Annotated in this window: 93 protein-coding genes and 1 other RNA gene (2 of these 94 cut by a window edge); 74 read left to right on the top strand and 20 right to left on the bottom strand. The window is 48.2% G+C overall.

Features of this window, described 5'->3' with window-relative positions:
- From G8770_RS04310 to G8770_RS04270, 9 genes are all read left to right on the top strand, one after another.
- Positions 1-2,407 carry the 3' portion of a TonB-dependent receptor gene (locus G8770_RS04310; RefSeq protein ID WP_167182145.1) on the top strand. The gene continues 89 nt to the left of window position 1, outside the view, so 2,407 of the gene's 2,496 nt are visible here — the last part of the coding sequence; its start codon lies beyond the left edge, outside the window; the stop codon is at positions 2,405-2,407.
- Positions 2,408-2,566: 159 nt separating this feature from the next.
- Positions 2,567-3,211 (top strand): TetR family transcriptional regulator, encoded by a 645-nt coding sequence (locus tag G8770_RS04305; protein WP_167182142.1) that lies wholly within the window; start codon positions 2,567-2,569, stop codon positions 3,209-3,211.
- A gap of 541 nt (positions 3,212-3,752) precedes the next feature.
- A complete protein-coding gene (locus tag G8770_RS04300; protein ID WP_167182139.1) occupies positions 3,753-4,919 on the top strand; it encodes an acyl-CoA dehydrogenase family protein in 1,167 nt (388 codons plus the stop codon).
- A 6-nt stretch (positions 4,920-4,925) separates the two neighbouring features.
- Positions 4,926-5,777 (top strand): SDR family oxidoreductase, encoded by an 852-nt coding sequence (locus tag G8770_RS04295; RefSeq protein WP_167182136.1) that lies wholly within the window; start codon positions 4,926-4,928, stop codon positions 5,775-5,777.
- Between the two features lie 54 nt (positions 5,778-5,831).
- Complete coding sequence (locus tag G8770_RS04290) at positions 5,832-6,506, top strand: TetR/AcrR family transcriptional regulator (RefSeq protein ID WP_167182133.1); 675 nt, start codon at positions 5,832-5,834, stop codon at positions 6,504-6,506.
- Between the two features lie 98 nt (positions 6,507-6,604).
- On the top strand, positions 6,605-7,531 hold the full coding sequence (gene kce / locus G8770_RS04285) for a 3,5-dioxohexanoate:acetyl-CoA acetone transferase (RefSeq protein ID WP_167182130.1): 927 nt from the start codon (positions 6,605-6,607) through the stop codon (positions 7,529-7,531).
- Positions 7,532-7,689: 158 nt separating this feature from the next.
- The gene (locus G8770_RS04280; protein WP_167182127.1) at positions 7,690-9,282 is read left to right on the top strand and encodes a long-chain-fatty-acid--CoA ligase; all 1,593 of its coding nucleotides are present in this window, start codon (positions 7,690-7,692) and stop codon (positions 9,280-9,282) included.
- A 33-nt stretch (positions 9,283-9,315) separates the two neighbouring features.
- Entirely contained in the window at positions 9,316-9,732 is a 417-nt protein-coding gene (locus G8770_RS04275) for a GFA family protein (RefSeq protein WP_167182124.1), read from the top strand.
- 68 nt (positions 9,733-9,800) lie between these two features.
- Positions 9,801-11,255, top strand: coding sequence for an aldehyde dehydrogenase family protein (locus tag G8770_RS04270; protein WP_167182121.1), 1,455 nt, complete (start codon positions 9,801-9,803; stop codon positions 11,253-11,255).
- Positions 11,256-11,267: 12 nt separating this feature from the next.
- On the opposite strand, the gene G8770_RS04265 is transcribed toward G8770_RS04270, so the two are convergent.
- Entirely contained in the window at positions 11,268-12,218 is a 951-nt protein-coding gene (locus G8770_RS04265; RefSeq protein WP_167182118.1) for a type 2 periplasmic-binding domain-containing protein, read from the bottom strand.
- A gap of 124 nt (positions 12,219-12,342) precedes the next feature.
- Positions 12,343-13,086 carry a nuclear transport factor 2 family protein gene (locus G8770_RS04260; RefSeq protein WP_167182115.1) on the bottom strand — a complete coding sequence of 248 codons (744 nt, stop codon included), beginning with the start codon at positions 13,084-13,086 and terminating at the stop codon, positions 12,343-12,345.
- A gap of 300 nt (positions 13,087-13,386) precedes the next feature.
- Here G8770_RS04260 and G8770_RS04255 point away from each other — a divergent pair, with 300 nt between their 5' ends.
- The 6 genes from G8770_RS04255 to G8770_RS04230 all read left to right on the top strand — a co-directional run bounded on the left by G8770_RS04255 (position 13,387) and on the right by G8770_RS04230 (position 20,693).
- Positions 13,387-15,888: a TonB-dependent receptor gene (locus G8770_RS04255; protein ID WP_167182112.1), complete on the top strand. Its 2,502-nt coding sequence runs from the start codon at positions 13,387-13,389 to the stop codon at positions 15,886-15,888.
- A gap of 145 nt (positions 15,889-16,033) precedes the next feature.
- Positions 16,034-17,053 carry a ferritin family protein gene (locus G8770_RS04250; protein ID WP_167182109.1) on the top strand — a complete coding sequence of 340 codons (1,020 nt, stop codon included), beginning with the start codon at positions 16,034-16,036 and terminating at the stop codon, positions 17,051-17,053.
- An 18-nt stretch (positions 17,054-17,071) separates the two neighbouring features.
- Complete coding sequence (locus G8770_RS04245) at positions 17,072-17,380, top strand: MmoB/DmpM family protein (RefSeq protein WP_167182106.1); 309 nt, start codon at positions 17,072-17,074, stop codon at positions 17,378-17,380.
- A 12-nt stretch (positions 17,381-17,392) separates the two neighbouring features.
- Positions 17,393-18,919 (top strand): ferritin family protein, encoded by a 1,527-nt coding sequence (locus G8770_RS04240; RefSeq protein ID WP_167182103.1) that lies wholly within the window; start codon positions 17,393-17,395, stop codon positions 18,917-18,919.
- Complete coding sequence (locus G8770_RS04235) at positions 18,916-19,938, top strand: NADH:ubiquinone reductase (Na(+)-transporting) subunit F (RefSeq protein ID WP_167182100.1); 1,023 nt, start codon at positions 18,916-18,918, stop codon at positions 19,936-19,938. Before G8770_RS04240 ends, G8770_RS04235 begins: the two co-directional genes overlap by 4 nt.
- Positions 19,939-20,030: 92 nt before the next feature.
- Complete coding sequence (locus G8770_RS04230) at positions 20,031-20,693, top strand: TetR/AcrR family transcriptional regulator (protein WP_167182098.1); 663 nt, start codon at positions 20,031-20,033, stop codon at positions 20,691-20,693.
- Positions 20,694-20,775: 82 nt separating this feature from the next.
- Here G8770_RS04230 and G8770_RS04225 read toward each other — a convergent pair whose 3' ends face one another.
- Entirely contained in the window at positions 20,776-21,642 is an 867-nt protein-coding gene (locus G8770_RS04225) for an HpcH/HpaI aldolase/citrate lyase family protein (RefSeq protein ID WP_167182095.1), read from the bottom strand.
- 15 nt (positions 21,643-21,657) lie between these two features.
- Complete coding sequence (locus G8770_RS04220) at positions 21,658-22,113, bottom strand: MaoC family dehydratase (RefSeq protein ID WP_167182092.1); 456 nt, start codon at positions 22,111-22,113, stop codon at positions 21,658-21,660.
- A 191-nt stretch (positions 22,114-22,304) separates the two neighbouring features.
- Here G8770_RS04220 and G8770_RS04215 point away from each other — a divergent pair, with 191 nt between their 5' ends.
- The 26 genes from G8770_RS04215 to G8770_RS04090 all read left to right on the top strand — a co-directional run bounded on the left by G8770_RS04215 (position 22,305) and on the right by G8770_RS04090 (position 50,590).
- Positions 22,305-23,765 carry an acetyl-CoA carboxylase biotin carboxylase subunit gene (locus G8770_RS04215; protein ID WP_208022034.1) on the top strand — a complete coding sequence of 487 codons (1,461 nt, stop codon included), beginning with the start codon at positions 22,305-22,307 and terminating at the stop codon, positions 23,763-23,765.
- Between the two features lie 2 nt (positions 23,766-23,767).
- Positions 23,768-24,277: an acyl-CoA carboxylase biotin carboxyl carrier protein subunit gene (locus G8770_RS24335; protein ID WP_167182086.1), complete on the top strand. Its 510-nt coding sequence runs from the start codon at positions 23,768-23,770 to the stop codon at positions 24,275-24,277.
- Positions 24,274-25,881, top strand: a complete 1,608-nt coding sequence (locus G8770_RS04205) for an acyl-CoA carboxylase subunit beta (RefSeq protein WP_167182083.1) — start codon at positions 24,274-24,276, stop codon at positions 25,879-25,881. Before G8770_RS24335 ends, G8770_RS04205 begins: the two co-directional genes overlap by 4 nt.
- Positions 25,882-25,908: 27 nt before the next feature.
- Positions 25,909-26,727 carry an enoyl-CoA hydratase/isomerase family protein gene (locus G8770_RS04200; protein WP_167182080.1) on the top strand — a complete coding sequence of 273 codons (819 nt, stop codon included), beginning with the start codon at positions 25,909-25,911 and terminating at the stop codon, positions 26,725-26,727.
- A gap of 129 nt (positions 26,728-26,856) precedes the next feature.
- Positions 26,857-28,065: an acetyl-CoA C-acetyltransferase gene (locus G8770_RS04195; RefSeq protein WP_167182077.1), complete on the top strand. Its 1,209-nt coding sequence runs from the start codon at positions 26,857-26,859 to the stop codon at positions 28,063-28,065.
- Between the two features lie 22 nt (positions 28,066-28,087).
- Positions 28,088-30,235: a 3-hydroxyacyl-CoA dehydrogenase NAD-binding domain-containing protein gene (locus G8770_RS04190; RefSeq protein ID WP_243760253.1), complete on the top strand. Its 2,148-nt coding sequence runs from the start codon at positions 28,088-28,090 to the stop codon at positions 30,233-30,235.
- A 1,136-nt stretch (positions 30,236-31,371) separates the two neighbouring features.
- Positions 31,372-31,468: signal recognition particle sRNA small type (gene ffs / locus G8770_RS04185), an RNA gene on the top strand.
- A gap of 177 nt (positions 31,469-31,645) precedes the next feature.
- Positions 31,646-33,745 carry a DNA polymerase III subunit gamma/tau gene (gene dnaX / locus G8770_RS04180; protein ID WP_167182074.1) on the top strand — a complete coding sequence of 700 codons (2,100 nt, stop codon included), beginning with the start codon at positions 31,646-31,648 and terminating at the stop codon, positions 33,743-33,745.
- A 58-nt stretch (positions 33,746-33,803) separates the two neighbouring features.
- Positions 33,804-34,124 carry a YbaB/EbfC family nucleoid-associated protein gene (locus G8770_RS04175; protein ID WP_167182071.1) on the top strand — a complete coding sequence of 107 codons (321 nt, stop codon included), beginning with the start codon at positions 33,804-33,806 and terminating at the stop codon, positions 34,122-34,124.
- Positions 34,125-34,168: 44 nt separating this feature from the next.
- Positions 34,169-34,762 (top strand): recombination mediator RecR, encoded by a 594-nt coding sequence (gene recR / locus G8770_RS04170; RefSeq protein ID WP_167182068.1) that lies wholly within the window; start codon positions 34,169-34,171, stop codon positions 34,760-34,762.
- A gap of 96 nt (positions 34,763-34,858) precedes the next feature.
- Positions 34,859-36,007: a ribonuclease D gene (rnd, locus tag G8770_RS04165; protein ID WP_167182065.1), complete on the top strand. Its 1,149-nt coding sequence runs from the start codon at positions 34,859-34,861 to the stop codon at positions 36,005-36,007.
- 167 nt (positions 36,008-36,174) lie between these two features.
- A complete protein-coding gene (locus G8770_RS04160; RefSeq protein WP_167182062.1) occupies positions 36,175-36,462 on the top strand; it encodes a YcgL domain-containing protein in 288 nt (95 codons plus the stop codon).
- A 71-nt stretch (positions 36,463-36,533) separates the two neighbouring features.
- Positions 36,534-36,983: a YcgN family cysteine cluster protein gene (locus G8770_RS04155; RefSeq protein ID WP_167182059.1), complete on the top strand. Its 450-nt coding sequence runs from the start codon at positions 36,534-36,536 to the stop codon at positions 36,981-36,983.
- An 85-nt stretch (positions 36,984-37,068) separates the two neighbouring features.
- Positions 37,069-37,524: a hypothetical protein gene (locus G8770_RS04150; RefSeq protein ID WP_167182056.1), complete on the top strand. Its 456-nt coding sequence runs from the start codon at positions 37,069-37,071 to the stop codon at positions 37,522-37,524.
- Positions 37,525-37,826: 302 nt separating this feature from the next.
- Positions 37,827-38,489: a YEATS-associated helix-containing protein gene (locus tag G8770_RS04145; RefSeq protein ID WP_167182054.1), complete on the top strand. Its 663-nt coding sequence runs from the start codon at positions 37,827-37,829 to the stop codon at positions 38,487-38,489.
- Positions 38,490-38,543: 54 nt separating this feature from the next.
- Positions 38,544-39,161: a DTW domain-containing protein gene (locus G8770_RS04140; protein WP_167182051.1), complete on the top strand. Its 618-nt coding sequence runs from the start codon at positions 38,544-38,546 to the stop codon at positions 39,159-39,161.
- Positions 39,162-39,209: 48 nt separating this feature from the next.
- Positions 39,210-39,635, top strand: a complete 426-nt coding sequence (locus G8770_RS04135; RefSeq protein ID WP_167182048.1) for a GNAT family N-acetyltransferase — start codon at positions 39,210-39,212, stop codon at positions 39,633-39,635.
- 181 nt (positions 39,636-39,816) lie between these two features.
- The gene (locus tag G8770_RS04130) at positions 39,817-40,596 is read left to right on the top strand and encodes a class II glutamine amidotransferase (RefSeq protein WP_167182045.1); all 780 of its coding nucleotides are present in this window, start codon (positions 39,817-39,819) and stop codon (positions 40,594-40,596) included.
- A 97-nt stretch (positions 40,597-40,693) separates the two neighbouring features.
- Positions 40,694-40,969 carry a hypothetical protein gene (locus G8770_RS04125; RefSeq protein ID WP_167182042.1) on the top strand — a complete coding sequence of 92 codons (276 nt, stop codon included), beginning with the start codon at positions 40,694-40,696 and terminating at the stop codon, positions 40,967-40,969.
- A gap of 131 nt (positions 40,970-41,100) precedes the next feature.
- The gene (gene hrpA / locus G8770_RS04120; protein WP_208022033.1) at positions 41,101-45,006 is read left to right on the top strand and encodes an ATP-dependent RNA helicase HrpA; all 3,906 of its coding nucleotides are present in this window, start codon (positions 41,101-41,103) and stop codon (positions 45,004-45,006) included.
- Positions 45,007-45,405: 399 nt separating this feature from the next.
- Positions 45,406-45,822 carry an HvfA family oxazolone/thioamide-modified RiPP metallophore gene (locus G8770_RS04115; RefSeq protein ID WP_243760252.1) on the top strand — a complete coding sequence of 139 codons (417 nt, stop codon included), beginning with the start codon at positions 45,406-45,408 and terminating at the stop codon, positions 45,820-45,822.
- 265 nt (positions 45,823-46,087) lie between these two features.
- Entirely contained in the window at positions 46,088-46,966 is an 879-nt protein-coding gene (locus tag G8770_RS04110; RefSeq protein ID WP_167182039.1) for an HvfB family MNIO-type RiPP peptide maturase, read from the top strand.
- Between the two features lie 2 nt (positions 46,967-46,968).
- The gene (locus G8770_RS04105; protein ID WP_167182037.1) at positions 46,969-47,727 is read left to right on the top strand and encodes an HvfC family RiPP maturation protein; all 759 of its coding nucleotides are present in this window, start codon (positions 46,969-46,971) and stop codon (positions 47,725-47,727) included.
- Positions 47,728-47,987: 260 nt separating this feature from the next.
- Positions 47,988-49,058: a porin gene (locus G8770_RS04100; RefSeq protein WP_167182035.1), complete on the top strand. Its 1,071-nt coding sequence runs from the start codon at positions 47,988-47,990 to the stop codon at positions 49,056-49,058.
- A 149-nt stretch (positions 49,059-49,207) separates the two neighbouring features.
- Complete coding sequence (locus G8770_RS04095) at positions 49,208-49,786, top strand: hypothetical protein (protein WP_167182033.1); 579 nt, start codon at positions 49,208-49,210, stop codon at positions 49,784-49,786.
- Positions 49,787-49,873: 87 nt separating this feature from the next.
- Complete coding sequence (locus G8770_RS04090) at positions 49,874-50,590, top strand: MlaA family lipoprotein (RefSeq protein WP_167182031.1); 717 nt, start codon at positions 49,874-49,876, stop codon at positions 50,588-50,590.
- Between the two features lie 139 nt (positions 50,591-50,729).
- Here the strand turns inward: G8770_RS04090 and G8770_RS04085 are convergent, their stop codons facing one another.
- Positions 50,730-51,068 (bottom strand): PilZ domain-containing protein, encoded by a 339-nt coding sequence (locus G8770_RS04085; protein ID WP_167182029.1) that lies wholly within the window; start codon positions 51,066-51,068, stop codon positions 50,730-50,732.
- Between the two features lie 385 nt (positions 51,069-51,453).
- Between G8770_RS04085 and G8770_RS04080 the strand changes: the two genes are divergently transcribed.
- A complete protein-coding gene (locus tag G8770_RS04080; RefSeq protein ID WP_167182027.1) occupies positions 51,454-52,644 on the top strand; it encodes a response regulator in 1,191 nt (396 codons plus the stop codon).
- 93 nt (positions 52,645-52,737) lie between these two features.
- A complete protein-coding gene (locus G8770_RS04075; RefSeq protein ID WP_167182025.1) occupies positions 52,738-53,223 on the top strand; it encodes an STAS domain-containing protein in 486 nt (161 codons plus the stop codon).
- Between the two features lie 45 nt (positions 53,224-53,268).
- Here the strand turns inward: G8770_RS04075 and G8770_RS04070 are convergent, their stop codons facing one another.
- Positions 53,269-53,718, bottom strand: a complete 450-nt coding sequence (locus tag G8770_RS04070; protein ID WP_167182023.1) for a tellurite resistance TerB family protein — start codon at positions 53,716-53,718, stop codon at positions 53,269-53,271.
- A 129-nt stretch (positions 53,719-53,847) separates the two neighbouring features.
- Entirely contained in the window at positions 53,848-54,855 is a 1,008-nt protein-coding gene (gene dusA, locus G8770_RS04065; protein ID WP_279537085.1) for a tRNA dihydrouridine(20/20a) synthase DusA, read from the bottom strand.
- Positions 54,856-55,146: 291 nt separating this feature from the next.
- Here dusA and G8770_RS04060 point away from each other — a divergent pair, with 291 nt between their 5' ends.
- The 7 genes from G8770_RS04060 (at position 55,147) to G8770_RS04030 (ending at position 68,617) form a co-directional block, all read left to right on the top strand.
- Positions 55,147-55,929: a trypsin-like peptidase domain-containing protein gene (locus G8770_RS04060; protein WP_208022032.1), complete on the top strand. Its 783-nt coding sequence runs from the start codon at positions 55,147-55,149 to the stop codon at positions 55,927-55,929.
- Between the two features lie 449 nt (positions 55,930-56,378).
- Positions 56,379-58,376 carry a ThiF family adenylyltransferase gene (locus tag G8770_RS24330; RefSeq protein ID WP_167182020.1) on the top strand — a complete coding sequence of 666 codons (1,998 nt, stop codon included), beginning with the start codon at positions 56,379-56,381 and terminating at the stop codon, positions 58,374-58,376.
- Positions 58,377-58,600: 224 nt separating this feature from the next.
- On the top strand, positions 58,601-59,479 hold the full coding sequence (locus tag G8770_RS04050) for a PEP-CTERM sorting domain-containing protein (protein WP_167182017.1): 879 nt from the start codon (positions 58,601-58,603) through the stop codon (positions 59,477-59,479).
- A 188-nt stretch (positions 59,480-59,667) separates the two neighbouring features.
- The gene (gene prsT / locus G8770_RS04045) at positions 59,668-62,436 is read left to right on the top strand and encodes an XrtA/PEP-CTERM system TPR-repeat protein PrsT (RefSeq protein WP_167182014.1); all 2,769 of its coding nucleotides are present in this window, start codon (positions 59,668-59,670) and stop codon (positions 62,434-62,436) included.
- 249 nt (positions 62,437-62,685) lie between these two features.
- A complete protein-coding gene (gene prsT, locus G8770_RS04040) occupies positions 62,686-65,457 on the top strand; it encodes an XrtA/PEP-CTERM system TPR-repeat protein PrsT (RefSeq protein WP_167182011.1) in 2,772 nt (923 codons plus the stop codon).
- 84 nt (positions 65,458-65,541) lie between these two features.
- On the top strand, positions 65,542-66,801 hold the full coding sequence (locus G8770_RS04035; RefSeq protein WP_167182008.1) for a cyclic nucleotide-binding domain-containing protein: 1,260 nt from the start codon (positions 65,542-65,544) through the stop codon (positions 66,799-66,801).
- A gap of 289 nt (positions 66,802-67,090) precedes the next feature.
- On the top strand, positions 67,091-68,617 hold the full coding sequence (locus tag G8770_RS04030; RefSeq protein ID WP_167182005.1) for a TIGR03013 family XrtA/PEP-CTERM system glycosyltransferase: 1,527 nt from the start codon (positions 67,091-67,093) through the stop codon (positions 68,615-68,617).
- A gap of 141 nt (positions 68,618-68,758) precedes the next feature.
- On the opposite strand, the gene prsR is transcribed toward G8770_RS04030, so the two are convergent.
- Both prsR and prsK read right to left on the bottom strand, forming a co-directional pair.
- Positions 68,759-70,114, bottom strand: coding sequence for a PEP-CTERM-box response regulator transcription factor (gene prsR, locus G8770_RS04025; protein WP_167182002.1), 1,356 nt, complete (start codon positions 70,112-70,114; stop codon positions 68,759-68,761).
- Positions 70,111-72,282 carry an XrtA/PEP-CTERM system histidine kinase PrsK gene (prsK, locus tag G8770_RS04020; RefSeq protein WP_167181999.1) on the bottom strand — a complete coding sequence of 724 codons (2,172 nt, stop codon included), beginning with the start codon at positions 72,280-72,282 and terminating at the stop codon, positions 70,111-70,113. Before prsK ends, prsR begins: the two co-directional genes overlap by 4 nt.
- 401 nt (positions 72,283-72,683) lie before the next feature.
- Between prsK and G8770_RS04015 the strand changes: the two genes are divergently transcribed.
- From G8770_RS04015 to G8770_RS03990, 6 genes are all read left to right on the top strand, one after another.
- Positions 72,684-73,748: an NAD-dependent epimerase/dehydratase family protein gene (locus G8770_RS04015; RefSeq protein ID WP_167181996.1), complete on the top strand. Its 1,065-nt coding sequence runs from the start codon at positions 72,684-72,686 to the stop codon at positions 73,746-73,748.
- 77 nt (positions 73,749-73,825) lie between these two features.
- Positions 73,826-75,136, top strand: coding sequence for a nucleotide sugar dehydrogenase (locus G8770_RS04010; RefSeq protein WP_167181993.1), 1,311 nt, complete (start codon positions 73,826-73,828; stop codon positions 75,134-75,136).
- 244 nt (positions 75,137-75,380) lie between these two features.
- Positions 75,381-76,193: a hypothetical protein gene (locus tag G8770_RS04005; protein WP_167181982.1), complete on the top strand. Its 813-nt coding sequence runs from the start codon at positions 75,381-75,383 to the stop codon at positions 76,191-76,193.
- A 6-nt stretch (positions 76,194-76,199) separates the two neighbouring features.
- Positions 76,200-76,478 (top strand): hypothetical protein, encoded by a 279-nt coding sequence (locus G8770_RS04000; protein WP_167181980.1) that lies wholly within the window; start codon positions 76,200-76,202, stop codon positions 76,476-76,478.
- A 53-nt stretch (positions 76,479-76,531) separates the two neighbouring features.
- The gene (locus G8770_RS03995) at positions 76,532-77,428 is read left to right on the top strand and encodes an HprK-related kinase A (RefSeq protein ID WP_208022031.1); all 897 of its coding nucleotides are present in this window, start codon (positions 76,532-76,534) and stop codon (positions 77,426-77,428) included.
- Between the two features lie 51 nt (positions 77,429-77,479).
- On the top strand, positions 77,480-78,628 hold the full coding sequence (locus tag G8770_RS03990; RefSeq protein ID WP_341771074.1) for a nucleotidyltransferase domain-containing protein: 1,149 nt from the start codon (positions 77,480-77,482) through the stop codon (positions 78,626-78,628).
- 39 nt (positions 78,629-78,667) lie between these two features.
- Here the strand turns inward: G8770_RS03990 and G8770_RS03985 are convergent, their stop codons facing one another.
- Complete coding sequence (locus tag G8770_RS03985) at positions 78,668-79,537, bottom strand: ExeA family protein (protein WP_167181974.1); 870 nt, start codon at positions 79,535-79,537, stop codon at positions 78,668-78,670.
- Positions 79,538-80,263: 726 nt separating this feature from the next.
- Between G8770_RS03985 and G8770_RS03980 the strand changes: the two genes are divergently transcribed.
- From G8770_RS03980 to G8770_RS03895, 18 genes are all read left to right on the top strand, one after another.
- Complete coding sequence (locus G8770_RS03980; RefSeq protein ID WP_341771067.1) at positions 80,264-80,914, top strand: XrtA/PEP-CTERM system exopolysaccharide export protein; 651 nt, start codon at positions 80,264-80,266, stop codon at positions 80,912-80,914.
- A 24-nt stretch (positions 80,915-80,938) separates the two neighbouring features.
- The gene (locus G8770_RS03975) at positions 80,939-82,480 is read left to right on the top strand and encodes an XrtA system polysaccharide chain length determinant (RefSeq protein ID WP_167181972.1); all 1,542 of its coding nucleotides are present in this window, start codon (positions 80,939-80,941) and stop codon (positions 82,478-82,480) included.
- A 47-nt stretch (positions 82,481-82,527) separates the two neighbouring features.
- Positions 82,528-83,652 (top strand): XrtA-associated tyrosine autokinase, encoded by a 1,125-nt coding sequence (locus G8770_RS03970; protein ID WP_208022030.1) that lies wholly within the window; start codon positions 82,528-82,530, stop codon positions 83,650-83,652.
- Positions 83,561-85,159, top strand: a complete 1,599-nt coding sequence (locus G8770_RS03965) for a TIGR03016 family PEP-CTERM system-associated outer membrane protein (RefSeq protein WP_167181970.1) — start codon at positions 83,561-83,563, stop codon at positions 85,157-85,159. The genes G8770_RS03970 and G8770_RS03965 overlap by 92 nt, the downstream gene beginning before the upstream one ends.
- Positions 85,160-85,216: 57 nt before the next feature.
- On the top strand, positions 85,217-86,344 hold the full coding sequence (gene wecB / locus G8770_RS03960) for a non-hydrolyzing UDP-N-acetylglucosamine 2-epimerase (RefSeq protein WP_167181968.1): 1,128 nt from the start codon (positions 85,217-85,219) through the stop codon (positions 86,342-86,344).
- Complete coding sequence (locus G8770_RS03955) at positions 86,341-87,234, top strand: XrtA system polysaccharide deacetylase (protein WP_167181966.1); 894 nt, start codon at positions 86,341-86,343, stop codon at positions 87,232-87,234. Before wecB ends, G8770_RS03955 begins: the two co-directional genes overlap by 4 nt.
- Entirely contained in the window at positions 87,225-88,253 is a 1,029-nt protein-coding gene (locus tag G8770_RS03950; protein ID WP_167181965.1) for a FemAB family XrtA/PEP-CTERM system-associated protein, read from the top strand. The genes G8770_RS03955 and G8770_RS03950 overlap by 10 nt, the downstream gene beginning before the upstream one ends.
- On the top strand, positions 88,254-89,489 hold the full coding sequence (locus G8770_RS03945; RefSeq protein ID WP_167181963.1) for a TIGR03087 family PEP-CTERM/XrtA system glycosyltransferase: 1,236 nt from the start codon (positions 88,254-88,256) through the stop codon (positions 89,487-89,489). It abuts the gene before it with no gap.
- A complete protein-coding gene (gene xrtA / locus G8770_RS03940) occupies positions 89,482-91,050 on the top strand; it encodes an exosortase A (protein WP_167181961.1) in 1,569 nt (522 codons plus the stop codon). Before G8770_RS03945 ends, xrtA begins: the two co-directional genes overlap by 8 nt.
- Positions 91,047-92,255: a TIGR03088 family PEP-CTERM/XrtA system glycosyltransferase gene (locus tag G8770_RS03935; protein WP_167181959.1), complete on the top strand. Its 1,209-nt coding sequence runs from the start codon at positions 91,047-91,049 to the stop codon at positions 92,253-92,255. Before xrtA ends, G8770_RS03935 begins: the two co-directional genes overlap by 4 nt.
- 77 nt (positions 92,256-92,332) lie before the next feature.
- Positions 92,333-94,303, top strand: coding sequence for an XrtA/PEP-CTERM system amidotransferase (locus G8770_RS03930; protein ID WP_167181957.1), 1,971 nt, complete (start codon positions 92,333-92,335; stop codon positions 94,301-94,303).
- Complete coding sequence (locus G8770_RS03925) at positions 94,300-95,514, top strand: TIGR04063 family PEP-CTERM/XrtA system glycosyltransferase (RefSeq protein ID WP_167181955.1); 1,215 nt, start codon at positions 94,300-94,302, stop codon at positions 95,512-95,514. The genes G8770_RS03930 and G8770_RS03925 overlap by 4 nt, the downstream gene beginning before the upstream one ends.
- Positions 95,504-96,694, top strand: a complete 1,191-nt coding sequence (locus G8770_RS03920; protein WP_208022029.1) for a glycosyltransferase — start codon at positions 95,504-95,506, stop codon at positions 96,692-96,694. Before G8770_RS03925 ends, G8770_RS03920 begins: the two co-directional genes overlap by 11 nt.
- A complete protein-coding gene (locus G8770_RS03915) occupies positions 96,691-98,037 on the top strand; it encodes a phenylacetate--CoA ligase family protein (protein ID WP_167181953.1) in 1,347 nt (448 codons plus the stop codon). The genes G8770_RS03920 and G8770_RS03915 overlap by 4 nt, the downstream gene beginning before the upstream one ends.
- Positions 98,027-99,358 carry a putative O-glycosylation ligase, exosortase A system-associated gene (locus G8770_RS03910; protein WP_167181951.1) on the top strand — a complete coding sequence of 444 codons (1,332 nt, stop codon included), beginning with the start codon at positions 98,027-98,029 and terminating at the stop codon, positions 99,356-99,358. The genes G8770_RS03915 and G8770_RS03910 overlap by 11 nt, the downstream gene beginning before the upstream one ends.
- 104 nt (positions 99,359-99,462) lie before the next feature.
- Positions 99,463-99,726: an acyl carrier protein gene (locus G8770_RS03905; protein WP_167181949.1), complete on the top strand. Its 264-nt coding sequence runs from the start codon at positions 99,463-99,465 to the stop codon at positions 99,724-99,726.
- An 8-nt stretch (positions 99,727-99,734) separates the two neighbouring features.
- Positions 99,735-101,837 carry a hydrolase 1, exosortase A system-associated gene (locus G8770_RS03900; RefSeq protein WP_167181947.1) on the top strand — a complete coding sequence of 701 codons (2,103 nt, stop codon included), beginning with the start codon at positions 99,735-99,737 and terminating at the stop codon, positions 101,835-101,837.
- 146 nt (positions 101,838-101,983) lie between these two features.
- Entirely contained in the window at positions 101,984-102,556 is a 573-nt protein-coding gene (locus tag G8770_RS03895) for an arsenate-mycothiol transferase ArsC (protein ID WP_167181945.1), read from the top strand.
- Here the strand turns inward: G8770_RS03895 and G8770_RS03890 are convergent.
- From G8770_RS03890 to G8770_RS03845, 10 genes are all read right to left on the bottom strand, one after another.
- Positions 102,537-103,760 (bottom strand): carboxylate--amine ligase, encoded by a 1,224-nt coding sequence (locus G8770_RS03890; RefSeq protein WP_167181943.1) that lies wholly within the window; start codon positions 103,758-103,760, stop codon positions 102,537-102,539. The two genes, G8770_RS03895 and G8770_RS03890, sit on opposite strands and share 20 nt — an antisense overlap.
- Before the next feature lie 44 nt (positions 103,761-103,804).
- The gene (locus G8770_RS03885) at positions 103,805-104,812 is read right to left on the bottom strand and encodes a polysaccharide deacetylase family protein (protein WP_167181941.1); all 1,008 of its coding nucleotides are present in this window, start codon (positions 104,810-104,812) and stop codon (positions 103,805-103,807) included.
- Between the two features lie 40 nt (positions 104,813-104,852).
- A complete protein-coding gene (locus G8770_RS03880; protein ID WP_167181939.1) occupies positions 104,853-107,159 on the bottom strand; it encodes a GNAT family N-acetyltransferase in 2,307 nt (768 codons plus the stop codon).
- A 12-nt stretch (positions 107,160-107,171) separates the two neighbouring features.
- Entirely contained in the window at positions 107,172-108,116 is a 945-nt protein-coding gene (locus G8770_RS03875) for a polysaccharide deacetylase family protein (RefSeq protein WP_167181937.1), read from the bottom strand.
- A gap of 4 nt (positions 108,117-108,120) precedes the next feature.
- The gene (locus G8770_RS03870; protein WP_243760249.1) at positions 108,121-109,905 is read right to left on the bottom strand and encodes an asparagine synthetase B family protein; all 1,785 of its coding nucleotides are present in this window, start codon (positions 109,903-109,905) and stop codon (positions 108,121-108,123) included.
- A gap of 35 nt (positions 109,906-109,940) precedes the next feature.
- Positions 109,941-111,356: a DUF2264 domain-containing protein gene (locus tag G8770_RS03865; protein ID WP_167181935.1), complete on the bottom strand. Its 1,416-nt coding sequence runs from the start codon at positions 111,354-111,356 to the stop codon at positions 109,941-109,943.
- Positions 111,353-112,291, bottom strand: coding sequence for a glycosyltransferase (locus G8770_RS03860; protein WP_167181933.1), 939 nt, complete (start codon positions 112,289-112,291; stop codon positions 111,353-111,355). The genes G8770_RS03865 and G8770_RS03860 overlap by 4 nt, the downstream gene beginning before the upstream one ends.
- Positions 112,292-112,344: 53 nt before the next feature.
- Positions 112,345-113,013, bottom strand: a complete 669-nt coding sequence (locus tag G8770_RS24495; RefSeq protein WP_167181931.1) for a tetratricopeptide repeat protein — start codon at positions 113,011-113,013, stop codon at positions 112,345-112,347.
- Between the two features lie 400 nt (positions 113,014-113,413).
- Entirely contained in the window at positions 113,414-114,850 is a 1,437-nt protein-coding gene (locus tag G8770_RS03850) for a sulfotransferase (RefSeq protein ID WP_167181930.1), read from the bottom strand.
- A 140-nt stretch (positions 114,851-114,990) separates the two neighbouring features.
- A protein-coding gene (locus tag G8770_RS03845) for an oligosaccharide flippase family protein (RefSeq protein ID WP_167181928.1) crosses the window boundary here: on the bottom strand, positions 114,991-115,343 show its 3' portion. It continues 1,102 nt past the right edge of the window; only the last 353 of its 1,455 coding nucleotides appear in the window; its start codon lies off the right edge, out of view; it ends in the stop codon at positions 114,991-114,993.

Below are 115,343 nucleotides of genomic sequence, written 5' to 3'. Positions count from 1 at the left end.
AGAGGTCATAGTAACGGCTACAAAGCGTGCAGAATCCCAGCAAGATGTTCCGCTGGCGGTAACAGCTTTTGATTCCAGCGCTATGGAACGCCGGGGGATTACAGAAACCTCAGAAATGACGGGTATGGTTCCTTCTCTCGTTGTCTCTTCACCATTCGGACGCACACAGCCTAACTTTGCATTGCGTGGAGTTAGCGTTGCCAACGAGTTCAATCCCAATGCAGCCTCCCCTATTGGTTTCTATGTTAATGAGGACTACAAACAGTTTCGGCCTACCCACGGAATGCAGCTGTTCGACCTTGAAAGAGTCGAGGTCATCCGTGGTCCTCAGGGAACCTTGTTTGGTCGCAATACCACTGGGGGAGCTATTTCAGTTCACACAGTGAAGCCTCAATTGGGTGAGGTCGGCGAATTCAGTGGCTATGTGAAAGGAAAATATGGTAATTACAATCGCTGGTCAGTAGAGGCGGCAACTGAAACCACATTGATTCAGGATAAACTCGCTGTACGCCTTGCTGTCACCGAAAATCAGGGGGACGGTTATATCGAAAACAAAACCCCTAAAACCATTCAGAGCATCCCGGAATTGCTCTTAGGTGCACCGGGGACAAAACAAGTTGACGCCCTCACTTCTGAAGATTTTGCCTCAGTTGATGATCGCGCTTTCCGCGCCACGGCAGTATGGACCCCAACGGATACCGTCGAAGTCACTTTTGTTGTCACCCACGGCGAAGCCAACCCGATTGGTGCAGCATCTATCACCAACGAATTCGGGCCGGTCAATGCAACGGGTGAATACGCCAATATTTTTGGCTACAACCGGGAAATGTTTGGGGCCACTGACGAAGACGAAGCCGTTGCCGATCAAACTGGTCACTACTCTTCCAGTGCAGACGATTACGGCCTGACAGTAAATTGGGATTTGTCTGACAACCTGACCCTGACTTCGATTACCGGTTATCAGGAAGGTGACATGGGTGTACCGAGAGATTGTGACGGGCTCCCCATCAAAGCCTGTTTTGTAGATTTCAACTCTGAATTCGATCAATTTAATCAAGATATACGCCTGTCCTGGGATTTTGACAGAACCCGAATCATTGTCGGTGCCTACTACGGCGAAGATGAGGTTAAGACGCTTAACGATGAAACTTTTTTCGGACCTCAAGCTGATCTTGCAGGCATTTCAACAGCCACGTTTGCCGCTCTGGGCGCCAGCAACCCTCTGGCTCAACAGCTCGCAGATGCTCTGACCGATGCAGGCCTGTCAGCTTATCCATCCTTCAACCCACCCGTAGATTCCTACATTGCGCCAGCACCACTTGGACTCGGAGCTTTTGTTGGTAACCCGGCATTACTCGCCTCAGGCTTTAGAGCTGTTTCTCAGTTCACCCAGTCACGCGAATCTAAAGCGATCTATTTTGAAGGTTCTCATGATGTCACTGAATCACTCACCCTGACTCTGGGGCTGCGATACACCGAAGATGACTTTGAATTAAGCGGTTTACGCTCTACATTCTACGATCTAACTACTGGATTGGCTCAATACAACGCCATTCCACTCAACGCCTCCCCGGACCAGAATCAGACGCTGGCCCCATTAACAGGCGCATCGGATGAGTATACTGGTCGCTTCATTGTCGATTACAAAGCGACAGACTCGATTATGGCTTTTGCCAGCTACAGTCGCGGCTATCGTGCTGGTACCTTTAACGGCAAGGCTTCTCAATCCGTGTCCCAAGTTACGTTCGTTGAGCCAGAATTTGTGGACAATTACGAAATCGGTGTCAAATCCAGGTTGTTTGATGATCGTATCCAGCTCAACGCCACTCTATTCCTGGCCGAGTACGAAGATCAACAAGTTCAAGAAGTTGTAGGGGCAACCAGCTTTTTACGCAATGCATCCGGCGTTATGCAAGGCCTGGAAGTAGAAATGGAAGCCATAGTAACAGACACCTTTCTCCTGGGTGTAAATCTGGGTCTGCTGGATACGGAATATGATGACGGCGTGATCGTTAACGGCTTGGATTTGGGCGGTAATGAATTCCCGTTTGCACCGTCTACGACAGTGAGCGTTTTTTCGAACTGGGAAATCATGGAGCTGGGTGATGGAACTCTGGAGCTGTCTTCGGTTGTCCGTTACCAGGATGACATTTGGTTTGATCCGTTCAACGACCAGAAAACCAGTCAAAACGGGCCTGGTAAATCATCACAAATGCAAGAAGCTTATACCCTGGTGGATTTGCGTTTGTCGTACATGGCTACCGACTTTGAAGTGTCTTTTTGGAGCAAAAACGTTACCGACAAGACCTACTACGTATCCGGTTTTGATACTTCATCATTTTTATCGGACGACCTGATCAGGGGGGAGCCGAGAACTTTTGGTGTTGAGGCCAAGTATCACTTCTGATACCCAACTGAGAAAATCAGTAATCATTTTATAGATATCTCCACTTTTACGGCTGGCTATTATAGCCAGCCGGTTTTTTCTTTGCCTAATGGAAGACGGTCAGTAACCTTCTCTGATATTGTCTTAGGATAGGATAGTATCATTAGGAGTCACTAAGGCGTGCCAGAAAAACACAAAGGTAATGAAAAACACACAAAGCGCTCAAGAGCTGTACGCATGTCTCCGGAACAGCGTCAGCAGCAGTTGTTGGTTTGTGCGTTGTCCGCTTTTGCAGAAAAAGGGTTTGGTGAGGCCAGTCATAGTGATCTGGCTGAGAGGGCCAATGTGTCTGTGCCGACGACCTTTCATTATTTCCCATCACGTGAGTGCCTAATAAACGCTGTCATTGGGGAAGTGACCCGGTTTTTAATTGAGGATTTCGTAGAGGTACGTATTCTGAATCCGGCTGAGGCTACATCAATATCAGTGGGCGAAATGTTAATGGCGTTCGCCGATGCGATTGATGAAAAGCCGGATTATATTCGTATCTGGATGCAGTGGAGTTCTAATGTGCAAGGGCCGGCGTGGAAAGAGTATACGGAATTCCAGCGACGTGTTTTAAAAACCTTAAAGATATTACTTTTGCGTGGCAGGCGCGACGGATCTTTACACCCGAAACTCGATTGTGAAATAGCCAGCAAAGTGATTTTAGCCTGTGCAACTATGGTAGCGCATATGAAATTTGATCATAGTTCACGGCAGGATATTCAGCGAGCTGTTGACTCCATCGTCGCTGGGTATTTAGAGGGCTACCGAGAGAGCTAGGTTGAGGGCTTCGCTGCGGTGAAGCTATAGGGGTTAGTGGCCCCTCGGGTCACCACGAGCAGAGCCTCAGTTTTGATGGGTCTTATTGTTCGTTGTGCGCCAATTTCATGCTTCATTAGCACACTTCTTCTGCTGCAGGCGTTGTATCTGGTAGCCGATCATGGCTGGATTTAACGTTGACCTCTCAACGATCAAATGAATACCCCATTGACAATAAATAGTGGTTAACAGTTTAAACCTTTCAGCTGTTGAACCACCTTACTCGGGTTTCGGACTACTCACCAGGTTCAACACTAAGCTCTTGTGGAAAGGCCGTGGCATAAATTTCAATTCTAGCAGTCAAGGGACCAGATTGTGCATCATTGCTGAGATCGTTGACGCCCGTGGACTTCCCTTGATCATGGATGGATTAGTTGGGCTAACATTTCTCTTCTTCCCTTTATGAGATAATTGAGTTAGACTCAAAACAAATGTAAGATAATGTTTATATTACAATATTATTCTTTTATTAAAGTCTATTCATAAATATGTGAGGCTCAATATGGGTTCTTTTTTGTTGGCGGATGAGCAGGTGGCTTTACAGGAATATGCCGATCATTATGCTCGCAGGGAATTGTATCCTTTAGCCTCAAAAATGGACGCAGATGAGTATTGGCCCAAGGAGGCAATGCCTGAGTTGGCTCGTTTGGGGTTCATGGGGATGACTATTCCCGAGCAGTATGGCGGTGCCGGTTTGTCGATTTTGGATGCCGGTCTGGTGCTGCAGGCGTTTTCCCGATGGAATCATGCGTTTGCTCTAAGCTGGATTGCGCATGACAATCTCTGTGCCAATAACATTTTTATCAATGGCAGTGAATATCTTCGAGAACGTTATTTACCCGCCATGTGTCGGGGAGAATCCATTGGCTGTTTGGCGTTGACGGAGCCGGGTGCTGGCTCGGATGCTCTGGGATCGATGAAAACTTCAGCGGTGTCCGAAGGGGACGCTTTTGTGATCAATGGGACCAAGCTTTATATCACTAATGGACCCGTCTCTGATGTGTGTCTTTTATATGCAAAAACACAAAAAGATAAAGGCAGTAAAGGTATTACCGCGTTTGTTGTCGAGACGTCGACGCCTGGATTTTCCGTTGCTCAAAAGCTGACAAAAATGGGCTTTCGAGGCAGCCAAACGGCAGAACTTGTGTTCGATAATGTGCGGGTTCCAAAAGAGAATATCGTCGGTGAGCTGCATCAGGGGCATCGTGTGGTTATGAGCGGCCTGGATCTGGAGCGCGCGTTGATTGCACCAATTAGTCTCGGTATTGCAGAGAGAGCCCTGGAGTTGAGTGTTGATTATGTCAAGACTCGGCAGCAATTTGGCAAAACAATTTCCAGCTTTCAGATGGTTCAGTCTCATATAGCGGATATGTATGTCTGGGTAGAAACCATGCGCTCGTTTTGTCATCAAGTGTTGAAAGAAGCATCAGAAATAGACAAATCTGACGCCGGACAGGGTGAGATACATGCACGCACCGCAGCCTCGGTAATGTATTGCGCTAATACCTCAGCAAAGGTGTTGGATTTAGCGGTACAGGTACATGGGGGTAGTGGTTACATCTGGGAATCTGAGGTTAACCGCCTGTTCCGGGCCATTAAGTTATTGGAAATTGGTGCTGGTACGACTGAGGTGAGAAAAATGATTATTGCGGAAGAATTATTAGGGTAGGTCTTTATGAAGGCTTCAGAATTTGGTTTAACCGATGAAGAGCTGGCTCACCTTGAGACTATCTACAAAGAAAATTTGTTTGAGTCAAAGCGTGTGGTCATTAGTGGTGGTGGCAGCGGGATTGGTTTATCTATCGCGTGGCTGTGTGGAAGGCTTGGTGCAGAAGTCGTGCTTTTGGGGCGAGATCAGGAAAAACTCTGTTCCGCTTGTGATAAGTTGGCAAAACACGGGGTTAAAGCGGCGGCGTATTCCTTAACAATACGCAGTGCTGAGCAAGTTGATGCAACATTGAGAGCTATTGTCACGGATCACGGCGAATTTGATATTTTAATTAATAGTGCCGGAGGTCAATTTCCCCAGCCGGCAATGGACATATCCCCCAAAGGTTGGAATGCGGTTGTAGATACAAATCTAAATGGTACCTGGTACATGATGCAGTCCAGTGGCCGTTTATGGATGGAGCAGCAGCGCCCAGGCGTGGTGGTTAATATCGTAACCGTAGTCGATAGGGGGATGGTGGATATGGTGCACAGTGCTGCCGCCAGAGCGGGTGTTATTGCGGCTACCAAGACTCTGGCTGTGGAGTGGGCCCCCTATGGTATTCGCCTCAATTGTGTAGCTCCTGGCGTGATTGCCTCGGAGGGAATGCGGGTGTATAGCGATGCTGCGCGGCAGCAGTTTCCTAATTCTAATCCGATGAAACGCTTTGGTTCACCCTGGGAAATCGCTCAATCGGCTATATATTTGGCCAGTGATGCTTCCTCCTTTACAACCGGTGATATAATGACGGTCGATGGTGGTGGTCGACTTTGGGGTGAACTCTGGCCCTTCAGAAAACCGGATTATTTTCAGACCTAGAGGCTGTAAATGGTGATCCACCAGGTATGAGTGTGTTAATAGGTGGAACTAAGTATGGCAGAAGCGGTGATTAAAAAAGGAAAGCGGCCCTCTAAAGAGCAACGTATTCAGTCGATATTACAGGCTGCACGAGAGGTGTTCGAGCTGCGTGGGTATGAAAAAGCCACGGTAGCAGAAATAGCTGAGAAAATTGGCGTCGTAGAGGGTACGGTCTTCTCCTATTTCTCCAGTAAGCGATTGCTGGTCTCCAAAGTAATGGAAGAGTTTTACGCCGACATAACCCGAAAAATTGAAGGGGGTATTAGCGGCATTGATGGGGCTCGAAACAAGCTGTTTTATGTCGTTTGGACCCATTTTACCGTCGTTAAGGAAAACTCTGCTATTTGTGCTGTAATTTTGGGCGAATCCCGAGGTGTTGAGCATACCTTTAGTGATGAGTTGCAGGATTTGAATCGACGGTACAGCCATGTGGTCGGAGAGATTATCGAGTATGGCATCAATGAAGGGGCAATAGCGGAGTCAACATCCGTAGGCCTGGTGCGCAATGTGGTGTTTGGCACCATTGAGCATTATTTATGGAGGATGTTGGACCAGGGAGTTGAAATGAATGTCGATGAACTGGCAGAAGAGTTAACTTCCTTAATCTTCAATGGCATCGCGACAAAAAATAAGAGCTCCAACAAAAGTGAAGTTGAACAACTTATCGGTAAATTAAATAAGTTGTTATAGAGTTTATGTAAACTGCATAAAACTTCACTGTTGAGCTGGGTTTTTGGATGGCGGCTTCGTTATCCAGTCGATAAAAAGCAAGTTCAGAGGTGAAGTTTATGAGTTCAAAAATCATTATTTCCTGCGCTATAACGGGGTCTATTCATACCCCGTCTATGTCTCCTTATTTGCCGGTGACTGCAGAAGAGATTGCAACTTCTGCCATTGAGGCGGCAGAGGCGGGTGCAGCGATTGTGCATTTGCATGCGAGAAATCCGGAGGATGGTCGCCCTGATCAAAGCCCGGAAGCCTTTGAACCGTTCCTGAAAACCATCAAAAATAATTCCAGCGCAATTGTTAATATTACCACTGGTGGCTCACCCTATATGCCTGTTGAAGAGCGGGTTAGACCTGCTGAGTTCTGGAAGCCTGAAGTTGCCAGTTTAAATATGGGCTCTATGAACTTTGCGCTGTTTCCCATGCTGAAGCGCTACAAGGAGTTCAAGCATCAGTGGGAGCCGGAGATGCTCGAAAACTCCAGGGATCTGGTTTTTCGTAACAGCTTTAAAGACATTGGTTATGCCTTTGAAACTCTGAATAAAACCGGCACTCGCTATGAGTTTGAGTGTTACGACACCAGTCATCTGTACAACCTGCATCACTTCTATAAAGAGGGAATTGTTAAAGGTCCTCTTTTTATTCAGACCTGCTTTGGTTTGTTAGGCGGCATCGGCTCGCACCCGGAAGATGTCATGCATATGAAGCGCACCGCTGATCGTTTGTTTGGTGATGATTATCGATGGTCAGTGCTGGCGGCAGGGCGCCCACAAATGAAAATTGCTGCTATGGCGGCGTCAATGGGTGGTCACGTCCGTGTGGGTTTGGAAGACTCCTTATGGTTGGATAAAGGCCGCTTGGCGAAAACCAATGCCGAACAGGTCCAGCGTGTTAAAAAAATCATCGAAGGCTTGGGGTTGGAGCTTGCGACACCAGAAGAGGCCAGAGAGATCCTATCGCTGAAAGGCGCTGACAATGTAGGGTTTTAGGTCGTCTACCTTTTCTTTCTAAAGACCATATTGGCTTTTGGGCCAGAAGATTATTCCCGGGGTATTGTGCTGCCAGTCGTTATTGACTTGTGGGTTAATATTGTTAAAATCCATATTGATACATGTGTCAATAATGGATTGGCTGTGCCAGTACATTGATGAATAAAAACATAAACACTGAAGATAACAGCATGCTAATTACTGATTATTTGGATTTCTGTGTAGATACATATCCTACGAAGTTGTGCCTGGGACAGGCGCAGACAAGATTAAATTATAAAGAATTTGCAGCCGATGTCGGAAATGTTGCTGGTGGTTTAATCGATGTTGGAGTGAGACATGGTGATCGTGTAGCCGTCTTGTCAGAGAACTCCATTGAGCAGCTTGCGCTATTTTTTGCATGTGCAAAATTAGGCGCTGTTTACGTGCCTTTGAACTATAGATTGGCGCCACAAGAATTGGCCTTTATCTTGTCAGACTCAGCCGCAAAAATTCTGTTTGCAGGCAGCGAGGCGCTGGCGCAGGTGGTGGATCGAATTGACGGCTCGCTCTTCCCATCCAGCCTGGAGACCCGTGTGCTGTCATGTCCCGGTGGGTCGTCAGGTGGGGGATGGCAGATGTTTGAGGCATTTCTTGGTCAATCACCTTCATTCATTGACATGCAAGCGGTCAAAGAAATAGACACTGTTTACCAAATGTATACTTCGGGTACAACGGGTCTGCCTAAAGGGGTCATGATTAGCCATCAACAATTGTGCCATTTTATTGCAGCTTATCATGCGATGCCTCCCCGTCGTCAAATGGGTGAGCCTCATTTGGCAGTGGCGCCTCTATTTCACGCTGCAGCATTTTCGTTAGCAGTGGCGGCGTTATCCTGTGCCAGACCGTTGATCATTTTAACATCGTTTAATCCGCAAGAGGTCTTGGCCACGATAGAACAGGAACAGATAGTCGATACATTACTGGTGCCTGCAATGATGAACGCTTTGGTAGCTGAAGCACAAGTGCAGGCTGTCTCTTTACCCTCCTTGAAATCGATTACTTACGGTGGATCGTCTATAGAGCCAAATCAATTGAAGAAAGCCGTTGAAATCCTGGGGTGTGAATTTCAACAGGGCTTTGGCATGACAGAAATGGTGTCTGGTCTGATTTGGTTAACACCGGATGATCACCACCGGGCTCTGGCGGGAGAAGTGTCTTTATTAAAATCCTGCGGTCGGCCCGCACCGGGTACAAGAGTGAAAATTATAGACCCTGAAACCGGTAACGATTTGGCTATCAATCAAGTCGGAGAGGTACTGTTGCAAGGTGGGCAAATGATGCAGGGTTACTGGAAACAACCGGATAAAACCACAGAAGCATTGGCTGGCGGGTGGTACCACACAGGTGACGCGGGCTGTATAGACCAGGAAGGTTATCTCTACATTAAAGACCGTATTAAAGATATGGTGGTTAGTGGCGGAGAAAATGTTTACCCGGCAGAAGTAGAAGCAGTTTTGTGTTCGCATCCACAGGTGGTTGAAAGTGCTGTCATTGGTATTCCCGATGAAAAATATGGTGAAGCTTTAGTCGCAGTTTGCGTGATTAAACCCTCGGAAAGTTTTGAGGCTGCACAACTCATAGATTACTGTAGAGAAAGAATTGCGGGTTATAAAATACCAAGAAAATACCACTTTGTTGACGCATTGCCTCGTAATGCTGCAGGAAAAATTCTTAAAAGAAATTTAAGAAATACCTATGGTGCAGTGTGATTAAAACATTAACGTTTCTTTAAGGATCAAATCATGTCAGTTCATCATTCAGGCCGTTGTATGTGCGGTGATGTTACATATCAATGTAACTCGGAAGCATTGGATGTCAAAATTTGCCATTGTAAAGACTGTCAAAAGGCCTCGGGTACTGCTTTTTCGTCTGTTGCGTTTTTCCCTTCCTCTTCAGTCAGCGTGAATGGGAAACCAACATCCTACGCAACAAATGGGTCTACAGGTTTAACTGTAAAGCGCTATTTTTGTCCCAATTGTGGATCACCATTGTATAGCCAGCTGGAAGAACTTCCTGATTTGATTTTCATTAAAACCGGGAGTCTCGATGATCCTGATAGCTTACCTCCGGCCGGTCATATGTGGTGGGAACATCACCTGAGCTGGCCAAATATAGTTGATGACCTTGAAAAACTTCCCGGTAACCCGCCATTGGGATAATAGATTGACCGGCTGGTTATCGTTAACGCCAGTGATAAATTATAGATAAAATCATTTAGGAACTGATTATGCAGCAGCAAAACATTACTTCTTTGGTTGATTCTGGAATGGATTTACATCAAGTAGTAAAAAAGCAAGTGGATAATCAGCGCCATTCTTTTTTGCAGGAAGGTCGACCTTCTGCGGCTGTACGTATTGATCGACTGGATCGGGCCATACGATTGCTGAAAGAAAACAGCGATGCAATTTGTCAGGCACTGTCGGAGGATTACGGTACCCGGCACCGATTCCAATCCATGGCCGCAGATGTTCTGGTCAGTATCGAGGCTCTCAAGCATAGTAAAAAGAATGTAAAAAAGTGGATGAAAAAAGAGCGTCGAGGCGCAAAATTTCCACTTAATCTCTTTGGCGCTAAAGCATATATAGATTATGTACCGCTGGGGGTTGTTGGTATTATTGCGCCCTGGAATTTCCCCATACAATTGATGTTTTCGCCCCTGGCCAATGTCTTGGCTGCGGGTAATCGGGCGTTAATCAAACCTTCAGAATTAACGCCTGTCACTTCCCGGTTAACAGCCGACTTGTTCCGTAAATACTTCGAGGCTGATGAAGTATCGGTAGTGACTGGTGGGGTTGACGTGGCGGTAGCCTTTAGTGAGCAGAATTTTGATCATTTAGTGTACACTGGGGCGCCAGGCGTGGGCAGTTATGTCATGCAGGCCGCAGCGAAGAACCTGGTGCCCGTTACACTGGAGTTGGGGGGGAAGTGTCCAGTAATTGTTGGTTCAGGTGCTTGTATTAAAGATGTGGTTGAACGTGTAATGACGTTTAAAACGTTGAATGTTGGCCAAATTTGCCTGGCCCCGGATACGTTATTCATTCGTGAGCAGGACCTGGAAGAATTTTCTATACAAGCGAAAAAGTATGTGCATGATTGCTTTCCGAATATTATTGACAATGAGGATTACTCCTCCATCATTAACGATCGGCACTTTTCCAGGCTCATGAGTTATTTGCAGGATTGTGAAAGTCGAGGTACTGCAATTGTGCCTTTGGGTGATTCTGAAGACGTTGCTGATCAAGCAAAGAGGAAAATACAACCTGTATTACTTGTGAATCCGGATGATGCAAGTCTGGCAATGACAGAGGAAATTTTTGGCCCCCTGTTGCCTGTAAAAACCTATACCTGTTTAACTGAGGTGATTAACTTTATCAATGAGCGAGAGAGACCATTGGGGTTGTACTATTTTGGGAATGATCGGTCTGAGATAAGCAGCATTAAAGATCGTACCACTTCAGGTGGAATGGTCATTAATGACATTGCCGCACATGCTTTGCAGGATAATATGCCTCTCGGAGGGGTCGGTCATAGTGGCATGGGTTCCTACCACGGTTATGACGGGTTCCGTCAGTTTAGTCATGCGAGGGGCACCTATGAACAGGGCTTGTTCAGTGCTTCAACTATCTTCAAGGCTCCCTATAAAGATTCAACCCTCAAGTTGTTAGAAAAACTGATGGGCTGAAGCGATAGGAAGTTATCGGGACGGCAAAATCTCATTTATTGGCATAGCCCATCGCCGGGCTATTTCCTGCCTGTCTACCAGTGAAATGGAAGAAATCGCGATTTCTAATTGTCGCAATAATTTTTCGATACCCTCTTTGTCGGCTTCAGAGGTTGAAACACAGAGTAAAACATCAGCTTCACCTACGGTATCGATTTCTAAAAATTGGCGTTCCAGAATAGTCTGCCAATACCTGGCGACAGCTTCAGAAGCCAGTACATAATCAGCCCGATGAGCGACAACGGCTTTAAATGCCCGGCCGGAATAGGCCATTTCCTCTAGTAAATATTGTTTATTGTTGAGTGTTATGGTTTTTTCTGAAGTGACAATGAGCCCAAAGATTGCCAGTGTAGGTTGAGCCTTGGGGCTTTTCTCGAGTCCATAAATGGACGTAATGGTTTTTATCAGAGGTTGAGTCAGGCAGGAAAATTTTGTCAGGGATCCAGCGATGACTTCGTTGTTGTGAGTATAAATAACACCAAGATCTGCGGTTCCTTGATTCATGGCAATGGGTATACGTTGGTAAGGGGTAGCCAATATCTTTGACTGATAGCCAGCTAACGTTACGATTAAATTGACGAGTTGTGGTATGGCTCCTTCCAGCTTTTTGGATGTTGGGTTAATCAGCGTATAGGGCGGGCTGCTATGATGTATTTTAGTGGTAATTGTTCTGTTTTCTGCAGCAAGCATTGGCGAACATATAATGAGACTGATGAAGTGGGTGAAGAGGATGAAAAGGTATCTTCGCACCGGTCCTGCGTGAGAATGTCGTCCGGGAAAGTGGTGGCCCAGTGTTTGTGTTTTTTGTACAGGCACCATGATTTGCCAGCACCAGTTGGTTAGTATGGGTAAAGTATAGCAGTGAAAAAAACGGATAGGGTCAACAAGCAAATCACCAGAGTGAAGCTGAAAGGCTGGCGCCATTTTTAAATGGAGCGCTCTGTGTCGGCGCAGTGCCAGCTTCCGCAGACCGTTTTGCGCCGTTCATGCGACGTACATGATCTGGTAACGCAAGCGGCCTGCAGATTGATGTACCGTTATTTCTTTGTCAACTGTTGCTGCTCCCAGTATCGGTATCCGGAAGCCAGAATTTTTGCGCTGGCTGCGCGGCACCGAGCTGGATGGCTACATCGCGAAAGTTCCAATAAGTAAATTCACGCACGATTTTACGCTCCCGATACTGATGGAATGTGATGCCTCGGGTGTGGGTGGTTTTGCCTTTGCAGCCTTTTATACCGAGAAAGTCATCCATATTGTGTTTGGCTCGCCAAACCCAGTTCATCACGGCCCATTCATCATAGTCGTGATCAATACCCATTAAGGTGTCTTTGGACCAAGTATCCCATTCTTCTTCGGTGTAATTACCTGGTTTAGGTTGTCTGGCAATGCCTTTGCGATCCCCCGCTGGACCACCGTCATAGCGAATGATATCAAAATGATGAACGCCTAGCGGGGCATCAGGACCGCTGTCATCAAAAGGCAAAAAAGCGCGGTACAGGGTTTCTTTGTCATCAATGGCCTGGAAAAAGGTAATATCTTCGAAGACAAAGTCATCGGCATAGTACTCAATAATCTCCGACGCGCCGCCAGTAAAAAAGGTGTCAATCCAGTCCTCACCCGTGGACATGCCCATTCGTCCTTCACCTTTAAAGCCGGGGGAGCTGCTGCCTCCGCCGAACGCCATTCCTGGTGCAATGCCCGCCAGCAGAGCACCGCAACCCAAACTTTTCAAAGCACTCCGGCGCTTGAGGTCAGGTTGTTGCCGGGTTTGTTCGAGATACGCTAAATGCATAGGTTTATCCTTATTTTAAATTGTGTTCAACTCATTAATCTTTGATTTATTTTAGTTTATACAGACCATATTCAATAGTTTCAACACTAACAGACCATAATAATAATGAGTCTGGCTCATTTTATCAATAATATATATTGACCTTTATATTAATAAGGATTTATCTTAATAGACGTTAGTGGGCGCCGAGTAGTTGCGTCTTCTTAAAGAGCTGGCTTAGAAAGGCAATCTTGAGTGAGAGCAAGCATCTTTCTATTTCGGTATTTAATTTTGAATTAAAAACATAATAACGGAGTTTCTATGAGTCACTTCAAGACACAACTGTCTATCGCTGTCGGTTTATGTTCCGGTGCACTGTGTTCTTCGCTGTTGGCGGCACAAGCGCTTGAGGAAGTTGTGGTAACGGCGACCAAAGTCGCTGAATCACAGCAGACAGTACCATTGGCAGTCACGGCATTCGATGCCGGTGCGATGCAACAAAAAGGTATAACAGAGACTTCGGATATGTCAGGAATGGTGCCATCTCTGGTGGTATCTTCCCCTTATGGTCGTTCTCAGCCTAATTTTTCTCTCAGGGGGGTGAGTGTCGCGAACGAATTTAATGCGAATGCAGCGTCTCCAATTGGTGTGTATGTGAATGAGGACTATAAACAGTTTCGCCCTACGCACGGTATGCAATTGTTTGATCTGGATCGTATGGAGGTGATTCGTGGTCCGCAGGGTACTTTGTTTGGTCGTAATACGACGGGTGGAGCGATTTCCGTTCATACGCAGCTGCCAGGCTTTGGTTCGGTTGGTGAGTTTTCCGGTTACGCCATGGGCAAGTATGGAAATTACAACCGTTGGGCTCTTGAGGGGGCGGTAGAGACTACACTGATTGAAGATGTATTGGCCATAAGGCTGGCATATACCGAAAATCAGGGTGACGGCTATCTGAAGAACAAAACGCCTGAGAATATTCCCAGCATGGTGGATTTGTTGATCGATCCCAGCAATGCGTCTAAGCCCGTAAACGCAGAATCCGATGAAGATATGTCCTCTATTGACGATAATGCGGGTCGTTTGAGCCTGGTGTATACACCGACAAATGATCTTGAAGTGGTTTTTGTCGGTACCATCGGTCAATCCAAGCCCTGGGGTACGGTCCCGGTTACCAATGAATTTGCGGATATTAACGGGGATGGTCTGACCGAGAACGTGTTTGGTTACAGTCGTGCAATGTTCGGACTCGATGATGATGAAGTGGTTACAGACCAAAATGGACGCTACAAAACCTCGGCGGAAGACTACAACCTCAAAGTAGAGTGGGATCTGCAAGAGAATTTGTCTCTAACCTCTATCACCGGATACCAGGAAGGCGATTACGATATTAAAAACGATTGTGATGGTATGCCTGTCGCTGCTTGCTATGCCCATTTTCGTTCTGATTTTGACCAGCTTAATCAGGATTTGCGTCTGTCCTGGGATTGGGATAAGACCAAGCTGATCGTTGGTGCCTATTATGGTAAAGACGAAGTATCGACCAATAACGACCAAACTTTCTTTCAGCCTTTGGAGGATTTGGCGGGAATACCCCAGGCTTCTTTTGATGCGTTGGCATCAACGGTTCCCCTGGCGGGAGCGATTTCAGCGGCAATGACCTATGCTGGCATTTCTGAATTTCCAGGTTTTAATCCACCGGTTTCTTCTTGGATTGGTCAGGGCAATTTCATTGCTGGTGCTGCTGATCCAGCCGATCCCTTGTATTCTGTCCTGGCTACGGGGTTTAAAACCAATTCGTCGTTCACGCAAGCTCGTGAATCCAAAGCGGTCTACTTTGAAGTGGCCCATTATGTAACTGACGACTTGCGTTTCACATTGGGGCTGAGGTACACCGAAGATGACTTTGTGCTGTCACATACGCGTTCGACATTTTATGACGTTAACGGCACGGCTCAGTACAACGCTATTCCTCTGTCGGCATCGCCCGACACCAGCCTGACTCTGGGCGATTTGAAAGGCAATTCTGATGAGGTGACAGGACGTTTACTGGTTGATTATCATCTTGATGAAGACATGATGCTGTATGCCAGTTACAGCAAAGGCTATAGGGCCGGCACCTTTAATGGTTTAGCGTCTCAGTCTGTGGATCAGGTTACCTTTGTCAGTCCGGAGTTTATTGACGCCTATGAAATAGGTTTTAAGTCCCGGTTGTTGGATAACAGCTTACAGTTCAATATAGCCGCCTACTACAATGACTACGCTGATCAGCAGGTGCAAGAGGTGGTGGGGGCGACGACCTTCTTGCGCAACGCAAGTGGTGAAATGAAAGGGCTGGAAGTGGAGCTGGAAAGCAACATCACCGACACTGTGTACGTGTCTTTGAGTGCAGGGTACTTGAGGTCAGAATATGACGAAGGTGTTGTGGTTGGTGGTATTGATATCGGTGGCAACCAATTCCCATTTGCGCCGGAGGTTACCGCTAACCTGTTTGTAAATTGGGAAGTTATGACCTTGGGAGATGGCACGCTAGAGTTGTCCTCTACGCTTCGATATCAGGACGACACTTGGTTTGACCCATTTAATGCCGAAAAAACCGATCTTAATGGGCCGGGTGAATCCAGTCAGAAGCAAGATGCCTACACTTTGCTGGATGCCAGGCTGTCCTATGTTGCCGATAGCCTGGAGTTGTCCTTGTGGGGTAAAAATCTTACCGATAAATACTATAAGGTTTCGGGTTTTGATACCTCGGCATTTGGCTATGACCATGCCATCCGCGGTGAGCCCCGGACCTTTGGGGTAGAGGCGCGCTACCATTTTTAAAACCATTTGCTTGCAACAGTAAGTCTTGTGCCGTGCTGGCCTTCAGTGCGGCTTTTTTTTACCCAAATCTATATTGACCCACATATCAATATTGTTTATATTGATTCAGGAATCAATATAATTCTTTGTTTACGGGAGCAACCAAGTGACTGAGAAGAGAGCAAGGGCGAACAGAAAAGCATCCTCGTTCGCCTACATCAAACCGGCCAAGCGTCGTGCAACACAATACGAAGAAATTACCTTGCACACACAGTGGGATCCTAAGAACTTTGCTGCCCAAGGCTGGTTCAATTACGACAAACAAGGACGCCCAATCTGGAGTGATGAGGCAACTCTGTTGAAATCCCCGGACTGGTGGGCCTATCGCGATCCCAACGCGGAATGGTTTACCCCCTACGTAAAACGTCAGGCGAATACGGGCCGTGCCATCGAGGCGGCCATCTCAGGCGCTACCAGAGCTAACCTGTTTGAAAATTACAATTCTGAATGGCTGGACTTTTTGGGCACGCATTACAGTGCCTACCGTTACGTTGAATATGGCTTATTTATGGCTTTGTGTCAGGCGCAGCGGGAGGCGGGTTCGGATGTCATTGCTCAGCCAATTGTGTTCCAGGCGGTAGAGAAGGATCGCCACGCTCAGGATATTACCTTGTATGGCATGGCTCTGGAAAAAGCCATAGACGGATTCAGTGACAATACCTGCAAACAAATATGGCTTGAAGATCCGTGTTGGCAGTCGGCCCGTAAGCTGGTTGAGCGACTGCTAGCTGCCCGCGATTGGGGTGAGATTAATGTCATCATCAACTGCTTGATTGAACCGCTGTTTTCGTCACTGTTTAATCGTGAGCTGGTCATGCGTCACGCGCCTCTAAATGGTGATGCGACTACCACTATTGTCGCCGAGGGGGCTGAGGCTGATCGAGACGTTCGCCGCCAAACAACCAAAGCGTTTACGGACTTAATGTGCGATCAAAACCCTCAAAATAGAGACGTTATCAATGCCTGGATAATCGAATGGGCCGATGATGTCTTTGCTGCGTGTGAAGGTTTGCGACCACTGTTTGACAGGTTACCAAACGCCTCATTGACCTTTGATCAGGCATATGAACGCGTTCTGACGGATTTTTCTGAAATTAAACAAGATTTAGAGCTGACGCTCGTTTAACAAAAAAGGCTTAGTTCAATGTCAGAGTTACAAGGTAATAATATCGTATCCGCCAAGTTGATTTGGGGTGAAGAAGCCGAAATCATCAGTGAAGTTATGATGGACAAGGTTCCTGGTCTTGTTGTTGAAGACAATGAGTCTTACTTATCGTTGACTGTCGATGGTAAAGACCTGGAGTTTGATATGAACGAAATTGCTGAAGAAATGGGGCATGCCTACAGCGTCGGGAAATTTCTTGCTGTACTGACCACCTACAAAGGCGATATTGACGTAGGCGATGATTCAGTATCGATTCGTGTGTTTAATCCAGAAAAAGAAACGGTTTAATTCGGAGTACCTATGAAAATTACTGAAGCCTATGATCGAGTAAAAGATCTTGAGTGGGAGCCTAGCTACATTAGCGAGGAAGAAAAGTGTGTAGAGACGACCAAGTTCTTCATTAAAGACGCCAAGCCAAACGATCCCTTTAAGACATTCGTTCGCGAGTACTGCGAACAGGAGTTGGAAAAAGATGAGCGTCATTATGCCTTGTTAGAAGCGTCGGCCCGTTTGCACACCGGTGAACCTGATGCTCGCTGGATGGAGGCAATGAAATTTGGTTTGTCAAATTTAGTAGGTGTTGAATACGCTGCCGCGAGAGCGATGGGTCGTATGGCGCGGACGGTAGCGCCCGTTGAATTGCGACAAGGGTACATGATGCAGATGCTGGATGAAATGCGGCACTCCAATCTGGAGATGAACATCATTCGTCATCACATGCGCCATTGGAAAGATCCTGCTGGCTATGATATGGCCGCTGTAGCAAATGCCAATAGTGTCGGCAGTTCCATTTTCCGTTCTATGACCGAAGACCTGATGACCTCTGATCCAGTGGAAACATCTATTGGGTTACAGGTGTTTATCGAAACAGGTTACACCAATCCCTTCTTTGTGGGTTTGTCGTCATCAGCGGCCGCATCGGGCGATGACATGATGGCATCAACCATGATGACTATCCAGTCCGATGAAGCGCGGCACATGGCCAATGGCTGGGCGACGCTAAGCTGTCTGCTCAACGACGACCGCAATATTCCATTGATTCAAGATGCCATGGATAAATGGTCATGGCGTATTCATACCAGTTTCGGTACCGGTGTCAGCCTGTTTAACGACTATTTTGTCCGTAAACATACTGATTCGGCCAAAGAAATGTTGAATCGCTGGGTAATGGACGATTTCTATGGTGGTTTCTATCAGAAGCTTGAAAAATTCGGTATCAAACCACCTAAATTCCTCGACCAGATGATCAGTGATCTGGATTGGACGTCACACACCACCGCCGTATACCTGTTTGGTGCGTGGCCCGTCTTTTTCCATCGCTATGATGCCCTTAATGACGATGACTTTGAGTGGTTTGAGAAGAAATACCCAGGATTCTATGAGCACTTTGGCTCATTCTGGGAAGCTTATGGCCAGTGCAAAGATCCCGAAGATAGAAAGCTGGTACTGAAAGAGATGGGTGGGCTGCCAAATTTCTGTCAGGTTTGTCAGCGTCCGACTATATTTCCGCGCCCCGATTTGGCGCGCCCGCGCAGCATGGCTTTCAGGGGCAAGAATTACATTTGCTGTTCGGATGGCTGTGAGCATATTTTCCGCAAAGATCCAGAACACTATATTGGGTCGAAGAGTTTTTATGATATGTACGAAGGCAAGAACATTGCAGACGTTACGGAATCATTGGGTTACCTGCGTGAAGACGGTAAAACGTTAATGGCACAGCCAGAGCTGGAGCCCAAAAGAATGTGGACCATTGATGATGTACGTCGTTGTGAGTACATTATTGAGCGCCCTGCAATGCCTCCCAAAAGCGATCTGGGGGATCTATGAGCTACAAAGTTACCTTGGCGCCATTTGATGTAGAGTTTTCCTGTGAGGAAAATGACACGATTTTAGAGGCAGCTTTCAAAGCTGGGGTAGCTTTGCGGCATGGATGTAAGCATGGCGGCTGCGGCGCATGTAAAGTGAAGGTGCTCGACGGTTGCGTTGAGCACAATGATCATGCCACGGCCATATCTGAAGCAGAGATCGATGAAGATATTGCCTTGCTATGTTGTTCGCTACCCGAAGAAGATGTTGTCATTGAATTGAATGATGACTATACCCTGGAAGAACTGACACCAGAATTTCCGGTGGCAGAACATCCCCTGACGCTGGCTGAATTAACCTGGGTAACGCATGATATTGCGCACTTGGTCTTAACTCTTCCGGAGGGGGAGTGCTTTGGCTTTCGCGCTGGTCAATACCTGGAAATATCCCTGCGAGGAGATGAGAATTTTCGCTCATTCTCAATGGCAAATATCTCTACAGATGGCGGCGTAGAACTGTTGATCAAATTGATGCCAAATGGTCATTTCAGTCGCTATTTGAAGGATCAGGCCTGTGCGGGTGATGCCCTCACTATTCGGGGGCCGTTCGGTCAATTCGGAATTAGTGATACAGAAGCCCCAATGGTGATGATTGCAGGAGGCTCCGGTATGGCTCCTATCATGTCAATGTTGCGGCAGTTAAAAGACGAGAAGTCAACGCGGCCTATTCAATTCTTCTATGGTGCACGCAGCCAGGAAGATTTATTTTGGGTTGATCAGATCAAGAGTTTTTCGCTCGACTTGCCAAATTTTGAGTTTATTCCTGCGTTGTCAGAAGAGCCATCGGATTCCGGTTGGCAGGGGGAAAAGGGCCTGATAACGGATGTGGTTGCTCGCCGTACGGTAGAATCCTTGAGAGGTTCAGAGGGGTATTTGTGCGGTCCTCAAGGGATGATTGACGCAGCGGTTGATGTTCTCAAAAGCAAAGGTATGTTCAGTGCTCGAATCCGCTTTGATAAGTTTCTCATTAGTGCAGATTAGCGTCTGAACGGAGTATCTGTCTAGCTTTGAGGCGAGAATCAAGCTGCCGAATATGGTATGGTTAAGCCTCAAAGCTAGAAAGGATTTCCTCGGTGCCACGATTGACAAAAAAAACTGCAGACAAAGGCCGATTAAGTAAGCAAGCACAAACTAAGCCGCGTGTTCGAGCTACACGAATGTCCCCAGAGGCCAGGCGGGCCAATTTATTGCAGGGGTTATTGCATATTTGTGCCGAAAAAGGACTAGGTGAAGCGTATCACAGTGATGTGGCGGCTTGGGCTGGAGTTTCTGTGCCCACAGTATTTCACTATTTTCCTACCAAAGAAGAAATGGTGGAGGTCGTGATTGCTGAAGTTTCCCGTTTTTTGATAGAAGATATTGTAGGGCCTCATTCGGATGAAACCGATAATGCATCCGATTCAGTGGTGCATATACTGATGGCATTTTGTGATGCCATTGATGATCATCCGGATTATGTGCGGGTATGGCTTGAATGGAGTGTTGCCGTACGCGGTACACTGTGGGAAGAGTATCTGAGGTTTTATGAAAATGCCTTGAGGGGCGTGAAACGGGTTCTTTTGCGCGGGTTGAGAGATGGTTCAATTGATAGGGGTGTCAATATAGATGTGGCCTGCCGGGTCATTGTCGGTGCGGCACATATGATTGCGCAAATGCGATTTGCAGGTTCCAATCGGGAGCAAATTTTGGAAACCGTGACCTCGCTAGTGAACACCTATCTGGGCGACAGAAAATAAAACCCGTTTCATCGAATCATCGGCCCCCATAAGCGGGGGCTTTTTTCAATTGTTAACATCCCATCAAGGTCGTGGCAATAAATCAGAGAGCACTCGCCTGCATCAAAGTGCGTTGTGCTTGCTTCAGGTGAGGCAGGTCTAACATACGCCCATCAAGCCCGACCGTCCCGCTAGAGTTATTGGCAAAAGCGTCAACCACTCGTTGTGCATAAAGTACTTCTTCTTCAGATGGGGAAAAGTATTTGTTGATTATTGCCACTTGTTTTGGATGAATGGCGATTTTACCGGCAAACCCCTCTTTTCTGCCGTTAATGCAGTCGCGAATCAGGGCTTCTTCATCATTGAAGTTTGAGCAAATGCCATCTACGGCGTGCAGATTGCCTGCGCCACAGGTTACCAGGCAATGAGCCCGATTCATCTGGTGAACCAAAAAGTAGTTCCCGTTTTCGTCTTTGTTGGTAGAAGCCCCAATATCGGCGGACATATCTTCGGCGCCCCAGGTCATGGCCTGCAGTCGTGGTGTGGCTTGCGCAAACTGATACTGATTGATTGTGCCCTGAGCACTCTCAGCCAGTGACATGATGCGGGTGCTGCCAACTTCGATTCCATGCTCTGTCTCAAGAACTGAAAGATAGTGATCCAGCTGTTCAAAATGCTTTTGGCTTTCAGGTTTGGGGAGAAAAATACCGAAAGGCTTGGCTTTCATTACGGCGCAAAGGTCGGCCAGTGCATGTGATGTTGATAGAGGATTGATGCGCACCCAAATTTGCGGGCTGTCCTGTTCGAAGGTTTCCAGAAAAGCTGTGGTTATGATGCGAGCGGTGTTTTTATTGGCTTCTGCAACGGAATCTTCCAGGCAAATAATGATGGCATCAGCATAGCTGCCGGCAATTTTACCCAGCTTTTTCTCGCTGTCACCGGGAACAAATAAATAGGATCTAGGGTGCATGGCTAATTCTCTGGATCAGGCTGCAGGGGAGCGTTGCAGCAGGGTGATGCGAATGATGGAGCAGACTAGGTTGTCGTGCTGGTTGTAGACGAGGTGTTCGAACGTAACGATGCCGGCATCCGGGCGTGATTTACTTTCGCGCTTTTCTTTGATCACCGTTTCTACGCGCAGAGTGTCGTTGATAAATACTGGCTTGGGAAACTTCATTTCCCCAAATCCCAGGTTGACTACCAGAGTTCCCATGGTGGTGTCTTCAATAGATACGCCGCAGGCAAACGACACAGTGTACATGCTGTTAAAAACGCGCTGCCCAAATTCGGTTTTCTTGGCGTACTCCTCGTCCAGATGCAGGGGTTGCGGGTTGTGGGTGATAGAGCAGAACAGCACGTTGTCTGTTTCGGTCACGGTTCGGGTCAGGCCGTGTTTGATGGTTTGGCCGACTTCGGCTTGATCAAAATAGATTCCGGGCATTTCGTTTCTCCTAATTGAGTTTAACTTAAGATAAATTCTGATGTATTTACTATGTTTTATGGTGATTATGCTCTTATTGATAATTAAGTCAATTTAATATTGAGTTGGACTCAATTTATGTGTAGAGTGCTCAAGTAGTGATGGCCGGGTGCCGAATCAGATAGAGGGTGGTGAAAATGACAGGTAAAGCCATGAAGAAAGTATTAGTCGCCAATCGGGGCGAGATTGCATTGAGGGTGCTGGAAAGTCTGCAGCGTCTGGGGATTGCATCGGTAGCTATTTATCACGAGAGCGATCGTTTATCGCCAGTGGTGCAACAGGCGGATGAGGCCTTTGAGATTTACGGTGAGACCCCTTCGGCTGCGCACTTGGATATCGAGCAGATTATCGCTCTTTGCAAGGACAATGGTGTGGATGCCGTTCATCCTTGTTATGGCTTCTTGTCGGAAAATACCAAGTTTGCCAAAGCGCTTGAAGAGCAGGGTATTATCTTTGTCGGACCGTCAGCTGAGGTGATTGAGTTGATGGGTGACAAGATTGCTTCTCGCGATTTTGTGTCGGCCAATGGCTTTCCTGTGCCGCCGTCCATCACTGTGGATATTGACGATCCCTCTTTCATGGGGCAGTTGCAGGATATGCAATTTCCGGTGGTGGTTAAGGCTTCTGCCGGAGGTGGCGGTAAAGGTATGAGTATTGTACGTCGGCCGGAAGATCTGGCTGCGGCTGCTCGAGTGGCCGCATCCGAGGCGTTGAAATACTTCGGTGATGGTCGTGTTTATGTGGAGCGATTTTTTGAAAGTGCTCGCCATATTGAAGTGCAGATACTGGGGGATGGCGATAACGTTATTCATTGTGGTGAGCGTGAATGTTCTATTCAGCGTCGCTTTCAGAAGGTTATTGAAGAATCGCCGTCTATCGCGTTGACGGCTGAAGCGCGCCAGCAAATCTGTGAGGCGGCTGTTGGTATTGCCAAGACGGCCAAATACAGCAGTGCGGGTACCGTAGAGTTTCTTTACACCGATCAGGGGGAGTTCTTCTTTCTGGAGATGAATACCCGTATTCAGGTGGAGCACCCTGTTTCTGAGATGGTGTACGACCTGGATTTGGTTGAACAGCAGTTGCGTATTGCGGCTGGTGAGTCGTTGGCGTTGTGTCAGTCGGATATTGTTGCTAATGGTCACGCTCTCGAATGTCGTATCTGTGCTGAAGATGCCTTTAACGATTTCATGCCTGCTACTGGCAAGGTGTTGGCGGTGCGCGCTCCGCAGGGAGAGGGTGTACGTTTTGATAGCGGTATCTATGCGGGACAGAGGGTGACAACGGCTTTTGATCCTATGCTGGCCAAGTTGATTGTGCATGCGCCCAGTCGTGAGGGGGCCATCAGTAAAATGCAGGCTGCCTTGGGTGAGTTGGTGATTCTCGGGGTTAAAACCAATATCGATTATTTGTTGGCTCTGCTGGATCACGACAAGATCCACTTTGGGGATTTTGATACCAACTTTATTAAGAATCACGACATTAAACCGCTGCCTCTTTCTGAGGATGTAAAGCATGCGGCCCTTTCTGTTGCTATGTTGGCGGAAAAAGAGTCTCAGTTGATGGCTGATAAAACCCCTGATCTGTATAGCTACATTGGCGCGTGGAGTAATTAATCATGAAGCACGAATTTAGTCTGCAAAATGCACTCTATCAGGTGTTGCCGGTTTACCGTCGCAATGAAACCAAGTTGACTATTGATGGCAAGCCTTTTGTTGCGCAATTAAATTGGATTGATGATTTCGAGTGTCAGTTGACGCTGGATGGTAAACGTTATTCGGCTATTGTGGCTCAGGATGACAACAACCTGTTTGTGCACATAGATGGCAAAACGTTAAGTCTGACTCTGGTTGACAGTGCAGCCGAAGCGATGGCGGCCGATGTGGTTGAGGGTACTCAGGTTGAAGCGCCGATGCCGGGTGTGGTGATTGATGTGCTGGTGGCCGAGGGAGATGAGGTAAAAGAAGGTCAGACGCTTCTGTTGATAGAAAGCATGAAGTTGCAAATCGAATTAAAAGCCAAAATCGACGGTGTAGTAGAAACGGTTCCGACATCCCAGGGTGCCAGTTTTAACAAAGGTGATGTTCTTATGACGCTGGCAATCGGTGAGGAGGAGGCATCCAAATGAAACGTATTCAATCAAAATTAAACACGCATTCTTCAGAGTATCGTACCTTCAAAGCGCATAATCAGAAGCTGGTCAGTGATTTTCATCAAAAGCAGGAGATGGCCCGCTTCAGCCGTCCGCAGAGAGACGTTGAACGCCTGCAAAAACAAAACAAAATGATGCCGCGAGAGCGTCTGGATCACTTGCTTGATCCCGGCACCCCGTTTTTGGAGTTTTCATCGTTAGCGGCAAACATGGCCTATGACGGCAATGCACCGGGTGCGAGTTGTATTACGGGTATTGGTATAGTCGGTGGGCGTGAAGTGGTCATTAATGCCAGTGACAGTTCGGTAAAAGGCGGTGCCTGGTACCCGCTGACTGTAAAGAAAATGGTGCGCGCAACCGACATTGCCCTGGAAAACCGTTTGCCAATGATCCACATGTGTGACAGTGCCGGTGGTTTCCTGCCTTTGCAGTCGGATCTGTTTGGTGACAAGTATATGGCGGGACGCATTTTCCGCAATCAGACGCAGCTTTCCAAATTGGGTTGTAAGCAGTTGTCGCTGGTGTTTGGTAACTGTACTGCCGGTGGTGCTTATGTGCCGGCGTTGTCTGACTACAGTGTGATTGTTAATGGTACCGGCGCGGTCTTTTTGGGTGGTCCTGCTTTGGTTAAAGCGGCTACCGGTGAAGAGGTGAGTGTTGACGAACTGGGTGGTGCCAAAATGCACACCACAGTATCCGGCACCTGTGATTACTATGCGGCCAATGAAATTGAGGCGATCAAAATTGGTCGTGAAATCGTCGAGCAGTGGGAGCAACCAACCAAGTACGCTCTGCAGCGAGAGACTCCGGAAGACCCTTATTACGACCCCAATGAATTATATGGGATTATCCCTGATGACGTAAAAAAACAATTCGACATGCGTGAAGTGATTGCTCGCATAGTGGATGGCAGTCGCTTCGCTGAATACCAGCCCAACTATGGTGAAACCATGATTTGCGGTTTTGCTAATCTGATGGGTTATAAAGTAGGTATTCTGGGTAACAATGGGGTGTTGTTTAACGACAGTTCGTTGAAAGCTGCGCACTTTATTGAGTTGTGTAATCAGAATCACGTGCCGTTGATTTTCCTGCAGAATATTACTGGATTTATGGTTGGTAAAGAGTATGAGCGTGCGGGTATTACCAAAGATGGTGCCAAAATGATTATGGCGCATGCTTGTGCCGAAGTGCCTAAATTTACCGTTATGACTAATGGCTCTTTTGGTGCGGGTAACTACGGAATGTGTGGACGCGCATTTGATTCTCGCACTTTGTTCAGTTGGCCAAACAGCGAGATTTCGGTAATGGGACCTGAGCAGGCTGCGAATGTTCTGTTAACGGTTAAGCTGCAACAATTAAAGCGCAACGGCATCGAGCCTGATGCAAAAGAGCTGGATGAAATTCGTGCTCAGGTTCTGGCGAACTATGAAAATCAGACCAGTGCTTACTTTACCTCGTCTGAAATATGGGATGACGGAATTATTGATCCGGTAGCGACTCGTAATGCGCTGGCGATTTCTTTGGAAGCGTCACTCAACAGACCGTTTGGTGATCCGAATTATGGTGTATTCCGATTATAACGTACCAATAGCAGAAGAGAATTCAGTATGGCAATCGAAAAAATGATGACGACCGATCTTTGTGATCATCGAGTGCAAGTTTCACTGACTGGTGGTATAGGAACAATATTGTTCAATGATCCTGATAACTTTAATGCACTTGATGAATTCAGTTGCAAGGCTTTTTCTGAAGCGGCTACCTGGCTAAGTTTACAGAGCAGTGTTCGGGTGGTGTTACTTCGGGCCAAGGGAAAAGCGTTTTCCGTAGGTGGAAGCATTGCGGCCTTTTCCAGTGCCGGATCAAATGCCGATGCATTACTCGGTGCCATGACTACGCATTTTCACACGGCCGTCTCCCGGCTGATGCGTATGGATGCACCAGTGATAGCCGTTGTGAACGGCATTTGCGGTGGTGGTGGTGCCAGTCTGACTTGTGTTGCGGATCTGACACTTGCAGCGGAGTCTTCAAAGATTACGTTCGCGTACACCTTATCGGCAATATCACCCGACGGGGGAGCCACTTATGCTTTACCACGGATTGTTGGTATGCGAAAAGCTTATGAACTGTTGGTGTTGAATCCTACCCTGACCGCCGCTGATGCCAAAGAGTTGGGAATTGTCACCGAGGTAGTCGAGGATGATCAGTTGGATGATGTGGCCATGAAGTGGGCCAATCGCTTGTCGAATGGGCCAACCAAAGCCTATGGTGCGGTTAAGGCTTTGTTGCATGATAGTCTTGCGAACTCACCTGAGGCGCAGATGCAAAACGAAGGGATATCCATAGCCCGACTGGCGGTTGCCGAGGATGGTCAAGAAGGTATTGATGCCTTTTTGAAAAAAAGAAAGCCAGAATTTAAAGGGCGATAGTCTTAGTCGGGCTCTACGAAGTTTCTCCCACGGCGGGGGGAGGCATTTGGGTGCCCATTTCTTGCTGTTTTCCGATTTGGAGGGCTCTCTCCAAATCGGTTTTTTTACAAGATATTTTGTGAGGCTTTAATGACAAACACAGCTTATATTTTTGACGCAGTGCGAACTCCGCGCTGTAAAGGAAAACCTGATGGGAATCTGCACGAAGTCAAGTCCATAGATCTTGGTGCAAGTTTGCTACGAGCACTACAGGATCGCCACAAACTGGATACCAGCTATGTGGACGATGTGGTAATGGGCTGCTGTACTCCCATAGGAGAACAAGGTAGCGATGTGACCAAAATGATTGTTCAAAATGCAGGTTGGGACGACTCGGTACCGGGTATGCAGCTTGATCGATTTTGTGCATCCGGTTTGGAAGCCGTCAATATAGCGGCTCAAAAAGTCGCCTCTGGCTGGGAGGATCTGGTGGTGGCTGGTGGTGTGGAAAGCATGTCCCGTGTACCCATGGGATCAAACGGTGGAGTCATGGGTGGGGATGCAGGTTTTAGCATTGAGACCGGTTATGTTCCGCAAGGTATTGGTGCCGATGCCATTGCGACGCTGGAGGGGTTTAGCCGTAGTGACGTCGACCATGTGGCGTATACCTCGCAACAGCGAGCCGCCTTGGCCCAGGAAAATGGCTACTTTGATAAATCTGTTATTGCGGTCACAGACAGAAACGGATTGACGATTGCAGAACGGGACAACTTTATTAAATCCACTACAACCAAGGAAGTGTTGGCGCAACTCAAACCTTCTTTTGAAAAATTTGGTCAGCAGGGTTTCAACGATATCTTGATTAACAAGTATCATACACTTGCTTCCATTAACCATGTACATACTCCAGGTAACTCTTCCGGGATTGTTGATGGTGCCAGCGCCGTTTTAATCGGAAGTCAGCAGGCCGGTCAGGATTTAAATTTAACGCCTCGCGGACGAATCGTGGCAACTGCAGTGCTGGCAACTGACCCTATGTTGATGTTGGTGGGACCTGCTCCGGCGGCACTGAAATGTTTAAAAAAAGCGGGACTGAAGAAAAGCGATATTGATCTTTGGGAAATTAATGAAGCCTTTGCGTCGGTGGTGCTCCGTTATATGAAGGATCTTGACCTGAGCTATGAGCAAACCAATGTCTGTGGCGGTGCGATTGCGATGGGGCACCCTTTGGGCGCTACCGGTGGTATGTTAATTAGTGTTGTTCTGGATGAGCTGGAGCGCAGGCAACTTAAACGGGGAATGATTTCATTATGTGTCGGTGGTGGCATGGGAATCTCCACGATTATCGAACGCCTCTAATAGAATAAACGGTTTGGAATTTATGATGACTGATTTTAACTATCAAAAAGACAGTGATGGCATTGTCACAATCACCATGGATATGGACGGCCCTGTCAATGCCATGAACAGTGAATATCGTAACGCAATGGACGTGGCGATCAATCGGCTTAAAAATGAAGATGGCCTAACCGGCGTTGTTATTGCCTCAGCAAAAAAAGTTTTCCTAGCTGGCGGTGATTTAAATGAAATATATTCAATGCAGCCAGGACAAGAGCAGGATTTCTTTAATATTGCACAGACAATAAAGTCGCAATTGCGTTTTTTCGAGAAGTTGCCAGTACCTGTCGTCGCTGCTATTAATGGTGCCGCAATGGGAGGCGGTTTTGAAATCTGTCTGGCGTGTAATTATCGTGTGGCAATTAACGATCCAAAATTACGAATGGCACTACCTGAAGTGACCTTAGGTCTTTTACCGGGTGCAGGCGGCATTGTACGCTTGGTCAATATGTTGGGATTGCAGGCTGCCTTACCTTATCTGATGGAGGCCAAGGCGCTGTCGACGGAGAAAGCAATAGAAGCGGGAATTCTACAGGCAACGGTTGATTCACCTGATGAATTGTTGCCACACGCAAAACAGTGGATATTGAATAACCGCAATAATCCGCAAGCATCCATTCAGGCGTGGGACACCAAAGGCTTTAAAATTCCTGGCGGTAAAGCCGATGCCCCTGAAAATAACCTGTTTACTACCTTTGCGGCTGCTCAACTGTTTAAGAAAACCCGTGGCTTGTTGCCTGCTCAAAATGAAATTTTAAATGTCTCGGTGGAGGCAGCTAGAGTAGGCTTTGATGCGGCATTAGTGATTGAATCTCGCAGCTTGACCCGACTGGTGATGTCGCCAGAAGCAAAAAACATGATGAGCACATTCTTCTTTCAGCTTAACAAGCTGAATGCGGGTGCGAGTCGACCAGAAGGCTTTGATAAAAGCGAAGTAAAAAAACTGGGTGTTATCGGTGCCGGTATGATGGGGCAGGGGATTGCCTATTCGGCTGCCATGGCTGGTATTGAGGTGGTCTTGAAAGATGTCTCTTTCGAAGCTGCTTTAAAAGGGAAGCAGTATTCAGAAAAAGTGTTGGCCAAGCAAGTCGACAGAGGGCGTCTCACAGAGGAATCAAAAGCCAATGTTCTAGCACTGATAACGGCCAGTAACCAGGATCAGGATTTAAATGGCTGTGACCTGATTGTCGAAGCTGTGTTCGAAGACATGGCCTTGAAGCACAAAATAAGCCGATCAACCGAACAGTATTTGCAGGAAGAGGGTGTTTGGGCGTCAAATACCTCTACATTACCTATTTCCATGCTGGCAGAGGGCAGTCAAAAACCTGAAAATTTTATCGGTCTGCACTTCTTTTCACCAGTGGACAAAATGCCTTTGGTCGAAATTATCTGTGGTGACAAAACTTCGGATAAAACGCTGGCTAAAGCGTTTGATTTTGTTAGGAAAATTAAGAAAACACCGATTGTCGTCAACGATTCACCGGGATTTTTCACATCCCGGGTCATCATTACCTATCTTGATGAAGGCATCAGATTGCTGACGGAAGGCATTAATCCGGTCAGTGTTGATAATCTCGGTGTTGCCATCGGAATGCCGATCGGCCCTTTGGCAATTCATGATGAAACGGCTTTGAAATTAACTCAAAGCATTTTTAATGCCTGGCGTGATCTGGGACTGGAGTCCCCGATTGGTGATACCAGTATTATGGAGGGCGTACTCACAACCATGATTGACGAGAATCATCGGGGAGGGCGCCAACATGGAGGTGGATTCTATGAATACCCTCAAGGTGAAACGAAATATATTTGGCCTGAATTGACAACACTTTACAGCAACTCTGATGCGGAAATTGTGGGCGAGGATATCAAAGATAGACTTCTTTTCAGACCCACTATCGAGGCGTTGAAATGTTTGCAGAGCGGTGTACTGCGTGCATCTGCTGACGGTAACATCGGATCAGTCATGGGGATTGGTGCACCTACATGGACGGGTGGCTATATCCAGTGGGTTAATAACTTTGGTTTACAGCGTTTCATTGATCGCTGCAGGGCGTTAGAGGAAAAGTACGGCGAACGTTTTGCTGTTCCCCAGGTAGTCGTTGATGCTTTAGAAAGCAATAGCCGTTTGTAAACGGTCGTGGGGGATAGGGCGCCTTCTCTTTGTCCATCCCCCCCTCGACATCACCTGTTTTTTGGGCAGTTTCTGGAAAGGAAGGCGCTAGGGTTAATTTTCTCTGAAAATACCCGACACATTAATGGAAAGAAGATGATTGAATGAAATATTAAAAAAACAGTGACTTGGATGTTCCCGTCTAGAGTGTTTGAGACCGTGTCAGACGCCCCAAGGCTTATCGAGGAGAAATGTGAATTTTGGTCTTATTGTTTGACCAACGCAGCTTGGAAAACACATCGGTGATATCCTCCAGCGGCGCAACGGAGCTAATCAGGACCTTCGGGTCAACTTGACACCGAATTTGAAGATGAGTTCGCCGGACGGTTAAGCCTGCACACCCAAAAACACCTTGCTCCTAAGGATGGGGTTGGTATCGGTCAGCTGGAATGTCATTCATAATGTATGGCTATAGAGGCGATCGTGGACTGTTGTTATTTGAATTTCAGATGGGCGTAACATCATAGTGTTTAGAATGGTATGAGGGCGCTTGCTGCCAGTTTTACTAGTCTCATAATGAATGTTGCGGACTTCCTGTGCGTTAACATTTCTTTGCGTATCATTACTGAGCTTTTCATTAAGGGATTCGAACCCTCGAATTTTCAACAGGAAATTGATGTAACAACATATGTAACACTGAGTTTTTTCGAACCAAATAAAATACAGATATTACAATAGGTTAGGATTTAAGTTCGAATCCCCCCCTCTCCGCCATTTAATAAAAAAGGGCTTACCCGCAAGGGTAGGCCCTTTTTTTATTAACCGCGCAGCGGGGCTGATTTAACAACATCCCCCGGTTCGACAAATCGCATCGCGATTTAGACTCCGCAGGAGCCCGCAGGGGGATTTACAGCCCCCAGGCTGAAAATCATCAATCCCCCCCTTTTTTTATGCACTGGTGATGTTTTCCTGTGTTCCCGCAAGGGTGGGCCCTTTTTGTGAGTTGTGCTTGTTTTTGAGCGGTTTAGGTCAGAGCTTGAGCAAATGCACGAGGTTGTGCATTCTGGCAACGACGTTAATCGCGATCAATTTGCCCACAGGGTTGCAATCGCCCCTCAAAACGGGAATAATCGCCGGCGTTTCGCAATGGTGGCTCTTTCCGGTCCCCTCGCAATGATTAGCTGTGAACTCCGCCAGGCCCGGAAGGGAGCAACGGTAGCAGTGAGCTCATGTGCCGGGGTGTGGCTGGTTTGAGCCGCCACCCAATTCCTGCGAAACTTCTCCTGCGGTCATTCTGTTCGTTTTCTTTGTCTTCATAACGCCCAATTCTAAGGCCTTCTGAGTGGTGGCTCGCCAGCGGCAACTTCTGTCGATATAATCGGTCGCTCACTATCTTTCTATTGATTTAAAGACAAGGAATCCCCAACCTTCATGAGCTATCAAGTTCTTGCCCGAAAATGGCGTCCACGGACCTTTCGTGAGCTGGTTGGACAGCAGCACGTGCTGCAGGCGCTGGTGAATGCGCTGGATCACAATCGTCTGCATCATGCCTATTTATTTACCGGTACACGCGGTGTCGGTAAAACCACCATTGCCCGAATTTTGGCCAAATGCCTCAATTGTGAATCCGGGGTGAGTTCTGAGCCCTGCGGTCAGTGTGGTGCCTGCTGTGAGATCAACGAAGGCCGTTTTGTCGATCTGATCGAAGTGGATGCGGCGTCAAGAACGAAGGTTGAGGATACTCGGGAGCTGCTGGAAAATGTTCAGTATGCCCCGACGCGGGGCCGTTACAAGGTGTACCTGATCGATGAGGTGCACATGCTGTCCAACAACAGTTTCAATGCGCTGTTGAAAACACTGGAAGAGCCGCCTCCCCACGTCAAATTCCTGTTGGCTACAACGGATCCCCAAAAGCTGCCGGTCACCATTTTGTCTCGCTGTCTTCAGTTTCATCTGAAAAACATGGACCCGGAGCGGATTGTGGGCCATCTCAAGTTTGTGCTTGAGCAGGAAATGGTGCCTTTTGAAGAGTCCGCCCTGTGGCAATTGGGTCGCTCTGCCGATGGCAGTATGCGCGATGCCATGAGTTTAACGGATCAGGCGATTGCTTTTGGTGGCGGCAAGGTCGCAGAGTCCGAAGTGAGAGCCATGCTGGGCACCATTGACCAGAACCTGGTTTACCGCGTACTGGAAGCGTTGGTATCGGGTGATGGCGCGCAGGTGCTGCAAGCGGTGGATGAATTGTCACAACACGCACCGGACTACAGTGCCGCTTTGGCAGAGCTGTTGTCGGCGTTGCATCGGGTTGCCATTGCCCAGGCGCTCCCGGAGGCTGTTGATAACAGTCGTGGCGATCGTGAACATATTTTGTCGCTGGCGCAGCAGTTGCCAGCAGAAGACGTGCAGTTGTTTTATCAGACCGCATTAATGGGACGTCGTGATCTGCCCATGTCGCCGGACCCCAGGTCTGGTTTTGAAATGGTCCTGTTGCGGATGATGGCATTCAGACCGCAGGGGGTGCACAGTGTGCCCACTCAAGCGCTGCCACAATCTCAGTCGACACCTCAGGCTGCTCCAGCATCGACGGAGACTGCTCCTGCGTCTGGGCTGCAGTCAACAGCTTCGCCAGCGCGTCCGCCCTCTGCCCCATTGGTGGATGAAGCCCCCCAGTGGGGTAATGAAGAGCCTCAGCGGGTGGATATAGAGCCTCAGCGGGCAGATATAGAGCCTCAGCGGGCAGATATAGAGCCTCAGAGAATGGCGGAACAGTCTCAACCCGCGCCCGCCGTTGCGCCGCAGGCGATGCCGACACCACCACAAAAAGCTGACGTGGTAACAGATGTCGTGTCAGACGGTGAGAGAGCCGATGTGCCCTCGGCAGCAGTCCAGTCGGGTACTGGTGATTCGGAACAACGCTTGCAGCCGGCCAGAGAGGACGCGTCGCTAGAGGCGATTAAGCCAATATCCCCGCCGGACACTGGAGCAGAGGTTTCGCAGGACTTCCAAAGCCGCAGCCCTCAGGGGCGCAGCTTGTCCGCGGAAGAAATGGCGTCGATGGGGCTGCAGCCCGCTCGACAGATCCAGGCGGCGGAGAAGCCTGCTGCGTCAGCCCCGGCCCTACAGAAGGTTCCCTTGGCGGCGGCCAGCCCGGAGCGCTGGATAGAGATTTACGCCGGCTTGGGCGTTGGGGGTGTTTTGCAGAGCACAGTGTCCAACTGCTTGCTTCATCATATTGAGGGCAATCACTGGTATTTTGTGCTCGATCATCTGCACAGCACCTTATATGACGATGGCCACCAGGCTCGTTTATCCGAATTGTTAAGCCAGTATTTTGGTCAGTCAGTGACGGCGGTGATTGAGCTAGGCACGGTGACGGCGGAAACTCCGGCGGCTTGTGCCATCCGCATTCGTGAAGAGCAGTACACCTATGCGCTGCAGGCGTTAAATGACGACCCGGTGGTGCAGCAGTTGTTGCAACAGTTTGAAGGTGTTTTGGATGCAGAGTCGGTTAAACCGGTCCTGGATGCGTAGTGGACGGTTTAAGTAAAATTAGTGCTAACCAATTAAGCACAGGAATATCGAGGTAGTTATGAAAGGTCTTGGCGATTTAATGAAGCAGGCCCAGGAAATGCAGGCCAACATGCAAAAAATGCAGGAAGAGCTGGCCAACGCAGAAGTTCAGGGTGAATCCGGAGCCGGGTTGGTAAAGGTGGTCATGACTGGGCGGCACGATGTCAAGTCGGTGGTCATTGACCCGAGCTTGCTGACCGAAGAGAAAGAAATTCTGGAAGATTTATTGGCTGCAGCTGTGAATGATGCGGTTCGTAAGGTCGAGGCCAATACGAAAAATAAAATGGGCGATTTGACCGCCGGAATGCAAATGCCGCCGGGTTTCAAAATGCCGTTTTGATCACCGCTGAATTAATTAAACGTAACGGATAAATCAACTGATTTATGTTTAGTCCCCTGATTGATGAATTAATGAGTAGCTTGCGTTGTCTGCCGGGCGTGGGTCCAAAGTCTGCGCAGCGTATGGCGCTGTATTTATTGGAGCGGGACCGGGAAGGTGCGGCGCGGCTGGCCAGCTGCCTGGATAAAGCCGTTGAAGGTGTTGGTCACTGTAGCCGTTGCCGAACGCTGACCGAGCAACCGGTTTGCGGCATCTGCAATAACAGCCGCCGGGACGACTCCTTATTGTGTGTGGTCGAAACACCGGCAGATGTGCTGGCGATGGAGTCTGCGGGCACCTTTCAGGGCAAGTATTTTATTTTAATGGGGCACTTGTCGCCCATTGACGGCATTGGCCCGGCCGACATCGGTTTGGATGTGTTGCTAAGCCGTCTGCAAGCCGGCAATGTTGAAGAATTAATCCTGGCCACAAACCCCACCGTGGAAGGCGAGGCCACCGCCCATTACATTGCCGATCAGGCGAAGGCGCAGAACGTCAAAGTCAGCCGGATTGCCCACGGTGTCCCTTTAGGTGGGGAGCTGGAATACATTGATGGCGGCACCCTGGCTCATGCGCTGTCCTCGCGTCGCCAGATTTGAGTGGGCGGCAAGCACCGCCGCTGACGGGAGGCCGTTGCTGATGCAATGGTCGCGCCCTTCGCTGCCTGACACCATTCCCATTACTTGAGTAACTGCATGTCTGTCATTCCCCAAGACCCCATTTGGATCAATGAAACCGCTGAACTTGAACGTTTATGTGAACGCTGGAACCAGCAGGCGGCGATTGCTGTCGACACCGAATTTATGCGCAGTACGACCTTTTTTCCCAAGGCCGCCTTGTTTCAGGTCGGCGATGGGCAGGGTTGTTATCTCATTGATCCGTTAGCAATTGATGATTTTTCAGCCTTCCAGGGGGTGATGCGCAACCCTGAAGTGATCAAAGTGCTGCACTCCTGCTCCGAAGACCTGGAAGTTTTTCAGACGTTTATGGGGCAGATTCCAACCCCGGTGTTTGATACCCAGATTGCCGCAGCCATCGCCGGTCATGGATTTTCACTGGGTTACGCCAAACTGATAGAAGTGTTGATGAATGTACCCGTGCCGAAAAGTGAAACCCGCTCGGACTGGTTACAGCGCCCATTGAGTAAGCCACAGTTGCAATACGCGGCGCTGGATGTGGCTTACCTGCTGGTTGCCTATGGCCTGCTACGCAAACAGTTAAAGCAGAATGGGCGCCTGGCCTGGGTGGAAAAGGATTGTGCTGACATGCTGGCGCAGGCCGAGCGGGGCATCGATTTCGATCAGATGTACCTTAAAATCAAGTCCGCCTGGAAACTGAATCGCCCCCAGTTGGCAGTGCTTCAAGCCCTTACCGCCTGGCGTGAAGAGGAGGCGCGCGCGCGCGATGTGCCCCGAAATCGACTTATTAAGGAGCATGCTCTCTGGGACATGGCCCGCTACCAGCCAACCGAATTGAAACAGATTTCAGGCCTGGAGGGCATGACGGCTCGAATTCTCAAGGAAGATGGCGACACGCTGCTGTCCATCATTGCCGAATCTGAAAAACTGCCGGAAGAGGCGTGTCCTCTCCGACTGCCCAAGCCACTGCCGCCGGAGCAGGGCGATCTGCTGAAATCGCTGAAACACTTTGCCCGTGAAACCGCGGTAACGCTGGGTATTGCGCCTGAAGTGCTGGTGCGCAAGAAGGATTTTGAGGATCTGGTGCGTTCAGGCATGGAAAATAGTGACTATAGTTTAAACGAGCGTCTGTCCGGTTGGCGGCGGGAGGTTGTGGGTCAGGGCTTGCTGACGTTGGCGCAGCAGTGGTCTGCCGGTCAGCGTTGACTTTTCAGGGCGCCAGGTGCGTGCCAGCCCGAGATGTTCATGCCGGTAACGCCAAGACCCAAATAATTGTAACCAGGTACCTGTAAACAAGTGCCTATAATCCAGTACCTGAAACAAAGCACCTGTACCGCGATTCAGCGTGAGGAAACTTTGCCAGAGAGAAGAGCATGAGAGTAATTTGCGATATTTACAAAAGCCCTCGTGAAGATGAAATGTTTCTTTACGTAAAAAAAACGGATGCATTGACCCGCGTTCCCGAGGCGCTGCTGGAGAAGTTTGGTAAGCCCAAGCATGTCATGACCCTGCTGTTGCAGCCCGGCAAAAAACTGGCCCGTGTCGAGGTGGAGCGTGTGTTGGAGCAGGTGGAGCTCAAGGGCTACTACTTGCAGATGCCTCCGGTTAAAGATACTGAAATGCAAGCGATTCACCTGCAGAACTCTAAAATGAATCTGTAACCGAGCTGGGGTCTCAGTACTACGGATTCCCAGCAATATGGATGCCTGACACCGATGAATGTTCAAAACCTATGATTGCTCAATTCGCCCATTTTTGGGAGCGAAAAACGTTATCCGAATTGTCGCAAGAGGAGTGGGAATCCCTCTGTGACGGTTGTGGCAAATGTTGTTTGCACAAGTTGGAAGACGAAGACACCGGCGAAGTACACTATACCTGCGTGGCCTGTCGCTATCTGGATCGTGAAAAGGGCGGATGTCGCGAATACGAGCAGCGATTAACGCTCGTGCCAGCCTGTGTCGATCTCACTCCTGAGGGGGTCTCTCAATTCAAATGGTTACCGAAGACCTGCGCCTATCGATTGGTGGCTGAGGGCAGGCCGCTGTATGATTGGCACCCGCTGATTTCCGGATCGAGTGAATCGGTACATAAAGCCGGCATTTCCGTGCGGGGCAGAGTGTATGCAGAGGAGCAGGTTCCAGAAGAGGAATTAGAAGACTATATCGTACACTGGGTTGAGTGAAAAATGAGTACACTGTGTGAAGTCGGGGTGGGTTGTCAGGTCATCACACACAACAAAAAACAATGGACAGGAAGATTGAGCAGACATGATGTTAGAAAGCAGTAGTGCAGCTTGGGGATATTACCTGTTGGGTGCGGCAGGTTTGTATGCAGTATGGTGGCGTTTTACCCTGTGGATTAACTGGTCTCTGGTCCGGCGGGTATTGCGCGCGGTCATGTTGGTGATCCTTGTTTGCCCGTTCAGTGTGGGGGAGGGCTACCTGGATATGGCTCCGGCGGTATTGATGGCCCTGATGGAAATGGTATTTGAAGGGGAAGGGGCGTTCTACCGTGCGGGCTCGGCCTTGCTGATCTGGATGGGTATTGCGGCTGCCCTGGCGGTCTTGTTTGACGTTGCCTCTCGTTTTTGGAAAAAGCAGCCTGCTGAAAAATCAGCAGCACAAAAGCAAAGCGAAGCCCGCATTCAGGCTCTAACCCAAGAGGCTGGCCCCGCCTCCAGCGCCTCCACTTCCGATCAGTCGGCCCCAGCCAGCGCAATCTAGTCTGAGAATTGCTTTGACGGGTTGCTTAACAGAGTGCTCAGACGCTGCCTGCCTGAGCGCTTACCGGGGCTGACCAGAATGGCGATCCCGTCAATATAATTATCTCCGGCACGTATTACCATCACCTATCGGCTTTCAGGAACGCTCTGCCGCAGATCCTCGTGCGCTGGCGGTTGTTAGCCATTGGGTGGCGCACTTTGCATCTAATCCGGTTCGCTGTATTTTAGGGGGAGGGGCGGATTTAACGCCAAAGTCGTCAAGCGTATTGACCAACATGGAAATTCGAGCAGAAGGGAAACAGTATGGCGAATCATATTTTAATTCTGGCCGCAGTGATGCTGATTGCGGGTGTCTTTGGTGGCTTGATCAACTATTACCAAATGAACCAAAATACCAGCGACCGTGGCAGTTTACCTCGCTGTATCGTGATTGGCGTGGGAGCTTCGTTCTTGGTCCCCGTGTTCCTGGATCTCGTCAACAGTGACTTGATCCTGGAAATTCAGGGAGATCCTTCCCGTTTGTTGATCTTTACCGGGTTTTGCCTGGTGGCGGCGATTGCAGCGCGGGTATTGATCGTCAGTATGTCGGATCGTCTTTCACGTGAAGTTGCCCTGGCCAAAGCACAAGCGGAGGCGACCCAACATGAGTTGCGTGTTTTACAAGATGAGTTGATGCCGTTGATTGCCGGTGAAACAGAGCAGGATGTTCTGGATGACCACAACGTCGAACTGGACAGTGATCTGGACGAGGGGGCTGCTAAAGTGCTGCAGGCATTGGCGGAGAGTGACTTTACCTTTCGCTCGCTGCCGGGGCTGTGCCGGGAGACCGAAATGGATGAAGCTACGGTCAGCAAAACACTGGCGATACTGGTGTCTAAAGATCTGTCAGGCAAGGTCAGTGGACAACAGGGAATGCGCTGGCACTTAACCCGGGAAGGCCGCCGCATGCAGGGGCTGTTAAGTTAATCCCTGTATAAATGTATAACTGTATAAGTGTGAAAATTGTACCCTAGAGACAGTGTGACCGAATGCGGTCGTTGCCATTGGCGAAAAGAGTGGTGTCTGTGCGAGCAGGCACCTCAGTTGACGCCCCGGTTGCATGTATTGTTGCTGACGCATGAGCGTGAGCATGCCAAACTTTCTAATACCGGACGCCTGCTGGAGGCGTCACTGCCCAATGCACATGTACTCGATTGGCAGCGTAAAACGGCGGGCAGTCAGGTGCTTGAAATTGCCGGGCAGCAAGGGTTAACGCCCATTCTGTTATTCCCGGAAGATCGACCTTGCTCGGAGCGCGCGGTGATGGACTTACCGCTATCCTTTTGCCTGAGTTCGAGTGTCCCCCATGACATGAATCAGCTGATGTTTATCGTGCTTGATGGTACCTGGCAGCAGGCCGCAAAGATGGTACGAAGTTCACCGGAATTACAACGTCTGCCTCGCCTGGAGTTACAATCCGATTCAGCCAGCGCCTATCAGCTGCGTAAAAACCAGCAACCAGGGCATTTTTCGACCGTGGAAACCGGTTTGTTATTAATGCAGACTCTGGGTTTTAATGAGGATGCTGAAAGACTTCATGACTATTTCCAGTGTTTTTTGCAGCACTACGAAGCGCAGCGCAGTAATCACAGACGTTAATCTTATTCACGTTGATCAGACGACAAACGCGGTTGGCAGTCATCCCCTATGTATCAATTAGAGCGGCTCTCGGACCTACAGATCCCCTTAATCAATAAGTTTTATAAACAGTGCCGGTATTCATCTAAAGCCGGACGTGGTGAAGTCCTTTATGTCTTGAAAGGGGCTGCGGGGATAGTGGCTGCAGTGCGTCTGGAGCCGAAAAGCGATGGCTGGTATTTTCTGCGTGCCATGTGTGTTGCCCCGGAATTACGCGGGCAGGGTGTCGGTACTCAATTACTGCAAGGATTGGTGAGTTTTCTGCGGGAAAACCCCTGCTATTGCTATCCTTTTCAGCACCTGGAGAGCTTTTACGCTCAAGTCGGGTTTCAGTCAAAAGATCCACAGCAGGCGCCGGCCTTCATGAGCGAGGCGTTTCAGCGCTATACTCAACAGGGCCGCAAAATCATTCTCATGGAACGACTGGCGGGTTAACCTGAACCATTACGGCTATACCATGAGACACTGGCAAGCACTGAGTTTTTGAAGATACCGCGCTTTTTTATATTTTTTTACCCATAGAGGGCTCTGCAACCAGCTGGCAACAGTAGAACTGCTCATTAAGCAAACAAAAGCCTAAAACACAATAAAAGCCAATTACAGGCGAGTCATTATTATGTGCGAACTGCTTGGAATGTCAGCCAATGTCCCCACGGATATTTGTTTCAGTTTTCAGGGATTGATTCAGCGTGGGGGTGGCACCGGCCCCCACAAAGATGGCTGGGGCATTGTCTTTTATGAAGGCAAGGGCATCCGCGAGTTTCGCGACCCAGACCCAGGCGTTGACTCCGAAGTCGCACGGCTGGTGCAACGTTATCCGATCAAAAGCTGTTACGTCATCAGTCACATTCGCCAGGCCAATATGGGCCCTATCTGCCTGGAGAACACTCACCCTTTTACCCGCGAAGTGTGGGGCGAAAACTGGACGTTTGCTCACAATGGCCAGCTGCCCCATTTTGACAGCCTAACGTTAGGCAAAGACGTACCGATTGGCACCACCGACAGCGAGCACGCTTTCTGCTGGTTGCTGCAGGAATTACGCACGACTTTTGACCGCTCGCCGGACCCACAGACGCTAAAAGCGTTTCTTCACCCTCGCTGTGAGCAGTTAAGAGCCATGGGGGTGTTTAATTTGTTGCTCAGTAACGGGCGTTTTTTACTGGCCTATTGCAGTACCAAATTGCAGTGGATTACCCGACGAGCACCGTTTGGCAAGGCTCAGCTTACCGATGCAGACGTCGCCATCGACTTCGCCGGTGAAACCACGCCCAACGATGTGGTAACGGTTGTCGCGACTGAGCCGCTCACCAACAATGAGCGATGGCATAAAATGCTGCCAGGTGAAATGGTGTTGTTCGTGGATGGTGAGTTTTGGGCAGGTTCTGGGGGTAAATGATTTACCTGTGTTTGCCGCAAAATTTAATGTGCAGCCTGTGAACCACAGAAACGCTACACCAGTACACAAGTGCCTTTTCCCTGTGGGAGAGCATTATTTGGCTGAAATTTCGTTTCGCTATTCACAAAACTGCTCCGGAAATCGCGAAGAAAAGGATCAAAAAGTCAGCCTGAAACCCATATGGGAATTGATCAACAGCATCCTTGACAGCCTGATCCTGACCCTCTCCCCTGAAAACCAAGCGAAAGTCGATCAACTCAAGGCCGAGTGCCCGGATTACACCCTGAGCGAGAGCTTCCCGCCTCTAACATGGCCTGTCGAGACCCCTTCTGGGGATGCTTCTGCGGAACCACTCAAAATCCACGCCAGCTAGTCTGCGGGGGCTTTCAAGGCCCCGTTTTTATATCCGCTCCCAACCCTTTATAATGGCCGGCTTTCAGCTATGGCTGTTGTCCCGCAGTGGTTTTGCCAGTGCGGTCTTATTTGAGTTGTCAGGAGTTCGCTTTGTCCACAAAGGCTTTGTCTACAGAGATTGTTTTGTCGTTAGAAGCGAAGCTGAAAGAGGCTATGGGGCGCGATCAGCACCGCTTGTCCCGTCAATTGGGGCAAATCAAAGACCGCCTGAAAACCGGGCAGTCTGCCGATCAGGCGATTGACAAGCTGCGGGGCGGTATTGAACGGTCGGTTGATCTGTGCCGCCGTCGCGCCGAAGCGGTCCCCACTATTGAATTTCCCGAAGAATTGCCGGTCTCCGGGCGCCGGGAGGAAATCGCCAAGCTGATTCAGGAGAATCAGGTGGTCATTCTGGCGGGTGAGACGGGCTCCGGTAAAACCACCCAGTTACCGAAAATTTGCCTGGAATTAGGCCGTGGTGTGAAGGGGCTGATTGGCCACACACAACCCCGACGGATTGCTGCGCGCACGGTGGCGTCCCGTATTGCGGAAGAGCTGAACACGCCGTTGGGGCAGTCGGTGGGCTATCAGGTGCGTTTTACCGATCATTCGCAAGACACCAGCCATATTAAGCTGATGACCGACGGTATTTTACTGGCCGAAATTCAGCACGACCGCTACTTGAATAAATACGATACGCTGATCATCGATGAGGCGCATGAGCGCAGCCTCAATATCGATTTTCTGTTGGGTTACCTCAAGCGAGTACTGCCAAAGCGCCCGGATCTGAAGGTGATTATTACTTCGGCCACCATTGATCTGCAGCGCTTTTCGGAGCATTTTGACAATGCCCCGGTGATTGAAGTGTCAGGTCGCACCTTTCCGGTTGAGGTTCACTATCGGCCCATGGCGGATAAGGACGAAGATCTCTATGGGGCCATTACCGACACCGTTGAAGAAATCCTGCAAACTGAAAAGAGCGGTACCCGTCGAGGCGGAGATATTCTGGTGTTTCTCAGTGGCGAGCGGGAAATTCGTGAAACGGCGCTGGCGTTGCGCCGCGCCGAGTTTCCACATTTGGAGGTATTACCCCTTTACGCGCGCCTGAGCCTGGCTGAACAGAATAAAGTGTTTAACGCGCACAAAGGCCGCCGTATTGTGCTGTCCACCAACGTGGCCGAAACCAGTATTACCGTGCCGGGCATCCGCTATGTGATTGACCCGGGCTTGGCGCGCGTCAGCCGTTACAGTTTTCGATCCAAAATTCAGCGCTTGCCCATTGAGCCCATTTCTCAGGCCAGTGCCAATCAGCGCAAGGGTCGCTGTGGACGGGTGAGTGAGGGGGTGTGTTATCGCCTCTACGATGAGCAGGATTTTCTCAACCGCCCGGAGTTTACCGACGCCGAAATTTTGCGCACCAACCTGGCAGCGGTGATTTTGCAAATGTTGAATTTGCGCATCGGCGAAGTACGGCATTTTCCGTTTGTGGACATGCCGGATCCGCGCCTGCTGAGCGACGGTTTCAAACTGCTGGAAGAATTGCAGGCAGTCGACAAACACGGCAAGGTGAATGCACTGGGACGTCAGCTGATGACCCTGCCGGTAGACCCGCGTCTGGGGCGGATGGTGCTGGCGGGAGCCAAGCTCGGCTGTTTACGTGAAGTACTGATTGTGGTCAGTGGCATGTCCATTCAGGATCCCCGTGAACGGCCGGCAGATAAAAAGCAGGCCGCTGATGAAAAGCATCGTCGTTTTAACGATGACCACTCGGACTTCATCGCCTATATCAATCTGTGGAATTATGTCGAGCAACAGCGGCAGGATCTCTCTCAAAACCAGTACAGTAAACTCTGCAAAAAAGAATTTCTGTCGTATTTGCGCCTGCGCGAGTGGCGAGAAATACACCATCAACTGGTCACCGCATTAAAACCTTTAAAGCTCAAGCAAAACACCGAGCCGGCTGCTTATGAAGCTCTGCACCGGGCGTTGTTGACGGGCTTGCTGGGCTACGTGGGCAACAAGGCCGAAGACAAAGAATACCTGGGCGCACGCAACCGCCATTTCTTTATCTTCCCGGGGTCGTCTCAAAGTAAGAAGTCTCCCAAATGGCTGGTAGCCGGCCAGCTGTTGGAGACTTCCCGTTTGTTTGCCCATCAGGTAGCCAAAATTGAGCCTGCCTGGGTTTTGCAGGCTGCGACCCATCTGGTCAAGCGCAATCAGTTTGAGCCACACTACGACGTCAAAAGCGGGCAGGTCATGGCGTATGAGCGGGTGACGCTCTACGGACTGGTGCTGGTTGAAAAACAGCGAGTCAGCTTTGGCAGTATCGATCCGAAAACGGCTCGGGAAGTGTTTATTCGCGCCGCGCTGGTGGAAGAGCGCTATCGGGGTAAAGGTCCGTTCTTTAAACACAATCAACAGCTGATTGCTGAGCTGCACGAGCTGGAAGCGAAATCCCGTCGCCGCGATATTTTAGTGGATGAAGAGTCTATTTATCGTTTTTATGACGAGCGGGTTCCTGCGGATATTGTGAATTTGGCGGGCTTTGAACACTGGCGAAAATCTGTTGAGCTGGATAAAGAGCGTCCTCAGCCACACTTGTTGTATCTGCAGCGCGATTACCTGATGCAGCACGACGCCAGTGCCATCACTGAAGCGCAGTTCCCGGCCGAATTAAACTGGCAGGGCCTGACCTTTCCCCTCAGCTACCATTTTGAGCCGGGCCACCCTGAAGATGGGGTCAGTATTCAGGTACCGGTTGCCGCGTTGCACCTGGTGCCGGAGCACCGGCTGGATTGGTTGATACCCGGTATTCTCAGAGAGAAATGCATTCAGCTGGTGAAGGGGCTGCCCAAGCAATGGCGCAAACACTTTGTGCCAGTGCCCAACTATGTGGATGAAGCTCTGGCTTCCTTGAGCCCGGATGACGTGCCCTTGACTGAAGCGTTGGGTCATCAGCTGAAACGGCAGACCAGTGTGGATATTCCACAAGACCAATGGCAGCAGGTGCAAGTGGATGATTACTACCGTTTCAATATTCAGGTGGTGGACGAGCGCGGTAAGGTACTGGCACAGGGACGAGATCTGGCGACCCTGCGGGAGCGCTATCGGGATCAGTTGCAACAAACGCTGAAAAGCAATGATGATTCGATTGAGCGTGCGGGCATCGTAGAATGGGATTTTGGCGAGCTGGCAAAAGATATTCGCCTGAAGCGGGCTGGTATGAGTATCACGGCTTACCCGGTGTTGATTGACGAAAAGGACTCGGTGGCTCTGCGCTTGCAGGATAACCCCATCGAAGCCGAGTACCTCTCCAGGCGAGGCATTACCCGGCTGGCCTTATTGCACTTGCAAAGCAATGTGAAATACTTGCGCAAGGAGTTGTTGAAAGGTAAGGATCTGGGGCTTACGGTGGTGTCGCTCGGCAAGCGCGAGGCGGTGGTGGATGACATGATCATGGCAGCGGTTGCCGATGCCTGTTTCAGCGGGGAGTTGCCCCGTACCCAGGCGGCGTTTCTGGCGTGTATTGACGCCGGACGAGATCAGATTACGGCCAGGGCCAGCGAGCTGGAAAAACTCATGGTGACGGTGCTGACCGAAGTCGTGACCATCAAGAAAAACATCAAATCCAATAAAAATGCCCTGGCCATTGCAGTGGCTGCTGGCGATATTAACCAGCAATTGCAGCGGCTTATCTACCCGGGCTTTCTATTCCAGACGCCACAAAAGTGGTTGCAGCAATACCCCCGTTACCTCAAGGCCATCAGTTTGCGGCTGGAGAAGGCGCCGACGCAAATTCAAAAGGATAAAGTCTGGACCGCCGAAGTGGATGGTTTGTGGGAGCCCTGGCAGCAAAAGCTGGATAAAGACGGTGAGGCGGCAAGTTATGCCAACGAAAAGCTGGTTCAATACCGCTGGATGCTGGAAGAGTACCGAGTATCGCTGTTTGCTCAAACCTTGAAAACACTCATGCCTGTGTCTGAAAAGCGCCTGAAGAAACTGTGGAGCGAGACGTAAGCAGAGCTTGAGTCGACTCTCATTGTCTAGTTCCGAATCACAAGATCTGGCAGGAGATGACATAACCCCAGGCTGTTGTCTGAATCCCATGGCAGGCGCCGTGATGTGTAGCATACCTCCCTGCTGGCTTGTCCTTTGCCACGCTTTTGTGAAACTATCCAAAGACTGCCCGGTCATAGTAAACACCATCACCTTCGTGATGCCGGGTTTTCACGACCGGAAGTGGTTTTTCATGGAGCGATGGCGTGACCGTCAGTTAATTGGTGGATTGTCGACTAATTGATGTGACAGGCGGTACTTGATGGTACACGATATAGCAGCTGGACATTGTTGTGCATAAAGCCAACTGTCTCCATGCTCTCAGGCACTCGACATAAACAGTTAGAAAGGATAAGGGTTATGGTTAAGAAAGAAATCACAACTGGCCGCGCAGTTAAAATGAAAACTTTAACGTCACCGTTTGCAGCTGCAGTCAGTGCTGCGTTTGTTGCTTCTGCTGCACTGGCTCCGTTGGCTCACGCGGACGCGAATCCCTTCTCCGCACAGGAGTTGTCTTCGGGCTATAACCTGGCTGAAAAAGGCGCCGAAGGCAAGTGTGGGGAAGCTAAATGCGGCGCCGATAAAGCGGCCAAAACCAAGAAGGAAGGTAAGTGCGGCGAGGCCAGGTGCGGTGCCGACAAAAAAGCTGCCAAAGAAGGCAAGTGCGGTGAAAGTAAAGGCATGAAAGAAGGCAAATGTGGCGAAGGTAAAGCCATGAAAGAAGGCCAGTGTGGCGAAGAGAAAGCGATGAAAGAAGGCAGCTGTGGTGAGAAATAAGCCCAAAGTTGATGTCACGCTTTGATTTTTTCACCCTGTGGTGTGAGGCGGTTTACTTCGTGGTTGTTCACGAGTGAGTGACTCTTTACTTCAGGTGTTTCCGGTTGGGCTATAAACACGGTGTGTGTGGATACCTTTCCCGAAACGCCATGAAGTTGTCAAAGAGTTAAAGAAGTTATCAAACAGTTAAACAAGAAGTCATTCAACGTCGCCTCACCTTTTCGCTGATGGGTGACTGTACCACCAGTCTATTAAGCAATTTATTATGAAGCGTTCATACCCCGTTGATGGAGCCGGTCTTGGCTTGAGGCGCAGCATGCTGGATGATTTACAGTCTCTGACTGTAGACGACGTGCAGTTTATGGAGGTGGCGCCTGAAAACTGGATTCACCTGGGTGGGCGGTTTGCGAAGAAATTTCGCGAATATACAGAACGTTTCCCCTTTGTGTGTCATGGTTTATCGCTATCGATTGGATCTGCTGATCCACTGGATCTGGATCTGCTGTCCAACATTAAGCGCTTCATGCAAGACCACAACATTCGCCAGTACACCGAACACTTGAGTTACTGCAGTGATCATGGTCACCTGTACGATTTGATGCCGATACCTTTCACCGAAGAGGCGGTAAGACACGTAGCGAATCGTATACAACAGGTGCAGGATTTTCTTGGGCAACGCATCGCGATGGAAAACGTTTCTTACTATTGCGCACCACAGCAGGAAATGAGTGAAATTGATTTCATCAACGCGGTGCTCGCCGAAGCAGATTGCGATCTTCTCCTGGATGTTAATAATATCTACGTCAACAGCATTAATCATCGCTATGACCCGTTTGAGTTCCTCACGCAGTTGCCTCTCGAAAAAACCGTTTATGTACATATCGCTGGGCATTTTGAAGAAGCGGAGGACTTACGGGTTGATACTCACGGCGCTAATGTAATCGCGCCAGTATGGAAGATCCTGCAGGTGGCTTACCAGCGCTTCGGTGTCATGCCAACCTTGTTGGAGCGAGATTTCAACATTCCTGCGACGCAAGAATTGATGCTGGAAGTCAAACAGATTCAACAGTTGCAGGATGAGGCCAAAACGCTTTCCGGGGGGCGTGATTCAATGAATGCAGACTCTGATTTGAGCAAGGTGTGACTATGAGTGATGCGCTCCCTGGGTTTCTCCACACCCAAAAACAGTTTGCCGATTACGTTCGCGATCCAGACGCCAGTCAGGCACCAGAAAATCTGGAAAAGCGACGTTTGAAAATATATTGCGATCTGGTGTACAACAATATTGAAAGTTTTCTCAGTAGTGGCTTTCCAGTTTTGCGCAGTATTTATGAAGACCAGGACTGGCACGAACTGGTGAGAGATTTTATTCGCAGTCACGAATCTCATTCTCCGTATTTCCTGGAAATCAGTCAGGAATTCCTCGCCTACTTGCAATATGAACGGGAAGGGCGAGAAGGTGACCCGGGCTTCTTATTGGAGTTGGCGCATTACGAATGGGTGGAGCTGGCATTGGATGTCTCGGAAGAGGTGGTACCAGTGTCTGGCGAAAAGCGGTTAACACAAGATCTGCTGCAACAACAGCCGCTGGTCTCTCCCCTGGTGTGGGCGCTGTCATATCAATATCCCGTTCATAAGATTGGGCGGGCTTTTCAGCCGCAACAACCTTCAGCCGAGGCTGTCTTTATTTTGGTTTATCGCAATCGGGAGGATCAGGTCCGGTTTATGGAAACCAATGCACTGACCGTCCAACTGCTCAATCTTTTACAGGGGGATGAAGGACTCACCGGTGAACAGGCTCTGCAGCGTCTGGCCATCGAGAGTGGGTACCCGGATCCACAGCACTTCGTTCAGCTGGGCCATGAGATACTCAAAAAATTACAGAATTCAGACGTTCTTTTTTGATATGGCACCCCGGCATTCTTTGGTCTACTGCGGATTTTTATCCTAACTGACTGATTTTAAAGACTTTATTTTCTTTCCCTTAGTTCGCGTCGCCGAATTAATCTAAGCCATAAAAAATCCCTTTTTTAAACCTTGGTCATATTACTGACATATTTCGTCGTCAGAATGCCTGCCATAACGTAATCAACGAGCAAGGGTTGCGTTCAAGGCTTGATGACAACTGGTCTAACTACAACCAAAAGAGTTTAGGGGATAACACCATGAAAAAAGCATTATTACCATTAGCTGTAGCCGCTGTATTGCCTGTCACTGCGTTCGCCGAGTTGGGCGAAACCGATACCAGCTTTTACGGCAAAATGAACGTAACGGCGGTAAACACCAACTTTGATTCCAGCGTTGACGGCGATAACGAAAGCGCCTGGAACCTCAACAGTAATGCTTCACGTGTGGGCTTCAAGGGTAAAACCCAGCTGGGCGAGAACCTGTACGCCATCTACAAGGCCGAATTTGAAGTCTATGTAGACAGTGGTATTTCTGGCAGCAGCTCTGACGATCAAACCTTCAAGCAGCGCAATATTTATGTGGGCTTGATGGGTGACTACGGCACCATCATCGCCGGTCGCCACGATTCCGTGTTGAAGCTGTCTCAAGCGAAAGTGGATTTGTTTGGTGATTTGCAGGGTGGCGACATCAAGAACTGGATGTCTGGTGAGACCCGTTCCAGCAACATGATCAATTACACTACCCCTAAACTGGGTGGCTTTTCACTCTCTGTGATGAGTGTTCTGGGTGAAGACAGTGGCGATCGTCGCGACGGTCTGCTGGACAGCTACTCCACCGGGGTGAGCTTCAGCCACGAAGGCCTGTATTTGGCTCTGTCTCGTGATGAAAACGTAAAATCCGGCAGTCAGGAAAAGCAATTTCTGAACATCAACCGCTTTGTGGCCTCTTACGCAATCGGTGATCTGACCCTGGGTGCGATTCTTCAGCAAGCTGAAGACGGTGACAACTTTGAAGATAACGCTTCTGGTTCAACCGAGATGAGCTACGACGAAGACAGCTTCATGGTCAGCGCTGCTTATAAGCTGGGTGACTTTGTTCTGAAAACTCAATACGGTCAGGGCGAGTACACTGTTGAAGATGCAACCTTTGGTGGCAGCCTTGTTGACGATGACTTTGAAAGAGAGGCCTGGGTTGTGGGTGTTGATTACAAGCTGGCCAAGTCAACCAAAGTCTACACCTATTATTCCAACATCGAAACCGATGACAATCTGCTGTCTTTCTCATCCGACAGCGATGTCTTTGGCCTGGGCATGGAACACAAGTTCTAATATAGCCATCGATTTAAACAGTGCTTAAGGAAAAGGTGCATTGGCACCTTTTCCGGTTGGTTGATTTTTGGGATGCATTATTGAAGGTTGATCAAGCTCTGAAAGGCCGATCAATTTACTGATAACCAGTCATTTTTGTGGAGAAAATGATGAAGCGTAATTTTTGGGCAGCAGTTGTCATAGCGTGTTCAACTCAGTTATTTGCCGGCTCGTTGCGGGCTGACAATAGCACCTGTGGCAATGAAGTGGATATGGCGGACAGCCTGGATTTCAGTAAACTGCATGTGGATTGCAGCGAGGAACCTGATTTTGTTTATGACCCCGAAGAGGGAACCCGCTTCTTTGGCAGAAACAAAAAAGCCGTCGACACCTATTCGCAGAAAAATACCGACCAGCCTTCAGGCCTGGATCAGCATGTCTCTCGCCTGCAGTCAGGCAGCCAAGGTGTGGTGGAGGAAGACCTCAGCGCACAGGTCACAAAACAGGCTTCAGCTCGCCTGAATCCGGCTGAACAGCTGGTAAAGAACGACCTGGCGGAGAGGAATGCCAGCGTCGTGTTTAATATCCGTGAGCCCTTTAGCGTAACGGGTGGTCCTCAATCTGCGCTCAATGGCTTGTTTGCACAGATGGTTCATTATTGCCCGCAGGGCTGGGAAAAACTGAAAGAATGGTCTGTGCCGGCTCAATCTGATTATTTTTTGCACTACCAGTTTCAGTGTGCTGAATAAACTGGAAGGGTAAGTTGGGTGGAGGCGCTATGCCTTCAATCCGACCTGGGCTAAAATGCTTCCTTCGTACATGTCAGGAGGGAGACGATGGGATTCAATGCCCGATTTACATCAATAGCAGCTGGATTGCTGTTTTCACTGGTTAGCCAAGCTGGTTTATCTGCCGAGGTCGGTGATCGGGACCCTTGGGAAGGATTCAATCGCAAGATTTTTGTCTTTAACGATACCCTGGATCGCTATTTCTTAAAGCCGGTTGCCAAAGGTTACCGTGCTGTCACTCCTGACCCTGTTGAAACGGGCGTTTCCAACTTTTTTTCCAACCTTCTGGAAGTTCGCAATATCCTCAATGATGTCTTGCAGTGGAAGTGGCTTCAGGCGAGTAATGATACCGGTCGCCTGATTGTCAACTCTACGGCGGGTGTTGTGGGTATCTTTGATGTGGCTCGTCATTTTGGGATGCCGCGCAGCGAAGGGGAAGACTTTGGCCAGACATTTGCTGTGTGGGGAGCCGGTGAAGGCGCCTACCTTGTGTTGCCGTTCCTGGGTTCGTCGACGGTTCGAGATGTTTTTGGCTACCCACTGGGTGCCTATGTCCATCCTGTCAGCAGTATTGACCACATTCGCACGCGTAACGTCTTAATGGGGGCGGATCTGCTGGATACCCGGGCGAAGCTGTTGGATGCAGAAGACCTGTTGAGCGGTGATAAGTACAGCTTTATTCGCGACGCTTATCTCCAGCGGAGAACATATTTGATTCAGGACGGTGTTGTCGAAGACGATTTTGGCGGTGAGCTCGACTTTTAATTCAGCCCGAGGGTTAACCCCGCTCAAACGCTCAAGCCCGAATTCTAAAGAGGGCAGTGCAGTCTCAGAACTGGCAGCGGCAGCCATTGGCCTTGCATTCGGGTGGCCAATGCTGACTGGTAAGGTGATGCTGCCGCGCTTACACGCCGCTTGGTGGCGGGTCCGGCTGCAGAATTTTTAAACCCAGTAAACAGTGATTTTCAGGTCCACTATCGACCCTGACCACTTCCGCTTTTACCTGCAGTATGGGTTGATGGTTGTGTCTGGAAAAAACGGTGACATTGAGCTGACTGGACACCGGGAGTACCTTGTTTATCTCAAGCAGCATCCCACCACCGCTTATATTCCGACATGTCCCCGACAGCTGATTGGTCTCAAGGGTCAGCGTTGATGATATGCATTCCACTGTGGCCGGCGCATTGACCTGCATCCGAATAAAGCTGCGTTTTTCCCGATAAGCTCTGTTAGCCAGATTCATAGTGAAGCCCTGTTATTGTTGTGGTTTTTCTGGTGCGGTCTGGGTGGGTTCCTTTGTGGTCTGCAGTCTGCTCGTCTGGCTTGGACAGACGTGTGCATAGCCAAAATAAGAAGGTTGAGAGTCTCTTTTATAAGCTTAAGTTCTTAGTATTGCTGTGCTAAAACTACCGGAAAAATTGTCATTTGAACAGCTTGCGTGCCTGTGGTGATAAGAGTAGTGTAAGCCCTTTATGTCGCTTAATTCTTTGCGATATGCCCGTGTCGACACTGTCGGCGTTTGCCTTCCTTGCGGGAATCTTTCATGCTGGAAGTGCATATCGCGGCGCTGTTCAGTCAACTTTATTAAGTGCTTAGCTGGATATCACTACAATCGATTCAGGTGAAGAATGCCTTCAGGAAGTCGGAAATTACTCATCATTGATGACGATACGATTGTGCGGGAAAGTGTCGTGGCCTATCTGGAAGACAGCGGTTTTGAAATGTTGGAGGCCGACCAGGGTGTTGTGGGTATGGCGCTGTTTCAGCAACATTCTCCGGAGGTCGTGCTCACCGATTTGCGTATGCCTTCAATGGATGGCTTGCAGGTGCTGGAACAAGTACATCAGCTTTCTCCAGAGACACCGGTAATCGTGATGTCCGGAGTCGGGGTCATGGGGGATGTCGTCAAGGCACTGCGCCTGGGCGCCTCCGATTTCCTGATCAAGCCTCTTGTTGATATGGAGGTGCTCGTTCATGCGGTGGAAAAAAGCCTTGAACGGCGTGATCTTCTGGCCCAAAACTTACAGTACCGCGATGAGTTAGAAGCCGCCAACAGTGAACTTAAGGATCATTTGCGGACTTTGCAAAAGGATCAGGAGGCGGGGCGACGTGTGCAACAGCAGCTTTTGCCCCCCAAAAAAGTCACCAAAGGCGAATATTGCCTGGAGCACCGCATTATTCCCTCGCTGTTCCTCAGCGGTGACTTCATAGATTTGGCCTATACCGGTGATCGATATTTCTCATTTTATCTGACCGATGTTTCGGGGCATGGTGCGTCATCAGCCTTCGCGACCATCTGGCTGAAGCACGCCACGGCAGAAGTTGCCCATACCTGGCAGCTGTTTACCGGCAAACGTTCGGTGGCAGAAGACATGAACATCGGCCTGGCTGAGGTCAATCGCCTGTTGCTGGAGACCCGCCTGGGTCATCATATGACGTGTCTGGTCGGGGTAGTGGATATTAAATTGAACCGGCTGTACTATGCCGTGGCTGGCCACCTGCCATTGATGGTGCTGAAAACTCCGGATCAAACCTGCTTTTTAGAAGGTAAAGGTCGACCTCTGGGGCTGTTCCCCAATCAGGAATGGCAGTTGTATGAGGCCGAACTTCCCCCTGGCTCAGCAGTATTAGCCTTTTCAGATGGCATTTTGGAGGTTATGCCTCCTCAAGATTTGCTGGAAAAGGAAGATTATTTGCTGAGTTGGCTTTCGTCGGGCGCGGCCGGTATGGACAATATCAACCGCACGCTTAAACTGGATGAAATTGTCGATGCACCGGACGATATTGCCGTTTTGTGTCTTTCACGCAGTGGTAGTTGAAGTGAACAGTTGTAAAATACTCTATGAAAACACGGTCAGTGATGTCGAGAGTTGCAGTTGGGTTAAAGGCTCAAGGGTTTCAGGGTAAAGACTATGCAGCAAGGTAAGATTTGGGTTGCAGATCACGCTGGCGTCTATGTGATTAAGATGGTGGGTGACGTCAGGTTGACCTTGTGCATGTCATTTGACCAGTTTATCGATGCCATGTTTGAGGCGGATGATTTTGCCTCGATCATTTTTGATCTCACCAGTGCAGAAGCGATTGACAGTACCACGCTGGGGTTGATGGCTAAAATATCGATCTTGGCCGATCAGCGCAAACATCTGCGTCCTGTGATTATTTCCACGTCGGCCGGTATTAACCGACTTCTAGACACCATGGGTTTTTCCGAGATCTTTAATATCATGACCGAACTGCCCGTGCCACTGAGTCCCGATCAGTGCCTGGAAGTGTGTGACATGGATGAATGCGCAGCCAGAAATAAAGTGTTGGAAGCCCACAGGATTTTGATGGAGTTAAATGAAAACAACCGGGAGACCTTTAAAGATCTGGTGAAAACCCTGGAAGACTCCAACTGATTTCAGCAATAGCAGCCCCCATAAAACTCCGGTCAAACCACACCCTCATCTATCGAGGGCGACTTTTTTGGCGCGAATAAATTCGCTGTGGGGGACGTATATCAAATCGCTGACCCGGCGAATAATATACTCCTCGTACTTGTCCAGATCGCCGTCTGAAAAGGCAACTCGCCACATTCCCTGCATCAGCTCAAATTTCTCTGCTGCACTGAACTCATCGTTCACGCAGCGCGTGAACTGGTACAGCGACGTGGCATCATCACTCTCCCTGCGTGCCTGGTCAATCAACTGATGTAAGGTTTCGCTGTCGATATCGAATTGGCGCTGGAGCTCATTGATCAAGGCTTGTATTTCGGTTGCATCAAAGTGATCGTCAATGGTCGCGACCTCAATCATGAGAGCTGCGGCGGCCAGCTGCTTCGGATCCAGGGCGTCAATAATTTCGGCATCGGTGTCCAGCAGTTCCGAAAAAAACGTTTTAATTCCCTTAAGCATTAGTGAGCCTCTTCACTGTTTAAAGATGGTGGATGAGCCCAGTGGCGGTGCCGCTTAGCTCGTGGTAAAAGGTTGCTCCGCAGGGGCCTGAGCCCTGGGTATTACCTTAGTGAATATGGCGCCCAGTGACTAAAAATTGACCAGGCCAATCGCATCTTCCAGAACGCTAATCCCGGCGTCGGGCTTGTGGGCGTTTTCGCTAATGTGCCGGCGAAAACGCCGGGCACCGGGTAAACCCTGAAAAAGTCCGAGCATATGGCGGGTCATATACTTTAGCAGTTGTCCTTCGCTCATCTGCTCTTGGCAGTATTCGACAAACTGAGCGGCAATTTCCTGACGAGACTTAATTTCGTGATGGTCGTGGTAAAAACGCTGGTCTACCTCGGCTAACAGGTAAGGGTTGGTGTAAGCTTCTCGGCCAACCATGACACCGTCAACCTGGACGATTTGTTCTTCGCACTGCGCCAGGGTGTGCAGTCCACCATTAATGACAATCTCCAGCTCGGGAAATTCCTGTTTTAACTGGTAAACCCTGTCATACCGCAGAGGCGGTACCTCGCGATTCTCTTTCGGGCTGAGCCCCTGAAGCCAGGCTTTACGGGCGTGCACAATAAAGGTCTTGCAGCCTGTCTTGGCGATCGTTTCGACAAAATGGGCCATGCCGGCGTAATCGTCCATGTCGTCAATGCCGATGCGGTGCTTGACTGTGACATCGATGCTGACGCTGTCCTGCATGGCTTTGACGCAATCGGCCACTTTGGTCGGGTGAGCCATCAGAATGGCACCAATCATACCATTTTGTACCCGGTCACTTGGGCAGCCACAGTTCAGGTTAACTTCGTCGTAGCCCCATTCTTCGGCCATACGGCTGCACTTTGCCAGGGCCACAGGGTCACTGCCGCCCAGCTGAAGCGCCAGTGGGTGCTCGGTGGGGTGGTAGCGTAAAAATCGAGCGGGGTCGGCGTGCAGTAGCGCACCGGTGGTCACCATCTCAGTGTACAAAACCGCATGATGAGAAATCAGGCGCCAAAGGTGTCGGCAATGACGATCTGACCACTCCATCATGGGGGCGATGCAGAAGCGTCGGTTCACCGCCGGTGGCAGGGTTGTCGAGGTCGTGTCGAATTCTGTTGTCAAATTTGTTGTCAATTGCAGTGCCGCAGAGTCAGGGGGCCAGGCCCGGATATCAAGGGTTGAAAAGGGGGTAATTATAGCCTTTTCCGTGACGATTCGGGAGGTCGTCTAAATTTGTGTCTATATTTAGGCATAGGGTCTTATTTTGAGGAAGTGAACGCCAATCAGCTGTCACGATCACCAGCTCTGTCACAGCGATTCTCAATAAAGCTCAACGCAAGCCAAAGGAGGCAGAATTTGCTGTGTTACAGGATCAGGACGTCATTGATAATACCGAATTTTAAGGCAGTGTGGGTGCCCGCAAGGGCGGGGACTCTGCTTGTTATTCTGTGGCTGTTGATGGGCGGGTGGAGCAGTGCTCAGGCGGGATCGTTACCGGAGACCCTGGATAAGGTCAGAGGCAGCGTCATTGCGGTTGGCACGGTAACTCCGGCGCGAAGCCTTAAAAGAAAAGGGCCTCCCGTAAAAATTCTGGCCACCGGTTTTGTGGTTGGTAATGGCCGTCAGGTGATTACCAACATGCACGTACTGCCTGAAACCATAGACACGGACAACGGAGAAGTGCTGGTCGTATTCTCCGGGCGGGGGCAAGCGGCTAAGGCGACGAGCGCAAAAGTGAGGGCTACTGATGCAGAGCATGACCTGGCTCTGCTGGAGCTGACCGGCGCCACTTTACAGCCCTTGGTCCTGGCGAGCGATGACTTTGTCAAAGAGGGCAGCCAAGTGGCCTTCACCGGCTTCCCGATCGGCATGGTTTTAGGTCTTTACCCCGTGACATCCAGCGCCATTATCTCGGCAGTGACCCCTTTCATTCTTCCGACATATTCAGCATCGAATTTATCCGCAGAACACATTAAAAGCCTGAAGAATCCTTTCGAAGTGTATCAATTGGATGCGATTGCTTACCCCGGTAACAGCGGCAGCCCGGTGTATGGAATCGATGATGGTCGAGTCATTGGGGTGGTTAACAGCGTGTTTGTGAAAGGCGCCAAAGAAGGGTTGCTGAAAACACCTTCTGGCATTACCTACGCCATACCGGTTCGTTATGTAAAGAAGCTCATGAGAGAGAATCCGTAAAGCCGTCTGCCATTCGCAGGAAGAGTCATAAAGCAACACTTTGCGATGGACTTCATGTTTTCAAGGGCCTGTTAAGTGAACTAGTGGGTGGGTGAATGGTCTATCTTTCGCCTCAATCAGCGGCATTTGAGGGATCATGCGACAGCTTCCGCTGCAGACTCTCTGCATAGCGTCATCGCTTGTCGTCCATTTCTTCTTTTATTGGGCTGACGGGAGTGACTGGTCGGTTTCGCTCTATGAATATTCAGGATGTGACAGCGTAGTCTTCACTCGCAATCCGAAAGAGGCAGAATTGCACTTTTTACAACACACGGTATTACTTCGCCGGAAATCCAGTCGATACCACCGTGATTGCTTTCCTGGTCGGCGTGTCGTCGCATGACTTGTGCGATTACAGGCTAACGGTATCCACTCAACAACAAATTTATGAAAAGGTTTTTCAAAACGCTATGGGAACACATCTAGGCGCATTTGATTATGATGAAGCTTTCTCCCGGAATCTGGGTTGGGTTACCGAGGATGAGCAAAAGGTATTGCAAGCCAAGCGTGTTGCCATTGCCGGAGTAGGCGGCGTGGGCGGCATCCACTTGCTGACCTTGACACGCTTGGGAATTGCTCATTTTAATATTTCGGATTTGGATATTTTTGAGCAGGGAAACTTTAATCGTCAGGCGGGTGCTTATATGCAGAATGTAGGCCGCCCGAAAGTAGAAGTGATGGCCGAAATGGCGCGAGGCATAAATCCTGCCATGGACATTACCATGTTTCCTGAGGGTATCAATCACGACAATATTGATGCTTTTCTGGACGGCGTGGATCTTTATATTGATGGGCTGGACTTCTTTGTGCTGGATATCCGGCGGGCGGTATTTGCCGCCTGTGCTGAAAAAGGCATACCGGCCATTACTGCAGCACCGTTGGGCATGGGCACCGCGCTGTTATGTTTTATGCCTGGCAAGATGACGTTTGAAGAGTATTTCCGCATGGAAGGCCATGAGGAAGATGAGCGCCAGTTACGCTTCCTGCTGGGGCTGTCACCGTCGATGTTGCAAATGGGGTACCTGGTTGATGAGAAACGCATCGACCTTGAGGCGCAAAAAGGACCGTCGACGCCCATGGCGTGTGAGCTGTGCGCCGGGATTGCCGCCACCAACAGTTTGAAAGCGTTGCTCAATCGTGGTGATGTTGTTGCAGCTCCCTGGGGGCTGCATTTTGACGCTTACAAAAATAAATTAAAGAAAACCTGGCGTCCGGGCGGAAATGACAATCCCATACAGAAAATTGCGTTAAAGATCGCGCGCAAGCAGTTGATGAAAAAGCGGGCTCAGCAGACCACCGAGGGCTCCGAAAACTTAGGGCCAGAGATAAGCCGTGATATGGACCCTGCACTGTTAAGGATTCTGGAGTTGGCCCGCTGGGCCCCCAGTGGCGACAATACCCAGGTTTGGGAATTTGAAGTGCTGGAGCACAACCGGTTTGTCATTCACGGCAGCGATACCCGGGACTGGTGCGTGTACGATCTGGACGGGCATGCCAGTCAAATTGCATTGGGAACTTTGCTGGAAACGATTGATGTTGCCGCCAGCGCGGAGGGCATGACGGCCGAGTTTAATCTGCGTCCGGATTCTGATGAGCGGCTCCCTGTCATTGATGTTACGTTACAGAAAAATGCTCAGATCCTTCCGAGTCAGTGGCTGCCCTACGTTAAAGTCAGAACTACACAACGACGGCCGTTTTCCAGCCGAAACTTGACGCCTTCGCAAAAAAACCAGCTTGAGCAGGCAGTGGGGGAGCAATACCAATTGGTATGGATTGAGGGCGGCAAAGCGCGTTGGGCGATGGCCAAGCTGTTATTTCGCAGCGCCAGAATTCGATTGACGATCAAAGAAGCTTATGACGTCCATACCCGGGTAATTGAATGGAACAGTCGTTACAGTGAAGACCGTATTCCGGATCAGGCTGTCGGTTTGGGAACTGTACCTTTGAAGTTGATGCGTTGGTCATTGCAAAGCTGGTCGAGGGTGGAGTTTCTGAATAAATTTATGGCCGGCACTTGGTTGCCGCGCCTTCAATTGGATTTAATGACCGGTTGGTTTTGTGGCGCACATTTCATGTTAATGGCGAAAACCCCTTTGAGCACTTTGGAAGATCGGTTAGACGGTGGGCGGGCGCTTCAGCGATTGTGGTTAGAGGCGACTCGCTTGGGGTTGCAGTTTCAGCCTGAGATGACACCGTTGATTTTTACCCAATACAGTCGGGGGAAGAAGCAATTCAGCTCTCGTGATGAGGCTATGGGTGAAGCCGCAGAAATAGCGGCGGACCTTGAGCAGCAGGTCGCGCCGGATGTCGCAACTCGCGGGGTGTTTATGGGGCGGCTGGGATGGGGGCAAGCCCCTGTCGCCCGTTCCATCAGAAAACCTCTGCGACGTTTACTTAAATCGTCTTAAGGGCTTCTCTGTCAGTGTTTTTGATTGTGTCAGGTTATTTTACAAAACATTAAAAACTGCCTTTTTGGGCGAAGTAGGTTTTCAATGAAACTATCGGCTTATCAGGGAGTTAGAGTAACAAGTTAACGGTTGGCACAGTGCATGCATTTCTATCAGCGTGGTGGAGAATTTGATTGGTTTGGGATTGCCACCTTACTGGTAAAAAATAACAGGAGATAGAAAGCATGAAAACAAAACACCTGCTCATGGCTTCTGCCATAGCATTCAGTCTGGGAAGCGCTGGAGCCTCGGCTTTCTATTTGCCTCCCGGTGACGGTACAACCGCAGGGGCAAAAGCAGAAGATCAGTTATTGGATTGGCACATTGACAATGACGGTGACGGCCTCATCAGTGTCGGCGATGTCCTTTTTTCGGTGTTGGAATTTGGCTCTATTGAAGACGTTTACGCTGCCAACGGTCTGGATCCGGTTCAGAATTTGGATGAAGCCAATGACGAGCTGGTGGCCATCTCGACCATTGAAGTGACTGGGGTCACCGGGCTTGGTGCCGCGGGTACTCGTGTTGATTTTGGTCAGTTTGGGACCACCTCCATGGTGCAGATGTTCAGCTTCGGCAGTACCACGGATCTGGATATTGGTACGTTCGTCAATTGTACTACCATGGCCACATGTAGTGCTGCGGTAACTGACGGCACCCCATGGCTGGAACTGACCGTTCTGGATGCGGATGATGAGTGGTTTTTCATCTCCGATATTGGTGGCGCTTTGGATCCAAGCCAAATCGCCGCAGCCAACTCCAGTACCGATTTTGGTACCGTTAACTTCTCCTTAAGCGAGGTGGCTGGTACCAACTTCACCGGTTTGACATTCGGTGATCAGGATCTAACCTGTGGGTTGTTTGCGTGTGCAGGCGATGGCCTGGCACTGGTGACGGGTAATGCCAATGTCGTCGGTGGTGGTGGTCTGCCAGCTGGCTTGGGTGCCTTCGCTCGCGGGGACACCGATGTCAACTTTAACGTGACTACTGTGCCAGAGCCCGGTTCGTTAATGCTGTTGGGTATTGGCTTCCTCGGCATGGGATTGCTGGGTAGAAGAAAGTCATAGTTCATACCATCATCTGTTTCATCACAGACGATACCTGAAAAATCCAGCGCTTGCGCTGGATTTTTTCTATACTCAATAAACCCGTTAGGTTTATTGCTTTTAGAACCTTGGTGGATTGAGGTTATAACTTAAATAGATATCTTGGTTGTCGCTAATGGAATCCCAGAAACACTAAATAAGGAATGTGAATGATGAGAAATTGTTGGGTCACTTTGGCAGTGCTGGTGTGTTCGCTGATGTTAATGTCCTGTGATTCTACCCAGAGCGAAAGGTCAGACCTGGCGAGTGCGAAAAAGTATTTCTCGGAAGGTGATTATGCATCATCGACAATTGAGTTAAAAGGTGTACTCCAGTCCAACCCTAATAATACCGAAGCGCGTCTGTTATTGGGCACGATTTATTTTGCTGAAGAGGATATGCCCAGTGCTGAAATAGAAATTGAAAAATACATAGAACTGGGTGGTGACGTGGATGTGGCGTTGCCACTACTGTCAAAGATATTGGTTGAGCAGGATAAAATCCGTAGTCTGCGGGATCTGGAGGTTAAGAATCTATCGGATGACGCTAAAGCGCTGGTTTTTGCTTCACAAACACTTGGCTTGGTGTCGGGGCGTGAGCCTGTATTTGCCGAGGAGAAACTACGACAGGCTGAAGATCTTAACTCTGCAGATGCCTATGTAAAATTTGCGCGCGCAAAATTTGACCTGTCTCAAGCCGATGTCGATATAGGCGAAGTGCATTCTTTCGTAGCCAGTATCGTCAACGAAAGCCCGACATATGCACCAGCGTGGAAGTTGTTGGGTGACATTGAGCAAATGAGCGGCGATCTGGAAGCCGCGGAAAGCAATTACACCCGAGCGATTGAAAACAGTGTGAGAAATCTGCGTGCACATTACAGTCGGGCGGTCGCGCGTTTCAGGATGGATGAAGTTGACAGGGCGTTCGAAGATGTCAAAGTGATTGAGGGCTACGCGCCTAAAAGCGTGATGTATCACTATCTGAATGGCCTTTATTGGTTTTCCAAAGGCGATTACAAAGTGGCCGTTGAGTCTCTCAGCGTGGCCAATGAAACAGGCTTTTTTCCTATCACTGATTATTATCTGGCCATGATACACCTGGCGGAAGGTAATGATGTTTTGGCTGAGAGTTTTGCGAAAAACTATTTTGAGCTTGCGACTGAAGACCTGAGAGGTAGAAAGCTATTGGCCACGGTCTATCTTAAGGTCGGAAAACCTCAGGACGTCCTGAAACTTTTGTCGAGCATCGACGAAGATCCGGAAGTCTTGTCGCTGATGTCTCGGGCCCATCTGCAACTGAATCAGGTGGAAGAATCAGTAGCCTTGCTGACGCAAGTATCTGAACTCAAACCAGAATCGCCGAAAGTACAGATGGATTTGGGCAATAGCTATTTGATGCTGGGCAATAAAGAGCTGGGGTTGCAGCATCTGCAGGCGGCTATTGATTTGGATAACAGTTTGGATGAAGCTGATGTGTCCATGGTGGTTGGCCTGGTAAAAGTGGGTGAACACCAAAAAGCGATTGAAGCCGCACAGGCTTATTTGGCTAAAAACCCGGATAATTATATTGCCCATAATTTAATGGGATTGTCTCGTTGGAAGGCGGGCGACACTGCAAGGGCCCGACAATCTTATCAAAAGTCTATAGCGCTGAACCCTGATGACTCTGCCGCACATAAAGCGTTGGCAACAATGGCGATGGAAGCAGATGATGTTGAACAGGCTAAAACGCATTATCAAAGCATGCTTGATATTAATGACAATGATTACTTGGTAATGATGAAATTGGCCTTCATCTATGGGGCGCAGAAGAACGATCCGAAAATGGTTGAATATTTACAGATGGCTATCGATGCGGTGCCGAATGAAATACAGCCTAGGGTAGTATTGGCACGCTATTACTTGTCTAAAGGAGAGCCGTTAAAAGTAGACGTGGTATTGTCGGCGTTGCCTCATGAGAAAAAGAGCGACCCAAGTGTGTTGAATGTTTCTGCACGCTCTCACCTTGCGACTCAGAATTATCAAACTGCGGCTCGAAAACTTGAAAAACTGGTGAGAATTCAGCCGGATTCATATTCCAGTCACTTTTTATTGGCGAAAGCGTATTCAGGCTTAGGCCGTAAAAATGACGTAGAAGCAGAGCTGCTGCAAGTGATTCAGCTGAAGCCGGACCATTGGACGGCGAGGGTGGGGTTGGCCAGGTTGTATTTTGAGGCGGGACAATTGGAGCGGTCCGCTGAACAAATTCAGCAAGTCGAATCTTTCAGTCCGAATAATGTCGATGCGTTAAAGGTGAAGTACGCAATTTCCAAAGCCAAAGGCAGCGCAGAGGACTCGGTAAAGATTCTAAAGCATATTTATAGTTTGGAAGAAACAGAGAAGAATTTGATCGAATTGGCTTTGGCTGAAAAGATGTCTGGTAATCGTAAAGAGGCGGAGTCTCTTCTGAATGCATGGATTGAACGTCATAAAAACTCTGTTGAAGCCAGATTGGAGTTGGCCAATCTGATGTTGGAGGATGGGAAAAAGCAGGAAGCGATAGGGCACTATAAAAGTACGTTGATGATTGATGATAAAAATTATCAGGTTCTGAATAATATTGCGTGGAATCTGTTGGAGAGTAATCCCAGTGAATCTCTCTCGTATGCAAAAAGAGCGATAAATACAAATCCAGATTCCCCTGTGGTTTTGGATACGCTTGCGTTGGCGTATTTGGAAAATGGGCAGCAAGATTTGGCCAAGAGTACAGTTAACAAAGCGTTGCTTCGCTCTCCAAACAACCCCGAAATTATTTACCACAGCGCAAAAATAGATTTGGTGTCTGGCGATGTCTTTTCGGCTAAAAAGACATTGGTGGATCTTTTGGACAAGTACCCTTCTTTTTCTATGAGAGATGAGGCAAGCGCTCTTTTAAATGAGGTAAATTCGAAGATTAAATGATTGTGGTTGTCGAGGTTGTCGATTTTATGGTTGATTCAGTGTTATCAACTTGGAAGGCTATCAGTGCCCGCAGTACGTATTTTAGGATGAGGTCATCTTGGTCTGATGGTCTTTATTTTCGGATCTTGTCCAAGGGTGTTGGGATTTTAGGTCAGGGAGTTCCGTCTAAAGAATTGGTTGCACCGTATTGAATTTATGGATGTTGTTGCGGCACAACTGATTTTATATTTTCGTTAAAAAAGGATGCCTATGAAAATTACATGTTGGGTCGCTGCGCCCATATTGGTGTGCTCGTTGTTATTGAATGGATGTGATCAAACAACGGACGGGATGAGCTATCTGGATAGTGCAAATCTGTATTATCTGGAGGGGGATTATGCCTCTTCAAGGATTCAGTTGAAAAAAGCGCTTCAGTCTAACCCTGAAAATATAGAAGCCAGATGGCTGCTGGGCAGTATTTTCTTTGCAGAGGAAAATATGCCCAGTGCAGAGTTGGAACTTGAAAAGTACATTGAGTTTGGCGGGGACGTCAATCTGGCTTTGCCAATACTCTCCAAAATATATGTAGAGCAGAATAAGTTAAGGAGCCTTAATCAGATAGATCTTTCGAATTTAGTGGCAAAACCAAAGTCAATGGTGTTGGCGTCGCAAAGTCTTGGATTGCTGTCTGCTGGTCAAGTCCAGGAGGCGGAGTCGAAATTGCGTCAGGCCGAGGCGCTGAATTCAAACGAATCTTATGTGAAATTGGCTAGGGCTCAAATTGATCTATCTAAAGCGGGCAATGATATTTCGGAAATTCAATCATTGGTAGAGTCTGTTGCGAGTGAAGATCCGTCTAATGCACTGGCGTGGAAACTGTTGGGAGATATACGCCAGATAGATGGTGATATGTTAGAGGCGGAGGCGAATTACACCAAGGCGATTAAGTACAGTGCCCGAAATATAAGGGCGCATTATGGGCGTGCAATTTCTCGATTTAGGATGGAAGAGGTTGACAAGGCTTATGAAGATATTGAGGTTATAAAACGCTATTCCCCCAAAAGTGTGATGTACCAATATTTAAATGGTGTCTATCAGTTCTCAAAAGGTAAGAACAAGGCGGCAATAGAAGCGCTTTTGGTAGCGAATGAAACGGATTATTTCCCCATCGCTAATTACTATCTTTCGTTAGCAAATTTAGCCGAAGGCAATGAGATGCTGGCTGAGAATTTTGCCGAAGAGTACTTTGAATTCGAGCCTGAGGATCTCAGTGGAAGAAAACTGCTGGCGGGTCTTTATTTGAATTCTGGTAAGGCTAAGAGCGTTGTGAGGATTTTAGCCCCCTTAACAGAGCAAGATCCCGAAGTCATGTCGCTTCTAGCAAGGGCGTACCTCGAACTTGGTCAAGTTGAACAATCAGTAGAGTTGCTCACCCAAATTTCAGCCGTGCAGCCAGAATCCCCGAAAGTACTCATGGATTTGGGTAATAGCTACATGATGCTGGGAAACAAGAAAGAGGGATTGCGTCATCTTCAGTCGGCGGTTGCTCTGGATGACGGTTATGATCCAGCCCACGTGTCTTTGGTTGTCGGTCTGGTTAAAGCCGATGAGTACAACAAAGCTATTGAGATTGCTAAAGCGTATCGGGATAAAAATCCAGGCAGTTACGTTTCGTACAATTTATTGGGGTTGGCACTGTGGAAGTCAGGAGATATAGAACAGGCAAAAGAGGTTTATCAAACCTCAGTATCTTTGAATTCCAATGATACAGCCGTGTATAAGGCACTGGCCGGAATTGCTATGGAGCAAGGAGACGTCGCTCTGGCGGAACACCATTATCAGAAAATGCTGGATATCGATCCTAAAAACTATTGGGTAATGATGAAGTTGGCATTTATCAATAGTGCTGAGGAGGATAATGCGCAAATGATCAAGTACCTGAAGATGGCTATAGAAGTGGAGCCGGAAAAGGTAGATCCAAGAGTCGTATTGGCACGGTATTATTTGTCCAAATCAGAATTCCTTAAAGTAAATGTGGTGTTGTCGGGATTGCCACAAAAGAAAATGAGAGACCCTGCTGTTCTTGAAGTGTCGGCAATATCCAGGTTTAAAGCCCAGGACTATAAGGGGGCTGCCAGAAAGCTGGAGCACTATACCCAAATCAATCCGGATTCTGTCGCAAACAACTACCTGTTGGCTAAAGCGTATGCAGGAATGGGGCGGAAAAAAGCCATGGTGAAACAGCTTCAGCATGTGATTGAAATGAAGCCGGATTTCTCCCCGGCAAGACTGGATTTGGCTAGACAATATTTAACCGAGAAAAAACTTGATGATGCACTTGAACAGGTTTTAGTGGTTCAAAAGTTGATCCCTGACAATTTGGATGCCTTAAAAGTGGAATACGCTATAGCTAAACTCAGGGGTAATGGAGAGGTGTATACGGATATTCTCCAACGAATTTACAGCATTGAAAAAACAGAAGACAACCTCATTGAGCTGGCCCGTGTCAAGAAGATGTCTGGTGAAAGGCGGGAGGCAGAATCACTGCTAAATGATTGGATACAGAACAATAAAAAATCCATTGGCGCCAGACTGGAATTGGCCAATTTAATGTCCGAAAATGGGCAAAAAGATAAGGCCATTGAATATTATAAAAGTACGATTTTAATCGATGGTGAAAATTATAAGGCGATGAACAATATTGCCTGGAACCTGCTGGAGAGTAACCCGGCCGAATCACTGGAGTACGCTAAAAAAGCCGTAGATAAAAACCCGGATTCGCCGATGGTACTGGATACACTGGCGTTAGCGTATTTGCACAATGGCGAAGAGAAATTGGCTCAAAAAACCGTGAAAATGGCACTGCGTCATTCACCCAATGATCCTCAAATAATTTACCACAGTGCAAAAATTGATGTGGTTTCCGGTGACGTGTCTTCGGCAAAGAGAACCTTGCTTGATTTACTTGATAAGTACCCGGAATTTTCAAGCAGAGAAGACGTCGCAGCCCTTTTAGCCGAAGTCACTTTAAATTCCGAATGACAGTTATGGTAAACATGACTTCAATAAAGAATAAGCGTTTTGCGTGTATATGTTGAACAGATATTTGTTAACGAATGGTACCCTATGTCAATTAAGATAAAGATTGCCCGAACTGCGAAAGAGCTGGACGATGTGTTTAATCTTCGTTACCGCGTCTATGTGGAGGAAAAAGGCAGATTCGAAGGGGGAGCTGCTGAGAACCCAAGAGTCGTTGATCATTTTGATTCAGTGCCTGGGGTAGTGAATATTGTTGCGTATTCAGACGGTGAAGCTGTTGGATCAATGCGCGTCAACGAGGACACTGAGATAGGGCTCCCGGCTGAGGTGTATTTTGACTTTTCTGAGATACGCCAAAATCTGACTCGTAAATTTGAAAGTGAAAAGAGTAACGAGGGAGTAAGGCCTGTCTTTGTCAGTGGGGGTATGTTGGCCGTTCATAAGGATTGGCGCAACCGGCGTAATGTCATATTTGCGTTGTTTAAAACCGCCATTGGCGTAATGCACGACATGTGTGCAAGTTTTGTGATCTGTTCAATCAGTGAAGAAACGCTCCCAATGTATGGCCGTTTGGGGTTCAAAACTGTTTCCAAAGGGGAGTGGAAACCGGAGGTTGGAGACAATATGATCGCTATTGCCGCGCCCTTCAACAAAGTTTTCGATTGGGCGTTTGGTAAAATCAGCAAGTCTGTGGATGAGTTTTGGCTGGACAATTTCTGTGGCCAATTTGAGCGTATCTTATTGTCACCGGGAGAAGTCCTTTTTAACCAGGATGATCTGGCAAATCATACTTACGCAATCGATGAAGGTTGGATTGCAATTTCACGAGAAGACCCCAATGGCAACGAAATGGTGTTGGCGAACTTGTCCAGGGGCGCGCTATTTGGTGAGCTGGCAGTATTTGATGGCGAAAGGCGTTCTGCCAAGGCCTCTGCTTTAGTCAATACCGAGCTTATTTCAATCGAGCGGTCACATATGTTCGAAATGCTCAAAAAGAATCCGGATCACATGGAGCAGCTGTTAAAGCACTTTGCGAAGCGTGTGAGAGATACGGACAATATGGCCATGGTGCAGGCGTTTGCGCCACAAACCGGTCGCGTAGAATTTGCTTTAAACGAGTTGTGGAAATCTGCGACTCCGAGTTTGAAAAACCCCAACCATAGATCCATCAAAGTGGGCCCAGAACAAATAGCAAGGACATCCAGGGTGCGGGAAGATGAAGTCAGAAAGGTTCTGGAAATGAAAAAATCGCAAAAAGTACTGGATTATGGCGACAAGGTGGTGAAGTTTTTTAGGGATCCTGAGTCTGACAATGAATTGGATAAAGACAATGACTCACCTATATAAAAGTGAGTCTAAATAAAGGGTTGCGCTATTTTATCCATTTTACTTTCTTCCTGGCATATTTTCTTACATTGTTCTATATCAGTGGTCTTCTGAAAAGATTGGTCAATAAACTTTGCATTGGATTGTAATGTCAAACCTCTAAACTATAGTTAACGGTGTCGCATACTTCTCAGTCTCTAATTACCTGTCTTGGGGATCTGTACGTCTTTGGTGTGTAAGGAGATAGTCAGATAAGGTTTAGCAGGTTTGATGGAAGTCGTTGTTTATCAAGGATTTGGGAATATTGATAATGCCTCAAACTAAGGTGCAAGTCAGAGAAAAAATTACGCCAGAACTAGAACAAAAGGATTTTTTTAAGCCTTTTGTTTCAGAAAGTGTTTCAGAAGAAAAGCCTTACCAGAAACGGAAGTTTTCCCGTACTCAATTTTTGAGAGGTAAGTTTAGAGTTGCGGGACACTATGTCCACATTGAATACATATGGTTGGCCATGGTCGAATGGGCTTTGTCCTTTGTTGCCTTTTCTGTAATGAGTAGTGGCTTGAGCGTGGAAACTTCCGGGCTGGAATTTGCCTTGGAAGGCATCATTTTCTCGAGTCTTATTGTCATATCATTGGCTGCAATGGGGTTGTATGACACGCGTCAAAGAAACTCTATGTTTGACGTTCTTTTGCATGTCTTGGCCTCGTTAATCTTGTGCATCATTTTCATGGTTTTGTTGAAGGTCTGGTTAACGGATGGTCGCTGGCCATTCTCGCGCATTTTGTTGGGAGTGTCCTCTTTAGCTGCAGCATTCATTGGTATTCGTTATTTTTTCGACAAGTACATTGATGGCAGGCTGTTGCGCCGGAATGTATTGGTTCTGGGTACCGGCGAACGAGCACACAAGATTGAGCGGTTGCGAAGAAAGACCGATCAGCGTGGTTTTAACCTGGTGGGTTTCGTGCCATCGATGAGTTGTCAAAGTTATTACGTTGACCCGGACAAATTACTGAAGGTTAATAATATCTGCGAATACTGTTTAGCGCATGATATTGATGAGGTAGTTATTGCTCTGGATGACCGGCGTCATGGTAATCCCTCCAATGATCTGCTGGACTGCCGTATGAGCGGCATCAGGGTGATAGAAGATCTTGATTTTTTTGAGCGAGAGGCGGCTATGGTTCAACTGGACTTGATTCATAGCGGTTGGTTAATCAAGTCTCATGGCTTTACTAACAACTACTTGTCTTACTTTTTAAAAAGAACGGTGGATATTGTCGGTGCCATCATATTAGCAGTGGTCTTTCTTCCTGTTATGCTCATAACGGCCATCGCCATAAAAATGGAGTGTGGATTAAAATCTTCGGTATTGTATACCCAAAAAAGGGTGGGGCGAGCAGGTAGGCTCTTTACAATTTATAAATTTAGAAGCATGCGTGAAGATGCTGAAGCGGATGGAAAAGCTCAGTGGGCTTGCAAAAATGACTCTAGAGTAACGCGGGTCGGTGAATTTATCCGAAAATACCGAATCGATGAAGTTCCTCAAGTTTGGAATGTGTTGATAGGGAATATGAGTCTTGTGGGTCCCCGGCCTGAGAGAAAAGAGTTCGTCGATTCACTGGCAACGCTTAATGATTTATATCTTGAACGCCATCGCGTAGCGCCTGGATTGACAGGCTGGGCACAATTACATTATCCCTACGGAGCCTCCGACAAAGACGCTATTGAGAAGCTCAAATACGACCTCTATTATATTAAGAATCATGGTCTGTTTTTGGATCTCTACATCTTGATCCAAACAGTGGAAGTGGTTATTTTCAAGAAGGGTTCGCGCTAATCATTACTTTCAGGTGACCGGCAATGTGTTTCTGTAAAAAATAACAACAAAAACGCTTTAACATTAGCCGGTTACGTATTGGTTCTAAGTGTCAGGATTGACACTTAAAAATAACAATTATAAAAAGTGCTATTCAATTCCCTACGCTTTCAAATTGTATTTTTCTATCATATTGTAGAGTGTTGGTCTCGTGACTCCGAGATTTTTGGCCGTTTCAGAGATGTTGTCATTAGAGTGGTTAAGGGCTCTCAATATAGCGCTGCGTTCGGCTTCTTCACGAATTTGCTTCAGATTGAGCGGCGTATTATTTTGTGGGTCAAAATTGATTTCCAAATCCTCGGCCGTGATTTGACCGTTATCCGCCATGATCACAGAGCGCTTTATTCGGCTTTCCAATTCCCTGATATTACCTGGCCATGGATAATTCTCTATAGCTTGTATGGCATCTTCGGAAAAGCGTTTTGTCCCTTTACCCAAGTCAGAGCAGTATTGGTTGAGGAATGTCCTGGCCAAAAGTAGAGCGTCTCCATTTCTATCTTTAAGTTTTGGAATGTTGATGGTGATTTCACTGATCCGATAGAACAAATCTTCCCTGAAGCGCCCATCCTGAATGTGAGTGGTCAAATCCTGGTGTGTCGCGCATATAATACGAACATCAACGGGAATCTCTTTTCGGCCTCCCAGGCGTTCCACGACACGTTCCTGTAAAAATCTGAGTAATTTTGCCTGGAGCTCCAGAGGCAGGTCACCAATTTCATCCAGAAATAATGTACCCTTATCTGCATATTCGATCTTCCCCGGGGTCTGCTGAGTGGCACCAGTAAAGGCACCTTTTTCATAACCAAAAAGTTCACTCTCCAGTAAATTTTCAGGTATCGCGGCACAATTTATGGCAATCATTTTCTGGTTTTTACGGGTGCTCAAATTATGAATAGCTCGGGCAAAGACCTCTTTACCCGTACCGCTGGCACCGAGTAATAGGGTGGTTACATCACAGGGAGCCACTTTTTCAACGGTGCGGCATACTTTGAGTATCTCGGGACTAGAGCCAATAATACCCTGTAAAGGACCTTCTTTTTGGTGGGCCTGAAGGCGCATGTTTTCCTGTTCTAACTCAAAAACACTGTAAGCACGGTTTACCATCAATTTAAGAATTTCTGCATCCACCGGCTTTTGATAAAAATCGTAAGCGCCCAGCCCGATAGCTTCAACCGCATGGTCTCGATCATGGTCACCGGTGACGACGATGATACGGCTTAAGGGTGAAAGTAATTGTATCTCCTGCAGAGTCTTCATCCCTTCAGTAACCCCCCCCGGATCAGGAGGAAGTCCCAAATCCAGAAGAACGACTCCAGGAGGATGTCTTCTCACCATGGTAATGGCTTCTTCTCTATTACTGCTTATGGCCACCTGAAAATCATCAAAGCACCAGCGAAGTTGACTCTGTAATCCAGGGTCATCTTCAACAACAAGCAAATACCGATCGTTTCCGTTCACATAAAGCTCCTTTGTATTGTTTGTTCACTGTCCTTTATTTCTGAAACGTTTTCACAGTCGTTATCGAGATCATCTTGATCAGGGTTCACCTCAAGTTGCCTTGGCAACGAGATGATGAATTGACTGCCTTGACCGTTTACACTTTGTACACGTATATCGCCTCCCAGTGAATTGATATACTGTTTGCTTTCAAACGCACCGATACCCATGCCCATCAGTCCTTTGGTGGAGTCAAAGGGCTTGAAAAGTCGCTCCTTGATGAAGTCAGCTGACATTCCCTGACCTGTATCTGATATTAGAACTTGCAACTGAGTCTCTGTGGATGTAAGTGATAAGTGAACCCTGCCGGTATCCGGCGTTGCCTCCTGGGCATTTTGTATCAAGTGACCAAATACATTTTTCAGTTGGCTGTAGTTCGCTGAGACAAATTCTTCAGAAGGCAAGTCAGTAAGGGTGGGTTTGGGATTCCTGACCTTACTTTCGTTAACAACTTCTGACAGTAATTGCGTAATAGACACGACTTTATTAAGTTCACCTCGACTGCCTCGTTTCATTTGTCCTAAAAGCCTGGTCATCCTTTCAACAGAGTTCTCGATGGTACGCAAAACATCGTCCACAAATTCCTGTTTGTGACGATGCTTTTCTGAGTTGGAGATGATCAGAGACTGTTGAGCCAATATGTTTTTTAGGTCGTGCATTACGTATGTTGAGAGTCGATTATAGGCTTCAAATTGCCTGGCTTCCATTAAAGCTGTTTCAGATCGATATTGCGCCAGGTGTATGGCGGTTTGCTGGCCCGCCATTTTCAAAAGATCACGGTCTTCCCAGTTCAGTGGTGTGCTTATGTCAGATTTCTTTAAAAGCGCAAAGCCTAAGATCTTATTTTGCAAAATGAAGGGCGTGATCAGCCAGGCATTCGGGATTGATGTTAACCACTCCGGCAGGGTCAATGGAGAATATTTATCTGGCTTATCCCTGAATTCATCCATATCAATGACCCAAAGGGAGCTTTCGAGAAATTCATCCAAAGACGTCAGGTCTTGTAACATCCTTTCATAGTTGACTTCCGGTTCTGGAATGTTCCAGTGGCTGAGCAGCTCGTAACGCTGGTTTTGATCCTTACACCACAGCAGGGCTCCAGAGCTGTGAACCAGGCTTGCTATCGCCTGGCAGCTACGCTGTGGGACATCTCCCTCGGTATTTGCAAGGTTGTGTGTAAACTCAAGCCACTTTTGACGGTAATCATATTTATAGCTGTAGAAATGCTTACTGAGCAGTACATTAAGCGTTTTTCTCAATTTATGGGAGAACAACAGTGAGGCTAACACCAGTCCAGAGCCGAACAGAAACATAATCTGCAGGAGGCTGCCCCAGCTGCCGCCAACATAGCGCACGTAGTAACCCATTGCGGACATAAGGAGTAAATAAAGGCCGGTCCCGACCACGGTAGCCGATTGCAAGACGATCTGTCGCGATACGTGAATGCCGAGATTCAATTTACTGTATCGTGCGGCCGAGACAGCAATGAGTGGGATGGTGAACGCGTTAACCACGCCACGCGCCTGCCAGAGTTGGCCATTGATGCCTTCAAACAGAAGGCTTTCACTGTACATGAAAAAATCATAAGCAAAGCACGACCCAATTCCTAAACACAGGAATTTAACCACCCATCGCTGCTCATCCGAGCTATTGCGCATGATTAATTCAATTAAGCCCAGACCAATGATATTCAACAGGATCAGCGTTGATATCTGCACAGTCCTTGGCTGAACATAGATCAACGTCTGGGTATAAGCCGTCAAGCTGGGCGCGATCACTGCCAGATAACTCAGCAGGGCGATTACAATAAGCCCAGCCAGTTCCATCCCTTTCGGGTAGGCAAACACCTCGTGTGATGAATCCCGGGTCTTGCTGGTAATGACCCCCCAAAGAAAGAAAAACCAGGCGGCGTATCGCAACCACTCTAGTGACGCTGCGAGTGCGCTGGGAATGTTGAACAAATAATACTCCAGGCTGATTTGCAAGGCCCAAAGAGCACTTAACGAAGACGCGATGATTAAACGAGGTCCATGGTGTTTTTTTCGTGACGATGTCATAAGCAAGATCGTCAGCACAAAAAATCCCAGAAAGGCCAGTACATAACTGTAAAAGCCAGGAGAATAAATCATAAAGGTGTGGTGGTTACCATGTTATGAACTCTGGCAAACGCGGTTTTGGCTACAACCTGGGTGTAACAGATTGTTTGGGCCTGCAACGCCGTCATTAAATTTTCCAGCTGTGTCATGGGCTTTTCGCGTCGTTTGATTGAATTCTTTTCAGCGTCTTCTACATTCTATGAGTGACTGTGTTAAGGCGTGGCAGTGTCATACCAAACAAAGTCAGAAAAATAATTATAGCCCTTGTCGCCAAAGTCATTGTTTAGGTCAGGTTTTATAAATGCATTGCAACATTGCATATATACTATTTTTCTCTATAAGGAAGTATTAATAGTGTTTCTGTTCTACCCTTTCAGTGTAGAACACATTTGTTTGTAAGCTATTGTTATCTAAATATATTGATGGAAGATGTAATGTCATATTCACAGGCCAGGAAGACACTGCTGTCAGCCCCCCGGACATGGCTTATCACCGGAGTCGCCGGATTCATTGGTTCAAACCTATTGGAACAATTACTTGATCTAAATCAGACAGTTGTAGGATTAGATAACTTGTCAACGGGTTATCTTGCAAACCTGGAAGACGTTCGGTGCTCAGTGGGTGAAGAGAAATGGCGAAGGTTTACGTTTCATCAAGCTGACATTTTGGATCTTCCAAGTTGTATGGAGGCGGTGTCGGGGGTAGATCTCGTATTACATCAAGCGGCATTGGGCAGTGTGCCCCGCTCCATTGAAGATCCTATTGCGACTAATGCGGCCAATGTGAGTGGCTTCTTAAATATGATGGTGGCGGCCTGCAAGTGTGGCGTAAAGCGATTCGTTTACGCAGCCTCTTCCTCGACCTATGGGGACCATCCGGGACTGCCAAAAGTAGAAGAGCGTATTGGCAAGCCCTTATCACCTTATGCGGTCACTAAGTATGTGAATGAGTTATATGCCGATGTATTTTTTAAAACATATGGTTTGGAATCCATAGGGCTTCGATATTTTAATGTCTTTGGTCGACGACAGGATCCAGCCGGAGCTTATGCGGCAGTGATACCGCTTTGGTTTGGCAACTTACTGGAATCCAAGCCTTGCTACATAAATGGCGACGGCAATACATCCCGAGATTTTTGCTACATTGAAAATACCGTTCAGGCCAATATTTTGGCGGCGATGTCCAAAAATTCAGAAGCTATAAATCAGGTCTATAATGTAGCCTTCGGAGGCAGGACTACCCTGAATGAACTACATTCTCACATGCGTCAAATGGTGGCGGCACTCAGTCCTCAATCAAAAGGTTCAGACCCTATTTACCGGGAGTTTCGCAGTGGCGATGTGAAGCATTCACAAGCTGATATCTCAAAGGCGACCCGCTTACTGGGCTACCAACCTGCACATGGGGTTATGGAGGGATTGCAGGAAACCGCTCAATGGTTCTGGGAAAAAAAGAATTCACAAATGGATAGCCTTCAATCTTCGATTGGGCTGGGTTAATAAACATGGCTTCTGCTCATCCAGGACTAAACACTTTACAGCCTGGTGAGATTCGAAGCGCCTGGTAGGGATTTTTTATGGAAGCAGTAGCAATTGTTGGTTTGGGGTATGTGGGTCTACCCTTGGCCGTTGCTTTTGGGCGAGTCACAAAGACTATAGGATTCGACCTGGATGAGACTAAACTGGAGCATTACCGGCAGGGGATTGACCCCAGTGGCGAGGTGGAAGCGGAGCGCTTAAGCCAGGCCAAAGAGTTGATTTATACAAGTGATCCCCGAAAATTGACAGAGGCGGACATCATTATTGTGGTCGTGCCAACCCCAATTGATGAAGCACGCCAACCTGATTTGAAGCCGCTGGGTGGTGCCTGCCAGACCGTCGGCCGGCACATGAAACCGGGCGCCACGGTTGTGTTTGAATCAACGGTGTACCCAGGGTGTACTGAAGAATATTGTGTGCCAATTCTGGAAAAACATTCAGATTTGGTCTGGCTGGGTGCTGCAAGCCAAAAGCAGGAAACTAACCAGGGCTTCTATGTTGCGTATTCCCCCGAGCGAATCAACCCCGGTGATAAAGAGCACCGTCTGGAATCCATCGTCAAGGTGGTGTCAGGGGATACCACTGAGACTCTGCAGCGTGTTTCGTCATTATATGAAAAGGTTGTCCACGCGGGCACTTACTGTGCCAGCAGTATTAAGGTGGCTGAAGCAGCCAAAGTCATTGAAAATACGCAACGAGACTTGAACATTGCCTTGATGAACGAATTGTCACTGATTTTCCACCGCCTGGACATCGACACGGCGGATGTTCTGGAAGCCGCAGGGACAAAATGGAATTTTCTGCCCTTCAGACCGGGGCTGGTCGGAGGACACTGTATCGGGGTGGACCCATACTACCTGACACATAAGGCCGAGGCTGCGGGTCATCACCCTCAGGTTATTTTAGCGGGGCGGCAGATAAATGACAGTATGGGAAAGTTTATCGCCGAGCAAACGGTTAAGTGTTTGGCCAAAAACTCGAAACCTGTGAATGGTTCGAACGTTCTTGTCCTGGGGCTAACTTTTAAAGAGGATTGCCCTGACCTCAGAAACTCACACGTTGTAGACATTATTGAAGAATTGAAAGAGTACCGCTGTAACGTTCATGTTCATGACCCCCTGGCGTGCCCACAGGAGGCGATGAAGGAATACGGTGTGCAGCTGTTGTCGTGGGAATCGCTCCCTAAAGCCGATGCGGTGGTTTTGGCCGTACCTCATAAAAAGTACAAAACGTTACGAGCAACCGATTTTCAGGCATTTATGGTATCGGGCGCTATACTTATGGACGTTAAATCCTGTGTAGATCGGAATGACCTAAAGGCGAGTGGTATTGATGTCTGGAGGCTTTAGGCGAAAACCTAGAACCAAACTTCATTAATCGTCGATATGAAATTACAGCCTGTTCAGCACTGACGTCAATTTTTTTTACAAATTGGTCATCAAGGTAGAGGTAATCTTCAGGTTGAGATTAATTTATCAACCAGATCAATGAGTTGTATTACCGGAATAAATATTGCTTAAATTGGATCATCCATGACTTGTGTGGTTGTGTGTATGGGAAATGGATAAGCCATCGTACTATCGGACATTGAATATGAATGATAAAAGTAAAAACAACCCTGAGATTGACAATTCAGAGAACATCGATTCACTGAAAAGTGAGGTGAAAGGGGTTTCGAGGCGAAGCGTCACGAAAGCCGGTGCAGCAGCGCCGTTGCTTTTGTCTTTTTTGGGGCGCCCGGTGTGGGGGGATGGCTGTACTATATCCGCCATGGGATCTGCCAACACTTCCGGTCGAAACCCGATTGACTGTGAAGCGCGTGGATGCTCGAAAGAATACTGGAAGAGCAATATCGCTGCTTGGGACAATATCCCTTATTCACCCGGTGTGTGCGCACTTTCTGATGGCGCTAATTGTTTGGAGTGGAATACGGAAGGTGGAACCACTTTTCAGAGCGTGTTCGGCTTTCCTCCGGGCTCCGGTGAATTCAGTAACCCTGAAACGATCACCCTGTTGGGCATTTTGCTGGAGAGTGAGCTAAAGGGCTATGTGAATAATTACTACGCTGAATTGGTGACGTCGCTTTTGAACAGTGGGCATGAATATTACGGAGCGGATGAAGAACAAATTGTGTCCCTGGCTAAAGCTGTGTACAGCAACCTTCCTTATGAAGGTCAAATGGTGGATGAAGCTACCGCCAACGACTGGTTGAGTAGAATGAATTCACAAGGAGACTGCTTCTTGCTTTCGGTAGGTACGGCCGAACCTGGTTATGTCATCGCAGAACAAAAGCCGATCCCCTGTTGCCGTATAGGAGAGCAGTTCGATATGGTGACGGGTCAATGTATCAACGTGGATGACTGGCAGGACGGCGTGAATTTAAGGTTGGATGAAGCGGGGAGCTAAGGATCTGTGATACGGCTCGATGTTGCTCTCACCCTCAACCCGAATCTGATTTTATCTATCTGGCCTGACGACGACGAAGGCATAGGGTATTTGAAAGATAGCGGGGATATTCACTTGTTATCAAGTCAGGCTAAGAGAATATTGGAAACGTTAGTGGAAAAACCACTCACTGCAGCTCAAATTTATGAAGAAATGGATGATTCTATAGGCCGTAAGACCGATCAAACATTCAATAACTGCATTCCTCATTTGATAAATCTGGGCTTGATCTGCCAGAGCACTTGATGAGGGAAATGCGGTACCCGTATGATCGCTCGATTTCCCAGAGAGAACCTAATTTGCACGCTTTCCCCTCCGCTTTATCCCTGAAATTTGGACCCCTGTCGGTTTCTGTCTCATCGAATTCTTCTAAAACATTGGATTGCATAAGACAGCTGTATGCCGATTATCCGGAGAACGAGTCCGATTTTTTTGATTTTCATGTGTCGATCGATTCGGCACAGGGAATAAGGCGATGGTACAAGCCCCAGATCAATTTTTCTCTGGACGGGTTTAAACCGTTTAAACCCTTACCGGGAGATCAAGCGCTACCGTTGTTTGAATGGGGTATGAACTGGTGTGTTTCAAATCATTGTCATGACTATTTGGTTGTCCATGCCGCTGTAGTTGAAAAGCAGGGCAGGGTCCTGATGTTGTCTGCGCCTCCAGGCGCAGGGAAGAGCACACTGTGTGCTGGCTTGGTGTGTCGGGGCTGGAGGTTATTGAGCGATGAACTGGCATTAGTCAGCATGTCTGATGATGGCCTGGTACAGGTGACGCCTCTGGGGCGCCCGGTGTGCTTGAAAAATCAATCCCTTGGCGTTATAAGATCTTTTTCGCAAGATTCCAGATTTGGCCCGGTCTGCTACGACACGGTGAAGGGTGATGTTGCCCACATGCTGGCACCGAAAGAGAGTATCGACCGCAGTCAAGAGCTCGCTCAATTAAGTTGGGTTGTTTTTCCACGCTATGCACCACAGGCTAAGAGTGTTCTTTCGCCACAAGGCAAAGCCCAATCGTTGCTAAACCTGGCAAAACAATCCTTTAATCTGAATGTGTTGGGCGAAATGGGTTATCGCCTTCTGAACCAATCCATCACTCAAAGCGACTGCTATGATTTTCAATATTCCAGTCTGGACGATGCCGTCAAACTATTTGACAGCTTACTGCATGTACCTGATACAGGGAAAAATTAAAGTGACTGTTGATACATTGATGAAAGCTATGAAGGTAGGTGAGTGAATCAGATGGATTGTCTGTTGGCAGATGTTATTTCAAGCCCACACGCAGCGTGTCAGTTGAGTATGCGGCAATGGGACTTGCTCATTAGACAGGCCCGAAGGGTAGACATGCTGGCTAGACTCTACGCAAAACTTGTAGACGCCGACCTGCTGGAGTCCATACCATCTCAGCCACTGAGGCACCTCAGGTGGTCTTACATTTTAACGAAACGACACCGTCAGTCGGTTATTTTGGAAGTGGAAGAATTAGCAAGTACACTTTCGTCCTTGCAGGTACCGTTGGTTGTGTTAAAGGGCGCGGCCTACAATTGCGCCAAGCTTTCACCAGCAGACGGCAGGATATTCTCTGACATTGATATACTTCTGCCAAAATCGCTATTGCCAACAGCAGAGTCACTGCTGTTGCGTAAAGGCTGGCTGAGTGAGTGTAAAGATTCTTACGATCAGAAATATTATCGTAAGTGGATGCATGAACTTCCCCCAATGAGGCACACCAAACGATTAACGGAGTTGGATGTGCACCATGCCATTCTCCCGGAGACCGCCATTGTCTCGCCCTCAAGTCGAAGAATATTATCCCGCATTGTTGCTATTGAAGGTATGCCCAACGTCTATAGGCTCTGTAATGAAGATTTGATATTGCACAGCGCGACCCACCTGTTTTTTGATGGGGAAATGACACATGCACTGCGAGACCTTGAGGATGTCAACAGTTTGCTGAGCGCCTATTGTGAAACGGATGAAGACTGGGAGAGGTTGTTGAGTCGCGGGTTGGAATTGGAGTTAACTTATCCTTTGTATTACGCACTCTATTACTGCTCAACGTTCTTTGGGGCAGTGATACCGGAACCTGTATTGAAAAAATCTCTGGGGCTCACCAAAATGAGCCGGCGGCATCAATTGTTCATGCGGTTTGTGTTTGATCGTGGATTGTTGCCTGATCATGCCAGCTGCGCGTCCAGAGGGTCTGCACTGGCGCGCTGGTTATTGTACGTCAGATCCCATTATTTAAAGATGCCGTTTCATTTGTTGATACCCCATCTGGCGTATAAGTCAGTCGTCCTGCCCATTAAGAAACGAATGAATGAAAGTAATCCGCCCAAAACCAAAACATTGGCACAGTTGCTGGCGGAAAAGAATACCCAGGTGCAATGAGTATTCTTTAACCTGAATAAATCCAGTGGGTCTTTGAAATCAGCTGATGCTGTGAAGTGTCGTGTGTTCCATTCCAGTGCTGTCATAACTGGGGATAAGCTCTTCGTGAACCAGGCTATCCAGCACAATTTTTAGGTCCTTGGTATCGATATGATGCTTTTCATCGACCATTCCATGCAATAACAATCTACTGCAGACAAGGTTGATGATTCTTGGTATACCGCGACTGACTTGATGAATGGGGGGGAACACCTGAGGAGCAAAGCTTGGGTTGTCGTTCCAACCCACCTGTTTCAGTCGATAAAGAATATAGGCGGCGGTATCTTTTTCACTTAAGGGTTCCAGATGGCATGTGGCGACTATTCTCTGGTGCAGTTGAACCAGCTGAGGTTTGGCGATTGTCCCTCTGAGCTCGCTTTGGCCCACAAGAAAAATCTGCAGCAGTGGTTGGTTGTTATGTTGAAGATTGGTCAGCAGCCTCAGTTCTTCCAGGGCCTCTTCGGGCAGGTCCTGGGCCTCATCAATGATCAGTAACGGTCTGCGGCCTTCACTGTTCAGCTTGAGAAAATATTGCTTTAAGCTGTGAAGAATCAAAGACTTGTACTCAGTTGAAGCGTCTATCTGAAAGTTTATGGCGATCAGTCTGATCAAGTCGTCTGCTTGAACCTGTGTGCAATTCAAACTGGTGAATACCACATTTCCACCATCAAATTCGGACGTAAGATCACTGATTAAGGTTGATTTTCCGGTCCCTGGCTGGCCCGTGACCACGACGAAGCCTTCTCTTCGGTAGAGGGCATATTGCATGTAAGCTTTAGCATTTTTATAGCTAGGGTGTTTAAAGCAAAGGCGTGAATCCGGCGTGAGTCGAAACGGTTCTTCATCCAATCCATAAAATGTTTCGTACATGTGATTTCCAAATCTGTGTGTGCTAGCCAGGGGTAGTCAGGTGATGATGTTGGTAGTTATTGCTCGTGAACTTTCCACATCACAAATTCTTGCTTAATGAGGAGGCAGAAGATCATTAGAGCCATGCCAACAGTAAATATTGTCATGGTATCGTAGCTCATCATGTGAAAGTAGCCTAACATTCTCATTAGACCAGATATTCCGCACAGCAATACTCCCACAATTCCGGAGAGATTCCCGAGGGTTATAAATAGCTTTGCCATTATCACAGTCCATGTCACTGGGTGTTGTTTTGTCACGTATAAATAGGGTAGTAGATTCTCTACATTTTTACAGAAACTCAATGAAGATTGTTGTGTGACTGTAAATGGGAGATCGTCAGTGTGAAAACGTGTCGATGTCGAGGAGGCTTGGTTCGTTACAACCTTTTATTATAATCCGAACACCTGTTAATAATTAAATATGAATATATTTTCCAGCGTTGTCACTGCAATCATCATTGGGCCAAAAAAAACGGTGAACTTAAGATCTGTGTTGGCGTGTCAAAAAAAACTGACTATTGTTAGTTTCTAATCATAAAAGATATTAAATCCGGTTTTAATGAAACCAAAACAATGTTTACGTAGATTTAGTGATACTTTGGGCTATTGTAGAAATACACGACTATAATTTTTTAGGTCGGTGTATTCAAGGCTCTACTATTTTGACAAGTCAAGGAGGCAGTCAGTGTCCGGTCTTTTAAATGGTTTACGACGGTATGTTACAAACGGAACAATTATAACACTGGTAATTTTGGGTTTATCAGGATGTAGCTGGATATCCCCACAGGAGAAAGTCAGGGCACCAGAACTGAGTGAAGCCGATGTCCCGGAGTTTGACTATATAATTGGTACTGGGGATTCTCTGGAGATATTCATCTGGGGTAGTGAAGAACTGTCAACTACGGTGACTGTCAGGCCAGATGGTAAAATAACAACACGCCTCGTAGAAGATCTTCCTGCCAGCGGGCTTACTTCAACCGAGTTGGCCAGGAACATTGAAAAAGCCTATGCCAAATACGTAAAAAGCCCGGTTGTCAGTGTCATTGTCAATGGCTTTACGGGGGTTCCCACACAGCAGGTAAGGGTAGTTGGTGAGGCCACGAATCCAACCGCCATACCTTTTTCCAAGCACATGACCCTCTTGGATTTGATGATCCGGGTTGGTGGCCTAAGTGACTTCGCTGATGGTAATGACACCGTATTAATCAGACGTGTCGATGGTGAACAGACCATCTTTAGTCTAAGAGTTGATGACTTATTAAATGATGGTGATATCACAGCCAATACGACATTAATGCCTGGCGATATCATTATTATTCCAGAAGCTTGGTTTTAATTGCCCCGCGCAGAGGATTGACGGATGCAACAAGTATTTGCGCAAATCTACAGCTATTTGTTAGGTATTTGGCGCTTTAGATGGTATGGATTGGCTATTGCCTGGGTAGTGGCTATCTTAGGTTGGCTTTGGGTATGGTCGCTGCCGGTGTCGTATATGGCCACGGCAAGATTGGACGTTGATAGTAGCAGTGTGTTGAGGCCACTATTAAGGGGGTTGGCCATTCAGCCAGATGTCAACCAAAGGGTTGCTTTGATGAGCCGGACATTATTAAGCCGGCCCAATTTAGAAAAATTGATGAGGATGTCTGATCTGGATCTCAATATCACGACAGACTTGGAAAAAGAGCAGCTGCTAACGGGTTTAAAAGAGTCGATCACTCTTCAAGGTGATGCGCAAAACACGTCGCTCTATTCCTTGTCCTTTAAACACGAGGACCGAGATTCAGCGAAACGTATCGTCCAATCGCTGATCACGGTCTTTATAGAAAGTACTTTGGGTGAAAAGCGAAATGACAACTCAAGTGCACACGAATTTCTTGAGCAACAGATAGCGGATTATGCCAAACGATTATCCGAAGCCGAGGAACGTCTGGCCAATTTCAAACAGAAGAACGTTAATATGCTGCCAGGCGATTCGGGTGGTTATTATCAACGTCTGGATATGGCGAAGTCTCAGTTGCGTACTGCCGATCTTGAGCTTCGAGAGCTGGAAAATCGCAAGGAAGAACTGAATAGACAGCTGAACGGTGATGAGCCTGTCTTCTTTTCATCTTCCATTGGTGATGTCACTCGATCAACCCCGATCGATGTGCGGATTAATTCTTTAAAAACCAAATTGGATCATTTGGCGTTGACCTATACCAACCGCCATCCAGAGATGATTCAGATTAAATCAATGATTGCCTCATTAGAAGCAGAAAAGAAAATTGAATATTCGCTGGCGGCAGGGCTACAGTCTTCATCTATGAGTAATTTAACTTCCAGCCCGGTGTATCAAAATATGCGGACTATGTTGGCCGAAACAGAAGCCAAAGTTGCTGAAGTCAAAGTTCGGGTGGATGAATATAAAAAGCGGGTTAATGAACTTGAAGGAACAGTCAATAATATTCCGAACGTAGAAGTCCAGCTCCGACAGCTCGACAGAGATTATAAAGTGGTATTAGATCAGCATAATCAGTTGCTAGCCAGACGAGAATCCGCATTGCTGTCTGAAGAAGTGGAAAAAAACACGGATAACATTAAGTTCCGTGTGATTGATCCGCCATTTGTACCCTTAAAGCCTTCCGAGCCTAATAAGCTGTTGCTCAACTCGGGGGTATTGTTACTCAGTATTGTGGCAGGCCTGGCTTTCACTTTCCTGTTGTCTTTGATACGGCCAGTCTTTGTGACACGTCAGGAGCTTGGGGAAACTCTGGGGCTTCCCGTTTTTGGTTCAGTTTCAATGATTGTAGACCCCGTCAAAGCCAGGCATGAGCTCCAGGCTTCTTTGATATTTGTATCTGTGTCTGTATGTTTACTGGTCACTTTTGCCGGGGTTAATCTTGGACAAAACCTGTTTTTTTAGATGATCTAAGTGCCTAGCTACCATCGGGTCAAAAGGATGTTTCCTATATGAGCATTATCGAAAAAGCCATTAGAAAATTAGAAAAAGAGAAGGGCAGGGACACCCTTCTTAAAGAGCCGAATAACACCTCTAAGGCTAAGCCAAAATACACCGATGAAAAGCTTTCTGAGCATATGGCGGTGGACAGTAGTCACGAAGAGCAGGTATCTGCTTCAGGCTTGACATCAACGGCACCGGTTGATGATGCCAAGGTCCCCAATAATAGACCTTCTGGCCCGGAAGCCGAAAATGCGGAGCAAAAACAGTCTGTATCCAGCCAAGATAAGGTAGAGCCAGGCAACCTCAGGGGCAAGACTAAAATACATAATCTCCCGCTTAAAGAGATGACCGAAAAAGGAATTGTCACGCCTCAAAAACCGGGTAGCCATATTGCGGATGAATTCAGAGCAATAAAACGACCCATTTTAATGAACATCGATCAACAAGGCGCCAGCATTGTTCAGAATGCCAACCTGATTATGGTGACCAGCGCCTTGCCGGGTGAGGGGAAAACATTTTCAGCAATCAACCTGGCGATGAGCCTGGCGTCTGAGCAAGACAGGACAGTGTTGCTGGTCGATGCGGACGTGACCAAGGCCAATGCCGCACTGGAGCTTGGTATCAATGATGATTCTCCGGGCTTAATTGATTACCTGGAAGGTGCCGAAAAGGATTTAAGTAATGTCTTGATCCAAACCAGTATCCCTAAATTGAAAGTCCTACCTGCAGGTCATTTGCATGAAAATGCCACTGAACTTTTAGCCTCAGAAAATATGAAAAGGTTGATGCAGGAATTATCTGACCGCTACTCGGATCGAGTCATTGTTTTTGATTCTCCCCCGTTGCTGATTACCACCGAAGCCGCGGTGCTGGCCAATTTAGTTGGGCAGGTTGTGTTTGTTGTCGCGTCTGAGCAGTCTTCAAAAGAAGCTGTAGAAGACGCTATCGAATACATTGGTAATGATAAAATTATTGGGTTACTGCTTAATAAAGTCCGAAAAAGCCCGTTATCAAAAATCGGATATGGATATGGATATGGTTATGGATACGGCCAAGGCTATGGTTACGGCAATGGATACCGTGAAAAAACTCGGCAATCAAGAGCCGGAAAAGCACAAGTTGATCAACAGTGAACGTCAGGGAGTGGTTGTTCTGTTTTCCAGGTCTGTATGCGGAATATTATGTATTTCCTGGTCACTAAGTGCGTTTTCGGGACAGGTTGAAAGGGGTTATGGGCTGCACGTTAGAAAAGCCTTTACTGATAATTCATGTTTATCGCCAACTGACAAAAAGCCTGAATGGTACACAACGATTACGCCTACTTTAAATCTTAAAGGCGTTGGTGCGCGCTCCTCGTTTAGTGTTTTAGCGGCTGTCGAGGGAAATAGTTTAACTGATTACGATGGTTGCTCTTCAGTTCGTGGCGGTGACGTGCACAAAATTAGCCCAAGGCTTAAGGCCGATGGTAATGTCGATCTGTATTCAAATTTTTTATATTTGGATGGTTCTGCTTATATCGCCCAAAATGCAATAAATCCCTTTATTGCCTCTGGGGATAATGCGATAAACCGCACTGATAACATCAACACCACTTATAACTTTAACATCAGCCCCTACATACAGCACAGGTTTGGACGTGCGGCTGAGGTTTATGCGCGCTACCGATTTGATTATCAAGATAATACCGAGTCCTCGGTAGACGATAATGAACGTCACTCAGCCAATGCGTCATTAAGCAGTGTGCCTGGAACCTCAAGGCTAAGTTGGACCTTATCCGGTAATTACCAGAAGATTTATTATTCGAACGGCAACACGCAAGACGATGATTACGTAATAGCCAACGCCTATTTCCAATTGAACTATAGTTTAACCCGGAAGTGGTCAGTTTACGCCAGTACGGGTGAGGACTTTAACGATTTTGTATCTGAAGACAGTGATATTGACGGCAGTACCTGGACCGCTGGAATCAGTTGGGTGCCTACACCAAGAACCAGTATCGAAGTGGGGACGGGGAACCGGTTTTTTGGTTCAACACCGACTTTAAATATAACTCACCGGCATAAGTTTAGTGATTTTAGATTTTCCTATGACAAGATTTTAACCTTTACCAGTGATTTAAGAAATTTTGATCAGTTTTTTCAGTTTGTGGATGAAAATGGTGACCCAGTTCTAAACCCGGATGGTGAGCTTATTTTAATTAGCCAAAATCAGACCACCTTAACCAGAAGTCCGATCGTTGATGAAAGAGTGAGTGTCTCTTATAACTGGACCAGAAGAAGGACATCGGTAAGTTTGAAGGCTTCACGCTCGGATCAGCTGAGACTTGAAGATAATATCAATACCGTGTTCTCCAATTATACCGTCGGAGTTTCTCGAAAATTGAGTCAAAAACTCACGCTGAATGGGCGTTTATCCTACAGAGAGACGGACGTACCTGAGGAATATAAGGAGTTGGGTCTGGACCCGGGTCAGATCGTCCAGAATTCTGAGGTATACAGCGCATACATAGGATTTTCAAGAAACCTGGGTGTTAAAACTTCCGTTAATGCAGGGTATACCTTTGTGGACAGATCTTCAGAGCTTGCCGAAGACGAATATCAGGAGAATAGATTCACGGTTGGTATCAATATGACTTGGTAAGGACTAATGCCTTAATTGTCAGGGACGATTCTGTAAGCTGCTTTAAAGGAATCATATATGGAAGGTCAGAACCAAATTCCTATCTTGTGTGTGGTAGGCGCAAGACCAAATTTTATGAAAATCGCTCCAATCATGAGGGTGTTTAATCGGGAAGACAATAACTTCTCTGCAAAACTACTGCATACCGGCCAGCATTACGACCAGTCAATGAAAGTGTCTTTTTTTGACCAGTTGAATATCCCTGAGCCTGATATTGATCTTGGCGTTGGATCTGGAACCCATGCAGTCCAAACCGCAGAGGTCATGAAAAAATTTGAACCGGTATTGGACACAATTCAACCTAAAATGGTACTGGTAGTCGGAGACGTAAACTCCACATTGGCTTGTGCTTTGGTGGCGGTTAAAAAGGGCGTCCCTGTGATTCACGTCGAAGCGGGGCTGAGAAGTAACGATCGCTCGATGCCGGAAGAAATCAACAGGATCTTAACGGATCAAATTTCTGACCTGCTGTTCATTACCGAAGAAAGTGCCAGGCAGAACCTTGTCAAGGAAGGTGTCTGTGAGCACAAAATCCACTTTGTCGGTAACGTAATGATAGACACACTACTCCATAATCTGGAGTGTGCAACGCCGGTGGAATCAATACTGACAAATGTAAATAACAGATTTAAGGAATACGGTCTGGTAACTCTGCACCGTCCATCCAATGTGGACGACCCTAAGGTACTCAGCAGTCTGGTTGAAACACTTCTGAACATCAGTAAAGATCTAAAGCTTGTGTTTCCAGTGCATCCCAGAACACTTAAGCAGTTACAGCTTTACGATCTTCTGCAGGTGTTGGAGCAGAGCGACATTCAGATGTTACCCCCTTTGGGATATCTCGAAATGTTGGGACTGATGAGATCGGCGAAAGTAGTCCTGACGGACTCAGGCGGTATTCAAGAAGAAACTACTGCGCTTGGCGTACCTTGTATTACCCTTCGGGATTCCACAGAACGCCCCATCACCCTGACAGAGGGCACAAACGTGCTGGTGGGGTCCAATCCAAAGTGTATTCGTGAAGCCTTTGATTCAGTCATTACAACTGGCGGCAAATCCGGCAGAATCCCGGAATTTTGGGATGGTCGGGCCGCTGAGCGAATTGTCGAAGTTATTCATGAGTGGGTGCGCCAGGCAAAGATATGAAATCGCCCGATAGCAAGATTGTTGTCAATGCTATGTCTGTTGATGTTGAAGATTACTTTCAGGTCTCCGCTTTTGAACAGACCATACCACGTAGTCGATGGGACTCTATGCCCTGTCATGTTGAGGCCAATGTAGAACGGTTGTTGGCTTTGTTCGAACAATACAGCGTCAAGGCAACCTTTTTTACTTTGGGGTGGGTCGCCGAACGGTACCCATTGCTGATAAAAACCCTGGTTGAACACGGTCATGAAGTTGCCAGTCACGGCTGGGAGCACACACGAGTGGTGCACCAATCCCCTGATCAATTTCGTCAAGACGTGGTTAAAGCCAAAGAATTGTTAGAAGACCTTTCAGGACAACCCGTGAGGGGATATAGGGCTGCAAGTTATTCCATCAATAGCACCAACTTATGGGCTTTAGACGTATTGTCAGAAGTTGGTTACGAATACAGTTCCAGCGTTGTGCCAATAAAACACGACCTTTATGGCATGCCGGAGGCTTCCCGGTTTCCTTTTCGCACGGAATCCAGAGGATTTCTGGAAATTCCTATCTCTACCATTTCAGTAGCTGGCCGTAATATTAATTGTGGTGGCGGGGGCTGGTTTCGTTTGTTTCCTTATGCCTTCAGTCGTTGGGCCATTCAGTCCGTCAATGACAATGAAAATCAGCCCTGTATTTTTTATTTTCACCCTTGGGAAATTGACGAGCAGCAACCTAGGGTGGCTGGTATCAATGTTAAGACTCGGTTTAGGCATTATGTGAACATTCATAAAATGTATGGCCGCATTGAACGATTACTGAATGACTTTAACTGGGACAGAATGGACCGTATTTTTCTTTCACAAGCATGTGAAGCGATAGAAGGTCCGGAGGCAGTATCGTGTTACTGACGTTACATTATTTGCAAAAAGACGAATTCGATCACTGGGATAACTTTGTGATGAGTTCTGATAAGGCCACTTTTTTCCATAGGGCTGGTTGGAAGACGGTGCTGGAATCAGCGTTTGGTCACAAGGCTTATTATATTTATGTGAAATTCAACAATCGGGTAGTCGGAATATTACCGTTAGGTCATATCAAAAGCCTGATTTTCGGCAATTCATTGGTATCCACTCCGTTCTGTGTTTATGGGGGAATTATTGCTGAAACCGCCGAAGTTGAAGCAATGTTACGCAATGAGGCCTGTGAGTTAGCCAAGCGGTTGAATGTGAATGGTCTCGAATTGCGAAATTTATCCAAATCCGATACCGGATGGCCCACAAAGGACCTCTACGTTACATTTCGCAAAGTCATCGACACTGATCATGATGTGAACATGAAGTCAATTCCGAACAAACAGAGAGCGGTTGTAAGGAAGGGCATAAAAGCAGGATTGACCAGTGACGAAGGCTGGCACGGGGAGGATATCTATAAGGTCTATGCCGAGAGTGTTCGGGATTTGGGAACACCGGTGTTCCCGGCCAAATATTTTCGAATTTTACGGCAGGTGTTTGGCGATGATTGTCGGTCGTTAATGATTCGACATGAGGGCAAAGATGTTTCCGGTGTCTTGAGCTTCTATTTCAAGGATCAGGTGTTGCCCTATTATGCCGGTAGTACAGCCGCATCCAGAGGGCTATACGCGCATGGCTTTATGTATTGGGAACTTATGAGAAATGCCTGTGATCAAGGTGTCAGAGTGTTTGATTATGGTCGCAGCAAGGTGGATACCGGCTCATACAGCTTTAAGAAAAATTGGGGATTTACGCCTGAACCCTTACATTACGAGTATTATTTGGTCAAATCCGAGACAATACCTGAAGTCAATCCCGCCAATCCAAAATATCAGGTATTCATCAAAGCCTGGAAGAAGTTGCCGTTACCTATGGCTAACACTTTCGGTCCATGGTTAGCCAGGAGCCTTGGTTAGATGCCAGCATCTATCAGCAAACCTGCATTGTTATTCCTTTGCCACAGAATCCCTTTCCCACCCGATAAGGGGGATAAGATACGTTCATACCATTTGCTGAAATATTTATCCAATCGGTACCGTGTTTTTCTGGGATGTTTTATAGATGACAACGATGATAAAAAATACATTCATGAAGTAGAGAGCTATTGTGAAGATGCTATTTTTATATCGATCAACCCTCTGCTATGCAGATTAAAAAGTATCAAGGGAATATTCACGGGGGATCCGATGACTCTCCCGTATTACGCCAACAGAGAGATGGCTGCCTGGGTGAAAAGTACGGTTAAAAAATATGACATTCAGTTAAGCGTCGCATTTTCCTCGTCGATGGCCCAATACTTTCAAAAACATGAGAGTGGTAAGATTGTGGTTGATTTTGTCGATGTGGACTCGGATAAATGGCGTCAGTATTCGAAGTCTAAAGTATATCCACTGAATTACCTCTACCGAAGAGAAGCTGATCAGCTTCTCAAGTTTGAAAAAAATATTGTCAGTATATCCGATAAAAGTTTCCTGGTTTCCAGCGCAGAAGCTGCTTTGTTCAAACGTTTGGTGGGTGACTATTCGAACAAGATTGGTTTTTATAACAATGGCGTAGACGCGAGTTACTTTAATCCTCATCAATGGTATCAAGACCCCTATCGTGAGTCGTCTCCTGTATTGGTTTTTACGGGAGCCATGGATTACTGGCCTAATGTGGATGCTGTGGCTTGGTTCTCGAGAGAGGTATTTCCTGAATTACAAAAGTTACGTTCAAATCTCAAGTTTTATATCGTCGGTCGTAACCCCACGCGTTCGGTGCTGAGGCTTAACAAGCTTGAGGGTATCACCGTTACCGGCAGAGTTGACGATATAAGACCATATCTTAAATACGCCACAGCTGTTGTTGCACCGCTAAGAATTGCCAGAGGGGTGCAAAATAAAATACTCGAGGCCATGGCGATGGAAAAAATTGTTTTGGCCAGCGACGCTGGACTTGAAGGCATTGACGCTGAATTGGGGATGGAGGTTTTGTTGACAAACACGGTGGAAGATTACTGTGAATTTCTTCCGAAAATACTCCAGCACAATTGCTCATTCATTGGTGAGGCTGCACGTCAAAGAGTCGTGCACGATTTTAATTGGGAGCATACCCTGCCAAAAGTAGGAGCCTCTCTGGAGGGGAATGTGAGACGGGAGCTTGAGCATGATTGATATGGTTGTCTCTCCCACGCACTGGAGCAAACGTTGGCATATCACCTGGATTCAACTCGGTGTGTACCTGGCGTCTCTATTGGTGTTGTACTGGTCGACGATCCTGTCCATGGTAAAAATATGGCAAAGGTCTGAAACCTTTGCTCATGGATTTATTATCGCACCCATCTCGATCTGGCTGGTATGGCGTTTACGAAATCAGTTAAAAGCACTTGTTCCCAAGGTGGAGCCTTTGTTTATCATACCGATGGGTTTGGTTGGTGGGCTTTGGCTTCTGGGGTATCTCGGAGATGTGTTGGTCGTCCAACAATTGACGTTTGTACTGCTCTTGATATTTGGTGTGTGCGCTCTTTTGGGATTTGAAATCAGTAAGTTATTGTCATTTCCTCTCTTTTTCTTGCTTTTCATGGTGCCTATGGGAGAGAGCCTGGTCCCTAAGATGATGGAGTTTACCGCCTCATCGACGGTATGGCTGATTAATCTGGTGAATATTCCTGTGTACAGAGAAGGTTTGCTGTTTCATTTGCCCTCTGGGAGTTGGTCCGTCGTTGAAGCCTGTAGTGGTGTCAGGTACCTAATAGCTTCAATCACACTCGGTTTTCTATATGGCTACCTAACATATCGTTCACTGTCAAAACGCTTTATCTTTATTCTGGTGTCAATTGTTGTCCCTATATTGGCCAACAGTGTACGGGCTTTCCTCATTGTCATGATTGGCCATGCCAGTGGTATGACGCTGGCTGTTGGAGCAGACCATCTGATTTACGGCTGGGCGTTTTTTGGTTTAGTGATTTTTCTGATGTTTCTGATTGGGAGTTTTTTTGCAGATAACACGGCCGATGAGAATACTGAGAGCACCGAATTTGAAAGTAAAGGTCGTGAAAATATCGAGTCAGATGAACTCCCCGGTGTTAAAACCTACAGCGTGGTTTTCTGCATCCTGTTGTTCTCTTTTGTGTGGCCGTTAATGATCAAGATTTTACCGGAGTTGCAATCAGAAACATCAAAATTGGTGTTGATCAATCCTTCAGCGCCACCGGGCTGGAACAGTAAAACGGACCCAAATTGGCAGTGGCATCCTATTACTCAGGGAACCGACTTTATTCACCGAAGCTTTTATGAAAACGATCATGGCACAGTTGGTCTGTTTATCAACCAATACATTAACCAGGTGCAAGGGAATGAATTGGTCAACAGCCTCGATAAATGGGTTGTGCCAGAGGTCAAGGGTTGGCAGCTCATTGAGCAGAAAACCACAGATATCAAGATCTACGGGAGAGATTTGAAGGTTGAGCAAGCCAGATTAAAATCGCTCAGTTCAGAGTTTCTGGTGTGGCGCTGGTACCGTATTGGGCAATATAACACCGCCAATCCCTATTTGGCCAAGGGCCTGGAAGTCATCTCAAAATTAAGTCCCCACGCCTCGGTGTCCGCTAGAATTTACGTGGTCACTCCCATCGTTGAGTCCATTGATAATTCGATGACCTATATGCAATCCTTTATCGATAATTTGTCACCAGAGCTGGAAGTGGCATTGAATGCGAATAAGGAGATGATGTGAAAACACCACCTCTGATAGCCCATATCGTCTACAAGCTCGATACTGGTGGTTTAGAAAATGGGTTGGTCAATATTATTAATCGTATGCCAGCGAATCAGTTTCGGCATATGGTCATTTGTTTAACGGATAAAGGCAGATTTTCGGAGCGAATAAACGATAATACGATCCCCATCATTGAATTGCACAAACCCCCCGGAAATTCACTGACAACCTTGTTTCAGTTGCGTAAAGTTTTGCTGCAACATAAGCCAGACATCGTGCACAGCCGTAATCTGGCCGCTCTAGAAGCTCAGTGGGTTACCCTGTTGATACCCGGCGTTAAAAGGGTTCACAGTGAACACGGTCGTGATGTTGGTGATCTGCACGGGACCTACTGGAAGTACAATTTATTGAGGAAGTTAAGCCGGCCCTTAATTTCACATTACGTGGCCGTCAGTCAGGATCTCAAACAATGGCTTATCGATACCATTGGGGCTAACGACAACAAAGTGAGTCAAATCTACAACGGTGTCGATCTAAAAGCCTTTAACGGGGTTAATTCAGGGGCAGGGAATCCCAGTCTCATTCAGGAAGTGTCTGAGCAGCTTAATCTTGGCACTGAGGCCAATCTGAGCAAAAAAAGCCCCGTCGTCATTGGTACGGTGGGCCGATTAACCGCGGTAAAGGATCAGAAAACATTACTTCAGGCGGTCGCGTCGGCGCGTGCTTTGGATGCCGATTTGGGTAACAGGCTCCGATTAATGATTGTGGGAGATGGGGTTCTTAAAGAAGAGTTAATGGCGTTGTCTCAATCACTTCACATTGATGATATCACCTGGTTTGCAGGCGATCGGAACGATGTGGCGAACTTGTTGCAAACGCTTGATATCTTTGTACTGCCATCTTTGATGGAGGGTATATCAAATACTTTGTTAGAAGCGATGGCCAGTAACTTGCCGGTGATTGCTACACAAGTAGGGGGTACCCCAGAAATAATCAACAATAATGTTCAGGGGATTTTGATCAGCCCTCAGGATGTTGACGCCCTGACGGAATCGATTCTTGATTTGGCCAGGCATTCGGACAAGCGGATGATGCTAAGTGCGCAAGGCCGAAAAACCGTAGAAAAGTATTTTACCTGGGATAACACCATTGATGCTTATAGCCAGGTTTACAGTTCTGTTTTGTCTCAGGGCAGGGAAAAATTTGCCCATGGAAGTCTTTAACGCTCTGTGGGCGTGACTTTTTAGTCTGCCAATCCGGCATTGATATTGATCTGATATTTACTCAAAAGGAAAGCGTTATGTGTGGCATAGTTGGTCTGTTTGACACCTTGGGCTTAGCCAACATCCCTACAGACTTGCTTGAAACAATGAATGCCAGTCAATCCCACCGGGGACCCGATGGCGATGGGCTTCATATTGAGCCAGGTGTGGGGCTGGGTCATCGGCGTCTATCAATCATTGACATCGCCAGTGGTAAACAACCTTTATTTAATGAGGACGATTCAGTCGCTGTCACGTTCAACGGTGAAATATACAATTTCGTGGAGTTGATGGAAGAGTTAAAGAAGCGTGGGCATGTTTTTAAAACACGCTGCGATACGGAAGTCATCGTACACGCCTGGGAAGAATGGGGCGAAAGTTGTGTCGATTACTTTCGTGGCATGTTTGCGTTTGCGGTGTGGGATCGCAATCAACAACAACTGTTTTTAGCCCGGGATCGTCTGGGCATAAAGCCGCTTTTTTACACTATTTTGAACGACGGTGTATTGGCATTTTCGTCCGAACTGAAAGCACTTAAACATCTGCCCAATATTGATCGAACTCTGGATCCCACCGGTATCGAAGATTATTTTTCCCTGGGCTATATTCCAGAGCCTAAAACAATATATAAACAGGTTAAAAAATTACGACCCGGTCATAGTCTGTTAATAGAGCGAGGTAAGGTTGTTCAGCCGACGAAGGAATATTGGGATGTTTCGTGTACACCGTTAGAAACCCGGTCTGCAGAAAGTCTTCAGGACGAATTAGTTGAGCGCATTCAGGAGGCGATCAAAATCAGAATGATTGCTGAAGTACCACTGGGTGCTTTTTTGTCCGGCGGTGTTGATTCGGGCTCTGTCGTTGCGATGATGGCCAAGATGAGTGACACACCGGTGAATACCTGCTCGATTGGGTTCGATGTTCAGAGTTTTGATGAAACGCACTATGCCAATATGGTGGCTGAACGGTATCAGACGAACCACTTTGAAGGTACGGTAGCCAGCGATGATTTTGGCTTGCTCGATCAACTCGCTCAAATTTATGATGAACCTTATGCCGACAGTTCAGCGATTCCCACCTATCGTGTCTGTGAACTGGCCAAGACCAAAGTAACTGTGGCTCTCTCCGGGGACGGGGGCGACGAGCATCTGGCGGGTTATCGACGCTATAACTGGCATATGAATGAAGAGCGATTTCGCTCTCGTGTGCCGCTCGGGGTGCGCAAAGGCGTCTTTGGACCACTGGGCAAACTGTACCCCAAAGCCGATTGGGCACCCAAAATGTTCCGGGCCAAGACCACTTTTGAAGCTCTGGCTCGCGGTTCCGTAGAAGCCTATTACCACACGGTGTCTCTGACCACGCCTCTACAACGCGAACAGTTATTTTCAGACAGCTATAAAAAAGACATTCAGGGCTATCGAACACAATCGGTGTTTGAGCAATACGCCAGTAAAGCACCGACCGATGACCCTTTGTCGTTGATACAATATCTGGATATGAAAACCTATCTGGTGGGTGACATTTTAACCAAAGTGGATCGGGCCAGTATGGCCCATGCGCTTGAGGTCCGTGTTCCCCTGCTCGATCACAAACTGGTGGACTGGATTTCGGGCCTGCCCTCCGAATTAAAGTTGAAGGACCAATGTGGCAAATACATTTTGAAAAAGGCCATGGAACCCTATCTGCCGCATGATGTGCTGTATCGGAAGAAAATGGGTTTTGCCGTGCCATTGGCGGAGTGGTTTCGAGGTCCTCTTCAGCCATTACTAAAAACACGGCTGTTGCAAGGCATCATGGCCGATTGTGGATACTTCAACCTGGCCGCCATAGAGAAAATTATTCAGCAGCATGTTTCAAAAATCAGGGATCACAGCACTTTAATCTGGACACTGTTTATGTTTGAAGCCTTCTTGAGAGGAGAAGCCGGACTGGGATTCGAAAAGAGCAAGCCCGTGATCGAAACCAGACTGGCGCCAGACGGTAACGGATCGCGAGCGGTCTCGGCATGAAAATCCTGCATGTTCTGGATCACTCCATTCCACTGCACAGTGGGTATACCTTCCGCACCTTGTCAATCTTGCGGCAGCAACGCAGTTTGGGTTGGCATACTGAGCATTTGACCTCGGCCAAGCAAGGGATGACAGGCGCTCAGGGGAATGCAATAGAGCACGTTGACGGGTTCAACTTTTATCGAACGCCGTCGATCGGCAATTGGTGGAAAAGTCTGCCTGCCGCCGAACCCCTGTCGATTATAAAAGGCTTGACCGCGCGACTGCACGAAGTGGTGGATGAGGTCCAGCCCGACATCCTGCATGCTCACTCTCCGGCCCTGAACGGTATTGCCGCCCTGCGAGTGGGGAAGGCCAGAAAAATACCGGTCATCTACGAGTGCCGGGCTTTTTGGGAAGATGCTGCGGTGAATCACGGCACCTGTTCGGATCGCAGTCTTCGCTATCACCTGACCCGAGCCATGGAAAGCTATGTTTTCCGCAAGGTTGATGGAATTACCACCATTTGCGAAGGACTCAGACAAGATATTATCGCTCGAGGAGAACGCCCGGACAAAATTACCGTGATACCGAATGCTGTGGATATTGAGCACTTTCAGACACAGGGAGAAAAGTCGTGTGAGTTGTTAAAACAACTGAATCTGACGGATCAAACCATCATGGGTTTTTTCGGTTCCTTTTACGATTACGAGGGACTTTTATTATTGCTGGATGCCATGCCAGACATTATTCGGCGGGATGCGAATATTCGCTTATTGCTGGTTGGGGGAGGGCCCCAGGAGGAGCTCATCAGGTCTAGAATTCAGCGGGAAAACCTGTCTCAGTACGTGATTATGACCGGGCGGGTACCACACGATATCATCCAGGAGTACTACCAGTTGGCCGACATCATGGTGTACCCAAGATTGCCGATGCGGCTGACGGATCTGGTAACGCCTCTTAAACCGCTCGAGGCCATGGCTCAAAATAAAATCGTGGTTGCCTCCGATGTGGGAGGGCATAAGGAATTGATTCGGGATGGGGAAAACGGGTTTTTATTCCCGGCGGGTGATCCCCATGCACTGGCCGATAAAGTGCTTAGCGTTCTGCAGGAGCGCCACACCTGGCCTAAACTGCAATCGCAAGGCCGGAATTACGTCGAAAACGACAGGAACTGGGAGCGTAGCGTGTCTTTCTACAAAGATGCTTATGGGCGGGCTTGTGAAATTTAAATCCTTTGACGGCGTGGCTCCAGATCTTGAATCGCTCCGGGTTGGCGTGGTTGGTCCGGCTGCGCCCCCGGCCGGCGGTATGGCGGCACAGACTGAGCAGCTGTGCCGGTTGCTGAGAGAAGAAGGGGTTTCGGTATATTACTTGCAGACGAATCTGCCCTATAAACCAGCCTGGGTGTCTAATTTGGTCGGTTTACGTGCCGTATTCCGTTTAATGGCCTATTTCTCGCGCCTGTGGAAATTCCTGGATCAAATAGATGTCGTCCATTTAATGTCCAACTCGGGCTGGTCCTGGCATTTGTTCTCAGCTCCGGTGATTTGGCTTGGGTATTGGCGGGGCAAACCGGTGATTGTTAATTATCGGGGCGGTAAAGCGGATCAATTTTTGAAGAAATCTTCAATCTGGTTGAAGCCCACGCTGGGCAAAGCCAGCAGTCTGGTTGTCCCTTCAGGCTTTCTTGAACAGGTTTTTGAGAACCATGGTTTTGAAGCCATGGTTATTCCCAATATTATCGATACTGAACGTTTTCGTCCTTTTTTGCAGCCACAGTTTCGGCCGCCGGCAAAGGATGCCCTTGCTCCGGCCAGAATCACCGATTGCCGGGACGACAGTAAAACCTGGAAAATCATTGTGGTTCGAAATTTAGAAGCTATCTATGGCATTGATACCGCGATTCAGGCGATTGCTGCGTTAAAAGACGATGGCTTCAGGCTTCATTTGTCCATCGCTGGCAGCGGGCCAGAAGAGTTTAAACTGAAAAATCTGATTGCAAAGCTACAATTACAAGATGATGTCACGCTCCTCGGACGACTGGATCGTGAACAGGTTCAGTCGTTGTATCACGAGGCTGACATTTTTGTGAACGCTTCTCGTGTCGATAATATGCCCAATTCGTTGTTGGAGTCGATGGCCTGTGGTCTCGCGATTGTGACAACGAACGCAGGCGGCATCCCCTGGATGGTTACCGACGAAGAGACAGCCCTTATGGTCAATGTCGATGATCATCTTGGGATGGCGATCGCCATTAAGCGGCTGATGGAAGACGATGGTCTTAGGGGTCGGCTACAGAATCAGGGACTTGAGCTAATTCAGCAGTATCGTTGGGACAGGGTAAAACAACAGTGGCTCCGTCTTTATGATGAAGCGTGTGACAACATGAATGTGAAGGCAATCGGATGAGCCTGTACACCGATTTGATTTCCAGGGCTATTTTTCCCCTACACGAACGGGTTAAGGGCCATCGCAGTGTGAAATGGCGACAGGAGCTGGAAAGCAGCCAATGGTTGAAACGGGAGGCTATCGAAGCGATTCAGCTGATAAATCTGCGCCGTTTTTTGGTCGAGGCCGGTGAATGTGTTCCCTATTACCGGAATCTTTTCCAAACGCTTTCATTTAGCCCTGCTGAGCTTACATCCACGGCTGACCTGTCGACTTTGCCGTTGCTCGATAAAACGCTCATCAGGGAAAATACTGAGTCTTTGAGATCAGAAAAGGCGACGACGTTAAAGCGTTTCAACACTGGAGGATCGACCGGACAACCGCTTATCTTCTATTTGGGGCAAGACCGTATCAGTCACGATGTTGCGGCAAAGTGGCGGGCCACCCGCTGGTGGGACGTAGACATTGGGGATTCTGAGGTGGTGATCTGGGGTTCTCCCATCGAATTGGGTACTCAGGATCACTTGCGGGTTTGGCGTGACAGATTATTTCGCAGTGAATTGATACCGGCAGCGGATCTGACAGAAAGTCGTCTGGCTGAAATAGTTGAGGAAATCTGTCAACGCAAACCCAAAATGGTATTCGGCTACCCCTCGGTGATCTCTATGTTGGCCGACCACGCAATGAACAAGGGCTGTGCGCTGAATACGCTGGGGGTAAAAGTGGTGTTCGTGACATCAGAGTGCCTTTACGAGCATCAGCGGCAACTCATTGAAAGCGCTTTCGGTTGCCAGGTTGCCAACGGTTATGGCAGCAGGGATGCCGGTTTTCTCGCCCACCAATGTCCGCAAGGCAGTTTACACCTCAGTGCTGAAGACATCGTTGTCGAGATTGTGGATGAACATGGCAAGTGCCTGCCGGAGGGTCAGGCGGGAGAGATCGTAGTAACGCACACCGCCACCGGTGAGTTCCCTTTCATCCGTTATCGCACGGGTGATATGGGATGCATCAGTAATGAGCCGTGCCCCTGCGGGCGTGGCTTACCGGTATTAAAAGACGTCCTTGGGCGAGCAAATGACTTTCTTGTGTCCAGTGATGGTAAGAAATTTCACGGTTCGTCGTTCACCTACGTGATGCGAGACATAGACGGGCTGGAATCGTTCAAAATCATTCAGGAAAGTCGCCAGTTGGTGAACGTGAAACTGATGACGGACCGAAGATATCAGGCCGACAGTGAAAACCGGATCAGTCGTGCGTTCAAACAGCGTTTGGGTGACGGTGTGCAAGTCTCTTTTGATTACTGTCAATCAATACCTCCGGAAAAATCCGGTAAATACCGATACGTGGTGAGTCATGCCGATTAGAGATATGTTAGTGACACTGGCGGTTTTGATCACACTGCCTTACATCTTTAAGCGCCCATACATTGGGGTGTTGGTGTGGTCGTGGCTGAGTTATATGAATCCTCATCGAATGTGTTGGGGGTTTGCATTTGACATGCCATTTGCTCAAATCGTCGCGTTGGTATTGATTGCGGCAATGTGTCTCGACAAGTCCAAAAAATCCCTGCCTTACGATAAAACCCTGATCATCTGGGCCCTGTTTCTCACCTGGATCACCATCACGTCGATCTTCGCACTCTTTCCCGAAAGTGCCTGGATTTTGTACATCAAAGTGTTGAAGATTCAGCTGGTGACGTTCTTTACGATGATCTTGCTGACCGATCAGAAGAAAATCAATCAACTCATTTGGGTCATCGTTCTGTCTATTGGCTATTTCAGTGTGAAGGGTGGGGTCTTTACGCTCGTTCATGGCGGAGCTTTCCGAGTTTGGGGGCCACCGGGTGGGTACATTGAGGAAAACAACAGTCTGGCACTGGCCACACTCATGATCGTACCCCTGATGGTCTATCTGTATCAAATTACTCCGAAAAAGTGGATTCGATACAGCCTGGCGGGAGCCATTATTCTGAGTCTATTATCTGCCCTGGGTTCACAATCGCGAGGCGCATTGCTGGCTGTCATTGCCGTAGGTGGGTATTTCTGGCTAGTGTCTTCACACAAAATCATCACGGGCCCTACTTTAATTCTGCTGGCTTTTCTCGGTTTCAGTTTTATGCCGGGCAGTTGGCACGAACGGATGGACACCATCCAAAACTATGAAGAAGACGCCTCTGCCATGCAGCGACTGAATGCCTGGCAGTACAGCATCAATGTCGCCAGTGACCGGTTAACGGGTGGCGGGATGCAGGCCTGGAAATTGGAAAGCTTTTTAATCTGGGCGCCTAACCCACATTATGTGCACTCGGCCCACAGTATATTTTTTAGTATTTTGGGCGACCACGGCTGGCCAGGTTTGGTGCTGTTCCTTCTCATATTGGCAATGTCATGGTGGAATCTAAGTTGGGTGATCAAGAATGCCAAGGGGACGGAATCGGCCAAGTTAGCCAAAATGATTAAGGTCAGCCTAGTGGCCTATTGCTCTGGCGGTGCCTTTTTAAGTTTGGCTTATTTCGATTTGCCCTGGCATTTTTACGCCATTGCCATCTTGCTGAGACATCAAAACAAGATCCAGGAAGTACCCAAATTCCTGCACAGGAACATCAAGCAAAGCCATAGAAACAGCGGTCAGCCCCGGGAATTAGAAGCACCAGCCCATCCGGTAACCGTTAAATCGTCACTGTGAGTGTGACTCGTTCATTCTCGGCGTTCATCATTACGGAGTGGGGGCTGAAGACCGCAATAATATGAAAACATTAAAATGCCTGCAGGCATAACAGGAGTGTAGACATGGAGACCGTAGGTATTACGTTGGATCAAGTAAAACTCATCGTCGCCGAAATTTTACAATTGGGAGCACGCGCAGATGCTTTTACACGGTCAACGCCGTTATTGGGCAGTGTCCCAGAGTTTGATTCTATGGCGGTTGTGTCCGTGATCACGGCACTGGAAGATAATTACGGAATTGTGATTGAGGATGATGAATTGACTGCAGAGGTTTTTGCCACCCTTGGGGATCTTCAGGACTTTGTTAATCAAAAGATGGCAAGCTGACGACTATAATGGTCCATCCTGCGTATATTCACTGCTCCAGTGGCGACCTTTTTGTCTTGATTTTTTCTCCAGAACAAAACGCTGCACCTGAGCGTTGGGCGGTTATTTTCCCGCCGATGGCTGAGGAAATGAACAAGTGTCGCAAACAGATCAATAACCAGGCCCGTCAACTGTGTCGGGATGGCTGGACCGTACTGGTACCTGATTACCATGGAACCGGAGACAGCTCTGGGGAATTCGTCGATGTTCGCTGGTCGCATTGGCGCCAGCAGATGCTCGACATCCTTGATTGGGTATCTGTTCAGGGCGCGAGCGAGATCGCGTTGATTGGTGTAAGACTCGGCGCGTTACTGGCCCTGGAGGTCTTATCAGCATCACAGCACCGCACGGTCATCGAAAAAGTCGTGTTATGGCAGCCGGTGGTCAGCGGTAAACTGTGGCTCAATCAATTTTTACGACTGCGGGTCGCTGCAGGGTTGATGCAAACAGACAAGAGCCAGAAAGAAACCCCTTCAATGTTAAGGCAGCAGCTGCGTAACGGTCAAATTGTAGAAGTGGCGGGGTATGCGCTCAGCCCTGACCTGGCCGATGACCTTGAAGCTCTGGCGTTGGCCGATGTGCGGCCTTCGGGAGACGTAGCGGTATTTTGGCTTGAGGTGAGCTCACAAACAAAAGCCACCGTGTTACCGGCCTCATCACATCAATTGGAGTCGTGGAAGGCGCTGGGAGTGAGTGTACACACAGACGTGGTCACGGGGGATGCGTTTTGGAGCACACAGGAAATCGCGGTTGCTGACAAGTTGATTGAGGCCACCAGTCACTGCCTGTCCGAACAATCAGTAACCGCCAATGACACATTAAGCACGGGTCATGGGGCGTCAGCCATAGCGACCACTGCTCCGGTTGCAGAACGGGTGACCTCAGGCCAACAGCAGATGCATTCAGAGCTCATGGATCTGGCAAATAACATGGAGCGTACCCAGCGTTATGTCATTGATGAAAGCCGTGGCAGTAGAGCGGCTCATGACGCGACCATGACGAAAACAGCACTGACAAGCCGCGCTGATATTGGGGGCCTCAAAGAGCAAGCTTTTGGGTTTGAGTGTTCGGGAAGCAAACTGATTGCCATTCTCCATAACCCCCCAGAGGTGTCTTCAGAGCTGCCTCCAGAGGTGCCTTCAAACAAGGTAGCAGGTGATCCTACCCCGACGCGAGGGATTCTCATTGTTGTGGGTGGTCCCCAGTATCGCGTAGGCAGTCACCGTCAATTTCTACAGTTGTCGCGGCAGCTGGCGGAGTCGGGCGTGCCGGTGATGCGCTTCGATTACCGAGGCATGGGAGACAGTGAGGGGGAGTTTTTAGGCTTTGAGTCTGTGGGAGACGACATCCGTTCGGCAATAGACAACTATCAAATACAATTTCCCCAACTGAAGGAAGTTATCTTGTGGGGGCTTTGCGATGGGGCTACGGCAGCGGCCTGTTACGCTTCGACGGACCCCAGAGTGACAGGCTTGATACTGCTGAATCCCTGGGTTAGAACTGAAGCCGGGCAGGCGAAAGCCTATTTAAAGCACTATTACTGGCAGCGATTAACCCAGCCGGATCTCTGGCGAAAAATTCTCAGTGGCAAGTTTGATCTGAAGGCTTCCGCCGTTTCACTGGGTCACTCGTTGAAAAAGCTCTCAAAACAGGCAGAAGGGACGGGTGCCTCGGTTGTTGTTGGAGACACTGCAGTGTCCGCACCGGGACGTCACGATAAAACCACTGGGGGCAGCCACAAGGCCGGCAACGCGCAGAGCCAGAGCATCGCCAAGCGACCCAAACAAAGCGGCAGTGTTCTGGAGGCCGGAACGTCAAATGACAACCTGATCGACAAACTGGCGAGTGGTTTGAATCTATTCAACGGACCTGTATTACTGGTTCTCAGTGGTTCAGACCTTACGGCAGCCGAGTTTAAGGAAGCCGCCCGCACGACCAGATCGCTGAAGAAAACATTGTCTGCCAAGCAAACCAGTGTACAGCACCTGGACGCGGCCGATCATACCTTTTCAAGGCAAGATTGGAAGCAGCAGGTCACGAATATCACACAGACGTGGCTGCAATCCTGGTAACAGCCTTGCCGTTACTTGTGTTGCGTCGAGCCTTTAACTACGCTTGCACTGTCTGCCCAACCGTACGTATCCGTCTGTACACTCCATTAGGCCTGTCATGGGTTAGGGTGTGTATCATCTCAGCAATTTAACAGCCCGATTGGTATATGAAATATATAAATGACAGGTACGCCACAGAAAGAGGTCTGGTTCGGCTGGGGCTGGCCCATATTGAGTCGTGGCTGGGCAGAACGCGGGAATTTGAACAGGTGGACTTGAGCCGGGTAGAGCGGTTAGTGTTTGTGTGCCTGGGAAATATATGCCGCAGCCCGTTCGGTGAAAAGCTCGCCAATCAATTGGGGGCCAATACCGCGGGTTTTGGTTTGTCGACCACCTCCGGCTTGCCTGCCTTTGAGTTGGCCATTGATGTGGCCAAGCGTTTTGGTGTGGATCTTTCTGCACACCAGACGACAAATATTGACGATTTTAGCATTCACGATAGCGACTTGTTGCTGGTGATGGAAGTTCGTCACGCCCGGAGGCTGAAGTCCCTTATCGGTGACTCACAGGCACAGATCGCCTTATTGGGGCGTTGGGCAACGCCACCTCGCTTGCATATTCATGACCCTCACGAACACGACGAAACCTATTTCTACAATTGTTACGCCACAATTGAACAGGCGACCAGCGAACTCATCAAATCCCTGAAGAAAGCCCAGTCTATTTCCAAAGACTCTTGAACGTCTTTTGGCTGACCGCTTTCAGGTCAGCCAAAGCCGGTTTGTAATCATCCCATGAAAACAAATAGTAACGGGTTTTGGGGTTGAAGAAATCACTCAATACGGTTGCCAGTTCCTGCCATTTTTCAAATTGTCTGGATTTATCCTGTATCAGGTTCGGTTGACACCAAATTCGATAAAGCCGTTTGAACTCTACTAACAGGTTTCTGCAACGGATGCCATGGGTGATCGGTTCCGGGGCTGGCAGTTGTCCGCAGCCCAAAACTTGATAGGTAAACCAGGCAAAAGGGACATTTGAATGATAGGCCAGGGGGTAACTGCCCCAAAAACGACCGTTGATTTCCATCAGTACCGCCCGTTCAGTCGCTGGGTCATAGCGGTACTCGACCATGGCAACCCCCGACCAATTTAACGCTTTCAAAAGCTCGATTGATTTTTCCTGCAGGGCCTGGTGATTTTCCAGAGGCAAGGCTTCACAGAGTGAAGAATAGCCGCCTTCAGGTGGCCATTCGTGCAGCCGTCGGTGCTGAAACCGGAGCAAATCTTTGCCTTCATGCATGAAGAAAAATTGCCCCAGACCATACCCGGCCACATATTCCTGAATCATGGGGTAGCTGTTAAGAGGCGCATAGGTGCGGATGACGTTTCGGAGTTCTTCCGCTGAATAGAGATAAAGCAGTTTTTCAATTTTAATGCCCAGTTCCGCCCCCCGCTTTAAGACGGAATGGGGGTTGCTCCATTTTAGGATCACCGGAAAGGTTAACTCAGACAGCAGGGGCTCAAGCTCGCGTTCCGCGTGTATTTGAATGCTTTTTGGGGTTTCAATGCCAACGGTTTTGGCAACAGCCATAGTATAAGATTTATCGAGTACCTTATTCATGGTGTCCAGGTCAGGTACCAGGGGGATAAGATGCTTTAACTTGGGCTGCATTTGGTTAAATAATAAAATATCGTCTTCAGAAATGCAGAGTAGATGACGGGCGCCCGTTTCAGACGCGATCTCATTCAGGCGATGGGCTTTTTCGTCGATCGACAAACTCGGGGTTAGTGTATAGCGTTCACTGACGTATCGGGAATAGAGCCCCACAGCCGCTTCTTTTTTTCCAATGGCAATAACCCGGCAGCCACGCTTACCCAGTTCACGCACCAGACTTAAACCAATTTGGGTGTCTACGCCATAAATGATAATACAGTGGGGTCGCATGCCAGTTGTCTCTAGGACTTTCAATCTATACTCTCAAATTCAAGTCAGTAGTACCATAAAGAGTCATTAAGCTTATTATGCAATTTTCTGCCCAACGCATAATAACCCGGAATACCCAAGGGCGGATCTGTTTTGTCGCGGCCCCAGCAATGACGGTGACTGCCAAAGTCAGCTGCAACGAAGTCCTGGTTGTGCTCTTTAATGAACCGGCAGAGCTGCAGCAGACGATTTTGATTGACGCGATTTCGGGTTAGTGTCTTATATTGCGGGTCTGCAGATTTAAAGAACTCAAAAGGGTGAGTGAGAATCACAACCTGTTCAATGCCCAGGCGTCTGGCTTGTAACAGGATGCACTTCATCTCGGGCCAGGAACAGCTGGTTATTTGCAGTGACTTTTTGTTGTCCCTGCCAAACAGGTTACCATCTTGGTACGTGAAGACCGGCATTTCCATGACGCCTTCTATGTGGTGGCGCCCAGAATCGAGATGCAGTCGTTGATCGGGAGGAGTAAACACGCCTGTGGCAATGTTGGAGCTTAATGGAATGCCTAAATCACGAATGACCTGGTAGGTGGTTACATCGGCACGTAAATTTCCTGTCCGGATGGCTTCGGGCATTCTGCCTGTTAATCTTTTGAAGGTATCCAGGCAGATTGAAAAAACCTGCTTTAGGTAAGAATAGGTTTGCCCGGCACAGTCGTCTTGGCGTGGAAACTGACCTGCTTTCACCGATTTATCAAAGCTCAGCCATACGGGGTGGACATGCAGTTGAATATCCTGGTTGGCTTTCTGCAAGTCGTTGATTACCGTAGCGATGGGACCATCACCGAAATAACTGGCGTTCGCGGTTTCCACAAAAAAGGTTCCAGTAACGTCGTATGACGAAAAGGTATCGAGAATAAACCCCAGTCCTTGTTGTCCACTGTGAGTCTCCCCATACACCAGTGGATGAGACACGGGTTTGAGGTTGTCTGGGTCCTGGAAATGACCAGCAATACTGAACTCAGTATCAATAGTAATCAATATTTCCGTGGGTGAAGAAGGGGTTGTCACAGCAGTACTCACGAGTCAGTAATGGACAGATATTCTGATTTCACTCTCTTTTACCCGGGTCGCTCAGACGAAGATTGTACATGGATTTGGATTGCATTAAAGGTGGAGTCCAAAGCGATTTTCGAAAGTGACCGGCCAGATTGCGCAAGTAAAAAAGAAAACCCATGGGACGCTGCTTGTTCACAATTTGTATGCCATGTAGATTGCGAAATGAAGTCATCCAGTCTAGTTTGAAGGCTTCTCCCCCCGTCAGGAAATCCACCTTGGTAACGCCATCACGGGTGATGACGTGCTCCATTAATCTGTGCGTCAGGATCGTGCCAGGAGAATAGTCTTTATACTCTCTGGCATAAGCTAATTTATAGATGTAAGCCGTGTTTCGTTCGACTAGCCAAAATTGTACCGCTACCGCGCGATTTTCAATATAAAGAATACCAAGTCGCAACCAATTCTGCTCCGCTCCTAACTGGGCCAGGCCATCGATAAAATCGGGATATGGCTCTGATTTTTTCCAACTTTGATTGTATACCTGATGATAGGAGGTTAGGGCCTGGGGAAGATCTTCCAGATTGGTAATAATGTCAATGTGCCAGTCCCCGAGGCTGGTTAATTTTTTTGTTTTCCTTTTGATGGTATTTTTGAGTCGACTGGGGCGTGCTTTCATGTAGCTTGAGAAATCTTTGATCTCGTCCTCAAACATATTTTTAGTGACATAATAGTGAAAACTGGCTTTATTCAGCTGGGTGGCAATTTTTTGCCAGTTGACGACAGTTTCTTCTGGCATGGGGGAGAGGTTGATCAAATCCCAGGTGCCGTTTTCCATGACGTGCTTCAAAAAGCACTGCCCAGCTAAAGATTCTGTGATGAGCGTTTCATCCCAACTCATGCTGAAGATCGGGGTGTAATAATTTGTCAGCCCCGATATTAAGTTAACGCGCTTTCCTCCCATCGATTCTTTTTTGTACCACATGGGCAAAATGGCGGCAACCTGATTTTTTTTGTAGAGGCATAAGAAACACACCGAACCCTTAGAAGAAGCAACGGTTCGGCAAAAGTTCTCATACCAGCTGTCGTAAGAAAAAACGGCAATTTTAGATTGATCTACCAGGAATTTTTTGCAATCGTCGGGCAGTTGTTGATAGCCGGTATATTGAATGAACTGTATATCGTCTGGATCTTTGGTGGCAGGTTTGTCCGAAAACGTTTTTTTATGCAGGTAAGACGGTACTCTGGCCAATAACGCTTTGGTGGCAACCATGCTGGGTTTTAAGTCTTCACGGGTGAGATAGGAGAAGCTGGCGGTATAACGGGTCCCTTCCAGCGCCAGAAGTTTGTCCAGATGCCTGAACAGCGCCAGGCTGTCTTTTTCACTGTCAAACCAAATGGCCGGCCGTATTGGCTTTGACGGTTGTGGATCGAGACCTAACGTATAAACGTACTCCGTATACAGCAGATTAACGTTCGCCGCTGTGCACAACCCCACCCAAAAATCCGTTCTTCCTATGGTGGGTTCAATAACCCAAAGACGTCCCTTCTCATCCTGTTTTAATTCCAGAGAGACGGGCCCAGACAGCTTCAACCCTTCAAAGAACTGTTTGGTGATAGCGATGACTTCCGGGTTATGGGCAGAAATAGCGACGGTGGTTTGGCCCATGGCCGGTGGGTGTGATTCCAGTTTGTTGCCGCAGAAGCTTGAAATGACCTTGCCGTGATCCAGGTACAAGGCACCAAAGAACAGATCTTTATCGGTTCCTGAGATCCAATCTTGCAGAAGGATCGGCAGGTCTTTCTGGTATTTATCAATGTTTTCCTGAAGAGCTTCGGGGGTGTCACAACGCAGCGCTTTAAAGCCGGATTGGGGCTTCACGGGTTTAATTAACACCGGAAACTCAAACTGGTTAATTGCTTCCAGGGTGTCATCGGTTTTTTTGAGAACTTTCGACTTGGGATATCGAATGCTCATCTCCAGGCAGCGACGTTCAATATTGCTTTTGAGCAACAGATTAAGAATATCCTCTGCATTTTCTGACCAGCTGAGTAAAAAGTCAGGGGTAATGCGATCAACATTTTCAGCCAGAATACGCACGTTGTTGTCATTGGTCGGGAACAAAACAATAGCCGTCGAGCGATCGATAGCCTGTCGAAATTGAAGTAAATCATCAATCAGTGAGTTCTCATTGATGTTTTTGACGTAATGAATGTTAGCAGTATTGGTCGCGGCGCCGGGCAAGTAGTTCTTGGCTTCGAATGCGTGTACATCGACCCCTTCCTGCTTGAGGGCTCGACACATGGCAATGCCGTGGCTGCACAGACCTATTACCAAAGCGATTGAATTGTTAGTGTTCATTGTCGGCCCAAATCAATTTTGAATAAGGTTTTTCAGGAGTCGAAGGTGGAACTTGTAAGGTGTTCTGTCCCATGGTGTAAACCGACACAGGGTAAACATGTCTGAATCCGGTCTTGCTACCCCCCATTGGGTGCTGACGGCATAATCGAAATTAAGCGCTTTAACCCGAGAGACCGTCTCCTCATCAAAATCCACTTCCGGTTTTCCATTGGGGTAAGCAAACCCCTGAACCGGTTTTCCGGTCCACTGCTGCAGAAGCTCTCTGTTTTGAGTGATTTCCATATTGAGTTGCTCAAGGGTTAACTCTTTCAAAATGGGGTGGTTGTGTGTGTGGGCCCCTATTTCTATGCCATAGTCGGAGAGTTGTTTAATCTCTTCGGGGGTCATCATGCGCCTTTGTTCCGTAATGGATCCATTGTTGTTGTAGAGTTTCTCTATTCGTTCGAGACGTTCCTGAACCGGAAGGTATTTGAGTTTCATCAAGGTTTTCGCTGCCAGGTGGCGTCTTTTTTTCAAGTCGTCAATGGGCTCCATACCCTCTCCAACCGCGGAGAGGTTGATGTTGTTTGCAGGAAGATACTTGAATAAGTCCAGCACGCGGTCATTCCACATGTTAATGCCCTGACTGAATTCGCTGGCGACGAATACGGTGGCAGGGATTTGGTAACGCTTGAGTATGGGGTAGGCCACCTGTAGATTGTTCAGGTAACCATCATCGAAAGTGACACAGACGCTTCTGGGCGGTAACGTATTTTCCCTGAGCAGCATCAAAGCTTCCGACAGGGGCATGGGGTTGAAGTATTTGTGCAGCAATTGCATTTGCCAGTCAAACTGCGTTTTATCCGGTTCTCCGGGGCGCATGTCATCCAGTTCATCCAAGACCTGATGATAGATCAGTATGGATAACTTATTGCGGCTGCACATGGTCAGACACTGGGAAATGAGGTGGTGTAGCATACAGTTAAAGCTCTCTGCTGCGCAGCCAGAGTTCCAGAACCGTGAGGATCCAAATTAATTCACCATAATAGGCGGCGTGTTCTTCCGACTGCATTCTCACGATCTTATCGATAAACTCAGGCTTAAAAATGTCCCGTGACTTAATCTGTGCTAACGACTTTTCAGTAATATCAATTAACTTGGGATTGCTGCGCATCCACCGACCGAAAGGCAAACCAAAGCCATGCTTTGATTTGGCCAGTGTTTCGGGGGCAAGAAATTCGGCGGTGGTGGATTTGTAGAAATGCCTGAGTTTTTGGCCGGGTAACTTGATGTTTGATGGAATTTGACAGCTGAAGTCCACCAACTCTTTTTCGATGAGGGGAAAGTTCACCGTCACGCCCGCAAGCTCACACATTTTACTGACTTTGATGAGGTCGTTGTCGGCCAGAGTGAATTTCCAGTCAAGATACAGCATGCGGTCCACCGGAGAGGTGGCGTCAGCCTGAGAGTATCGGTGTCGAAGTTGTTTCAGTGGCAGCTCCCGGTCAATACCGCTCAGAAAGGACTCGGTGAAGATTTCCTCTGCGGAAAACCGGTGTAAAAAGTTATAGGACTGCAGCCGGTCGGGTAAAGGATTGTCGGCCTGTTTAATATAACTGGCTACTTTTCGGGTCAGCGGAGCGTTGGTCAGTGGCGTGTTCACAAACACCGAGCGGAGCGTCTGCTTTAGCCAGCCTGGCGATTGTTCAAAGGGATAAAACAATTTCTGCTTCGCGTAGCGGCTGTTGCCGGCGAAAAATTCATCCCCACCATCCCCGGCCAACAGGGTGGTGATGCCGGACTTTTTCGCTTCACTGGCGCAATAGTATGCTGCCAGTGCGGAGGAATTACCAAAGGGTTCATCAAAGCTGGTCGCCACTAAGGAAAAGTTGTCACTGATGTAATCGGGTTCAAGGTAGTGTGTTGAATGATCAGTATCAAAGTGGCGGGCGGTGATGAGAGCAAACTCGGTCTCATCGTAACCTTTCTCGTTAAAGCCGATGGAAAAGGTCTTGGCTTTTCCTGTGATTTTTTTCAGCATTCCGGCAACGGTTGAGCTGTCCAGGCCGCCACTGAGGAATGCTCCAACCCGATCCTCGGGAAGGTTAGCCGCGACGGCAGCTTCTATGGTCTCCAAACACTGCTGGGACAGGTTCTCGGCAGACGGGGTATGCGACACAAACGAGGGTCGATACAGTGTCCCCTGACTGGACAGTTCAGTTGGGGTGATTTGAATTAACTCGGCAGGGCAGAGTTTGTAGATATTCTCATATATCGTCAAAGGTGCCGGAATACAGTGAAAATAGATGTAATTAAAGATGGCCTGATGAGAGAGTTCTGGTCCTATGGGCGCTGATGTTTGAGTCTGGAGGATACCGTCTGCAGCGCCCTGCAGGGATGTGCTGATACAGAAGCCATTGCCGCTGTGGGTGTAATACAGGGGAAGTGATCCCAAGTGGTCATTAAACAGGTGCAGAGTCTCAGTGCGCTTATTGACAATGATGATCACAAAGCGGCCAGAGATCCGTGGGTACAAAGACTCAATCGAGGGGTTGTCAGACAGCTGCTGGATCAGCCAAGTGGCATCAACTTTGCTTTTTTGTGCGTATTGACGCGGCTCCCCCAGCAGCAGGAGGGAGTATTCTTCATTGTTGAATTGTTCCAGGGCAACCGTTGTGTTGACGCAAATCATTCCATGTTTCAGCCCCAGCGACACGGTGTCGCGGCTATACCCGGTGTCTGCGTCCATGAATTGTGGTTGTTCCATTTGGAAGCTGCCTTTTAAATCTTCAGTGGTTAGGGTTAGCGGTAGTAGCTCAGTCGTGAATCAAATACCCTGACGGTTTTTTTGAGTAAATTGTTGGTCGGCCGCTGGGAAATCCCTAAAACTAACGCTCTGATCCTCTCCTTAAGGCTGGGCGTGTCGACCAATTGAGGGTAAAACCGATTGTAATGCCGTAAAAATTCTACCTGACTCAGTTTCTGGGATGGCTCAGTGGTCACGCAGAAGCCCGCAGAACTCACTTGCAGGGTCTTTTTTTCTTCTTCCGCGGGTAATGGTGCCAAGTGCGTTTGGGTCCAATCGACAGCGGTACTGCGGTAAAAATACATCACCAAAGATCGTGTGCCCCAAAAGGCGCTGGCGGGCCCGGTGTACGGGTCCAGCCAGGTTGGGTCATCTTCGAAAACCCCTTGAGTTGGACGGCCATATTTAAGTGCACCGTTGTTAATGAAAAAGCTCCAGCAACTGTAGAGAATGTGTAATATTTTCCCATCACTGAATTCCTGGGGTGCGTATTCATTGGCCGCCTGGATTGGCACTGGCATAGCCATTCGATAACAGAGGCTGCGACCAAACAGTGGGCAGCCGTTACTGGTAAACAGGTATTGAAACCAGCGGCTGTATTCGCAAATACTGTGTTTTATAAAATCAGCATCGAAGTCAGGGTCAATCTGGTCGAGCCAGTATAGGCAATAATGAAAACCCCAGGCGTTATAAAGATCGACCTGACCGTTTTCACCGTCTTTAAAACACCCTTGCCCCAGATAAAAAGATTTGATTCTCTGGTACTGGGTCATATATTCAGGCTGGTAACTTTTGTCCAGAGACTGAATCACTTTCTCAATCAGTACAACAAACAGGTGCCAGTTGTTGTCCGCCGTTTTTTTGCCTTGCACCTGCTTTAACCACGTTAAGATACGCACTCGATCATTTTTCGGCAGATGAAGCCACACACTGCCACGCACAAGCCACACCGCCAGTGCGATATCGGCCGCTTCACAGATGAGGGTGCTGCGATCGGTGATCTCTCCCCAATAGGCGGGGTCAGCAGGGTTTGTGCCACGGCTCAACACCCGGCCAATGTATCGCAGCATATCCTCGGCGAGGACGGGTTGCGCCTGAGGTGAGGTGATATAAGCGGCCCAGAGCGGCAGTAATCGACTCATCCCTTCAAGCCCGTCATTGTCGGCGCCGTAAATGCTGCCTAGGCCTGGGTAATGAACCGCAGTGTTGTGTGTATTCTGATAATGTTGATGTGCCCGCCAAAAGTACACCGTTAAATCGTCCAGCTTCACGGCAATGGGTTTGGATGGGTCTTTAAAGCTCGCTTTAATCGCCCCATCGCCCTGATCAAATTTTCTTTTTCTCAATCTCAGGCGGCGGAAATTCTGCTGTTGGGTCTCGTAGCTCCTGGTCAGATCGGTCAAGTTAATCATCTTGGTGACTCATCTGATGGCAGGTGTATCAGGCAGCGCATGACAAATTTATAGCTGTCAAACCGCATCGGTTTGTATTTCATGGCCTTAATAAAGGACTGCAGTGCCGGCTTGTACCATTTAGCCAGAAAGAGCTCATAGCCGTGTTCAAACCACACCTTGAAAAAAAACCGATCCAGTTCCGTTGGCTGAATGGATTCACCGGATTGACTGCGGGTACCCATGGTTTTGACGGCATTTTCCATGATCTCAGCCCGGTAGTTACGCAGGTGAGGGCGATGTGAAATACTCAGGTTGTTCTTGCGATAATAGGCGTACAGGGTATCGAGTTGAGCAATCCGGGTGGTGGCGGCCAACTGCAACCAAAAATCATAATCCTGTCCACGGCGATAACTGGGGTTGAACCGGACCTGCTGCAGCACCTCTTTGCGCACCAGCGCGGCGATGATGTGGTACCAGGAAGTTTCGAAGAGGGTGTGGTAAACCCACCCGGACCGCGATGAGACCACGCTGGGTTGAACCTCCTCATTGACGGCTTGCGCATCGGAGAAGCTGAATGATTCATCCACATGCGCAAAGCGCCCGGTAGCCACCCCATATTCCGGATGCGTCTCCATAAAGTGAACCTGCTGATGCAACCGGTTCGGGGCCCAAAGGTCGTCTCCGTCATTAAACGCAATATAGTCACCGTGGGCATGGTCAAGACCGGTGTTGCGAGCCACCGCGGAGCCGGCATTGTCCTGCAGCAGGTATTGCACGCGATCCCCAAAGGATCTGACAATCGCTGCAGAGTTGTCCGTGCTGCCATCATCCACCACAATGATTTCCTTATTGGGGTAGCGTTGACCGACCAGACTGGTTAGGCATTGCCCGATGTGCCTCTCGCCATTAAAGACGGGCACAATAATGGAGACAAGAGGGAGTGTTTCTGTCACAAGCATTTCCTAGTGGGTATATTCACAAAGCGTATAAACGTGATCAACCCTTGTTATTTAAGCTCAATGCCCTTATCGAGAAGCTTGTTTTTTAAGCCAGCAATGGGGAAGTCCGCGGCATAGGCTTTTTCAGCAAAGAATTTGGCGTTTTCCAAATCTCCCATTTCAAAGTAAACCAGACCGATATTGTAGTCAGCTTCCGGGGAGGGGCTCAGCTCTTTTGACTTTTTAAAGTTTTCCATGGCTTGTTCATAATCTTCTTTTTTGAAGAAATAGATACCATACAGCTGATAAAGTTTTGCATCATCAGGGCGAAACTGAAAAGCCCGCTCAAAGTAACAGGTGACGCTCTGAGTGAACGGATACTTATAACTGCCGACTTGCGGCAGGCTGCCATTGCGCTGTTCATCAAACCGAATCAGACTGTACAGAGCCCGGTAGTGATTGGGGAACTTGGACAGGGTGTAGGCGAGATCCGGCATGATCTCTGACGTGGATTCACCGCTGATCAGCCTTTCTACGTTAGGGGTGAAATGCCGGCGCTCAACTTTAGCCACATTGCCCTGATGATTCACTGGATCGGCGTAATCCCAGGGGCCAATGGCAACATCGTAGACGTCACCACAATTACTTTTATTTGCGTAGGCCAGAGTTGAGCCAAACAATAAGTATGCGCTGGCGGTGAAAAGCAGGCAGATGAAGTAAAAAAAGTCCCGAATCACACTAAATCCCTTATTTCCAGAATGGCTTAACAACTACATTAATACACCAACTACATTAATACACCAATCGTGATTGCGCCAATTCAGTCTGGCAATTCACCGGCTACCGATAAACGGATTACCACCTGCTTGAGTCTAATGAAAAAAAACCGTTTAACCACCAGTGTCTCGATAACGGCGAAAGCAGTGTCTCGATAATGGCGAAAGCAAAATCATTAAAGATCAAAACCTGATTAAAAGCTCTGTATTTAAGTTCTGTAAGTAATATGCATTGTGGGCTTTGGGCACAAGGTGGCAATCACGTTAAAACGCCAGTGGTGGCAATGTTCAGTGGTGAACGCGGTGTCCTGGCTATTCAGCTCCCGGAAAATTCTCAACGTTCTTTGTCTCAGGTATTGAGTCATGAATACCAGCGCTGGAAGCTTGGCTGGCAGAGCTGCTGAAATTCGCGATGCATGGCATCGGTCCAGGCCGCCTGGGTCGATAACTGATAAGAAGCCTGATTGCTTTGTTTCACGCGAACGTTCTTTAAACTGCCGCACTTAAGGAAACTGGCCACATCGTCCAGTCGTTCTTGCAGATTCTCCAATCGGAGCATCAGCTTTTGATCTTCGGGTAAATCCGTAAATTGTTGTTCGATCAGCTGATTCCAGTAACTCCAGTACCAGCAATTTCGGGCAAAGGGCGACATACGGTGCCACTCATCCCGACTCATGACCCCCACTTTATCCGCATGCACCCGAAACTGTGAGTAGAGGGGTTTGAACGGCAAGCGCCGTTCGTCTTCCTGGGCCGATGTTGGAAAAAGATCCTGCTGGGAAAACCAGCCACGGGAGTAGGTGGAGTTTATGGTGTCAACGGGGTTTCTCAGTAGCCAGATAAACTTGGCTTTGGGAAGCACTTCATGCAATAAAGCCACCAGATTTGAATATTTCTGGTCGGATTCACCGTGGAGATGGTGCGGGTAGATTCTCTGATCGCAATAGAGCTTTTGCAGTGTGTTCTTCGCTTCTTCCGCGGATATTTCGTGATGGGCATATTGTGTTGACAGGGCCACCAAGGGGAGTTTGGGTTCATGCTGACAGGTTATATTGCCATAGCCGTTAAGGGTTTTGGCAAAAGCCGTACTGCCACTGCGACCGGTACCCAGCACAAAAAACAGGTTTGCGCCCAGCTCATCCGCACTCAGACCATAGTTTGATCGGGCCTGAGCCGATAACAGCCTGCCCGTGGCACCGACCCATTTTTCGGCGTCGTTTAATTGTTGGTAATGTACGCTGTCTCTCGGGGTGCTCACGTTGACCGGGGCGGTGGTTATAATGCGGCAGTTGGCAATATCCTGAGTCACCAGCGTCCCCGCTTTAACAATGGCGCCATCGCCAATGGTCACCCCGGGCAAGATCGTGACATGGCTTTCAATCGAGACGTTTTTGCCAATCTGGACCGCCTGCAGATTAATTTGAGTGTCATAAGGCAGGGCATCCGTATGACCATGAGATGAACTCAGGATCGTGACGTTGCGACCAATGTGGGTGTTGTCGCCAATGGTAATGCCACCTAAAGCGTGGAGATAAGCCTGTTCTCCGATGTGCACATTGTTGCCGAGGGATAATCCCCGGTAATACACCAGTTCGGCCGACCCGTGGATGGAGACCCCGCTGCCTTTGCTAAACTCCAAAGCCTGCATCTGTTGTGACTGGTGTTCTTCGAATTGTCGTTTTAGGTGAAGGTAGCAATCCGGGTGGGCCTTAACATACACACCAAACCCGGCACTGAAACAGCGTTCCAGTAGCACATCCAGCCGGGTGAGGTGCACAATCTTTTTAATCAGACTCATGGGGTCGACAAACCTGTTTTTGGATCACACTGTTGTTGGTTGTTGGTTGTTGGTTGTTGGTTGTTGGTTTTGACGCTGTCGTCGGTGAGGGCCATATTAGCCATGAAAGCCTGATTCAAACTCATGACGGAATACCTTCCTTAACAGGGTTTGTATTTGGATTTGAGTGTACTCAGGCCATGCATGACTTCGGTTCTCATCGGGTGACGAGTCACAAAAATTCCAATGGCCCAACCGCTCACGGCCAGTGCTCCAGACAACAGTAAAATCAACAGACGTTGCTCCGAGAAGCCGTGACTTTGCGCCAAATACATCAGTATCGCCGGTCCGCTGGCGGAGAATGGAATCAACAGCAGTGATGGCGCGAGGCTCTTGAGGTGGGCTGCCATCGTCAGACCAAAGGTTTTTTTCAGGGCGGATTGGGCGCAGGCTATTTGGGTCAGCGCCACCAGTCCCAGTAACATCACCACGCGCTCCAAAGGCCACCAGATGG

Source organism: Pseudomaricurvus hydrocarbonicus (assembly GCF_011602365.1).
GTDB classification, from domain to species: domain Bacteria; phylum Pseudomonadota; class Gammaproteobacteria; order Pseudomonadales; family Cellvibrionaceae; genus Pseudomaricurvus; species Pseudomaricurvus hydrocarbonicus.
The sequence above is the reverse complement of the archived record's forward strand: the minus strand, read 5'-3'. Positions and strand labels throughout refer to the sequence as shown.

Coding starts and splice junctions, on each gene's coding strand:
- G8770_RS04195 (WP_167182077.1), top strand. CDS start 26,857: ATGACAAACACAGCTTATATTTTTGACGCAGTGCGAACTCCGCGCTGT.
- G8770_RS04115 (WP_243760252.1), top strand. CDS start 45,406: ATGGTTAAGAAAGAAATCACAACTGGCCGCGCAGTTAAAATGAAAACT.
- G8770_RS04215 (WP_208022034.1), top strand. CDS start 22,305: ATGAAGAAAGTATTAGTCGCCAATCGGGGCGAGATTGCATTGAGGGTG.
- G8770_RS04075 (WP_167182025.1), top strand. CDS start 52,738: ATGCAGCAAGGTAAGATTTGGGTTGCAGATCACGCTGGCGTCTATGTG.
- G8770_RS04235 (WP_167182100.1), top strand. CDS start 18,916: ATGAGCTACAAAGTTACCTTGGCGCCATTTGATGTAGAGTTTTCCTGT.
- G8770_RS04135 (WP_167182048.1), top strand. CDS start 39,210: ATGTATCAATTAGAGCGGCTCTCGGACCTACAGATCCCCTTAATCAAT.
- G8770_RS24330 (WP_167182020.1), top strand. CDS start 56,379: ATGGGAACACATCTAGGCGCATTTGATTATGATGAAGCTTTCTCCCGG.
- G8770_RS03865 (WP_167181935.1), bottom strand. CDS start 111,356: ATGATTAACTTGACCGATCTGACCAGGAGCTACGAGACCCAACAGCAG.
- G8770_RS03990 (WP_341771074.1), top strand. CDS start 77,480: ATGGATTGTCTGTTGGCAGATGTTATTTCAAGCCCACACGCAGCGTGT.
- kce (WP_167182130.1), top strand. CDS start 6,605: ATGAGTTCAAAAATCATTATTTCCTGCGCTATAACGGGGTCTATTCAT.
- G8770_RS04145 (WP_167182054.1), top strand. CDS start 37,827: ATGGCGAATCATATTTTAATTCTGGCCGCAGTGATGCTGATTGCGGGT.
- G8770_RS04095 (WP_167182033.1), top strand. CDS start 49,208: ATGAAGCGTAATTTTTGGGCAGCAGTTGTCATAGCGTGTTCAACTCAG.
- G8770_RS04245 (WP_167182106.1), top strand. CDS start 17,072: ATGTCAGAGTTACAAGGTAATAATATCGTATCCGCCAAGTTGATTTGG.
- G8770_RS04290 (WP_167182133.1), top strand. CDS start 5,832: ATGGCAGAAGCGGTGATTAAAAAAGGAAAGCGGCCCTCTAAAGAGCAA.
- G8770_RS03955 (WP_167181966.1), top strand. CDS start 86,341: ATGAAATCGCCCGATAGCAAGATTGTTGTCAATGCTATGTCTGTTGAT.
- G8770_RS04295 (WP_167182136.1), top strand. CDS start 4,926: ATGAAGGCTTCAGAATTTGGTTTAACCGATGAAGAGCTGGCTCACCTT.
- recR (WP_167182068.1), top strand. CDS start 34,169: ATGTTTAGTCCCCTGATTGATGAATTAATGAGTAGCTTGCGTTGTCTG.
- G8770_RS03945 (WP_167181963.1), top strand. CDS start 88,254: ATGCCAGCATCTATCAGCAAACCTGCATTGTTATTCCTTTGCCACAGA.
- G8770_RS03895 (WP_167181945.1), top strand. CDS start 101,984: ATGAAATATATAAATGACAGGTACGCCACAGAAAGAGGTCTGGTTCGG.
- rnd (WP_167182065.1), top strand. CDS start 34,859: ATGTCTGTCATTCCCCAAGACCCCATTTGGATCAATGAAACCGCTGAA.
- dnaX (WP_167182074.1), top strand. CDS start 31,646: ATGAGCTATCAAGTTCTTGCCCGAAAATGGCGTCCACGGACCTTTCGT.
- G8770_RS04010 (WP_167181993.1), top strand. CDS start 73,826: ATGGAAGCAGTAGCAATTGTTGGTTTGGGGTATGTGGGTCTACCCTTG.
- G8770_RS03850 (WP_167181930.1), bottom strand. CDS start 114,850: ATGAGTCTGATTAAAAAGATTGTGCACCTCACCCGGCTGGATGTGCTA.
- G8770_RS04220 (WP_167182092.1), bottom strand. CDS start 22,113: ATGCCCGGAATCTATTTTGATCAAGCCGAAGTCGGCCAAACCATCAAA.
- G8770_RS04015 (WP_167181996.1), top strand. CDS start 72,684: ATGTCATATTCACAGGCCAGGAAGACACTGCTGTCAGCCCCCCGGACA.
- G8770_RS04050 (WP_167182017.1), top strand. CDS start 58,601: ATGAAAACAAAACACCTGCTCATGGCTTCTGCCATAGCATTCAGTCTG.
- G8770_RS04300 (WP_167182139.1), top strand. CDS start 3,753: ATGGGTTCTTTTTTGTTGGCGGATGAGCAGGTGGCTTTACAGGAATAT.
- G8770_RS04110 (WP_167182039.1), top strand. CDS start 46,088: ATGAAGCGTTCATACCCCGTTGATGGAGCCGGTCTTGGCTTGAGGCGC.
- G8770_RS24335 (WP_167182086.1), top strand. CDS start 23,768: ATGAAGCACGAATTTAGTCTGCAAAATGCACTCTATCAGGTGTTGCCG.
- xrtA (WP_167181961.1), top strand. CDS start 89,482: ATGATTGATATGGTTGTCTCTCCCACGCACTGGAGCAAACGTTGGCAT.
- prsT (WP_167182011.1), top strand. CDS start 62,686: ATGAAAATTACATGTTGGGTCGCTGCGCCCATATTGGTGTGCTCGTTG.
- G8770_RS04200 (WP_167182080.1), top strand. CDS start 25,909: ATGGCAATCGAAAAAATGATGACGACCGATCTTTGTGATCATCGAGTG.
- G8770_RS04090 (WP_167182031.1), top strand. CDS start 49,874: ATGGGATTCAATGCCCGATTTACATCAATAGCAGCTGGATTGCTGTTT.
- G8770_RS04085 (WP_167182029.1), bottom strand. CDS start 51,068: ATGAATCTGGCTAACAGAGCTTATCGGGAAAAACGCAGCTTTATTCGG.
- G8770_RS04280 (WP_167182127.1), top strand. CDS start 7,690: ATGAATAAAAACATAAACACTGAAGATAACAGCATGCTAATTACTGAT.
- G8770_RS04175 (WP_167182071.1), top strand. CDS start 33,804: ATGAAAGGTCTTGGCGATTTAATGAAGCAGGCCCAGGAAATGCAGGCC.
- G8770_RS04160 (WP_167182062.1), top strand. CDS start 36,175: ATGAGAGTAATTTGCGATATTTACAAAAGCCCTCGTGAAGATGAAATG.
- G8770_RS03870 (WP_243760249.1), bottom strand. CDS start 109,905: ATGGAACAACCACAATTCATGGACGCAGACACCGGGTATAGCCGCGAC.
- G8770_RS03930 (WP_167181957.1), top strand. CDS start 92,333: ATGTGTGGCATAGTTGGTCTGTTTGACACCTTGGGCTTAGCCAACATC.
- G8770_RS03910 (WP_167181951.1), top strand. CDS start 98,027: ATGCCGATTAGAGATATGTTAGTGACACTGGCGGTTTTGATCACACTG.
- G8770_RS04155 (WP_167182059.1), top strand. CDS start 36,534: ATGATTGCTCAATTCGCCCATTTTTGGGAGCGAAAAACGTTATCCGAA.
- G8770_RS04265 (WP_167182118.1), bottom strand. CDS start 12,218: ATGGCGCCAGCCTTTCAGCTTCACTCTGGTGATTTGCTTGTTGACCCT.
- G8770_RS03970 (WP_208022030.1), top strand. CDS start 82,528: ATGAGCATTATCGAAAAAGCCATTAGAAAATTAGAAAAAGAGAAGGGC.
- G8770_RS04035 (WP_167182008.1), top strand. CDS start 65,542: ATGTCAATTAAGATAAAGATTGCCCGAACTGCGAAAGAGCTGGACGAT.
- G8770_RS04030 (WP_167182005.1), top strand. CDS start 67,091: ATGCCTCAAACTAAGGTGCAAGTCAGAGAAAAAATTACGCCAGAACTA.
- G8770_RS04255 (WP_167182112.1), top strand. CDS start 13,387: ATGAGTCACTTCAAGACACAACTGTCTATCGCTGTCGGTTTATGTTCC.
- G8770_RS04080 (WP_167182027.1), top strand. CDS start 51,454: ATGCCTTCAGGAAGTCGGAAATTACTCATCATTGATGACGATACGATT.
- G8770_RS03925 (WP_167181955.1), top strand. CDS start 94,300: ATGAAAATCCTGCATGTTCTGGATCACTCCATTCCACTGCACAGTGGG.
- prsT (WP_167182014.1), top strand. CDS start 59,668: ATGATGAGAAATTGTTGGGTCACTTTGGCAGTGCTGGTGTGTTCGCTG.
- G8770_RS04260 (WP_167182115.1), bottom strand. CDS start 13,086: ATGCATTTAGCGTATCTCGAACAAACCCGGCAACAACCTGACCTCAAG.
- prsK (WP_167181999.1), bottom strand. CDS start 72,282: ATGATTTATTCTCCTGGCTTTTACAGTTATGTACTGGCCTTTCTGGGA.
- G8770_RS03890 (WP_167181943.1), bottom strand. CDS start 103,760: ATGCGACCCCACTGTATTATCATTTATGGCGTAGACACCCAAATTGGT.
- G8770_RS03915 (WP_167181953.1), top strand. CDS start 96,691: ATGAGCCTGTACACCGATTTGATTTCCAGGGCTATTTTTCCCCTACAC.
- G8770_RS03880 (WP_167181939.1), bottom strand. CDS start 107,159: ATGAACACTAACAATTCAATCGCTTTGGTAATAGGTCTGTGCAGCCAC.
- G8770_RS03905 (WP_167181949.1), top strand. CDS start 99,463: ATGGAGACCGTAGGTATTACGTTGGATCAAGTAAAACTCATCGTCGCC.
- G8770_RS03900 (WP_167181947.1), top strand. CDS start 99,735: ATGGTCCATCCTGCGTATATTCACTGCTCCAGTGGCGACCTTTTTGTC.
- G8770_RS03875 (WP_167181937.1), bottom strand. CDS start 108,116: ATGCTACACCACCTCATTTCCCAGTGTCTGACCATGTGCAGCCGCAAT.
- G8770_RS04190 (WP_243760253.1), top strand. CDS start 28,088: ATGATGACTGATTTTAACTATCAAAAAGACAGTGATGGCATTGTCACA.
- G8770_RS04270 (WP_167182121.1), top strand. CDS start 9,801: ATGCAGCAGCAAAACATTACTTCTTTGGTTGATTCTGGAATGGATTTA.
- G8770_RS04150 (WP_167182056.1), top strand. CDS start 37,069: ATGATGTTAGAAAGCAGTAGTGCAGCTTGGGGATATTACCTGTTGGGT.
- G8770_RS04105 (WP_167182037.1), top strand. CDS start 46,969: ATGAGTGATGCGCTCCCTGGGTTTCTCCACACCCAAAAACAGTTTGCC.
- G8770_RS03965 (WP_167181970.1), top strand. CDS start 83,561: ATGGATACGGCCAAGGCTATGGTTACGGCAATGGATACCGTGAAAAAA.
- G8770_RS04225 (WP_167182095.1), bottom strand. CDS start 21,642: ATGCACCCTAGATCCTATTTATTTGTTCCCGGTGACAGCGAGAAAAAG.
- G8770_RS04070 (WP_167182023.1), bottom strand. CDS start 53,718: ATGCTTAAGGGAATTAAAACGTTTTTTTCGGAACTGCTGGACACCGAT.
- G8770_RS04005 (WP_167181982.1), top strand. CDS start 75,381: ATGAATGATAAAAGTAAAAACAACCCTGAGATTGACAATTCAGAGAAC.
- G8770_RS03975 (WP_167181972.1), top strand. CDS start 80,939: ATGCAACAAGTATTTGCGCAAATCTACAGCTATTTGTTAGGTATTTGG.
- G8770_RS03985 (WP_167181974.1), bottom strand. CDS start 79,537: ATGTACGAAACATTTTATGGATTGGATGAAGAACCGTTTCGACTCACG.
- G8770_RS04275 (WP_167182124.1), top strand. CDS start 9,316: ATGTCAGTTCATCATTCAGGCCGTTGTATGTGCGGTGATGTTACATAT.
- G8770_RS04205 (WP_167182083.1), top strand. CDS start 24,274: ATGAAACGTATTCAATCAAAATTAAACACGCATTCTTCAGAGTATCGT.
- G8770_RS04130 (WP_167182045.1), top strand. CDS start 39,817: ATGTGCGAACTGCTTGGAATGTCAGCCAATGTCCCCACGGATATTTGT.
- G8770_RS04240 (WP_167182103.1), top strand. CDS start 17,393: ATGAAAATTACTGAAGCCTATGATCGAGTAAAAGATCTTGAGTGGGAG.
- G8770_RS04100 (WP_167182035.1), top strand. CDS start 47,988: ATGAAAAAAGCATTATTACCATTAGCTGTAGCCGCTGTATTGCCTGTC.
- wecB (WP_167181968.1), top strand. CDS start 85,217: ATGGAAGGTCAGAACCAAATTCCTATCTTGTGTGTGGTAGGCGCAAGA.